Genomic DNA, 107,321 nt, shown 5'->3' on the forward strand with positions numbered 1-107,321 from the left:
ATCGGTGTCATCGGTTTTTGCATGGGCGGCAGCTTCGCCCTGCTGCTGGCCAATGGCCGCTTCGATGCCTCGGCGGTGAACTATGGCAGGCTTCCGAAGGATCCCGATGAGGCCTTGGCCGGCGCCTGCCCGATCCTGGCAAATTTCGGTGGCAGGGACCGCACTCTGCCGGGAGCCGCGGCCAAGCTCACCGCCGTCCTCGACCGCCTGGGCGTGGAGCACGACATCAAGGAGTTCGAGTCCGCCGGGCACGCGTTCCTCAACGACGCGGAAGTGGGGCCCAGGGCGCTGCGCCCGCTCTTCCGCGTCATGGGCATCAAACCGGATCCGGAGTCGGCCCCGGAGGGCTGGCGGCGGATCGAAGACCACTTCGCCAAGCACCTGAAGCGCCCAAGCACCTGAATCCCGAGCAACTCGTCATACCCAACCGACTCGCGGCAGGGGCGTCATGAGCCCTCATAAGGGGACCTGCTGCGACTTACTTGGGTTAGCGGGCACTGGGCGTGAAAGCATACGGAGCATGGCCCAGAAGATTGCGTACCAGGGTGAGCCCGGCGCCAACTCCAATATTGCGTGCATGCGGATGTTTCCCGAGCTGGAGAGCGTCCCCTGCGCCAGCTTCGAGGACGCCTTTGAACTGGTGTCCGGCGGGGCCGCCGACCTCGCCATGATCCCGATCGAGAACTCCATTGCCGGCAGGGTGGCCGACATCCACGTGCTGCTACCGCAGTCCAGGCTGCAGATCGTGGGCGAGTATTTCCTGCCCATCCATTTCGACCTCCTGGGCATCCCGGGCAGCACCATCGAGGCGGCCACCGAGGTCCACAGCCACCTCCACGCGTTGGGCCAGTGCCGGCGGCTGATCCGCTCCGCAGGCCTGCGCCCCGTGATCGCCGGCGACACCGCCGGGTCCGCCCGCGAGGTGCGCGACTGGAACGACCCCACCAAACTGTCCCTCGCTCCCCCGCTCGCGGCCCAGCTCTACGGCCTGGACGTGCTCGCCTCCGCCGTCGAGGACGACCCCTCCAACACCACCCGCTTCGTGGTCCTTGCGCGGGAAAAGCCGCTACCGGCCCGGGACGTCCTGTCCGGACCGGCGGTCACCAGCTTCGTGTTCCGGGTCCGGAATGTCCCCTCCGCTCTCTTCAAGGCGCTGGGAGGTTTCGCCACGAACGGGGTGAACATGACGCGGCTGGAAAGCTACATGGTGGGCAACGAGTTTGCCGCCACCATGTTCATGGCCGACGTCGAGGGCCATCCCGAGGATCTTCCACTCAGCCTGGCGCTGGAGGAACTGGAGTTTTTCACCACCGAGGTGCGGATCCTCGGCGTCTACCCCGCCGCGGAATACAGGTCCGGGCAGACGGCCAGCCGCTGACCGCCCGCCCGGACGCTAAGCGCTGCCTACTTCGCGCTGTTCTGGAACTCGGGGGCGCGCGTGCCTGACTGCAGAAGTGGCGCGAAGAACTCTGCGAGTTCGGCCGTCGCCGTCAGCGGCAGCACGTTGGCCACGTACTGGTCCGGGCGTACCACCACGACGGCGCCGCCACGGTCGATCCCGCGCAGGTCAAAGATGTCCGCCTTGGGATCAGTGCCATAGACCTTCTCCAGGTACGTGAGCTTGAACGGCCCCACCTCGGGCTTGAACGCCGCGGGAACGGCACCGATATCGACGCCGGTGTGGTCCTGCTGGTAGATCACCTTCACGTCGAACCACGCATCGCGGTCGGCGCCCGACGGCGTGGCCGCCAGCGGCGAGTCCGGCGAGTTCGCGATCCACTCGGCGAAGTCGGCAACGGGCGACTGTGCACCGGCCGGCGCCGCGTCCGCGAAGACGTAGATGCGCCAGCGGCCGTCCGCCGTAGCCTGATGGCCGAGCTGGAGCGGATTGGTGTCGCAGACCCGCTGCACCGGCGCGGACTTGAAGCGCTTGCCGACCGGGAAACCGGTGGCCAGGTTCTGGTGGGCCGCCTCGGCGACGATCAGCGACGGCGAGTACTCGGTCATGAAGCCCGCGGGGAACTCAGCCGTGCGCACGTAGAAGTCCTCAAGCTCTGAGGGGTTCTCGAACTCCTCGGGCTTCTTTGCCATCAGCGTCGACCACACCTTGTCGAAGTCGATCAGGTTCTTCGCCACCACCTGGCGCTCGGCCGAGTACGTGGAGAGCAGGCTCTCGGGGCTGCGGCCTTCCAGCACGTGTCCAAGCTTCCAGCCGATGTTGAAGCCGTCCTGCATGGAGACGTTCATGCCCTGGCCGGCCTTGGCACTGTGCGTGTGGCACGCGTCGCCGGTGATGAATACGCGGGGCGTGCGGGTGCCGAGCTCCGCCGGGAGGACGTCGTCGAACCGGTCGGTGAGCCGGTGGCCCACTTCGTACACGCTGTGCCAGGCCACGTTGCGCACGTCGAGCGTGTACGGGTGGACGATCGCGTTGGCCTTGGCGATGATCTGCTCGATGGACGTGCTGCGGACCGCCCCCTTGTCATCGGGACCGACCTCGCCGAGATCGACGTACATGCGGAAGAGATGCCCGCCCTCGCGCGGGATCAGCAGGATGCTGCCGCCATCGTGCGACTGAATGGCGCACTTGAGGCGGATGTCGGGGAAGTCCGTGGAGGCGAGTACGTCCATGACGCCCCACGCGTGGTTGGCCTGGTCGCCGGCCATGGTGCAGCCGATCGAGGCGCGGACCTTGCTGCGCGCGCCGTCCGCGCCGACAACATACTTGGCCCGGACAAGGCGCTCCTGGCCCTCGTCGGGGCCGGCGGTGTGGGCCAGGGTCACAGTGACGGGGTAGTCGCCCTCACCGACCGCGAGGCTGCGGAACTCCAGGCCGTAGTCCGGGGTCATGCGCGTGGGAGAGTTCGCCATGAACTCGCCGAAGTAATCCAGCACGCGGGCCTGGTTGACGATCAGGTGCGGGAACTCGCTGATCCCGCCCGGGTCATCGAGCGTGCGGGCGCTGCGGACGATGGTCGCAGGGTTCGCGGGGTCCGGCTTCCAGAAGGCCATTTCGGTGATGCGGTACGCCTCGGCAATGATCCGCTCGGCGAAGCCGAACGCCTGGAAGGTCTCGACGCTCCGGGCCTGGATGCCGTCGGCCTGGCCGATGGCGAGCCTGCCGCCGCGGCGCTCCACGATCCGCGTGGTGACGCCCGGGAACTGGGACAGCTGCGCGGCTGTGACAATGCCCGCGGGGCCGGTGCCCACAATGAGGACGTCGACCTCGTCGGGAAGGTCTGTGGGGCGATCGATGCCGACGCCGGCGGCCGGCTGGATACGCGGGTCACCGGAAACGTAACCGTGATGGTGGAACTGCACGGGCTTTCCTCACTTCGTTGTGTGGCGGGCTGGTGTGGCGGTCTGCCGCCGCCTTGTGTTCTATATTCGAACTCTGTGTTCAATAATCGAAATCGGTTCTGTGATCCAGAACTGTACGGCAGATATGACGCGGGTTACAAGTGGTTCGAAAAAGCCCGGAAGCGGGGGTTGACGATCCGCATTTCCTGAGCCATAGTCATCGTATACGATTTCGTACTCGATGAGGAGTTAATCTTGGAACAGGTCACCGACCACCTCCTGGCCGCGGCCCGCAAGGTCATCGCGGTGCATATCAACTACCCCAGCCGGGCGGCCCAGCGCGGCCGCACACCTGAACAGCCCTCGTACTTCCTGAAGCCATCGTCCTCCCTGACTGTCGGTTCGGCAGAAGCCCCTTCAACGGTGGAACGCCCGGCCGGCTGCGAGCTCCTCGGCTTCGAGGGGGAGATCGCCTTGATTATCGGCAAACCGGCCCGCCGTGTAGGCATCCAGGACGCCTGGAGCCACGTGGAGTACGTGACGGCCAGCAACGACCTCGGCGTCTATGACCTGCGCTATGCGGACAAAGGCTCCAACCTCCGGTCCAAGGGCGGTGACGGCTTCACTCCCGTAGGCCCGGGGCTGATCGCCGCGGACACCGTTGACCCGGAAAAGCTGCGGATCCGCACCTGGCACAACGGCGCACTCGTCCAGGACGACACCACGGAGGATCTCCTCTTTCCCTTCGCCCGGCTCGTCGCGGACCTCTCGCAACTGCTCACCCTTGAAGAGGGCGACATCATCCTCACCGGCACACCGGCCGGGGCTTCCGTCGCCAAGCCAGGCGACGTCGTCGAGGTTGAAGTCAGCGCTGGCGCAGTCACCACGGGCCGCCTCACCACCACAGTGGCGGAAGGCACGACGCCGTTCGCGGACTTTGGTGCCCGCCCCAAAACCGATGACCTCCAGCGGGAGGAAGCCTACGGCTCCCGGGACGCGGCGGGCCTTCCCGCCGTCGGGCCGGTCCTCTCGCCTGAGCTGAAGGCCAAACTAGAGTCCGTCTGCACCGCCACCCTGTCCTCGCAGCTGCGCAAGCGCGGACTGGACAACGTCAGCATTGACGGGCTTACCTCCACCCGCCCGGAGAAGCGGATCGTGGGCGTGGCCCGGACCCTGCGCTATGTGCCCAACCGCGAGGACCTCTTCAAAACCCACGGCGGCGGCTTCAACGCCCAGAAAAAGGCCATCGACTCCGTCAACGAGGGCGAGATCCTGGTGATGGAGGCACGCGGCGAAAAGGGCACCGGAACCATCGGCGACATCCTGGCCCTGCGCGCCCAGGTCCGCGGGGCGGCGGCGATCATCACGGACGGCGGCGTGCGTGACTTCTCCGCCGTGGCCGCCATGGACATGCCCACCTACTACGCCAACCCGCACCCCGCCGTCCTGGGCCGCCGGCACATCCCGTGGGACACGGACATCACCATCGCCTGCGGCGGCACCACGGTGCAGCCCGGAGACATCATCGTGGCCGACGCAGACGGCATCCTGGTCATCCCGCCGGCACTCGCCGACGAGCTCGCGGACGATTCCGTCGCCCAGGAACGCGAGGAAACCTTCATCGCCGAGATGGTCCAGCAGGGCCACAGCGTGGACGGCCTCTACCCGCTCAACGCCGGCTGGCGGGCCAAGTACTTGGAATGGGAAGCGATGGGAAGCAGGCAAAGCCAATGACTGAGACGGCAACGGGAACCGCAAGCAAATCCCAGCAGGCCTACGAGGCCGTGAAGGCCCGGATCGTGGACGGGACCTACTCCCCCGGTTACCGACTGGTGCTCGCGAAGATCGCCGAGGACCTGGGCGTCAGCGTGGTGCCGGTCCGCGAGGCCATCCGCCGGCTCGAAGCCGAAGGGCTGGTCAAGTTTGAGCGGAACGTCGGCGCCACCGTGTCCGGGATCGACCCCACCGAGTATCTCTACACGATGCAGACCCTGAGCATTGTCGAGGGTGCGGCCACGGCCCTGTCGGCCCCGCTGATCGGGGCGGCTGACGTGGCCCGCGCCAGGGCGGTGAACGAGGAGATGCGCGAATGCCTGCAGCACTTCGATCCGGTCCGCTTCACCCGGCTGAACCAGGACTTCCACAGCGTCCTGTTCGAGCACTGCCCCAACCCGCACATCCTGGACCTCGTGCACCGGGGCTGGAACCGGCTCGCATCCCTGCGGTCCTCCACCTTCCGTTTCGTCCCCGGCCGCGCCCACGACTCCGTCGAGGAACACGAGGCGCTGCTTCAACTGATTGAAAGCGACGCCGACGCCGACACCATCGAGCAAGCCGCCCGCCGCCACCGCAGCGCCACCCTGGACGCCTACCTCGCCCAGACCACTTAGAAGCAACGCGGGGTCACTTCGCCCCCATTAAAGCGCCCCGCATGGGCCGTACGTGACCCCGCGTTGAATCATCAGTAAGGAAGACAACAATGACGTTCACTGCTCCGGAAACCACCACGCACTACATTCCGCAGGACCTTCCCACGCACATCCAGCACTACATCAACGGCGAGTTCGTTGACTCCGTGTCCGGCAAGACCTTCGACGTGCTGGACCCGGTGTCCAACACCAACTACGCCACCGCGGCCGCCGGGCAGAAGGAGGACATCGACCTCGCCGTCGCCGCCGCCCGCGAAGCATTCACCAGCGGCCCGTGGCCGAGGATGAAGCCCCGCGAACGCGCCCGGGTGCTGAACAAGATCGCCGATGCCGTCGAAGCCCAGGAAGCCCGGCTCGCCGAACTCGAAACCTTCGACACCGGCCTGCCGATCACCCAGGCCAAGGGCCAGGCGCTGCGCGCGGCGGAGAACTTCCGCTTCTTCGCGGACCTGATCGTGGCCCAGTTCGACGACGCCATGAAGGTCCCCGGCGCCCAGATCAACTACGTCAACCGCAAGCCGATCGGCGTCGCGGGCCTGATCACGCCCTGGAACACCCCGTTTATGCTCGAGTCCTGGAAGCTCGCCCCGGCCCTGGCCACCGGCAACACCGTGGTCCTCAAACCCGCCGAGTTCACCCCGCTCTCGGCCTCGCTGTGGGCGGCGATCTTCAAGGACGCCGGGCTCCCCGACGGCGTGTTCAACCTGGTCAACGGCCTCGGCGAGGAAGCCGGCGACGCCCTGGTCAAGCACCCGGACGTCCCGCTGATCTCCTTCACCGGCGAGACCACCACGGGCCAGACGATCTTCCGCAACGCCGCCGCCAACCTCAAGGGCCTGTCGATGGAGCTCGGCGGCAAGTCCCCATGCGTCGTGTTCGCCGACGCCGACCTCGACGCCGCGGTCGATTCGGCCCTGTTCGGCGTCTTCTCGCTCAACGGCGAGCGCTGCACCGCCGGCTCCCGCATCCTCGTGGAGCGCGCCATCTACGACGAGTTCTGCGAAAAGTACGCCGCCCGCGCCAAGAACATCGTGGTCGGCGACCCGCACGATCCCAAGACCCAGGTGGGCGCCCTGGTCCACCCCGAGCACTACGCCAAGGTGGCCTCGTACGTGGAGATCGGCAAGTCCGAAGGCCGGCTGCTGGCCGGCGGCGGCCGCCCAGAGCATCTCCCCGCAGGGATCAACAACGGCAACTACATCGCACCCACCGTGTTTGCCGACGTCGCCCCCGACGCCCGGATCTTCCAGGAGGAGATCTTCGGCCCCGTCGTTGCCATCACCCCGTTTGAGAACGACGACGAGGCCCTCGCCCTGGCGAACAACACCAAGTACGGCCTGGCGGCCTACATCTGGACCCAGAACCTGACCCGGGCACACAACTTCTCCCAGAACGTCGAGGCCGGCATGGTGTGGCTCAACAGCCACAACGTCCGCGACCTGCGCACCCCGTTCGGCGGGGTCAAGGCGTCCGGGCTCGGCCACGAGGGCGGCTACCGCTCCATCGACTTCTACACCGACCAGCAGGCCGTGCACATCACGCTCGGCTCCGTCCACACCCCCAAGTTCGGCGCCTAGACCGGCCCCTGACCCCGGTTCCCCAGACATCCAGGCCGGCCAGCCGCCGTCGCACATCACCACAGACCCCTTTCAAAGAAGAGAGAACACCATGACCAACTTCGTCCCCACCCCCACGGTCCCGGCACCGGACATCGTTCGCTGCGCCTACATGGAAATTGTGGTCACCGACCTCGCCAAGTCCCGCGCGTTCTACGTGGACCTGCTGGGCCTGCACGTCACCGAGGAAGACGAAAACGCGATCTACCTGCGTTCCCTCGAGGAGTTCATCCACCACAACCTCGTGCTCCGCAAGGGCCCCATCGCCGCCGTCGCCGCGTTCGCCTACCGGGTGAAGTCCCCCGCCGAGGTCGACGCCGCCGAGGCCTACTACAAGGAACTGGGCTGCCGCACAGAGCGCCGGAAGGACGGCTTCACCAAGGGCATCGGCGACTCCGTCCGCGTCGAGGACCCGCTGGGCTTCCCCTACGAGTTCTTCTACGAGACCGAGCACGTCGAGCGCCTCACCCAGCGCTACGACCTCTACTCCGCCGGCGAACTCGTCCGGCTGGACCACTTCAACCAGGTCACCCCGGACGTCCCCCGCGGCCGCAAATACCTCGAGGACCTCGGATTCCGCGTCTCCGAAGACATCCAGGACTCCGACGGCGTCACCTACGCCGCCTGGATGCACCGCAAGCAGACCGTCCACGACACCGCCCTGACCGGCGGCAACGGCCCGCGCATGCACCACGTCGCGTTCGCCACGCACGAGAAGCACAACATCATCCAGATCTGCGACAAGATGGGCGCCCTGCGCATCAGCGACCGGATCGAACGCGGCCCGGGCCGGCACGGCGTCTCCAACGCCTTCTACCTCTACATCCTGGACCCTGACGGCCACCGCATCGAGATCTACACCCAGGACTACTACACCGGCGACCCGGACAACCCCACCATCACCTGGGATGTGCACGACAACCAACGCCGCGACTGGTGGGGAAACCCCGTGGTCCCGTCCTGGTACACCGAGGCCTCCCTGGTCCTGGACCTCGACGGCAACCCGCAGCCCGTGATTGTCCGCGAGGAAAAGAGCGAAATGGCCGTCACCGTGGGCGCCGACGGGTTCTCCTACACGCGCAAGGACGACACCGCCGACGGCGAGAAGTCGGGCTTCAAGCTCGGGGCGCAGGTCTAACCGATGCTGGACGCGAAGACGATCGAAGCCATTGCCGACGAACTGGTGGAAGCAGGCCGGAACCGCAAGCCGGTGCCGCGGCTGACGGCCCGCTACCCGGAAATGACCGTGGAGGACTCCTATGCCGTGCAGCAGCTGTGGCGGCGGCGGAATGAGGAAGCAGGCCGGACCCTGGTGGGCCGCAAGATCGGGCTCACCTCCAAAGCCATGCAGGCCGCCACGGGCATCACCGAACCGGACTACGGGGCGATCTTCGATGACATGGTGCTGGAAACCGGCTGCTCCGTGCAGTGGGACCGCTACACCCACCCCCGGGTGGAGGTGGAACTGGCGTTCGTCCTGAAAGACGGGCTCAAAGGCCCCGGCTGCACCATCTTCGACGTCCTCAACGCCACCGACTACGTGGTGCCGGCCCTCGAGATCCTGGACTCCAGGATCGAGATGGAGGGCCGGACCATCGTGGACACCATTGCCGACAACGCAGCCATGGGGGCCATGGTGGTGGGCGGCCGGCCGGTGAAGCCCGACGCCGTGGACCTCCGCTGGGTCTCGGCGATCCTGTACAAGAACCAGACCGTGGAGGAAACCGGCGTCGCGGCCGGCGTCCTGGACCACCCGGCCAACGGTGTGCACTGGCTGGCCAACAAGATCGCCGCCCACGGCGACGGCATGCAGGCCGGGGACATCATCCTGGCCGGCTCCTTCACCAGGCCCCTCTGGGTGTACAAGGGCGACACCGTGCACGCCGACTACGGACCGCTGGGGAGCATCACATGCCGCTTCGAGTAGAGGACACTGCAACGTTCCGGGACGCGCTGCGCAACGCATCGGGCGCAGTCGCCCGTCCGCTGGCGGGCATGTGGGTCTGCTCGGGCAGCCCGCTCGTCGCCGAACTCTGCGCCGGATCCGGCCTGGACTGGCTCCTGGTGGACGCGGAGCACAGCCCCAACGGGCTCGAATCCATCCTGGCCCAGCTCCAGGCCATCCACGGCTACCCGGTCCACGTCCTGGTCCGGCCGCCGGCGAACGACACCGTGCTGATCAAGCAGTACCTGGACCTGGGCGTGCAGAACCTGCTGATCCCCATGGTGGACTCCGTGGCCGAGGCGGAGGCCGCCGTGGCCGCGACCCGCTACCCACCCCAGGGTGTCCGCGGGGTGGGTTCCGCGCTGGCCCGCGCGGCCCGGTGGAACCGCGTCCCGGACTACCTGGCCCGTGCCGCCGAGACCGTCAGCGTCACCGTCCAGATCGAGTCCACGGCCGCAGTCGAGGCGGTGGAGGACATCCTGAAGGTCGACGGCGTCGACGCCATCTTCCTGGGCCCCTCCGACCTCGCCGCCTCGATGGGGCTCCTCGGACAGCAGGAGCACCCCGAGGTGCGCGCCGCCGTCGAACACTGCCTTGCCGCCGCAAAAGCGGCTGGCAAACCCGCCGGGGTCAACGCCTTCAACCCGGCAACAGCCCGCAGCTACCTGTCAGCCGGCGCCGGCTTTGTGCTGGTGGGCGCCGACGTCGCCCTCCTGGCCCGCGGCTCCGAGGCCCTCGCCGCCCAATACATCCCGGCCGCGGGGGGCCAGGCTCCCGGCGTCCCGGCAGCCGGTACTCCCGCCAGCTACTGACACCAGCCGCATTTCTAAGGACTTCCCATGACAGTTACTTCTGCGCTCGCCCCTGCCATCTCGCCGGAGCGCGAGGCCGCGCTTCTCGCGTCCGTGCCCACCGGCCTGCTCATCGACGGCCAGTGGCGGGACGCGTCCGACGGCGGCACATTCGACGTGCACGACCCCGCCACCGGGGAGGTGCTCGCCACGCTGGCCTCGGCCACCAGCGGGGACGCCCTGGCCGCCCTCGACGCGGCCGCCGCGGTCCAGGCCGCCTGGGCCCGCACGGCACCGCGCGAACGGGCCGAAATCCTGCGCCGCGCTTTCGACCTGGTCACCGAACGGGCCGAGGACTTCGCGCTGCTGATGACCCTGGAAATGGGCAAGCCCCTGGCCGAAGCGCGCGGCGAAGTCACTTACGGCGCCGAGTTCCTGCGCTGGTTCGCGGAGGAGACGGTCCGCGACTACGGCCGCTACCTCACCACACCCGAGGGCAAGAACAAGATCCTGGTCCAGCACAAACCGGTGGGTCCGTGCCTGCTCATCACCCCGTGGAACTTTCCCCTCGCGATGGCCACCCGCAAGGTCGCGCCCGCCATCGCCGCGGGCTGCACCATGGTCCTCAAGCCGGCCAAGCTCACCCCGCTCACCGCCCAGCTCTTCGCCCAGACCATGCTCGACGCCGGCCTGCCCGCCGGGGTCCTGAACGTCGTCTCCTCCTCGTCCGCGGCCGGGATTTCCGGGCCGCTGCTCGCCGACCCGCGCCTGCGCAAGATCTCCTTCACCGGCTCCACCCCGGTGGGCAAACGCCTGATGGCCGACGCCGCCCAGAACGTCCTGCGCACCTCGATGGAACTCGGCGGCAACGCCCCGTTCGTCGTGTTCGACGACGCGGACCTGGACAAGGCCGTGGAAGGGGCCCTCGCGGCCAAGATGCGGAACATGGGCGAGGCCTGCACCGCCGCGAACCGGTTCCTGGTCCAGGAATCCGTGGCGGCCGAATTCACCGCCAAGTTCGCGGCGGCCATGGGCAACCTGGCCACAGGACGCGGCACCGAACCCGGCACCCTGGTCGGTCCCCTGATCGACGCCGGCGCCCGCGACGACGTCCACGCGCTGGTCAGTGCCGCCGTCGACGCCGGAGCCACCGCCGTCACCGGAGGCTCACCGGTGGAGGGGGCCGGCTTCTTCTACCCGCCGACCGTGCTCGGCAACGTGCCCAACGACGCCCAGATCCTCCGCCAGGAAATCTTCGGCCCCGTCGCCCCGGTCACGACGTTCGCCACCGAGGAGGACGCCATCCGGCTCGCCAACGCCACCGAATACGGCCTGGCCTCCTACCTCTACAGCCGCGACTTCAACCGGCTGCTGCGCGTGGCCGAGCAGATCGAGTTCGGCATGGTCGGCTTCAACGCCGGCGTCATCTCCAACGCCGCCGCACCCTTCGGCGGCGTCAAGCAGTCCGGACTGGGCCGCGAAGGCGGCTCCGAAGGCATCGCCGAGTACACCACCACCCAGTACCTCGGCATCGCGGACCCCTACGCCACCTGACCTCCTGCAGTTCGCCAACCACCACGAGCGGGCACACCGCTGTGCCCGAAGGAACGAGACACCATGAGCGTTTTGCTGCATCCACCACGCACAACCGCAAGCGACACCCGCCGGGTAGCGTTTGCCACCATCGTCGGGACCACCATCGAGTGGTACGACTTCTTCATCTATGCGAACGCCGCGGGCCTGGTCTTTGCCAAGCTCTTCTTCGAACCCGCCGGCAATGACATCGCCTTGTTGGTTTCTTTTGCGTCAGTGGGACTGAGCTTCCTGTTCCGCCCCCTGGGCGCATTCCTGGCCGGACACTTCGGCGACCGGCTGGGACGCAGGGCCATGCTGGTCCTCACGCTGATCCTCATGGGCGCCTCCACCATGCTGATAGGTGTGCTGCCCACCTACGAGGCTGTCGGCCTGGCCGCACCCGTCCTGCTGCTGCTCCTGCGCATCCTGCAAGGCATCTCCGCGGGCGGCGAATGGGGCGGTGCTGTCCTCATGGCCGTGGAACACGCACCCAGTTCCAAGCGCGGCCTGTTCGGTTCATTCCCGCAGCTTGGCGTCCCGCTGGGTATGCTGCTTGCCTCCGGCGTCCTGGCCCTGATGTCTGGCGTGATCTCACCCGGTGCGGCCTTCGTAGAGTGGGGCTGGCGTGTCCCGTTCCTGCTCAGCTTTGTGCTGATCATCGTGGGCTTCATGGTCCGCCGAAGCGTCGACGAGAGCCCCGTCTTCGCGGAAATTGCCACCCGGAAGCAGCAGACCCGCGTTCCGATCGTAGAGCTGTTCAAGAAGCACTGGGTGCTGGTCCTCCTAGCCGCGCTGGTCTTTGCCGGCAACAACGCCGCCGGTTACATGACCACCGGGGGCTACATCCTCAGCTACGCCACCGCCCCCAAGGGACTGGCCATGGACCGGACCGAGGTGCTCCTCGCCGTCACTGCCTCGGCTGCCCTGTGGTTCGTCTTTACGCTCCTCGCCGGCGTCCTCGCCGACAGCATCGGCCGCAAGAAGACCTACCTCATCGGCTACGGCTGCCTGATCGTGACGTTCTTCCCGCTGTTTTGGCTTATCAATACCGGCAACATCTGGGCCATGCTCCTGGGTCTGGCCCTCTTCAGCGTCGGGCTCGGCCTGACCTACGGGCCGCAGGCCGCCCTCTACAGCGAACTCTTTCCGGCGTCCATCCGCTTCTCCGGAGTTGCCATCTCCTATGCCGTGGGCGCGATCATCGGCGGCGCCTTTGCCCCGACGATCGCCACGGCGTTGGTTCAGGCGACCGGGACCACCATGTCTGTGTCTGCATACCTGTTGATTGTTGCGCTGATCTCAACGGGCGCGGTGCTGGTGATCCGCGAACGGAAGGGCATCGACCTGGGCATCGACAACCAGGCCGAGCAGGAAGTCGGCGCCACGGTCTTCGACCGGCGCAGTCCCGTCAGCGGCCCCGTCATGAGCGAGGTCTGATCACCTGTGGGGTGAAATCACCGATGACGCTGCGTTAACCCCGACGGCGGCAGCCACCTCCCCAAGGTGGCTGCCGCCGTCGTCGTCATGCGGGCCGTGCCCGCTGCGGAGATCTAGCTGAAGACCTCGCTCTTGGGTTCGTTGTTCTTGACCTTCTGCCAGCCGAGCCACAGCACCAGGGCGAAGAACGGGATGGTGGCGAGGGTCCACAGCCCCAGCAGGAACACATCGCCGGTGGCCTTGTCCGTCATGGTGTCAAAGCCGATCAGCACGGTGATGGCCAGCAGCGCGAGCAGTCCCGCCCAGCTGGTCCAGGGCGAACCCGGCATGGGGAGGCTGGAGACGCGGCCCTTCTGCTGGCGCAGGGCGATCTGGCTCGCGAAGATGGCGCCCCAGGTGAAGATCACGCCGATCGAGGCGGTGTTGAGCGCGAGGTCGAAGGCGTGCGAACCGCCCAGCCAGATGTTCAGGAGGATGCCCACGAGGTAGAAGGCGGCGATGGCGAGGATGGCCGCGTACGGCACGTGGCGCTTGGACATCCGGGTCAGCCACTGCGGGGCATGTCCGTTGTTGGCCATGGTGCGGAAGACACGGCCGATCGAGTACAGGCCCGAGTTGCAGGAGGACAGCGCAGCGGTGATGACGATCATGTTCATGACATCGCCCACCCAGCCGAGGCCCATCTGGCCGAAGACGGTGACGAACGGGGACACGCCTGCCTTGTACTGGTCCGAGGGCAGCAGCATGGCCAGCAGCAGGACGGAACCGACGTAAAAGACCACGATGCGCAGTACGACGGCGCGGATCGCCTTGGGCACTTCGCGCTGGGCGTTTTCCATTTCACCGGCGGTGATGCCGACCAGCTCGATGCCGTTGTAGGCGAAGATCACGGCGTTGAGCACCAGGACCATCACGAGCGCGCCCTTGGGGAACATCCCGCCGTCGTCGGCAAAGAGGTTCGCCACCGAGGCATGGCCCCCGCCCACCTTGGCATTGGTGACCACCATGAAGGTGCCCACGGCCAGGAAAATCAGGATGGCGCCGACCTTGAGGCAGGACGCCCAGAATTCAAATTCGCCGAACGCCTTGACGCTGAGCAGGTTCACGGCGACCAGGAGCGCCAGGGCCGCGATCGCGGAGGCTTCCACCGGCACGTTGGGGAAGAAGAACTGGAAGTAGAGGCCGATTGCGATCAGTTCCGCGATGCCGGTCATGCCCCAGTTGATGAAGTACATCCAGCCGGAAAGGTACGCGCCCTTTTTGCCGAACATTTCGCCGGCGTAGCTGACGAAGGAGCCCGAGGTCTGGCGGTACATGATGAGCTCACCCAGGGCGCGCATCAGCAGGTAGGCGATGACGCCGGCGATGGCGTAGGAGAAGATCAGCGCCGGTCCGGTGGAGGCCAGGCGGCCGCCGGCTCCCATGAACAGGCCGACGCCGATTGCGCCGCCCATCGAGATCATGGTCACGTGGCGGCCGCTCAGGGTCTTCTTATAGCCCTCGGCGCTGAGGGTCGAGTCGGCGGCGGGTTGCGCCTGCGCGCTCTGAAGTTCGGTGGGGGTAATTGATGGCACAGCTGATTCCTTGCAGGTCGAGGTATGGCCGGGACAGGACCGTGGATTCAAGTACACAAAATTCGGGTCTAAGCCCTTTGCAGGGGCTAAAACATGTACCGAAGCTCACAAGTGTCGAAGCTCGCGCGGCTCATCTATCGTACTAGCATTCAGGACCCCGGCGTGACCCGGGCGACATTCTGATCCGCCCCGAACCGCCGCAAACAACAGTCACTTCACGCAAAAGCACTGGTCAACCCGCTGTTTTCCATTAGTCTGGGCACACCGGCGGGACTTTCCGGCCGGGGTGCCTGCAACATCAATGCAGGCCATGGCAGGAACGCCATGAGCCAGGGGGGACTTATGAAACAGAGAGCGCTTCTGCCTGCAGTGCTGCTTCTCGTACTAGCGGGGTGTTCGAGCGGCGGCTCCGGTCCGGCCGGACCCAGCGAAAGCCGCACCGCAGCAACGCCGATACCAACAACGTCAACTTCAACATCACAGACGCCAGGATCTCCGGCGCCGGGTACCTCCGAGCCTGCCGATGTTTCCACTTCCCTGAACGCACCCGACGCATTGCGGCAGCAGTCCTGCACCGCAACAGCCGACGGGTCGTGGTCCTTCAAGGGCACCCTCGTCAACGACACCGATAAGAACAGAGTGTTCACCGTGGCCATCGCGGTCACGGTCGGCCCCGAGGTGGCAGGGCACACGCTCATCACCCAAGCCGTTCCAGCCGGCAAGTCGGCCGACATTGCCGCGGCCAACTTCGCCAAGACCAAGGACAGCAGCGGGACCTGCACGCCAGTCGTCTCCGTGGAGGACGCGCCATGAAAAAGAAGTCACTTCTCATCACGGCCGTGATCCTTTCACTCACTGCCGGGCCACTGGCAGTCGGGCCGGCCTTCGCCAAGGATGCCCCCGTTGCACCGCCGGCAACCAGCCCGGCGGCCGCGCCCACCGAAACGGCGGCCACGCCGACCGGGTCCGCATCGGCCCCCGCCGCCCCGGTTCCAGAAGGAACCGCAAGGCCTACTGCGACGGCGAAGGCCACCGCGGAGCAGACGCAGCCCCTTGCCGAACCGACGCCGACCCCGACCCCGACCCCGACGAAGGAGCCGACCCCGACCCCGACGAAGGAGCCGACGCGTCCGCCCGTCGTCGTCCAAGGGCCCATCGAGACGAAGTGGACGGCGCTGAAGGGTGCCGCCGGCGCCCTCGGCGCGCCGACCGCCAAACAGGTCTGCTCCCTCGGGGTCTGCAGCCAGACGTTCGAAGGCGGATCCATTTTCTGGACCTCGGCAACGGGGGCGCACCCGGTCCTGCGGAGCAAGGGACACACCGGGCCCCGCTGGCACGCGAAGGGCGGCCTGGCGCTTTTCGGCTATCCCGTCACGGATGAGTCCGCTGTGTCTGGCGGAACTATCCAGAAGTTCTCCAGCGGCCGCATCTTGGCATGGACAGGCACGCGGTTGCTGGAGTTCTCGGCCCAAAACGGCATCGGGAGCCGTTGGGCCGCCGCCGGCGGCGAGGCAGTCCTGGGCCTGCCCGTAACCGACGAGGCCTGCGGATTGAAGCCATCCGGATGCTTTCAACAGTTCGACAAAGGCTACATCTACTGGGCGTCGGGAATCGGTGGCCATGTGGTCTGGGGTGGCATTCTGGGTCGTTGGAAGGCTGGCGGGGCACAGAAAGGCCTGCTGGGCTACCCGGTCACCGAGGAAGCCTGCGGCCTGACTGCCAGGGGCTGCGTGCAGCACTTCCAGGGTGGCAGCATCTTCTACTCGCCCACCACGGGCGCGCATGTAACCCGCGGCGCTATCGGCAGCCGGTATTCCGCCGCCGGAGCGACGCGAAGCATGCTGGGCTACCCGCGCACGAGCGAAACCTGCGGACAACCCGCCGGTGGCTGCGTGCAACGCTTCCAAGGCGGAAGTATCTACTGGTCACCCGCCACGGGTGCATGGATGTCCGGCAGGGGAATCGACAGCCGGTTCGTAATAGCGGGTGGCCCTGGCGGCTCACTGGGGTACCCCATCGCGAGCGAGCGTTGCGTTGCCGGCGCCTGTGCACAGACCTACCAGGGCGGGGATATCACTTGGTCCAGCACCGCCGGGTCCAAGTCATATGGCAGGTCTGAATGCCACAAGCTCAACAACGGCCAGGCCAAATACCCCACGTACGGAGCGAAGCGCGTCCTGCTTACCTGGACCTCGGGCTATGGAATATCCCACGCGACCAACATGTACTGCGTGAACGTCGCCGGAGCTTATGTGCCGGACTGGCGGACTGACGGCTACGTCGGCAAATCGGGTTTCAAACCGCCGGGCGTGCCGTCCGGTCCCACCCGTAACCTGTACTCGCCCACCGGCTCGTTTTCCGTGACGGAAGCCTTCGGCCTGGGCAACCCGGGAACGAAACTTTCCTACCGCACGCTGAACCCCCGTTCGCGGTGGGGCGGGAACCCCTGGACGGCAACGTACAACAAGTACCACGAGTCTTCCTCCTGGGTGGGCTGGGACGAGAACATGTGGTGGTTCGCCAGCCTGGGTGATTACCGCCAGGGCGCGGTCATCAACTACAACCGGCCCAACATCGTCCAGAACGCGGGCTTCGCCATCTTCCTGCACATGCACAAGGTGCCGACTGCCGGGTGCATCTCGCTCGATGACTGGGCGGTCGTTGACTACCTCCGCAAGTCCAGCCCGGGCGACCGGATCATGATGGGGACCTATGGGGCACTGTTCCGCTAGCTCCAGAGCACTGCAGCCCTCAAAGCTAACGCCCGGCGCCCTCGGCCCGGGCGTTAGCCGTTTCCGGGAACCCGCGGTGGGGACGGGCGGCGCTAGGCTGGGGTCATGGGCACAGCTCTCCGCACACCACCCGCGCCGCAGCCGGAGCTTTACCGGTTCTCCCGGCTCGATGCCGTCACTGCAGGCCTCTACGTGACCGTGGCCGGTTTCTTCGCCGTGGCCGGCGAACTGCTGGCGCCGCTGCTGCTCCAGGTCTCGCCCAATCCCGCCGTGGCGTCCTACGCCGTGAACCTGATTTTTTACGCGACCATCGGCTTCCTGGCCCTGGCCGCGGCCCGGCGCGTAGCCCGGCGTGACCTGAGCGTTCTTGCGACGAGGCCCTGGTTCACCGCGCTCATGGTGCCGCTGGCTGTGGTGGCGATGCTCATCCTCACCGCGGTTTTCGTGGCCGTCAGCGGGCCGGTGCAGACCTCCGCCAACCAGGCCGGGCTCCAGGCGCTCATGCAGCAGGTCCCGGTCTGGCTCATGGTGCCGCTGCTGGTGATCGTGGGCCCGTTCGTCGAGGAATACATTTTCCGCCACCTGCTGATCGGAAAACTGAGCCGCCGGCTCAACCTGTGGTTCTGTTGCGTCCTGTCCGTGCTGCTCTTCGCGGCCCTGCACATCGTGGGCCAGGAGCAAATGACCCTGCAGGTGCTGATGCCGTACCTCGCCATGGGGGCCGTCCTGGTGTTCGTGTACGTCTGGACCGGGAAGAACGTCATGTTCTCCTACTTCGTCCACGCCGCCAAGAATCTCCTGGCCGTCGCTTTCATCTACGCGATACCGCCGGAAGTCCTCGAACAGCTCCAGCAGGTCCAAGGCTAACCACAGCAACCACCCCCTACCGCCGCGGGCCCCGGCGTCGTAGGTTCTTCCCATGACACTGAACATCCAGATAACCGTGGACTGCTTCAAACCGCACGAGCTCGCCGAGTGGTGGGCCGAAACCCTGGACTGGGCCGTGGAGCCACAGGACGAGAACTTCATCCGCTCCATGATCGAGCAGGGCTACGCCACAGAGGCGGACACCCAGCTCCACCGGGGCAAGCTCGTCTGGTGCGCCGGAGCAGCCATCCGCCCGCCGGACGAAATCGAGACCAAGAACCCTCCCCGCCGGCTGCTGTTCCAGACCGTCGCCGAAGAAAAGACCACCAAGAACCGTGTCCACTGGGACGTGAGACTGGACGGGCGGGACAAGGATGAGGTCCGCGCGGCTCTGGAAGCGCGCGGCGCAACGTTCCTGTGGACGGCCACCCAAGGGCCCCTGGAATGGCACACCATGGCAGACCCGGAGGGCAACGAGTTCTGCATCAGCTGAGCGGATTACTAGACTCGGACTGTGAGCAACGAAATCCCGGCCCAGGTATCCGACGTCTTTGACCCCCGGCGGTGGCGCACCGTCTCCGGTTTTGACGACTTCCAGGACATGACCTACCACCGGCAGGTGGAGCGGTCCGAGGACGGCTCCGTGGTCCGGGACCTGCCCACCGTGCGCATCGCGTTCAACCGGCCCGAGGTCCGCAACGCGTTCCGGCCCGGCACCGTGGACGAGCTCTACCGCGCCATGGACCACGCCCGGATGACCCCGGACGTGGCCACCGTGCTGCTCACCGGAAACGGCCCCTCGCCGAAGGACGGCGGCCATTCGTTTTGCTCCGGCGGGGACCAGCGGATCAGGGGCCGGGATGGTTACCGGTACGCAAATGGCGAGACGACGGAAACCATCGATCCCGCACGCGCCGGCAGGCTCCACATCCTTGAAGTCCAGCGGCTCATGCGCACCATGCCCAAGGTGGTGATCGCCGTCGTCAACGGCTGGGCGGCCGGCGGCGGGCACTCCCTGCATGTGGTCTCGGACCTCACCATCGCCTCCCGCGAGCACGGCAAGTTCAAGCAGACCGACGCGACCGTGGGAAGTTTCGACGCCGGCTACGGCTCGGCACTCCTGGCCCGCCAGATCGGCCAGAAATCCGCCCGCGAAATTTTCTTCCTGGCCCGCGAATATTCCGCCGAGGACATGGTCCGGATGGGCGCCGTCAACGAGGCCGTGGACCACGAACGCCTCGAGGAAGTCGCCCTGGAGTACGCCGCCGACATCGCCCGGCAATCCCCGCAGGCCATCCGCATGCTCAAGTTCGCCTTCAACCTGGCCGACGACGGTCTGGCCGGCCAGCAGGTCTTCGCCGGTGAAGCTACCCGTTTGGCATATATGACCGACGAGGCCGTGGAGGGCAAGGAAGCCTTCCTCGAAAAGCGGGACCCCGACTGGTCCAAATTCCCGTACTACTTCTAAGGCGCGCTGTGACAGCCATGAACATCGAGCCGGCCCTCAAGGCGCTGGCTGCTGCCCTCCACGGTGAGGGACCCGCCGTCGAGCTCTCCGCGGGCCCGGACGGCTCCCCCGTGCTGGCGTTCCCCGCAACGCCGGGCTTCGAGGACGCCGCCGTCGTGGTCCGCACGTCGGGGTCCACCGGCGCACCGAAAGCCACCGTCCTCACCGTTGACGCCCTGGCGGCCTCGTCCATGGCGACCGCGTTCGCGCTGAAGGGCGAGGGCCAATGGCTGCTGGCTCTTCCCGTGCAGTACGTCGCCGGTGTCCAGGTGCTGGTGCGCTCGCTCTTCGCCGGAACCCGGCCGTGGGTCATGGACCTGGCTGACGGCTTCACTCCTGAGGCGTTCACGGCCGCGGCGCTGGAGCTCACGGACAAGGTCCGCTTCACCTCGCTGGTGCCCACGCAGCTGCAGCGCCTGCTGGACTCGCCCTCGGCCGAGACGCTGGCCGTGCTGCGGCGTTTCAACGCCATCCTGCTCGGCGGCGGCCCCGCGTCCCCGGAGCTGCTCGATGCGGCCCGGGACGCCGGCGTGACAGTGGTGACCACCTACGGTTCCGCCGAGACTTGCGGGGGCTGCGTGTATGACGGCTTCCCGCTCGAAGATGTTCTGGTCCGCGTCGCGGAGGACGGCCGCATTCTGCTGGGCGGGGCCACCGTGGCCGCCGGGTACCTGGCGGCCCCCGGACTCTCGGCAGAGACGTTCGTCGAAGAGGACGGCGTCCGCTGGTACCGGACCAATGATCTCGGCGAACTGGACGCCGACGGCCGGCTCACCGTGCTCGGCCGGGCGGACGACGTCGTCATCACCGGCGGCCTGAAGGTTTCGGCCGGGCACGTGCAGTCGGAGCTGGAAAAGCTCGACGGCGTCCGCGCGGCTTTCGTGGCCGGCGTGCCCTCCGCCGAATGGGGTCAGGCCCTGGCCGCGTACGTCGCGGTGGCCGACAGTTCCCCGGAAGGGCTGGCGGCGTTCGCCGACCGACGGGGCGAGACCTGGGGACCGGCGCTGGGGGCGCTGGCCCCGAAAACGGTCCTGCCCGCCGCGGAACTGCTTATGCTGCCCAACGGCAAACCGGACCGCCTGGGCATGACGGTCCTGCTGGATGCGCTGCATCAGGGAAAATAGACAAGGTGCCTCCGGCCTTTTGGCCGCGCATTTAGCCAACCAACGAGCACACAACGAACCAACGAGGTACTGACCGTGGCCACAGCCGCACAATGGATCCAAGGCGCCCGACTGCGCACCCTGCCCGCCGCGATTGCGCCGGTGCTGATCGGCAGCGCAGCCGCATACGAGATGGATTCGTTCATCCTGCTGAACGCCGTGCTGGCCGCGTTGGTCGCCCTGCTCCTGCAGATCGGTGTCAACTATGCCAACGACTACTCGGACGGCATCCGCGGCACTGACGAGGACCGGGTGGGCCCGCTCCGGCTCGTGGGCTCGGGCGCGGCCAAGCCGGAGCACGTAAAACGGGCCGCGTTCGCGGCTTTCGGCCTGGCGATGCTGTTCGGGCTGATCCTCGTGATCATCACACAGGCGTGGTGGCTGATTCTGGTCGGCCTCGGCTGTGTGCTGGCCGCCTGGGGCTACACGGGCGGCAAGAACCCGTACGGCTACCTCGGCCTGGGCGATGTCTTCGTGTTTGTCTTCTTCGGGCTCGTGGCAACGCTAGGCACCACCTACACGCAGGCCGGCCAACTCAGCCTCGCCGCGATCATCGGAGCGATCGGCACGGGACTGATCGCCTGCGCCCTGCTGATGGCCAACAACGTCCGCGACATCCCGACCGACCGCAAGGCCGGAAAGAAGACCCTGGCCGTGCGGCTCGGCGACAAGCATGCCCGCGAAAGCTACGTGCTGATGCTCGCCGTCGCGATCCTGCTGGTGATCGTCCTGGCGCCGGTGCGGCCATGGATGCTGATCGTGCTGCTGCTGATCCCGGCCAGCCTCATGCCGTCCTGGTTGATGATCGCCGGGCGGCGGCGCAAGAGCCTCATCCCGGTGCTCAAGCAGACCGGACTCATCAACCTCGGCTTCGCCGCCCTGTTTTCCCTGGGCCTCGTCCTGAGCCACGGCTTCTAAAGCCCGCGCTCCACGGGACGGACGACGCGCGGCCCGCCCCGCCCCGCCGTTTTCGACGGTTGGCGTTGTCCGGCGCCTAGGAATCCTTGGGGCGCGTGTCCGTGTGGACTGTGATGTCGGGGTGCTGGTCCACCAGGCGGTCTTCGGCGTCGGCGTCGGCCACCTCACCGGCGCTGCGCAGCGGTTTGGCCTTGCCCGAGAACCGGTGGTGGAGGGTCGCGGTGGCCGCGTCGCGCTGCCTCTGGAAGAACAGGAAACTGATGGCAAAGGCCATCATCCCGGCGCACAGCGCGGCCAGGAGCACACCCAGTTGCAGGTAGAGGAAGAGCGCGAACAAGGGCGCAAACAGCGCCAGTCGAATCAGGGAGTATTTGAGGAAAGCCACACTCCAAGTTTAGCCGCCATGCCGGCCGCCGGGTTCCTGCCGCAGACGCGTTCCCGGCCACGGTGACCGGCGCCGCCGGCCCGCCTGACGGCTAGACTGAAGATATGCTCCGCGTAGTGGTCCCGATCGTCATCCTGGTCGTCTTCGTCTACGGGCTGGTCGACCTCATACGGACGGACGCACGGCTGACCAGGGGCATCTCCAAGACCGCCTGGGTGTTCGTGCAGGTCCTCCTCCCCGTGATCGGTGCCGTCCTGTGGTTCCTGATCGGGCGTCCCCGCGCCACGGACGCCGCCCCTGTGGCCTACAGCCACCCGGTCGCGCCCGACGACGATCCGGAGTTCCTGCGCAACCTTGAAATCCGCCGCCGCAACCAGATCGAGGCGGACAGGCTCAAGAAGCCCAAGAAGGAACTTGAGGCCAAGGAACGCAAGCCCGACGCCGGCACCGCGGAACCCGGCGGTCCGGAGGACGCCGGCGACGCCCGCGAACCCGGGGACGCCGGTACCCAGGGCACCGACGAGGTCAAGTAGCGAAATTTGACCGTTGCGGTGTTCCCACGCCGCGTGCATGTTTGATCCATGGATAGCGTTTCGCGGAGGGCCTTCCTTGCCGCCGGACTGGGAGCCGGCGTCCTCGTCACCCTGCCCGGGGCCGCCGTGACGGGCATCTCGACCGCAGCGGACGGCGCGCTCCGGGGCGACCCGTTTATGCTCGGCATTGCCTCGGGAGAACCGTGGCCGGACGGCTTTGTGCTGTGGACCCGCTTGGCGCTGGAGCCCCTCGCGGCGGACGGCCTCGGCGGAATGCCATCCCGAAGCATCCCGGTAGCCTGGGAGGTGGCCGAAGACGCCGCCATGGGCAAAGTCGTGGCCCGGGGGCTTGAATACGCCCATGTGGAAAGCGCCCATTCGGTACACGTGGAATTGCGGGGGCTGCAGCCGGGCCGTGAGTACTTTTACCGGTTCCGCAGCGGACGTCACGTCAGTCCCGTTGGGCGGACACTGACGAGTCCTGCACGCCATGAGACGCCGGCGGCGCTCTCCATGGCCTTTGCCAGCTGCGCAAAATACGAGCAAGGCTTCTTCACGGCATACTCGAGCCTAGCCCAAGGCCACCCGGATTTGGTGTTGCACCTCGGGGATTACATATACGAACGCCGCAGCGGCACCGATGTCCGCGTCAAGGCCCGCACGCACGACGTTTTGGAGACCGTAACGCTTGAGGGTTACCGCCAGCGCCATGCCCAGTACAAGTCCGACGCCGACCTGCAGGCTGCGCATGCGATAGCACCGTGGCTGGTGGTCTGGGACGACCACGAGGTGGACAACAACTATGCGGATGACGTTCCCGAGGACAGGAGTGCGGCCGAGATGAACGATACCGCTGCGCATTTCCGCATGCGTCGCGCCGCGGCCTTCAAGGCCTACTACGAGAACATGCCGCTCCGCGCGTCCTCTGTCCCTGCCGGAGCCGACATGAAAATATTTCGCACGATTCAGTGGGGCCAGCTCGCCAATTTCCACATGATGGACACCCGCCAGTACCGGGATGATCAACTCGCCGGCGACGGCTGGCGGAAGAACCTCGCCGGACGGCTAAAGGAGAACCGCACCATCACCGGCGCCCAACAGGAGAAGTGGCTCCTGGACGCTTTCAAGAGCTCCACCCAGTGCTGGGACATCTTGGGCCAGCAGGTCTTTTTCGCAGAGCGGGACCGCAACGCGGCCGCCAATATCGATGACGTGTCCATGGACGGCTGGGACGGCTACGTAGCGTCGCGCCGACGCATCACCCAGGGATGGGTGGACGCGAAGGTGCGCAACGCCGTCGTCCTCACAGGGGATGTGCACCGGCACTGGGCCAACGAACTAAGGCTCGATTTCAAGGATCCCGCGTCACCGGTTGTGGGCTCAGAACTGGTCAGCACGTCCATTACCTCCGGGGGCAACGGTTCGGACGCCACGTTCGATCCGGTCATGGCCTGGAACCCGCACCTGAAGTTCTACAACAATCAGCGCGGCTACGTGACGACACGGATCACCAAGGATTCGTTGCGGGCGGACTTCCGCGTGCTGGACTTCGTCAGCAGGCCGGGGTCCCCGGTCAGCACGAAAGCCTCGTTTCAGATCAACGATGCCGTTCCGGGCCTCGAGCGTTACAGCCCGGAGTAGGAGTGCAGGCCGTTGAAGAACTGGTTCACGATCGTGAAGTTGAAGACCACGCACAGGTAGCCCACGATCGACAGCCACGCAGCGCGGGTTCCGGTCCAGCCCCGGGTGGCGCGGGCGTGCAGGTAGCCGGCGTAGACCACCCAGATCACGAACGTCCAGACTTCCTTGGTGTCCCAGCCCCAGAACCGGCCCCAGGCCTTCTCCGCCCAGATGGCGCCGAACATGAGGGTGAACGTCCAGCCGACGAAAGCGATCGCGTTGATGCGGTAGGACAGGTTCTCCAGGCTCAGCGCGTTCGGGACAAGGCGCATGAACCCGAGCTTGTCGGCCCCGCCGGCGGCGATGGTCTTTTGCCGGTGCGACTGCACGAGCTGCAGCGCGGACATGGCGAAGGTCAGCGTGAACAGCGCCGAGGACATCACGGCGATGGACACGTGGATGACCAGCCAGTAGCTCTGCAGGGCCGGCACGAGGTGGCCCACAGGCGTCCAGAAGGCGATGGAGGCCGCCACAAGCATGATGATGGCCAAGCCGATCACGAACGTGCCCAGGAAGCGCAGGTCGCGGCGGATCAGCACCAGCAGGAAGACGGCCACGGCCACGAACGCGCCGGTGGTGAGGAATTCGTACATGTTGCCCCACGGCACCCGGCCTGCGCCGAGCGCCCGGGTGATCACGCCGGCGGCATGGATTGCCGCGCCGAGGACGGTCAGCGCGACGGCCACGCGGGCAGGGGCACGCCGCTCCCCGCCGTAGCGCATGCTGCCGTCCGCGGTCTGGCCCGCCCCCGCCGAGGCACCGCCGGAGAGGGCCGACGTCGGACGCTCGGCGCGGCCTGCGGGGCCGCTGAGATGCGCGTCGGCACGGTCGACGCCGCTTCCGGAGGCCCGGGCGCCGACGCCCGCGGGGGTGCGCACCGCTTCGGCTGCCTGCCCGGAAAGTTCCGCGGCCTTCAGGTCAACCGCGCGCAGCATCTTGCTGCTCTTGGCCAGGTCCCAGGCGAAGGCGATGAACGCCACCGTGTACGTGCCGGCGGCCAGCAGCATGAAGAGCTCGCTGTACTGACCCATGGTTTCGTTGATGGGGAACATTACTGATCCTTCTTTGACTCGGGAGAGCCTGCTGTGGACTGGATGAAGCCAGCTTCGTGATCGTCCGGGGAGGGTTGCTGATCGCGGGCGGCGCCGGTATCCGCCCCGCCATTATTCCCTGTTCCGCTGGGAGCCGACTGGGAGGCGTTGGGCGCGGGCTCAGTGGCGTCCAGGTGCCATTCGCTGGAGAGCAGTTTCCGGATGGCTGCGGCCTCCCCTGCCAGGCGGTGGTCTTCGCCGCGGGCCAGGAGGCCGTATTCCACCATGGTGCGGCCGTCCTCGTGTGTGCCCGTGCGGACCCACAGGCGGCGGCGGTTCACGTAGAGCGACGTGACCAGTCCTGCGACGGCCATGAGCGCGAAGATCAGGGCGTAGAGCTGGCCGGGGTTGTGGTGGATGTCCACGCCGACATAGCGCTTCACACCGTCGAAGCTGATGGAGCCCTTGCCGTTCGGCAGCTTGTATGTGCTGCCGGGCGCCAGGGTGATGCCCTTGGTGGCCAGGTTCCTCGCGTTGAGCGGCGTCAGGTTTTTGACGTCGAGTTCGAAGACGTTCTGCGGCGCACCCGCATCCAGGCCAAGGTCGCCGTAGTAGGAGTTCAGGCTCAGCTGCGGGTTGATGAGTGCCGGGTCACCGCTGAAAGACACGCCCTTATCGGTGACAAAGGCCGTGGGCAGGAAAAACCCGGCGAAGGCAAGCTGTTCCGGCTTGGCGTCCGGGACCTTGATGACCACCGAGGAGTAGTAGTTTTCGCCCTGGAGCTTGGCGACCACGGGACCCTGCATGGCGATGTTCCCGGCGGCGTCGCGGACGGTGACCACCGGGGCATAGCCGTTGCCCGTGAGGTACACGCTGGTGCCGCCGAGGCTGAGCGGGTCATTGACCTTCAGCACTTCCTTCTTGGCCGGAGCGTCCGGATTTTCCTTGGTGGTCACCTGGGCCGTGAAATCGATGGGCTGTCCGAACTTGGCCTTGGATTCCCGGTCGAAGGTGATGTCGAACTTGTCCAGCTGGACCGAGTACGGCTGCAGCTGGCTGCTCTGGAAGTTGGTGCCGGGCGTGAACTGGTCATAGCCGACGAGGGTGTTGACGAAGGTGTCACCCTCCACCAGGATCCGCTGTCCGCTGTAGCCGAAGAGGCCGCCGATCGCCACGGAGATCAAGACCCCGATCAAAGCGGTGTGGAAGACGAGGTTGCCGACTTCCTTCAGCAAGCCGCGCTCGGCCCCCAGGGAGGGCCGGGCGCCGTCGCGGTCCCGAACGTCGACGCGGTAGCCGCGCCTTTTCAGCAGTTCCGCGGCACTGGAGATGGCTGCCGGCGCCGGGATCCCGGCGTCGGCCGGAATCACGAGGGTGCCGTATTCCGGCAGCCGGGACAGCCGGGCGGGGGTGCGCGGGGGCTGGGAGCGCATCGCCTTGTAGTGCGCGATGGCGCGCGGTACCACGCAGCCGATCAGTGAAATGAACAGCAGGAGGTAGATCGCGGAAAACCACGCCGAGGAATAGACGTCGTAGAGCTGCAGGGAATCGAGGAGCTGGCCGTAGTCCGGGTGGTCCTTGATGTACTGGGTGACGATCGCCGGGTTGGCGGGGCGCTGCGGGAACAGCGACCCGGGCACGGCGGCAACGGCCAGCAGCAGGAGCAGGAAGAGGGCGGTACGCATGCTGGTCAGCTGCGTCCAGGCCCACCGAAGCATCCCCCACGGACCGAGCGTGGGCAGGACAGCCTCGGACTTCGGGGACTTTTTCTTCTTTACGTTCACGCGCTCGCTCATCAGATCGGCAATTTCACATCGGTTTGGAACCAGTACTGCAACTCGGACACCCAGGTGCCCCACACGCCGCTGGCCATCAGGACGCCGAGCAGGACCAGGATGCCGCCGCCGGTGCGCTGGATGGCGAGCCGGTGCTTGCGGAAGAAGGACATCACGCCGATGCCGCGGCGCACGGCCAGGGCAATCAGCAGGAACGGAATGCCCAGCCCCAGGCAGTAGACGAACGCCAGGAACGCGCCCTTGGCCGCAGAGGAGCCGCCAGAGAGGCTCAGGAGCTGGACGGCCGAATAGGTGGGACCGATGCACGGTGCCCAACCCAGCCCGAAGGTGACGCCCAGCAAGGGTGCGCCCCACAGCCCGGCCGGCGGCTTGGCATGAATCTTCGCATCGCGCTGGAGCCAGCCGAAGCCGCCCATGAACACAACGCCCATGATTATCACGAGGACGCCGAGCAGCTGGGTGATCCATCTGTTCTGGGAGCCGGTGATCAGGCTGCCCAGCTGCCCGAACGCACCGCCCAGCAGCACGAAAATCACGGAGAAGCCGAGAACGAAAAGCCCGATTCCGGCCAACATCCGGCCGCGCCTCTGCTTCTGCAGGTCGACGCCGGTCAGCCCGGTGACGTAGCCGAGGTAGCCGGGCACGAGCGGCAGCACACAGGGTGAAAGGAAGGAGACGAGGCCGGCCAGGAGCGCGACAGGAATGGCAAGCAGGAGCGATCCGTTCAGGATGGCTTCGGCGAAGGGGCTGTTCACGGCGTGGACCGCGCTACTCAGCCACGGCGGCGGCGATGAGGGACTTGAGCGTGCCCTGCTGGATTTCGCCGAGGACCCGGGACGCGACGCGGCCCTGTTTGTCCAGCACGAGCGTGGTGGGGACGGCGCCGGGCGGCACGAGGCCGGAGACGGCCAGGAGCACGGCTCCGTCCTTGTCGTTGAAGCTCGGGTACGTCAGGTTGAAGGTCTTGTCGAACGCGTCGGCCGTGGGCTTCTCATCGCGCAGGTTGACGCCGAAGAACTGCACGCCCTGGCTCTTGAACTCCTGGTTCAGCGCCTCGAGCGAGGGCGCCTCCACCCGGCAGGGGGCGCAGGCCGCGAACCAGAAGTTCAGCACCGTCACCTTGCCGGGGAAGTCGGCCGACGTGACGGCGGTGCCGTCGAACAGCGTCCCCTTAAGCTGCACCGGGCTCTTGCGGTCGGCGACGGCGAACTCGGTTACCGATCCGTCGCCGGCGACGTAGTTCTTGTTGTCCCCTGCCTTGGCCTGCTTCGCGAGGGCATCGTCCTGGGCACAGCCGGACAAGCCGAACACCGCGGCCAAGGCGGCGCCGCCGGCAGTGAGGGCGCTGCGGCGGGACAGCGGAGCCCCCGCGCGGCGGTTCTGTGCCATCCTCAAGCTCCCGGGGTGCTGGCGGCACCGGGCAGCAGGGCGGCGGCGGGCTCGCTGTACTCGACGCGCACGAGGCCGCCGTCGTCGAACACCAGGGACGTCACGGAGGTCAGCGTGCACTCGCGCTTGCGCGGGTCATGCCACAACGGGCGGCCTTCGGCGCTGAGCCGTGTGGCCCAGATGGGCAGCTGGTGGCTGACGAGGACGGCTTCGGCCCCGTCACCGCCCAGCTCAATCGCCCGGAGGCGGGCATCGTGGACCGCGGCGGTAACCCGCGCTGCCTGCACCTTGTACGGCTCACCCCAGGACGGCCGGAACGGGTTGTACAGCCGGGCCCAGTGCCTGGGCCTGAGCAGTTCGGCCTTGGTGACGTGGAGGCCCTCGAAGTAATTTTCGGCTTCGATGATGCGGGCATCCGTGGCAATCTCGAGACCCAGGGCGTCGGCGATGGGCTTCGCCGTCTCCTGCGCGCGGGTCAGCGGGGAGGCGCCGAGGTGAACGATCCGCGCCCCCTGCGCGGCACGCTCGCTGAAGTGTTCCGCCAGCGTTCGGGCCATCTCCCGGCCCAGCTCGGAGAGGTGGAATTCGGGCAACCTGCCGTACAGGACACCCTCGGGGTTGTGGACCTCGCCGTGGCGGAGCAAATGAACAGTGGCTTGGGGCATGTCTACCAGTTTCTCAAAGATGCTTGTCGATCTGAAATCTTCTACGAAAGGTAGAACTCAAAAGTTTTGAAAGATGTTCCCCGGAGTTGGAATAAAAGATGCAAACGCATGTTTATACTGGGTGAAGCAGTTAGTTGAGAGTTCAACCAATGAGGCTTCAACTGACGATCAGACGAGCAGCCTGACCACCCCGACCCAAGGAGAATCACCATGGCACTTCCCGCAAACGTCACCACCGGCATCTGGACCCTTGACCCCTCGCACAGCGAAATCGGCTTCACGGTCCGCCACGCAGGCATCAGCAAGGTCCGCGGTCAGTTCACCGACGCCGCAGCCACCCTGGATCTGGCCGAGAACGTCACCGACTCCAAGGTCAATGCCTCGATCAAGACCGCAAGCTTCGACTCCGGCGACGCCAACCGCGACGGCCACGTCCGCGGCGAGGACTTCTTCGATGTTGAGACCTTCCCGGAGATCTCCTTTGTCTCCAGCACCATCGTCCCCAAGGGCGACGCCTACGAACTCCAGGGCGACCTGACCATCAAGGGCATCACCCGCCCGGTGGCCCTCGAGACCGAATTCAACGGCGTGGCCGTCGATCCCTTCGGCAACACCCGGGCCGGCCTCAGCGCCGAAACCACCATCAGCCGCAAGGACTTCGGCCTGACCTGGAACGCGGTCCTCGAAGCCGGCGGCGTGCTGGTCAGCGACAAGGTGGCCATCAACCTGGAACTGGCCTTCATCGCTCCCGCAGCATAATCCGCACCATTTAGGGCAGGCCAGCCGACGCCGGCAGCCCGTTCCAGCGCCCCGCATCATCTTCGCGATGAGGCGGGGCGCTGTTGTATGCGCCCATATTTCCCCGCCGGTTTCCGCCAGCGGTTTCCGCCGCTGCGGGACCTGCCAACGGACGCCGGAAGCAGTCCGGAATTCCCTAGATAACGGGGAAACTGCGGTCTACAGTGAGAGCCATGAGCAACGCAGGTGATGTACCGCCGCAGCAGCCGGGTGCCCACCCGCCGCCTTCGGAAGGCGTCCCGGGCGCCGGCCCGCAGCAGCCCCCGGTCAACCCGACGCCCCCTCCCGGATATCAGGCACCACCGCCCGGCTACCAGCCGCCACCCCCGGGCTACCAGGCACCACCGCCCGGCTACCAGCCGCCACCCCCGGGCTACCAGGCTCCGCCGCCCGGCTACCAGCCGCCACCCCCGGGCTACCAAGCTCCGCCGCCCGGCTACCAGCCGCCACCCCCGGGCTACCAAGCTCCGCCGCCCGGCTACCAGGGGCAGCAGGCCGCCAGTGGAAACCGCTTTTCGATGCCCGCCGACCGCCCGAGAAGCTTCGGCGAGGCATTGCCCGCGGGCGGCCTATCCGGCATGTTCAACGTCGCGGTGATGCCTACGGAGCTCAAGATTTCCTACTGGATCTGGCTCATCGGCGGCTTCCTGGGCCTTCTCGGCGGAATAATCGGCCTGTTCGGGTCCTTCGTCCTCATCGCTTTCGCGCCGCCCCTCGGGCTCCTGGTGCTGGTGCTGGTGGTGGTAGCCCTCGCGCTGGCCACCGCCCAGATTATTTTGGCGATGAAGATGAAGGAAGGCCGGGAATGGGCCCGGCTGGCACTGACGATTGTCGCGGGCATCGCCCTGCTGCTGGCAATCATCAGTTCCAGCGTTGCTGAGGGCAGGACCGGCGGAAATCTGCCGGGCTTCATCATCAGCTTGGTGGCAACCGTGCTCATGTGGCTGCCGAACCCGCAGGCCTGGTTCGCCGCACACCGGGGACGGGTATAGGCCTCTCGATTCACCGCCGGTCAGTCTGGCGGTCACGGCGCCCGGGGGGCCCGGGTCCAGGGGCCGCAAGAGGTTTTCGAATACCTCTCCGGAATGATCCGCACGGCGGCCGGCCCGCGGTACGGTGGAGCTAAACCATGCTGGGGGCAGGGAAGGATCACTGGTCCCGGTGGCCGATTCAGTGATTGACACGCAAAGGAACGCTTCATGAGCAACCCTCCAGCCCAGCCTTCACCTCCCAACGGCTCCGAGCCGGGCGGCGAGTCCACTCCGGGCTACGGGCAAAACGCGCCGCAGTACGGGCAAAACGCGCCGCAGTACGGGCAAAACGCGCCGCAGTACGGGCAGCCGACGCCCCCTGCCTACGGGCAGCAGGGTCCGAACGCTCCGCAGTATGGCCAGTCCCCGTACGGCCAGTCCCCCTACGCCCAGTACCCGTCAGGGCAGCCGCAGGGCGCGGGCGGGGTCCCCCAACTGGTCAATACGTCGTTCTGGCTGATCATCGGTGCGGGCGCCTTGTGGGTGATTTCCATGCTGGTGTCCCTGGGAACCTTGGACTCTCCCGAGGTGCGGGACTTGTTCGAAAAGCAGATGGCCGCAAGCGGCACGTCGCTCGATTTCGAGTCCATCAAGGGATTCCTGATCGGCACCATCGTGGTGTTCGCCGTGATCAGCGCCGGGCTGTACGCGCTCGTCGCGTTCAACGTCCGCAAGGGTAAGAACTGGGCCCGCATTCTGGGCACGGTGTTTGCCGCCCTGTCGATCTTCAACATCGTCCCGCTGAGCCTTGCCACCCTCGCGGCGCTTCTCGGCATCGCGGCCATCGTGTTGCTGTATCTCCCCACCACCTCGCCCTATTTCCAGAAGCGGCAGTCCTTTGCCAACCCCTTCGGGCAGCCCGGAGCGCCGTTCGGGAAGTAACGGCCAGGAGAAGTGCCACGGGCGCGGGGCCGGAGGACCTGACTGAGCCTAGTCGGCGTCTTCCGGGTCCTGCGCCCTTTGTGCGTGGTAGGCCAGGATCTGCAGCTCAGTTGCCATGTCGACCTTGCGGAGGTTGACCCCCGGTGGGACCTGCAGCATCACCGGCGCGAAGCTGAGGATGCTCCGGACACCGGCGGCGACCACCCGGTCGCAGACATCCTGGGCAACCGCGGCGGGCAGTGCCAGGACCACCATGTTGGCACCCGTGCGCTGCAATACCGGCTCAAGGTCCGCGGCGTCACTGACCCGGAGCCAGCCGACTTCGCTGCCCACCACCATCTGGTCGGCGTCGAAAATCGCCACGATGTCAAAGCCCCGCGACTCGAATCCGCCATACCGGGCCAGCGCCTTGCCCAGGTTGCCCGCACCAACGATTGCGACCTTCCAGTCGTGCGTCAGCCCGAGTGCCGCTGCGATATGCCGGTTTAGGTACTGGACCTCGTAACCCACCCCCCGGGTTCCGTAGGAGCCGACGTACGAAAGGTCTTTGCGCAGGGTCGAGGAACTGACTCCAGAGGCCTCAGCCAGCGACTCGGACGAGACCCGGTCCACCCCCTCAGCCAGCAGCGTGGTCAGGGCGCGCAGATAAATGGTCAGCCGGGCCACGGCGGCCGGTGGAATCTGTTTGGCGGCAGTCCCGGCTCCCCCGGGAACAGCCTCGGGAGATGAATCCAGCGAAGTCACTATCTGCTCCATTGAGTCGCGTTGTGCTTCCCACTCTAGAGCCCCCGCGCGTCACGCAACAAAGCAGGCGCCCGTCAGGACGGCTGCCCGAGCAACCGCTCCAGGGTCCGCGTCAGGCGGGCCTCGTCGATCTTCCAGAAATCACGCTGGATACCGTTCACCAGCACCACCGGGATCTCCTCGGCGAAGCGTTCGCGCAGCCCGGCGTCGTCATCCACCGACTTCTCCGTCCACGCAATTCCGAGCCCCGCGGCAACCCGGCCGACGGCGGCACGCGCCTCCGCGCACAGGTGACAGTCGGCTTTGGTGATCAGAACGACCTCGGGAAGGGGCGCAGGTGTGGCCATGCCTCCACCGTAGCCCGGCGGCTACCCCGGCGTCGACGCGGCCCATGGCCCGGGAAGCCCGAAGAACGCCCAAGGGCACCGCACGGCAGTCCTGCCGCCGCCTCGCGCACCCTGGGAGTGGCCTGGGGCCGGCCATTGACTAGACTCGTGGCATGCCCGAGGAGAAATACGTCGCTGTGGCCAGCGAGCCTGCTGCACCGACGCAGCACGGCGAGGCCGCTTTCTTCGACGTCGACAACACCCTCATGAAGGGCGCCAGCCTTTTCCACGTGGCGCGCAAGCTGCACCAGCGCGGTGCGTTCACCCTAGCGCAGGCTGCCGGTTTCGCCTGGAAGCAGCTCATGTTCATACTGCGCGGGGAAAACATCGACGACGTCCATGCCGTCCGTGATTCCGCGCTGAAGCTGGCGGCCGGCATCACGGCGAAGGACATCGAAGCCCTCGGCGAAGAGGTCTATGACGAGATGATCGAGTCGCGGATCTGGCCGGGGGCCAAAGCGCTGGCCGAGCAGCACCTCCGGGTGGGGCGCAAAGTCTGGCTCGTCACGGCGACGCCGGTCGAAGTGGCTACCGTCATTGCCAGCCGGCTGGGCCTGACCGGGGCGCTCGGCACTGTGGGCGAGATCCTGGACGGCTCTTACACGGGACAGCTCGTGGGGGAAATCCTCCATGGCCCCGCCAAAGCCGTGGCAGTCCGGCGGATCGCCGAGGACGAGGGCCTGGACCTTGGGCGCTGCTGGGCCTACAGCGATTCACATAACGACATCCCGCTGCTGAGCATGGTCGGCCACCCTGTTGCCATCAATCCCGACTCCAAGCTGCGCCGCTATGCCCGCGAGCACAACTGGCCGGTCTACGATTTCCGCGCCGGCCGGCGCGCCGCCACGTTGGGGTTCAAGGCCGCCACGGTCGGCGGGGCCATCTACGGCCTGTGGCGGGGTTTCTCCCGCTTCCGCGGCCCGGGCCGCTGAGCTCCCCGGGGGCAAAAAAAATGCCCGCCGCCTGAGAGGCAACGGGCATTTCATGCAGTGCGAAGTATGGCTACTTCTTATTGCGGCGCTGGTGGCGCGTCTTGCGAAGCAGCTTGCGGTGCTTCTTCTTGGCCATACGCTTGCGACGCTTCTTAATAACTGAACCCACGAAAGTTCCTTACCGGCTAGATGCAGTACCTGCCTGTTGGGAAGGGTCCGCGGGCTAAGCAGCAGACTAAACAACTGACAGGTTCTTACAATGACGTAAAACGTTCCTTAACAGGGTACCGCCTCTCCGGGGCACCCACGACCGCGGGCCGCCTGCGGGGGCCCGAAGCAACGGTTCGCGCCGGAATTAGCTGCCGCTGCCGGTCAGCCAGTCCCGGCGTGGCCGTCGGTACGGTCGACGACGGCACCCTTGAGGTACTGTTCGACGGCGTTTTCGGGGACGCGGTAGGAGCGGCCGAACCGGACAGCCGGCATCTCCCCCGAATGCACGAGTCGGTACACGGTCATCTTAGATACCCGCATGAGTTCCGCGACTTCGGCCACGGTCAAAAAACGGGCCTTGGAGAAGTTGGCCTCCGTAGACATTTCCCTATTCCTTTGCTCAAGCTCACGGCAGCCCCACTGATGACATGGCGGTGTGCCGATGCTGAGCCATGCAACAACCATGTGATAGCAACTCTAGTTGCTCATGGTGCCAATGTGAAAGGCTTCCGCAGGAATACCCACGCACTTTCCGCAGGAATGCGGAAAGTCTCGCCGGCGGCGGCGCGGTGGGCTCCGCCTCGGGCCGGGCTTCACAATTGGCGCGAGCCAGTCCTCAGGCGCGGGTCCGGCGCGTCCTGGCCGAGGCGGCCAGCTGGCTGAGCACCGACGCCGTCACGTCCCAGTCCATGCACGCATCGGTGACGCTCTGGCCGTAGACCAGCTCGTCCCGGGCAGCTCCGTCCGTGCCCGCGGCGTGGACGTCCAGGTTCTGCGCCCCTCCCACCAGGAAACTCTCAAGCATGACGCCGGCGATCGCCCCCGCCGCAGCTCCGGCGCCTTCGAGCTGGGAACCGATCTCGAGCGCAACCTCGGCCTGGCGGTGGTGGTTCTTGCCGCTGTTGGCGTGGCTGGCATCGACGATCAGCCGGGGGTTCAACTGCCTCGCCGCGAGGTCGGCGGAGGCGGCTTCAACGTCGACTGCGGAGTAGTTCGGCCCCTTGCGTCCGCCGCGGAGGATGACATGGGTGTCCGGGTTGCCGCCCGTCGCCACCAGCGCCGCCCGGCCGGCGTCGTCGATTCCGAGGAACGCCTGGGAAGACGCGGCTGCACTGCACGCGTCGAGTGCTACCTGGAGGCCGCCGTCGGTCCCGTTCTTGAAGCCGATCGGCATCGAGAGCCCGGACGCCAGCTGCCGGTGGATCTGGCTCTCCGTGGTGCGCGCACCGATCGCGCCCCACGCGACGAGGTCCGCGACGTACTGCGGACTGATTGGCTCGAGGAATTCGGTGGCGGCGGGCAGGCCGAGCGCCGTGACCTGGCGCAGGAACGCCCGGGCCGCGCGCAGGCCCGCCGGGATGTCGTGGCTGCCGTCCAGCCGCGGGTCGTTGATCAGGCCCTTCCAGCCCACGGTGGTGCGGGGCTTCTCGAAGTAGGTGCGCATGACAATCAGCAGGTCTTCGCGGTGCTTCTCGGCCTGGCTCACCAGCCGCCGGGCGTATTCGAGGCCGGCCTTGGGGTCGTGGATGGAGCAGGGACCCACGATCACGAGGAGCCGGTCGTCGACGCCGTCCATGATGGCGCGGACCTCGTCCCGGCCGCGCCCCACGACCTCGGCCATGCGGGCTTCCAGCGGCATTTCCGCCATCATCTCCCGTGGGGTCGGCAGCGGCGTGAACTCGCTGACGCGCAGGTTCGAGGTGGGGTGCTGGGTGTCGGCGGCTGCTTCGATGCTCATGTTCGGGTCCTGTTCCGGGTGCGGAGCGGGCCCTGATCAGAACCCGCCGGAGAAATGGCGAAGGGCAGAGAATGATCTCTGCCCTGTTGGCTCTGAAGGAAAGTTGGATGCGTGTCAGTTAGACGCGGGCCCCTCCAGAGCCAACGAAAAATACGCATACCAACGGTTAGTCATAGCCACGACCATAGCCCCGGGCCGCGCCGGGGGCAAACATCCTGCGTAACATTTCACCGGCGCCCGGCCGGGGGTCGTCCCGCACCGCGGGAGAGGGACGGCAGCCCGCCTCCCCCTGTCCCGGTTGGCCGACGGGGCGCCGCGTGCCGGGGCTCCAAAAACTGACCGCTAGAGTGTTCTGGAGCACACGCCGATCTTGCAGAACCGGAGGCACCAATGACGCAGACCGTCCCGCCCGGCAACCCCGAGGCACCGACCACTCCCGCGGCCACAGCCCCGGCGCCCGGGACCCCGGCATCCGGGCAAGGCACCGGATCGGGCGCCAGCGGGCTCCCCGCCGCGTTGAAGCGCCGCGCGCCCCGGTACGCCGACCTCGCGCCGCTCATGCAGTTCAAGAAGCCGGAGTTCAGCCGGGCCGCCAGGCTGCGGCGTGCCAGCACCATCTGGGACCTCCGCGACATGGCCAAGCGCCGCACGCCCCAGGCACCTTTCGACTACACCGACGGAGCCGCCGAGGCCGAGATTACCCTCCGCCGGGCCCGCCAGGCCTTCCTGGACATCGAGTTCCGCCCCGGCATCCTGCGTAATGTCTCCAGCATCGACCTCAGCACCGACATTCTCGGCAAGCCGTCCCGCCTGCCGGTGGGCATTGCGCCCACCGGATTCACCCGCATGATGCAGTCCGAAGGCGAATATGCCGGATCCCAGGCCGCAGAGGCCGCCGGCATTCCATACACCCTCTCCACGATGGGGACGGCGTCCATCGAGGATGTAGCCGCGGCGGCGCCGGCTGGCCGCAACTGGTTCCAGCTCTACCTCTGGACCGACCGGGACCGGTCGCTGGAACTGATCCAACGAGCCGCCCAAGCGGGCAACGACACCCTCATGGTCACGGTGGACACCGCCGTCGCTGGTGCGCGGCTCCGTGATGTCCGCAACGGCATGACCATCCCGCCCGCCCTGACGCTCAAGACCGTCGTGGATGCGTCCTACCGGCCCGCCTGGTGGTTCAACTTCCTGACCCACGAGCCGCTGACCTTCGCGTCCCTGTCCCGGTACACGGGCACGGTTGCGGACCTCATCAACTCCATGTTTGATCCCACCCTGACTTTCGAGGACCTCGACTGGCTGCGTGAGACCTGGAAGGGCAAACTCGTGGTCAAGGGCATCCAGACTGTCGAGGACGCCCGCAAGGTGGTGGACCACGGCGCGGACGGGATCGTGCTGTCCAACCACGGCGGACGCCAGCTCGACCGCGCCCCCATCCCCTTCCACCTGCTCCCCGACGTCTCCGCCGCGCTAAAGGCGGACGGCAGCGACGCGGCGGTCATCCTGGACACCGGCATCATGAGCGGCGCTGATATCGTCGCCGCCCTCGCCCTGGGCGCCGACTTCACGCTGATCGGCCGGGCCTACCTGTACGGTCTCATGGCCGGCGGCCGGGCCGGCGTCGACCGGGCGCTCCAGATCCTGGAGAAGGACATGCAGCGCACCATGGCCCTGCTGGGCGTCGGCCGGGTCGCGGACCTCACCCCGGACCATGTGCGGCTCCTCCGGAGCTAGCCTGTTCCTGCCCGCGTAACTCACGCCCAACTCGCAGCAGGGGCTGTTCTGGTCGCCCAGGACGGCCCTGCTGCTGGTTGGTTGGGTTATTTCCTGCGGCCGAACTTCGGCAGGTTGGCGAGGAGGTCAGCGGCCTTAGTGGCAGCGCGGCCCACGGTCCGCCCGATCTGCTGGGGCATTTTGTCCTCGCCCGCAGTTCCCACCGGGATAACGACGGCGGGACTCAGGGGGCTGCCGGCGGGGCGCGCCGCCAGCGCGGCGGCGGGCTGGGCGGCTGGCTGTGCCGTGGCGGGCTGGGTGGCCGGCTGTGCCGTGGCGGCCTGGGCTGTAGCGGCCTGGGCTGTGGCGGTTGGCGCCGCGGGCTTTGGGCTGGCCGCCGCGGCCAACCCGCCCGGAACAGTTGCGCTGCCGGGCTCCGCCTGGACGGCCGGCGCGGGGCCCGCTGCCGCGCCCGGGACGCCGTCGAACGACTGAAGCCAGCTGGCGATGCCGGCGAGGGGCTTGGGGTTGAGCGCGTAGTAGCGCTTTTGGCCCTGGGCGCGCATGCTCACCAGATCCGCTTCCCGGAGGACTTTCAGGTGTTTGGAAATGGTGGGCTGGCTCGCCTCAAGCTCCTGGACCAGTTCCCCCACAGCCTTGTCCCCCTTGCGGAGGGCCACCAGGATGTCGCGCCTGGTTGCCTCAGCAATGACGGCAAATACGTCGTCTGTCACCATGCCCTCCACACTAGCGACATATACGCCAGATGGCATCCACCAATTGCCGGGCCAGTTCGCCGCCTCATATTTGGACCCGTGCTAGTCGAACCAGGGATCCAGCCCGTGCAGGGGAAACACCTCTTTGCGGGTGGCCATGATGGCCCGGTCCACGGCGTCGTTGGGATCAAAACCCACCTCCCAGGACCGCCACCAGAGGTCGACGTCGTCACCCATCGCTTCGGGGGGCTCCACGCCGTACTTGGCCCCGTACTTGTCCCTGACGTAGCTGCGCCAGTCCTCGGGGACCGGCGTGCGCAGGGGCACGGGACGGCCGGCGGCGATGGCAATGAGATGGCTCCAAGACCGCGGCACCACGCTGACTACGCTGTAGCCACCGCCCCCGGTGGAAACCCACCGGTTGTCGCAGTAACGAGCGGCGAGATTTCCGATGGCGACTGCGGCCTCACGCTGGCCGTCCACGCTGACGTTCAGGTGGGTCAGCGGGTCATGACGGTGCGAGTCGCACCCGTGCTGGCTGACGATAATTTCCGGTTCATACGCGCCAATGAGCTGTGGCACGACGGCGTGGAAGGCCCGGAGCCAGCCCGCGTCGGCGGTGCCTGCCGGCAGCGCGACGTTCACGGCGCTGCCCTGTGCTTCGGGGCCGCCGATCTCATTGGCGAATCCAGTGCCCGGGAAGAGCGTCAGCCCGGACTCGTGTAGCGAAATGGTCAGGACCCGCGGATCGTCCCAGAAGATGCTTTGGGTGCCGTCGCCATGGTGCGCGTCGATGTCCACGTAGGCGACGCGCCGGACACCGCCGTCGAGCAGCCGCTGGATGGCCAGGGCGGCGTCGTTGTAAACACAAAAACCGCTCGCGCGCTCCCGCGAGGCGTGATGCATTCCACCACCGAAGTTCACTGCCCGCACGGCGCTGCCGTCCAGAATGGCAGCGGCCGCCAGCAAGGATCCCCCGGCCAGCCGGGCGCTGGCCTCGTGCATTCCGGCAAAGGCCGGGTCGTCCTCAGTTCCGAGGCCCCGGGCTTCATCAGGCGTGTCCGGATTTTCGCTCACGCGCCGCACGGCGGCGACAAACTCCGCGCTGTGGACCGTGCGCAGCTCCTCGTCGCTGGCGACCTCCGGGGCCGCCACCGTCACGTGGTCCAGATCCAGCAGGCCAAGGCTGCCCGCCAGCCTCGCCGTCAGCTCCATGCGCTCCGGCGCCATCGGGTGGCCGCTGCCAAAGTTGTACGCGGTCATGGCAGGAGCCCACACCACCGTCGTCGGCAGCGCGGTCTGAGCGAGTCCCGGCAGGAATGTCATCAATGACAGGCTACCCGAGGCGCCCCCGGCTTCTTCCACGCGCAGGTGGGACCGCGGCCATGGCACGGCGTTTAGTGGTTTACTACTGAGGGAAGCAGTTTCAACCGAGGAAAAACATGACGCAAAGCCAGTCGCGGTCCACGAGCGCGGCCAACTGGCAGCCAGGCATGCCGGAGCGGGACGGCCTGTGGATCTTCACACGCCTGCGCGACTTCATTGACGGCATCGCCAACAGCTCGCCGGCCCGCCTGGCGCTCACGGCCTTCGCCGTCGTGATCCTGGTCTTCACCGCTTTGTTGTCGTTGCCCGTGGCCTCCGCGACTGGACAGCCCACCCCCCTGCACGAGGCCCTCTTCACGGCGGCGTCCGCCGTGTGCGTCACGGGTCTGACGGTGGTCTCCACGGCCGTGCACTGGTCCTTCTTCGGCCAGCTCGTGATCCTGGTGGGCATCTTCGTCGGCGGCCTGGGTACTCTGACGCTCGCGTCGCTGCTGGCCCTCATGGTCAGCAAAAGGCTCGGCGTCCGCGGCAAGCTGATCGCCCAGGAGGCCATGAACGCCGGCCGGCTCGGCGAAGTCGGTACCCTGCTGCGGATCGTGATCGTCACCTCCGTGGTGATCGAGGCTGCCCTGGCGCTGGTTCTCATCCCCCGGTTCCTGGTCCTCGGCGAGAGTTTCCCGCAGGCCGTATGGCACGGAGTCTTCTACTCAATTTCGTCGTTCAACAACGCCGGTTTCACACCGCATTCGGACGGCATCGTCCCGTACGAGACCGATCTGTGGATCCTCGTCCCGCTTATGCTCGGCGTGTTCCTGGGCAGCCTGGGCTTCCCGGTGGTCATGGTGCTGCAGCAGAACGGGCTGCGGTGGAAGAAATGGAACCTGCACACCAAGCTGACCATCCAGGTGTCCTTCATTCTCCTGGTCGCGGGGACCGTGCTCTGGGGGTTCCTGGAGTGGGACAACGTGCGGACCATAGGGGGCATGGACCTCGGCGATAAGATCACTCACTCGCTGTTTGCCTCCGTCATGCTGCGTTCCGGCGGCTTCAACCTGGTCGATCAAAACCAGATGGAATCCAGCACCATGCTGCTCTCCGATGCCCTCATGTTCGCCGGCGGCGGCTCGGCATCCACGGCCGGCGGCATCAAGGTCACCACCATCGCCGTGATGTTCCTGGCGATCACCGCCGAGGCCCGCGGCGACGCCGACGTGAAGATTTACGGCCGGACCATCCCGGAAGGCACCATGCGCGTGGCCATTTCGGTGATCGTCGCCGGCGCGACGCTCGTCTCGGTCTCGGCCCTCCTGCTCCTGAACATCAGCGGCGCCTCCCTGGACCGGGTCCTGTTTGAAACCATTTCCGCCTTCGCCACGGTTGGCCTGAGCACCAATCTCAGTGGCGAACTGCCGCCGTCGGGGGTTTACGTCCTGGCCGCGCTCATGTTTGCCGGGCGCGTCGGGACAGTCACCCTTGCCGCCGGGCTGGCCCTGCGCCAGCGCAGCCAGCTGTACCACTACCCGGAAGAGAGACCGATCATTGGCTAGTTCCTCAGGCGCCGTCAACCGCCCCGCCCACAACGCACCGGTGCTGGTGATCGGGCTGGGCCGCTTCGGTGCATCCACCGCAGAGCAGCTGGTCAAGCAGGGCCGGGAGGTGCTCGCTATTGAACGCGACCGCACCTTGGTCCAGAAGTGGGCGAGCGTCCTGACGCACGTCGTGGAAGCGGATGCCACCAACATCGATGCGCTCCGCCAGCTCGGCGCCCAGGAATTCAGTTCCGCCGTCGTGGGGGTGGGGACCTCGATCGAATCCTCGGTGCTGATCACCGTGAACCTCGTCGACCTCGGCATCGAACACCTCTGGGTCAAGGCGATCACGCCCTCGCACGGCAAGATCCTGACCCGGATTGGCGCCAACCACGTCATCTACCCGGAGGCTGATGCCGGCGTCCGGGCCGCGCACCTGGTCTCCGGCCGCATGCTGGACTTCATTGAATTCGACGACGACTTCGCGATCGTCAAAATGTACCCGCCGCGCGAAACCGTGGGCTTCACCCTCGACGAGTCCAAGGTCCGGTCCAAGTACGGCGTCACAATCGTTGGCGTGAAGTCCCCGGGCGAGGACTTCACGTATGCGCGGCCGGAAACCAAGGTCTCCTCGCGGGACATGCTCATTGTTTCGGGCCACGTCGACCTGCTGGAACGGTTCGCCGCACGCCCCTAGCTGCAACGCGGCCACGCTGACGCCGGGCCAGGGGCCCGGCGCCTGTGATGCCGCTGGCGCCGGTCCGCCCGGCCAGGCCCTGTCAGGGCGGCCGGGTCAGGCGAGCTGTCCGGTGATTTCCGCCGCGCGGGCGGCGGCCGCGCGGGCGGCGTCGGCGATGATGGCCGGCATGCCCCGCTCATCGAACGTGGCGATGGCCCTTTCGGTGGTGCCGTTCGGACTGGTGACCGCCTTGCGCAACGCTCCGGGCTCCGCGCCGGGCTCGGCCAGCATGAAGCCCGCACCCGCGACGGTTTCCCGGGCCAGCAGCAGCGACAGGTCAGGGTCCAGTCCCAGCTCCACCCCGGCCGCCGCCATGGCCTCAGCCAGATAGAAGGCATAGGCCGGGCCCGAGCCGCTGATCGCGGAGAGTGCGTCCACCTGCTCTTCGGGAATCTCCACCACCGTTCCGGCGGACGCGAGAATGTCCTTCGCGCGCTGGAGCTGCTCCGGGGAGCAGTTCGTCCCGGGCGAGACGGAGACGACGCCGCGGCCCAGCTTGGCGGGCGTGTTGGGCATGGTCCGGATGACAGGCTGGCCGGACGGCAGCGCTGCCTCCAGCTGCTGCAGCGATACGGCAGCAGCAACGCTGATGACGATCGTCTGCGGCGAGAGTGCATCGCCAATTTCCCTTGCCAGGTCCGCGATGCCCACCGGCTTGACGCCGAGGATCACGACGCCGGAGCCGGTGGCGGCCTCCTTGTTGTTCTCGGGCTCTTCTTCGCCGGCGATGGCGGTGATCCCGTGGTAGCGTTCGGCGAGTTCGGCGGCGCGCTCGGCCCGGCGGACCGTGGCGACGATGTCGGCCGGGTCGACGCCGCCGTCGATCAGCCCGCCCATGATTGCCTCGTTCATTGACCCACAGCCCAGGAATGCGATTCGGTTGCTCATGTCCCCATCATTGCAGTCCGGTGCGATTCCCAGCCAGCTCACACCTTGGCCGCAGTCATTGCACAACTTCGGGCCCTAGCGTTGTACCTACCTCATTGAGGGTGCGAGTGATGCAGCAGGCATGCGGATGCCTGCGCGGCGTCGGTGGTTTGTAGCGGGTTTGTCCATTTTCCTGCAGCAGGCCGCCGGCGCCTTCGCCGTTTAACCCCTTTGTCCTGCCCCCTTGCCGGTTCGGGGTTGCTGCCCAGGTATCTCGCCTCGGTCCCGAGCCCCGCCCCGGGCTTGCCAGCGAACTCACAGCCGATTCCCGCTGCCCGCCCATCTAAGGACATTAACTTAGAAGGTGCCCCTACAGGTGCGAGTGATGATAGCCGGCTCCGCCGGAGCCGGCGGTGCGCCGGGCGTTTGCAGCAGAGTTCCCCCAAGATCTGCTCCAACCGTCCGGCGTTACTCGCTTAAAGACCGACGCCGATACTCCTCAGCTTCCCCTCCAGGAACCGGCGTTCGGCCTCCGACCCGGCCAGCGCGAGCGCCCGCCTGTAGGCGTCCTCAGCTTCCGGAAGGCGGCCGAGGCGAACCAGGAAGTCCGCGCGGACCGCGTGGAAGAGGTAGTAGTTGTCCAGCGGAAGGCCCTCAATGGCGGCCAGGGCGGCAGCAGGCCCGCGCACTTCGGCCAGCGCGACGGCGCGGTTGAGCGCCACCACCGGCCCGGGTGTTACGGCCAGCAGCTGGTCATATAACTGCAGGATCTGCGCCCAGTCGGTGTCCCCGGCTGACGCGGCGTCGCTGTGGACAGCATTGATCGCCGCCTGGAGCTGGTACGGACCCGGACGGTTCCGCCGCAGGCATTGCCGCACCAGCTCCTGGCCTTCTGCGGCCAGGTCACTGTCCCAGTGTCCGCGGTCCTGTGCCGGCAGCAGCACGAGGTCGCCGTCGGGGGTGAAGCGCGCGGCGCGCCGGGACTCGATGAGCAGCATCAGCGCGAGCAGTCCCATGGCCTCCGGCTCGTCGGGCATCAGGGACGTTAGCAGCCTGCCTAGCCGGATGGCTTCCACGCAGAGTTCCGCACGCGCCGGGCTGCCCGGTTCCTCAGGGGTGGCGCCAGGGTTATAGCCTTCGTTGAAGATGAGGTAGACGACCGCCAGCACCGGCTGCAGCCTTGCGGGCAGTTCGGCGCCCCGCGGGACACGGTACGGGATCTTGGCGTCGCGGATCTTGGCCTTGGCCCGGACCAGCCGCTGCGCCATGGTTGGCTCGGGCACCAGAAAGGCACGGGCGACCTCCGCCGTCTGCAATCCGCCCAGAAGCCGCAGCGTCAGCGCCACCTGGGCGGATCTGGCGAGGGCAGGATGGCAGCACGTGAAGATCAGCCGCAGCGTGTCGTCGTCCACCTCGTCCCTGCCTGCCTGTTCCACCAGGACCTGCTCTTCCGCCGCCGGACCGCCGCCGGACCGCGCCGCCGCGAGCAAGGCCGCCTGTGCCTGTTTGTCCTCGCGCGCCGCCTCCCGCCGCAGCCGGTCAATCGCCCGGTGCCGTGCCGTGGTGATAATCCAGCCGACCGGGCTGGGCGGGATTCCTGCCGCGGGCCAATGCTGGACAGCCGCCGCAAACGCGTCCTGCACGGCGTCCTCCGCAATGTCGACGTTCCCGAAGGTGCGGGTCAGGACGGCCACGGCGCGGCCGTATTCGTGCCGGAACACCCGGGCAATTTCCGCATCTGCACCTGCATCTGCATCTGCATCAGCACCGGAATTGCTCACTTCGGACCCACCCGCCCGCCGAGGCTAGTTCTGGAAGGGGGCGTACTTCAACGGGAAGGGTGGTGGCCCCGGCAAGCTTCCGCGCCCAGCCGATGGCCTCGTCCAGATCCCCGGCCTCAATCACCGTGAAGCCGCCAAGGTGCTCTTTACCTTCGGTGAACGGACCGTCGGTGATGAGGATTTCGCCCTCGCTCGGGCGCAGGACTGTGGCGGACTCCGCGGGGTGGAGCCCCGCGGCGAACACCCAAGCCCCGGCCTCCTGCATTTCGAGGTTCAGGGCAGCCAGGTCACGCATGATGGGCTCAAGGAACTCAGGGGCCGGAGCGGGTCCGTCGGGCTGGTAAACGCTGAGCAGGTACTGCGACATTTCGGGTGCCTCCTTGTCGGCTCGGCCGGCGGGGTGCCTGCCTCTCAGCTAATACACGAACAGCATGTGCGTGGATCGACACCGGATCGACGCTCCTGACTCCTGACGGATCGCGCCGCGGGTTCGGGAGCCGCCGGCTCAGGATTCCAGCTGCCGCACAGGTTCCCGCGCCACATGCGGTGCCGGCTGGAGCGGTCCCTCAAAGACCAGCTGGTCCAGGCGGCGCAGGATGAGCCCCTCCCGCAGCGCCCACGGACAGATTTCCATGTTGGTGAACTCGAACATTTCCAGCGCCGCTTCCGCGACCAGGGCGCCGGCGAGGACCTGGCGTGCGCGGGCCTCCGAGACGCCGGGTAGGTGCAGCCTGTCCTGCACCTCCATGGCAGAGATGCGCTGCGTCCAGAGCCCCAGGTCGAGGGACAGCAGTTCCCGCTTGACGTAGGGCCCGGCGGCGCTGGGCGCGGCCCCGGCGATCCTGGCGAGGGACCGGAAGGTCTTGGAGGTGCCGGCCACGAGGTTGGGCCGTCCCAGCTTTTCGAATTTGCGGACGGCGGGTTTGAGCGTGGCGCGGATATAGCGGCGCAGCTCCTTGATGCTCTTGGCCGAGGGCGGGTCCTCGGGCAGCCAGTCGCGTGTGAGCCGGCTGGCACCAAGCGGCACGGACGTCGCCAGTTCGGGCAGTTCATCCTGTCCGAGGGCCATCTCGAAGGAACCGCCGCCGATGTCCAGGTTCAGGATGGGCCCGGCGCCCCAGCCGTACCAGCGCCGGACGGCAAAGAACGTCATGGATGCCTCTTCGCTGCCGGTGAGCTCGCGGAGGGTGATGGTGGTTTCGTGCTTGACGCGGGCCAGGACTTCGGGCCCGTTGGTGGCCTCGCGGATGGCCGAGGTGCAGAACGCGAGGAGGTCGTCGGCTTTGTGTTTGGCCGCGAATTCCCACGCTTCGAGGACGAATTCGACGAGTTCGTGCTGTCCGGCGTCGTTGATGTTGCCGTCGTCGTCGAGGAACTGCACGAGGGACAGCGGCCGTTTATGGGAGGCGAACGGCACCGGCCGGGCGCCGGGGTGGGCGTCCACCAGCAGCAGGTGGACGGTATTGGACCCGATGTCGAGGACGCCTAGACGCATGTTGCCATTATTGCCCTCCGGAAGCGGCTGGTCGAACTGCGACGGCGGCACCCGAGAGTGCCGCCGTCGCAGTTGGGGCTTTACTGTTCCGGGTCCCCGGGCTCATCCGAAGGCTTGAAGTCGCGGCGGATATTGGCCACGCCCTCCGGATCGATTTCAAAGCCGAAGGCCGCCCCGGGGTTGATCACCATGCCGAGCTCGTCGCCGAGGTTGCCCAGGATGGCGGCGCCCTGCGTGCCCAGAACGTTGGGGGCGGCGTCAAGATACTGCCCCGTGACTCGGCTCGGGTGCGAGAAAACGGCCAGGACGGGCTTGCCCGACGAGTTCGCAAGGACCAGCGGCTCCACCTGGGAGTCGGGGCCTTCGAGGACGTCGGAGCTGAGCACGTAGACCTCGTTGTTCAGGAATGCCAGAATCACGTCCACCGGGTTGGCGTCCGGCTGCTCCCCCCGGGCAAGCTGCTCTTCGAGCTCGTTCAGCGGCTGGGTGTCCAGGTGTGCGGGCTGTTCAGTCATGTTCCTACTCGATCACGTTGGGACCGGCTCCGCAATTCCTCACTCCTACCCCAATACCCGAACCGGAGTGATCCGGCAGCGGATTGCTCCGGTTCGGGTAGCCCCCTACTTCTTGGCGGCGGCCTTCCGGGCCGGTGCCTTGCGTGTCGCCGTGCGCTTGACCGGGCCCTTGGCCCGCTTTTCGGCCAGAAGTTCGACGGCGCGGTCGCGGGTCAGCTCCTCGATCGCGGTGCTGCGCGGCACGGTGATGTTGGTGACGCCGTCGGTGATGTACGGGCCGAAGCGGCCTTCCTTCACCACGATGTTCTTCTCCGAGACCGGGTCCGGGCCGAACTCCGCCAACGGCGGCACAGCGGCACGGGCGCCGCGCTGCTTGGGCTGCGAGTAGATCTCCAGCGCCGCCTCGAGCGTGATGGTGAAGATTTCCTCCTCCGAGCCGATCGAGCGGGAGTCCGTGCCCTTTTTCAGGTACGGCCCGAACCGGCCGTTCTGCACCGTGATGGGGTTGCCCTCGGCGTCCTGGCCGAGCACGCGGGGCAGGCTCATGAGCTGCAGCGCCTCGTCCAGGGTGACCGTCTCGACGCTCATGGAGGCGAAGAGCGACCCGGTGCGCGGCTTGGCCTTCACGGGCTTCTTCGGCGGCTTCGGTTTGCCGTTCTTGTAGTACTCCACGGGCTGGCTGGCGAGCTGTTCCTCGGTCATCTCCGGGATGATCTCGGTGACGTAGGCGCCGTAGCGGCCGTTCTTGGCCACGATCGTGTGGCCCGTGTGCGGGTCCGTCCCGAGGACACGTTCTTCCGGGGCCGCGGTTTCCATGAGTTCAACGGCTTTGGCCGCGGTGAGCTCATCCGGCGCAAGGTCCTCGGGGACGTTGGCGCGGGCGGCCTCGACCACTTCCCCGGTCTTGGGGTCGACCGTGGGAACGGAGCTTTCCAGGTAGGGGCCGAACTTGCCGACCCGCAGCGTGATCCCGTCCGTGATCGGCACGGAGTTGATTTCCCGGGCATCGATCTCACCTAGGTTGTTCACGATGCTCAGCAGGCCGGGGTCGGCGTCTTCGCCGAAATAGAAGTGTTTGAGCCAGGCCGGTCCGGCGGCCTCGCCGTTGGCGATCTTGTCCAGGTCCGCTTCCATGTCGGCGGTGAACTCGTAGTCGACGTAGTCCCGGAAATGCTGTTCGAGGAGCCGGACCACGGAAAACGCGATCCAGCTGGGGACCAGTGCGGAGCCCTGCTTCCGGACATAGCCGCGGTCCTGGATCGTGGAGATGGTGGAGGCGTAGGTCGACGGGCGGCCGATGCCCTTCTTTTCCAGCTCCGCGGTCAGCGAGGCTTCCGTGTAGCGCGGCGGCGGCGAGGTCTCATGGCCGACGGCGACGATGTCCGACGCGGTCAGCGAATCGTCCTTGGCCACATTCGGCAGGCGGCGGGCTTCGTCGGTGTCCTCATCGCTGCGGCTTTCGTCCTTGCCCTCTTCATAGGCGGCCAGGAAGCCCGGGAAGGTGATGACGGTTCCGGACGCGGAGAACTCGGCGTCGCGGCCGGCGGCAGCGCCCCCCACGGTCACGGCGCCCAGGCGGATGGTCGCGGTGGAGCCCTTGGCGTCAGCCATCTGCGAGGCGACGGTGCGCTTCCAGATCAGCTCGTAGAGCCGGAATTCGTCACCGGAGAGCTGCTTCGCGACCTGCGCCGGGGTGCGGAAGGAGTCGCCGGCGGGACGGATGGCCTCGTGGGCTTCCTGGGCGTTGGCGGCCTTGCTGCTGTAGACCCGGGGGGCCTGGGGAACGTATTCGGTGCCGTACAGTTCGGAGGCCTGGCGCCGGGCCGCGGTGACGGCCTCGTCACTCAGTGCGGACGAGTCCGTACGCATATAAGTGATGTAGCCGTTTTCGTAGAGCCGCTGGGCCACCTGCATGGTGCTCTTGGAGGAGAAGCGCAGTTTGCGGCCGGCCTCCTGCTGGAGCGTGGAGGTGGTGAACGGCGCCGCCGGACGGCGGGTGTACGGCTTGGTGTCGACCGAGCGGACGCGGAAGTCGGCGGTCTGCAGGCCGGCTGCCAGGGCGGCGGCGAGTTCCTCTTTGAGGTGGACGACATTGCGGGCGGTGAGTTCGCCGTCGTCGTTGAAGTCGCGGCCGCTGGCCACCTTGGCGCCGTCCACAGCGGCGAGTTTCGCTTTGAAGGATCCGGACTCGGCACCGAACTGGCCGGTCAGGTCCCAGTAGGAGGCTGCCTTGAACGCCATGCGCTCACGCTCCCGGTCCACCACCATGCGGGTCACCACGGACTGCACACGGCCGGCCGAAAGCCCGCGGGCCACCTTGCGCCAGAGGACCGGGGAGATTTCGTAGCCGTACAGCCGGTCCAGCACGCGCCGGGTCTCCTGGGCGTCCACGAGGTCCTGGTCTACATCGCGCAGGTTGTCCATGGCGCGGTGGATGGCTTCCTTGGTGATTTCACCGAAGGTCATCCGGTAGACCGGCACCTTGGGCTTGAGGACTTCCAGCAGGTGCCACGCGATGGCCTCGCCCTCGCGGTCCCCATCGGTTGCGAGATAGAGCGCGTCGGCGTCTTTGAGCTGTGCCTTGAGCTCGCCGACCTTTTTCTTCTTGTCCGCGGACACGACGTAGTACGGCTTGAAGTCGTTTTCAATGTCGACGGCGAACTTGCCCAGCGGGGTTTTCTTCAGTTCCGCGGGCAGCTCGGAGGGCTGGGGAAGGTCGCGGATGTGACCGATGGAGGCCTCAACGATGAAGCCCTCGCCCAGGTATTTGGCGATGGTCTTGCTCTTGGCAGGAGACTCCACAATCACGAGTTTCTTGCCGGTCTTGGCCTTGCTTGGCACGGTGCTCCTACAGAAAAAGGTGGCTCGGGCAGATGCGCCCATACCCGCCTAGTTCACCATATTTTGCCGAATCCCGCGCATCCGGCCGGAAATAATCGCCCACTCGAAGGGAATTCCCGCGGCTAAAGTGCAGTTCGCCCGGAGACCTGGCAGCGGACGCCGGACGGCCGCTCGGGTCCGCGCCGCGAGGGTGCTCAGGCCTTTGCGGGGGCCTTGGTGGCAGACCCGGCAGGGGCCGCCATGGACGCCTTTCCGGACGCCTTTTCGGAGGAGGGGCCCCGGTCGTCCGGAATCATCGACCACATGGTGGCGATACGCTCGGCGCCCTCGGGCACGTGGTCCGGGTCCTCGAGTTCGTAGTCCCGCAGGAGGTCGAAAACGCGCCGCGTCAGGTCGGCCCGCTGGTCCGGGGTCAGGTACAGCAGGTTGCTGGCCAGCACCACGGAGGAGGGCCCTTCGGCGGTGTCGCCGGCCTCGCGCCGTTCATTGCGGGCCTTGGCGTATGCCAGGGCGCGGCGGCGGTAGGCGTCGATCTCGAGGTCCAGGACGGCAATCTCCGGGCCGGCCACTCCCCCGAGCGAGTGGATGGTGAAGTCCGTGCCGGCGGCCTTCCAGCGGCGTTCCCGGGCGTCGCCGGCGGTGGGGGCCGGAACGACGATGCCCCACTTCTGCAGGGCCCGGAGGTGGTAGCTCATGGCGCTGGGCGTGAGGCCGGTTTGGGCGGCCAGCTCCGTGGCTGTCCGGCTTGCCTGGGTGGAATACAGTTCGGAAATGACCTCCAGCCGGGCGGCGTGGGCCAGTGCCCGGATCGCCTTCGGGTCGGTGATTTCCACCTGCTTTTCCGGGCGGTGCCGGCGCTTGGCGGCCGGCGGGGCCGCGGGCTCCGCCGGCGGGGTTTCTGCGTTCACTCTTCCAGTGTATCCACCAAACCCAAACTATGAAAGAAATGCTTGACATCCATTCTCCGGCGGGACTAGCTTGCTATTTATGAAACAGACACTTCACAAATTGCCAGCTCCCGCAGCGCCGCGGCCCCTCTGGCGCAACCGCGACTTCCTGATTGCCGGCACCGCCCGGTTCGTCGCGACGGCCGGGACCGGCGCCGTCGTCGTCAGCGTGATGCTGCACCTGCAGAACGCGGCTGCGGCCGGCGGTACCCCCGTCGCCGGTCCCTGGCTTGTGGCCGGCTACCTGCTGTGCTCAGCACTGCCGCTGGTGGTGCTGGCCCCGTGGGCCGGCCGGCTCGCCGACACGCGGGATTCCCGCGCGCTGGCGACGGCGGCCTCGGCGGTCAGCGCCGCCGCGATCGGCGTCATGGGCTTGGCCATGACGTATCTGGACAATTACCTGCCCGTGCTGTTCGCCATGACCTTCCTGCTCGACGCGGCCCAGGCTGTGGCCGGTCCGACCTGGCAGGCCCTGCTGCCCCGGATCGTTGGCGAGGAGCGCACGCCGCGGGCGATGGGGACCATGCAGGCGACCATCATGATTGCGGGCATGGCCGGACCCGCCGCGGGCGGCCTGCTCAGTGGTTGGGGCGGGGCCGGGCTGGTGTTTGCCGTGGCCAGCGGCTGCTACGTCGCCCTGGGGCTGGGTGCCCTGCTGATCCGGACCCGCCGCGGCACGGTAGCCGAGCGGGCCGGCCGGGCGAAACCCGCGCTGCTCGACGGACTGCGGCTGATCCGCCGGGACAGCCTCGTCTGGGCCCTGGTGCTCGGCGCGATGTTCTTCATCATTGTTGGCGAGGCAACGAATGTTCTTGAGGTGTTCCTGGCCCGCGACGCCCTCGGCGCTACCGAAATGCAGTACGGCCTGCTGACCGCAGCGTTCGGCCTCGGCATGGCGGCGGGGGCAGGGATGGCCGGCAGCATCAAGGCGCCGGCGGCGCGGCTGCGCGCGCTGCTGTGCTCCATGATCGTGGCTTCGGTGATGCTGATCGTCATGGGGATGGTCCCCAGCGTGGAGCTGCTCTTTGTGGCGTACACGGCGATGGGAACGGCCTGCGGCGTCCTGAACGCCTGCTTCGGGGCGATCGCGATCCTGCGGATCCCGGAAAGCGGGCGGGGCCAGGCCATGGCCATCGTCGGCGGGCTGACGCGCGCCGTGTCCATTGCCGCGCTGGCCCTGGGCGGCCTCCTGGGCGCACTCCTGCCGGTGCGTGCCAGCTTCTGGCTCACGGGGGCAGCCAGCGTGCTGGTGGCCCTCGCCCTTACGGCGTACGTTCTGCCCCGCTTCGGCCGGGAGGAATCCGGCGCCGGCGCCGCGGCCGCCCTCGGCTCAGGCGGGCAGCAGGAAGCCGTCGCGCACCAGGTTCCCGGCTTCGGCCAGCAGCCCGGCCTGGAACTTCGCGCCGTCAAACCCCTCGTAGCCGCCCAGCAGGGCCTCGAGGGCACCGATGATCTGCCCGACGGACAGGTCGCCGTCGCACGCTGAGACGAAGCCGGCCAGCTCGGTGCTGAGCAGGTTGGTACGGCGCAGCCCGGCGCCCTGCCGCAGCAGGATCACGCCCGGGTGCTCGGCACCCGGGCGCTGGTGGCGCTCTTCCGTGACATCCTCCGCGACCAGAAGGTGGGCGGCCTCCAGATCATGGGCGGCCAGCCAGTCGGCACGTTCGACGGCGGCGCCCAGGTGCGGCCCGACCGGCTGCTCGATGGGGTAGGTGATCTCCTCGAAACGGGAAAGCACCTGCCCCGAGTCCTCGGCCGGCCGGCGCAGCCAGATCATGCCGAAACCGATCCCGGCCACATTGCGCGCCGCGAAGTCATCGAGGTAGGCCGCGTACGAGTCCTGATAGAGCTTGCGGTCGCGGTTCTCGGAGGCGTCCTGCAGCCAGGTCTCGGCATACTGCTCCGGCCCCACCTGCTCGCGCTGGATAAACCACACATCGGCGGCCGGGCTGGCCCAGCTTCGGGGCCGTTCGTCCCAGCCGGCGCCCGCGGTGATCTCCCAGTTGCCGAGAAGCTGGGCCGTTCCCGCCGGGGCAAGGACGGAGGGCAGGTCGCGGACCAGCGACGAGACGATGTCGTCCCCCGCCAGGCCGCCGTCGCGGTAGGTGAACTGGTCCGTGGCGGTCTCGCCGAGGCTGCGGGGAGTGATGACGAACGGCGGGTTGGACACGACCAGTTCGAACTCCTCCCCCGCGACGGGCTCCAGCAAGGATCCGAGCCTCAGGCTGACCCGCGCGTCAAGGTCGGCCGGGTCCACGTGCAGCTCGGCGGCGTTGAGCAGCAGGTTGAAGCGGGTGAAGGCCAGGGCGCGTTCGGAGATGTCCGTGGCGGTCACGTGCTCCGCATGGTGCAGCAGGTGAAAGGTCTGGATGCCGCAGCCCGTCCCCAGGTCGAGGGCCCTGGCCACATGCCGGCGGGCGGTCACCTGGACCAGGGTGGTGGAGGCCTGGCCGATCCCCAGGACGTGGTCGTGACGGAGGACACCGGCACGCTGGTGGGCCGCGAGGTCGCTGGCTACCCAGAGGTCCGCCCCGCCGCGCGCCACCCCATCGTCGCCCTGGATGGGATCCCAGCCATACGGCCGCAGATCCACCTTCGCCTGGACCAGGTCCGCGTCCGACGGTTCCACGAGCCCGAGTTCCAGAAGCCCGGCCGTGCGGATGCCGGGCAGGGCGGCGTCGAGAGTCTCCGCGCGCTGCGGCTCGGCCAGGAGCCAGAGACGCACGACGGCGGCGAGCGCCGCCGTCGCCGGCTCGCCGGAGGCACGGCGGGTGACGATCAGCGCCGGGATGAGCTGGTCCCGGCTGAGGGCCTCATGCGCCGCTTCGCCGAGCAGCTCCGCGACGCCGTCCACGGTGTAGCCAAGGGCCCGCAGGTCACCGGCCAGCGCCTTGAGGAGCCCGGGCAGGTCGGTCCGCGGAGCCTCCGGCGTGTTGCCGGCGGTGAACGGCGCCCGGGTCGCGGCGGCCTGGGTTGAGGGGGCCAGGGTCGAGGGGGCCTGCCCTGTGGGGGCCGGCGTGGCGGGGCTTTGCGCTGAGGAAGTCACCGGACAAGTTTAGTCCCGGACCAGCGTGGGTCCCCCCGTCAACGCCAGTCCGGCTAGAGCTGAGCCTCCGCATAGATCCGCAGGGCATCCCGGACAAAGGCGGCGCCCGCGGCGCCCCCGTAATTCGCGGCGAACCGGGGATCAGCCACATACATCTCGCCGAGGCCTGTCACGTACCCCTTCATCTCCGAGGCGGCGTCTGCACTGGTGGTTGTGCTTCTGTCTGTACTGGGGGTTGCGCTGCGCGCCGCCGGGGTCCCGGGGATGGCCCTCAGCCATTCGACGTGACGCCGTGCCAGCTCTTGGGCCGGCGCACTGCCAGCCGGGATGCCTGACTGTGCCGCGGCCGTCCAGTCCGCGCCGAGCTGCCGGGACTTTTCCGCCCACGCCGTCTTCTCCTCGGTCCCCATGCCGCGCCACCAGGCGTCCCCGGCCGCATACGCGTCCTTGCCCCACCGCTGCTGGACTTCCTCCCGGTACCGGGTGTGGTCAAAGCCGTCAAACATTTTCTCCGCCATGATTTTTTCTCCCTCTTGCAATGCCCCAATGGTGTGCCGGACCGCAGCGATCTGCCTGCCCAGCCTGTCCTGTTCCTGCTGCAGCCATTCCAGATGAAGGCCAAGTGCGTGCTCCGCGTCCGCCCCGTTGCCGAGTACGTCCGCGATCGCGGGCAGCCCCAGCCCCAAGTCGCGCAGGAGCAGAATGCGCTGCAGGCGCACCAGCGCATCCTGGCCGTAGTACCGGTAGCCGTTGTTGCCGGTCCTGCTGGGCTTGAGCAGGCCGATGTCGTCATAGTGGCGCAGGGTCCGGCTCGTGGTGCCCGCCAAAGTGGCAATCTGTTGAACAGACCAATCCATCGCTCCGCCTTCCGTCCCTTCCGGCCAACCGGCTGCCGGCCACCGGCCGCCGGCGCCGCTGCCCTGCGCCGCCGACCGGCCGCTGTCGGCCCGTCGCTTTGACTTTAAACTTTGACGCAGCGTCAAAGTCAAGAGATCGCTGAAGTAAGCACCGGAAGGGACCGCGCGGCAGGACGTGACCTACGCAAGACGGTAGGTTGGAGGCATGGTTTTCCCCTCCTCCGCAACGCCGGGACCGCGTCAGGGCCGAGCTCCGCGGCTCCGGCGGATCCTTACGGGCGCGACCGCCGCCGCCGTCGGTCTGGCCGCCGCGGCATGTTCCCCGGCCCCGTCTGTCGAGAACGCCGATGTCCCGGCGTGGAAGTCCACGGCCCTGCCCACTGCCACCGGTGTTGTGCTGGAGGACGCGGGCAAGATCCTCAACCGGGACGCGATCGTCCGGGCGGCTCCCGCGGTGCCCGCCGGCACCTACACCCTGACCATGACCTGCGACGGGGGCGGTAAGGCGTTCTTTACTGTCAGCCTGGAAGGCAAAGACCTGGCCGAAGCGGGCGCCGCCTGCAACGGCAGCCGCGAAACCGCCCGCATCAAGATACCCGCCGCGGGCGAGGTCAAGGTCAGCACGTCCAGCGTGGATGCGCCGCTGCTCTACGCCTACCATCTCGCTGCTGCCGGATAGGCCCCATCACCGCCGGGACCTGCTTCTGGATCGACGGGCAGGACCGCCGGACCGCGGAACCTTTAGCCTCTGGTTTAGCCTCTGGCGCAGGACAACTGACGGCCTTAATCTCAGGGTATGAGAACAGCGTCGGCGAGCACGATGCCGCGACGACACACCCCGGCTGCCGCCGCGGTGCTTGCAGCTGCGCTGTGCCTCGGAACTGTCCTCTCCGGCTGCGAGTACGAATACGGCGCCGACCACTGGGACGACGAGTCGCCCACCGTTGCCGCCTCGCCCACGGGGGGCGCCCTCCCACAGGACCCCCATGCAAACGAGCCGGTGTCGGGCGAAGAGCTGGACGACTGGGCCGACGAGGTGCTGCCCAACGAGGAAGGGCACGTGCTGCACAAAAGCTTCGGCTCCGTAAATGCCGGTGAGACCCACGCCGACTCGACCACGCAGCTGCCTGTCGGCACCTATTCCCTGACGCTGGCGTGCAGGAGCCGGGGCCGGGTGTCCTACACCGTCCGTGACGCAAAAGAGTCGTTGATAGACCTGAGCCTGCGCTGCGGGACATCGCGGGTCAGCGTCGTCCAGCTGTCCGCGCCCACTGCGCTGTCCATCCACGTCGGCGGACGGGCGGCGGCCAACTTCGCCTACCAGGTGACCCGGATCTGACTGCCCGCCCCGCTCAGGCGGCGCAGCCGTCCGGGCACCGCAGGGTTTCCGGACTGGCGGCGCATCCGGCGCAATAGAGCGTGAGTGTCCGGCAGCTCGGGTTGGAACAGTTTTCGAACTTGCTCGTGGGGGCGGAGCAGCGGACGCATTCGCCGATCGTCTTGGCGTCCTCGCTGAACTCCAGGTGCATCCGCTTGTCGAACACGTAGAGCGAACCTTCCCACAAGCCCTGGTCCTTGAACGTCTCGCCATAGCGGACGATGCCGCCGTCGAGCTGGTAGACCTCTTTGAACCCGCGGTTCACCATCAGGCTCGACAGCACCTCGCAACGGATGCCCCCGGTGCAGTAAGTGACAACGGGCTTGTCCTTGAGGGCATCGTATTTGCCCGAGTCGAGCTCTTTGATGAAGTCGTGGGTTGTGGCGACATCAGGGACCACGGCGTCCTTGAACTTTCCGATCTGAGCCTCGAAGCCGTTGCGTCCGTCGAAGAACACGACATCGTCGCCTTCCTCTTTCTTGGCCGCAATGAGCTCGTGCAGTTCCTCGGGTTTGAGGTGCGTGCCGCCGCCGACTACCCCGCCGGCGTCGACCTTGAGTTCGCCCGGCGCGCCGAAGGACACGATCTCGTCCCGCACCTTAACGCTGAGCCGCGGGAAGTCTGCCGCACCGCCGTCGGACCATTTCACGTCGATGCCGTGGAAGCCCCTGTACTCGCGGGTGGTCTTGACGTACTGCTTGACGGCGCTGAGTTCACCGCCCACCGTGGCGTTGATACCGTCCTTGGAGATGATGATGCGGCCGGTCAGGCCGAGCTTTTCGCACAGCGCGCGCTGCCAGAGCCGGACGGCGTCCGGGTCGGCGAGGGGGGTGAATCCGTAAAAGAGCACAATCCTGTTCAAAGCCACACTTTTAAGGGTACCGGCTGGGGCGGAGGGCGCAGCGACAATCACAATTGGATAAGCAAGCGCTCTTCCCGGGCCCGCCCTCTGTTGCTTGCGGCACGGCTGGAATACGCTCATCACATGAGTCTTGACGCCATGGTTGAAGACACCACGCACCTGCTGGGCATCTGGGTTGCCGGATGGGCTGCCTGTCGCGGATATGAGACGCGTAAAGAGGGACGGTTTCCCGCGGCCCTTCGCGCGGACACCACCGGCGAATGGGAATATTTCGCCTTCGACCCGTCCGAGTCGGAGTTCGCCGATTTGGCGGCAAAGACGGCCGAAGTGCCCGCCAGGGTCCTCACCATCCTCACCAACGATGTGGGCCGCTACACGTTTTTGGGCCAGCAGAATGGCCTGCACACCACGTCGGCTTCCCAGACCATGATGATCGTGGACATGGAGACCCAGGATTCGGAAGATCCCTGGCTGTCCGACGACGACCTCAGGCTGGAGACGTCCCGGAACGGCGGCGTCCACCACGCTGTGGTCCGCGCGGGTGAAGAGACCGCCGCGAGCGGGCGCGTGTTTGTCGTGGGGCATACCGCGATCTTCGACAAGATCGTGACGTCGCCGACCTACCAGCGGCGGGGGCTGGGCAGCTTCATCATGAAGGCCCTGGCGGCCCAGGCCTTCGAACACGACGTCGACTCCGGGCTGCTGCTCGCCTCGTTGGACGGTCAAAAGCTCTATTCGCACCTCGGCTGGCGCACGGTCTGCCACGTGCTGATGCTCTCGACGTCGGACGAAGGAGCAGATCTGTCCGTCGGCTGAAATTTGACGGCCGAGACTCAACAGCTGGCCGGGCTCCCGCGTCCAGGTGGCGCCGCATGCGGGTCCGTGCTGCCGCCCTGCCAAGGGGGACGGGCAAGTGCGGGCTTCCTGGCTCACTTGCTGCCGGCGGCGGTCGATTTGAGGCCGGATGAAAGAATGTAGGGGTGAACCCGCATGAGTCCCTGATTCCGATGCTGGGCCGAGGCCCGGACCCGGAACAGCTGCGCCATGTGCGAACAATCCCCGCCCGCCGGGCCGTGAATTCGCCGTGGCCGGAGTGGGTCCACCCCGATCTTGTGAACGCGTACGGTTCCCTGGGCATCCACGAGCCCTACCGTCACCAGGTCCAGGCCGCCGAACTGGCCCACACCGGAAAGCACGTGGTCGTTGCTACCGGCACGGCGTCCGGCAAGTCCCTGGCGTATCAGCTGCCCTCCCTGGACGCGATCCACCGTTCCGAACTCAGGGTCCTGGCCGATCCCGGCAAGATCCACGACGACGGCGCCGTGACCCTCTACCTGTCCCCCACCAAGGCCTTGGCCGCCGACCAGCTGGCAGCGATCCGGGCCTTGAAGCTGCCCACCGTCCGCGCCGAAACCTACGACGGCGACACCGATCCGGCTTCCCGGCGCTGGATCCGGGACCATGCGAACTTCATCCTCGCCAATCCCGACATGCTGCACTTCGGAATCCTCCCCAACCACGCCTGGTGGGCCCGCTTTTTCAGGCGCCTTCGCTATGTGATCGTCGACGAGGCCCACAGCTACCGCGGCGTGTTCGGATCCCACGTGGCCAACCTGATGCGCCGGCTGCGACGCATCTGCGCCTACTACAGCCCCAGCGGTTCGCATCATGGCCCCGTGTTCATCGCGGCGTCCGCCACGTCCTCCGAGCCCGGGACGTCCTTCGGCAGGCTCATCGGCGCGCCAGTCCGTGCTGTCACCGAGGACAGCTCGCCCCACGGATCCACCACCGTGGCTTTCTGGGAGCCGGCCTTGACCGAAGTCCGCGGCGAAAACGGTGCCAAGGAGCGCCGCACCGCCGTTGCGGAGACCGCGGATCTGCTGGCCAATCTGGTGTCCTCCCGGACCCGGACCATTGCCTTCATCAAATCCCGACGCGGGGCCGAGACCATTTCCTCGATCGCCAAGCGGCTCCTCGACGAGGTGGACCCCAGCCTGCCCCAGCGCGTAGCCGCCTACCGCTCGGGCTATTTGCCCGAAGAGCGGCGGGCGCTGGAAAAGTCGCTGCGCTCGGGTGAGCTGCTGGGTGTTTCGAGCACATCCGCGCTGGAGCTGGGCATCGACATTTCCGGTCTCGACGCCGTGCTGGTCGCCGGCTGGCCCGGCACCCGCGCCTCGATGTTCCAGCAAATCGGCCGTGCTGGCCGGGCCGGCCAGGACGCGATCGCGGCCTTCGTGGCCAGCGACGACCCGCTGGACACGTATCTGGTGAACCACCCCGAGGCGATCTTCGACGTCTCGGTGGAAGCCACCGTCTTCGATCCCTCCAATCCGTATGTCCTGGGCCCGCATCTCTGCGCCGCCGCCGCGGAACTCCCCCTGGGGTTCTCCGAACTGGGGCTTTTCGGAGCAACCTCCGAAAAGCTGCTGGACCGCTTGGTCGCGCAGGGCTACCTTCGCAAGCGGCCGGCCGGCTGGTTTTGGACCCACCCGCAGAGCGCCGCCGGCATGGTGAACCTGCGGGCGGACGGCGGGGGCCCGGTGAGCATCGTCGATGCCGACACGGGCTCCCTGCTCGGCACGATGGATTCACCCCAGACCCATTACCAGGCTCACACCGGCGCCGTGTACGTCCATCAGGGTGACAGCTACGTCGTGGAGGATCTCAATGAGGGTGACCACTGTGTGATGGTCCGCCGGGCGAATCCCGACTACTACACCACCGCCCGCGACGTGACCCAGATCGAGGTCCTTGAAACGGAGCGCACCACCGAGTGGGGCGGCGTGGCCGTGCATTTCGGTGATGTGAAAGTAACAACCCAAGTGGTCTCCTTCCAGCGCAAGGCACTGATTTCGAACGAGATCCTCGGCGAGGAACCCTTGGAGCTGGGCGCCCGGGACCTTTTCACCAAGGCAGTCTGGTTTGTCGTGGACAACCCCGCACTGACGGGCGCGGGACTGATCGAGGCGCAGTTCCCCGGCGCCCTGCACGCTGCCGAACACGCGGCCATCGGTCTCCTGCCGCTGGTGGCTTCCAGCGACCGATGGGATATCGGTGGGGTGTCCACGGCCATTCACGCCGACACCGGAGTGCCCACTATCTTCGTCTACGACGGCCATCCCGGCGGGGCCGGCTTCGCCGAACGCGGGTACGACAAGGCCCGGGTGTGGCTGACCGCCACGCGGAACGCCATCAAGGCCTGCGAGTGCGAATCCGGCTGCCCGTCCTGTGTCCAGTCACCCAAGTGCGGCAACAAAAACAACCCGCTCGAAAAGGACGCGGCTGTCACCCTGATCGACGTACTGCTCCAGGACGCCACCGACTTCATGGCCACCGACAACCCCGCCACAGCGGCCGAGGCCGGGACACCGGGAGGAAACCCGGCCGAGCCGCTCCGCACCTGAAGGCACCTTAGCGCTGCAGGTGGTAGGGCCGTGGCTCGCCCGGACCGCCGAGGGTGTTGCGGCCGGCCAGCCAGGCGGCGGGACAGCGTCCGGGACCGGGGGCAGGTCAGCGTTCCAGTCCAGGGGACGGGACAGCGTCCGGGTCCGGAGGCGGGACAGCGTCCGGGTCCGGGGGCGGCCCGGCTCTGGCCAGCCCTCTGGCTACCCCAAGGAGCGGCCCGGCGTTGAGCTCGGTACGGACCTGGACTGACGCGTCAGGAGCCTGGGAACAGCCGAGAACCGCCGCGTGGTTCTTCAACGCAACGTCACGGGCCACGGCGCAGGGGTCGCCGGGCGTGATTCCCCGGGCGGCATCCGCGGCAGCAAGTGCCGCGAGGTCTGCTGCCGTCGCAGCCCGGGATGCCGCGACGGCTGACTGGGCCAGCAGCGCCAACAACGCCGCGCCCATAATGACGACCAGTGCCACTCCCAAAGCCAGGACCGTTCCGGCTCCCCGCTCCTGAGACCGGCACCGCCCCCGGGAACGGGGTCCATGCCCGTGCCACGGCAGAGTTTCCCACCCACCGGTCGGCGGGGTCATGCGAGCTGCCTCTGGGAGCGGGAGACATCATCCGGTGCGGACGGCTGAGCCGGCCCGGACGCTTCCGCACGGGCCCAGGCACTGGCGTTCAGTGTCCACGGAATGAGCGACCCGACAGGGCCGGGGACGCGGCTGGACACAGTGACGCCGCGCCATTCGCCGTCGAGGGCGACGGTAGACCCCGCCGCTTCGCCGCCGAGGCGGTGAACAATCGCGTCTACCTCGGCAGTCGGGGCTCCCCTAGCCAATGCGCGTGCACCGCCCCTGGCGGCTTCCTCGATGCGGATCTGGGTGACGCCGGCGGCCGACCCTGCGAGCACCAGCGCGAGCAGAAGGACGACGGAGGGCAGAGCCACAGCAAATTCCGCGGTGACCGCACCCCGGCAGTCGGGGGCGGTGGACGCGCCCAGCCCCGGGCCCTTCACCCTGGCAACCCTGACGTGTTTGAGCCCGTTCATGGCAATGCGAGCGCCGTTCGAATCAGATTCAGGAGGAAGCCGCGGACTTCATCGCTGCGCATGATGAACACGAGTATGCCCGCGAACCCCACGGCGGCGAGAGTTGCGATGGCGTATTCCGCGGTGGCCATTCCCGCCTGTGCCGAGGGCGGCCTCGTGCGGCCACGCCGCTGCACGGGATCAACCGAGCTGGCGCCGGGGTAGATCTCGCACACTTCTGCAACATTGCCTTCCCCGGAGACTTGGCGATTCACCCCGGGGGTTTCCTGATTCATGGACATCTGCTTTTCCTTTCGCGGAACGCCGGCAGGACCGCCGGCTACACCGACTCTCCCGGCCCGGGACCTGGGCGGTAAGTCCCGACGTGCGCCAAGTGGAAAACCCTGCTCGCGACCGGCTCCATGGGCGGGCTGTGGAGGAGAAGTCACGGCCCCCCGGGACTGTCCGTCGACGGCCAGCAGACAGCCCGGCTCCGCGGGCATCAGCCCGGGAGCAGCCCCAGGAGCACGGGCACGACGCCGAGGCAGATGAACGCCGGCAGGGAGCACAGGCCGAGCGGCACCACGAGCTTCACTCCCAGGGCCGCCGCGCGCTGCTCGGCGGCCCTGTTCCGTTCACGGCGGAGCCGGGCCGCTTGGGCATGCAGGAGCGCCGCGGACGGGGCGCCGGTGAGGGCGGCGAAGGTGAGGGCGTCGCGCAGGGCGAGGAGTTGGGACGCCTGGGCACCGGAACTTCGCCACGCCGTGTCCCAACCCGCGCCAATCGCGAGTGCTGAGGCAACCGGCCGAAGCTGCCGTCCAAGTTCCGGCGGCGTCAGGTCCGTGATGAGTTCCAAGGACCGGCCCAGCCCGGCTCCGGCGTCGAGCATGGCCCCGATCAGCTCCAGCATCATGGCCGTGTCGCGCAGACCAGCGAACCCTGGGTGTCCGTGCGGGCCGCCGGCTGGGGCCGGCCGCCGCCCGGTCTGCTCTGCGGCGGTCAGGAATTGCTGGCGGAGCCTCCGCCGGACGTGACTGCGGCGTGCGAGGACCAGGAGTGCTGCACCGGCGAGGCTCGTCGCCACCACGGCTCCGGCCAGTTCCGGTCTCACGGTGGCCGGGGAATCACGGTTGGATCCCCGCCGCGGCCCGGACGAGTCTGGCGGACCACACCCGGCCGGCGGCCGTCAGAACCACCCCTGCGGCCATTGCCAAGACACCCCACGGCTTTTCCAGGAGCGTCGCGACCGGGTTCACGCCCAGCACGAGGCCGAGGCCCACACTCGACAGCGGCAGCCAGGTCAACAAACGGACGGTTGCGCGGGGCCCCGCCAGGGCTGTCTGACGGGCGGCCTCGGCGTCGTCCTCCGCCTCAAGGTGCGCGGCGAAGCGCGCCAGGACGTCGGCGAGCGGGCAACCGCTGGCCTCCGCGGTGTCGAAGCATGCGGCAAGCTCGCCCCACACGCGGCTGTCGCGGCCGGACCGGATGCTTGCGGGCGCCAGCATGACGGCGGCCCCGGGCCCACGCCCGGCTGTCTGCCCGGTCATGGCGTGGCGGATCGCCGCGCCCACCGAAGACCCGCGCTGCGCGGCCGCACGCGCGGCCGCCAGAATCCGCAGGGATTCCGCGCCCAGAACCGGCCCGGCCGACGCGCCAGTCCCGTCACGGCCCGCGCTGCGGGCATTCCCTGGGACCGCGTCCTGTGCGGTCTCCCCGCCGTAGAGCACCCACAGTTCGTCCCAGAGACGGGCAGGTGTGCGTCCTCCCTTCAAGAGCGCGGCCAACTGCTGGACCACGGCAGTCATGGGGACCGTCCCCGGCCCGTCGGATCGCACATCGCGCCAACGGCCCAGGCCCGCGGTGACCTTCAGGTCACGATTTCCCGGGACGGCGCCCCGGCCGGCACTGCGAGAGCTGATCCTCGGGTGCCCGTGGGGTGCCGGACCCGGCCTGCCCGCGCCGGGCAGCGCCCTCCGGGTGCGACGGTCCGTCGCGGCCTTGGAGGGATCGGCCAGCCAGATGGCCAGGGCCAGAGCCATGATCAGGACGGCGGTCACCGCGGTGCCCAGGACTCCGGAGGCCCGCTTCCGGGACCCGTCGGGCGCGGCCCGGCCCCGGCCGCGCCCGATCCGGTGGTGGTTCCGTCCGCCGTGCCGGGATCGAGCCCGAGCCGGGCAGCCAGCTGCGGCCACGCCGGCCCGAATCCGACCCGGTCGTTGAGTACTTCCAGCGCGACGGTGACACCCAGTCCCGATTCCCCCGCCTCCATGATCCCGATGCTCGCGACGCGGCGGCCCGTGGCTGTCCGCTCGACATGAACCACAGCCTCAACCGCACTGGCCACCTGCAGGCGGACGGCGTCCTGGCTCAGGCCGGCGAGCGCGCCGAGCGCCGCAAGCCGGGCCGGCACAGCCGACGCCGCATTCGCGTGGATGGTCCCGCCGCCTCCCGTGTGCCCGGTGTTCATGGCTTGGAGCAACTCCCGGACCTCGGGGCCGCGGCATTCGCCCACCACGAGCCGGTCCGGCCGCATTCTGAGGGCCTGCCGAACCAGTTCACCCAGGTCCACGGCGCCGCCTCCTTCCAGGTTCCCGTGCCGGGATTCCAGTGATACGACGTGCGGGTGGACCGGATTCAGTTCAGCCGCGTCCTCAATCAGGACGAGCCTTTCTCCGGGGTGGCATAGGCCCAGCAAGGTCGCCAGTAGCGTGGTCTTCCCCGATCCCGTGGCACCGCTGATGAGGAAGCTCAACCGGCGTGCCACCATGCGTTCGAGCACGGGCTGGACCAGGCCGGCGGATGTCCCGCGGCCAAACATTCCGTCGCGCCGCAGCTCGGACATGGAGAACACCGTGGCACGGCGGATCCGCACGCTCAAGAGGGTCCCGGCCGTGGAAATCGGCGGGAGGACCGCGTGCACCCGGTAGCCGCCGTCGAGCCTGACGTCCACGCACGGCGAGCCGTCGTCCAGGCGCCGCCCGCCGGCCGCAACCAGCCTCGCCGCGAGGGCGCGGACTTGCGGCTCCCCGGCGAAGATTACCGGCGCCCGTTCCAGGCCGTTGCCGCGGTCCAGCCACACGGTGTCCGGCCCGTTGACGAAGATGTCAGTCACTGCCGGATCCCTGGTGAGCGGTTGCAGGGGGCCCAGACCGTTCAGTTCGGCGCTGATACTCTCAACCGCGGCCAGGGCACCGCCGGTGCCAAGCAGCCGACCGCTTGCCTGGACGGCCGCGGCCACGCGCGCCGGGGTGACGGGAGCGGAATCGGCCAGGACAGATTCGCGTACGGATTCCAGCAGCGTCTCGTCGACCAATCCCTGCACCCGGCGGCGGCCCGGAGCGCCCCGGGCGGACCGCTGCGGTTCCGCCGCTCCGCCGGCCGCGTGGGCGCTCACCAAACCTGGCCTCCGTCCGGACCAAGGAACACCTCGGCGAAACGCCGGGCAGCGCGCTGCCTGCCGACGTCCAGAAGACGGCCGAGTTCCGTTGCCGCGGCCAGGCCCTTGATTTCCGGCAAGACTGTGTGCAGTGGAAGCCCCACGGACTCCGCGATCAGCGGCCCATCCAAGGCGGCACCGGGACTGGCCCGGACCACCAAGACGGTTTCCACTGGTGGAAGCTCCTGCAGAAGCTGGGCTGCGGCGACGGCCGCGCGCAACCTGGCCGGCACAACGACCACGATCCGGTCGCATTCCCAGGCGAAGGACCGCAGCGCCTCCCGTTGTCGGCCGATGTCCACCACAGTCAACTCGCGGCCTCGGCGGGCGGCATCGAGGATCCCCGCCACGGTGGTCACGTCCACGCCCCCGGCCGGTTCCCTGGTGCCCGGCCAGGACAAGAAGGAGAATCCGCCGGCCGTCGGCAGGGCATCGTCAAGTTGTGCGGGGTCGATGCTTCCGCTCGCGCCGGCCAGGTCCGGCCAGCGGAGCCCGGGGACATCCTCGGCAGCCAACGCCAGTTCCAGGCCGCCACCCCCAGGGTCGCCGTCGATCAGCAGCACCCGGGCGCCGAGGCCGGCAGCCGCCTGGGCGATCCAGACGGCGGCCGTTGTGGCTCCGGCACCCCCGCACCCGCCGGTGACCCCCAGAACGAGCCCGCCCGGTTCCGGCGCGCGCGATCGGCTCAGGTATTCCGCCAGCCACGCGGCGGCGTCCGGCAGCACCGCGACTCGCTCTGCCCCGATGGACGCGGCCAGGTGCCACGGTCCGTCCCCGTCGCCCTGCAGGCCCACCAACACGGCCGGCGCCCTCCTGCGCAGCGGCAACTCGCGGATGTCGCTGCCAACCAGGACGGCGGACGCGGCGTCCCAGAACGGTGCCGCGTCAGTAACGTCCCGCACGGTCCGCAGGTGGCCTCCGGCCGCTGCGACGATGCGTTCGACCTCGCTCCGCAGCACCTCGGACCCGGTGACGAGCAGGGTTTCCGCGGAGTCCCCGGGGATCCATGGCCCCGGGTCCCGCGGGGACGAACCACCTGGCCCGGTTTGCTGGTGCCTGTTCATGCTGCCACTGTGCCTGTCCCGCACGAGCCAACGGAACCGCCGCCATCGGCTATGTGGACAACACGGACGGGGTCGCTAGCCCGCCGCAGCAATGCGGGGCACGGAGCACGCCGCCGGGCAAGGCAGAATTGACCCTATGTACCTGCTGCTCGCCGCCCACGCCGACGGCGCGGCGCTCCAGGAACTCACGGCGGACGGCGCTCCGGCGCCGTCCCATCCGGAACCCCGGGTGGTCAGCAGCGGCGACCTCGCCGGCGTCGTCCGCGGCCTTGAGCAGCGCCGCCCGCGCTGGATCTGGCACCGGACGCAGGACTGGTATCCCCCGCTGCTGCGCGCCGGGGTGGAGCTCGAGCGCTGCTACGACCTCAGCCTGTGCGGCTCGATCCTGGCGCACTCGGAATTCACCGCCCACACCGGGTATGCCCAGGCGGCCGAGAAGCTGACCCAGGACGACGACCTGAACCATCCGCCGCGTGCCCTGCAGCCCCCGGCCCCGCCGCCCGAGCAGGGCGCGCTCTTCGATGCCCCCGAGCCCGGCCCGCGTTCCGGCCAGTCGCTGGAGGAGCTTCGCGCCGAATATGCCGCCCAGCAGGAGGCGCTTCGCCAGGCGGGCGCGGCCCCGGGCCCGGTTCCCGGCACGGCGGCGGCGGCCCCGGCCGCCGACGACCGCCGGCGCCAACGGCTCCAACTGCTGCTTGCGGCCGAATCGGCTGCAGCCATGATCGCCGCCGAAATGCAGCACGCCGGCGTCCCGTGGCGTAAGGAGCTGCACGAACAGATTCTCGCCGAGCAGCTGGGCCCCCGGCCGGCTCCGGGCCAGCGGCCTGCCAAACTCGAAGCGCTCACCGCGGAGCTGAGGCTGGTGCTGCAGTCGCCGTCGCTGAACCCGGACTCCCCGCAGGAACTGATGCGTGCCCTGCACCGGAACGGCATCGAGGTGAAATCCACCCGCCAGTGGGAGCTGAAGGAATCAAACCACCCCGCGATCGTGCCGTTGCTGGCCTACAAGAAACTGGCCCGCCTGTACTCGGCCAACGGCTGGGCATGGCTTGATACGTGGGTCAAGAACGGCAGGTTCCGCCCCGAGTACGTGGTGGGCGGCGTGGTGTCAGGGCGGTGGGCTTCGCGTGGCGGCGGGGCGCTGCAGATCCCCCGCCAGGTCCGCGGCGCGGTCCACGCCGATCCCGGCCACAAACTTGTCGTCGCCGACGCCTCGCAATTGGAACCACGGGTGCTCGTGGCCCTCGCGCAGGACTCCCGGATGGCCGAGGCCGCCCGGGACAAGGACCTCTACGCCGGTATCGCTGCGCAGGGCTTCGGCGGCGACCGGGCGAAAGCCAAGGTGGCCCTCCTTGGCGCAATCTACGGGGCCACCACGGGTGAGTCCGGCCGGCTGATGCCCCAGCTCGCCCGCACTTATCCGCGCGCCGTCGGCTTCGTCGAGCAGGCCGCCCGCGACGGCGAGGCCGGGCGGACCGTCACCTCACGCCTTGGCCGCAGCAGCCCGCCGCCGTCGGACAGGTGGTTCCGCAGCCAGCATTCCACCACCGCGGATGAACAGCGCCGGGCCGACTCGATCGCCCGTTCGCGGGGCCGCTTCACGCGGAACTTTGTGGTGCAGGGCTCGGCAGCCGACTGGGCGGCCTGCTGGCTGGCGGAACTGCGACGGCGGTTGCGCGCCAAGCGGGCGCATGGCACTGACGCCGGCGAACTGGTGTTCTTCCTGCACGACGAAGTGATGGTCCACTGCCCTGAACGTGCCGTCGCGGACTGCATCCGCGCGATCGAGGAGTCCGCAAATGCCGCCAAGGAGCTCCTGTTTGGCCGCATTCCGGTGGAATTCCCGGTGAGCGTGGCGGTCGTGGACTCGTACGACGCCGCCAAGTGAGCGGCCGCGGTCACCGGCTGTAACGTACCCGCCGGTAGCGTTGTGTGGGCCCCATCACCCGGCTAGGCTCGAAAAAGTCCGGCAAATTCCCACTGTTTCCGCCGGGCATTGCAACGACGCAAGGAATTGGGGAGGCACCCGTTTGGCAGGCACGTTTGAGATCGCCCAGGCTGGAGACAAGGCTTACTTCTTCAGGCTGACGGCGCCGGACGGAACGGTAGTCGCCGTTTCTCCGCTGTTCAGCACCATCAAAAGCGCAGCAGCGGGCATCACCGCCGTGCGCGAGAACGCCGCGACCGGCCTGGTAGTGGATAGTTCCGCCGCCTCCGGGCGCATGGCACGCAGGCAGGCGGCAGCCTCGCCGGCCGTCCTGGCGGCCAGCGGCGCCGGGACCAGCTAGCGGATCGGCCGGAAGGCGGGTCGCGCCTGCCGGCCGCCGGCATCAGGCCTCACACATCAATGCCGTACAGCCGGGCGCGGTCCCAGGAAACCGCCCAGCCGAGCTGTTCGAACAGCTGGTTCAAGATCATCCCGGTGAACCCCCACACCACCACACCGTTGACGGTGAACGCGGGGCTCTGGAACGTGTGGCCGGCCCGGCTGACCGTAGCCATCACCCGGTTGTCCGGGTCCAGCAGGTCCCGGACCGGCACCCGGAAAACCTGCGCTGACTCGCCGTAATCCACCACCCGGACCGGCGACTGCGCGGCCCACCAGGCCAGGACCGGGGTGACCAGGAAGTTGCCCCGGGGCAGGGCGAGCTCAGGCATGGTCCCGAGAACGTCCACGCCCGCCGGGTTCAGCCCGGTCTCCTCCTCGGCCTCGCGAAGGGCCGCGGCGACGGCCGACTCCCCCGGGTCGATGCCGCCGCCCGGAAAGGCCACCTGGCCGGGATGGTCGTCTAGGGTCTGCGCCCGCTGCAGCAGCAGAACGTCCAGGTCGGCGGGAGCCAGCAGCTTCTCGGACGCCGCAGGCACGTTGTCCAGTGCGCCAAAGAGCATCAGCACGGCGGCCTTGCGGACCCGCTCGCCGGGCTCGACGGCGAGTTCCCGCCAGCGCGGGTCCGGAGCCGGCGCGGTGCCCGCCCGCACCGCGGCAACGAGGTCGACGAGGTCCTGGCGTGCGGTCACTGCGGCTTCCTCTGCGATTCCATCCGGATTTCGGCGGCGCGGTGCGTCTCGGCCAGCAACCGGGCCAGCAGCGCCTCCTGCCCCGGGGCGAGTTCGTACTTCAGCAGTTTCGCGGCCTTCTCCGGGTCCGTCTCGCCGGCGCCGTAACTGGGGCACCAGTTCGCCACGGCACAGGCACCGCAGGCCGGCTTCCGGGCATGGCAGACGCGGCGGCCGTGGAAGACGACGCGGTGCGAGAGCATGGTCCAGTCCTTCGGCTCGAACAGCTCGGCGACGTCGGCCTCGATCCGGACCGGATCATCCGACACCGTCCAGCCCAGCCGCCGGGCCAGCCGGCCGAAGTGGGTGTCAACGGTGATGCCGGGGATGCCGAAGGCATTGCCCAGCACCACGTTCGCGGTTTTCCGCCCGACGCCGGGCAGCGTCACCAGATCCTCCAGCCGGCCCGGCACCTCGCCGTCGTACTCGTCGACGAGCCGGTTGCACAGCGCGAGGAGGTTTCTGGACTTGGCGCGAAAGAAGCCCGTGGGCTTGATGATGGCTTCCAGATCGGCCGGCTCGGCCTCCGCCATCCGGCGCGCGTCGGGATAGCGCGAGAACAGCAGGGGCGTGATCTGGTTGACCAGCACGTCGGTGGTCTGCGCGGACAGCACGGTGGCCACCACGAGCTCGAACGGGCTGCGGAAATCCAGTTCCGCGTGGGCATAGGGGTACTGCTCCGCAAGGGCCCGGTTGATCCGGCGGGCGCGGCGCTTGAGCCCCAGGAGAGACTCCCCTGAGGCCCGCGGTGCACCGCGCCTGGTGCTGCCGGCGTCGGAGGTCACGGGTGGACTAACCGCGTTCGATGTTGCGCAGGTCCCGCAGAACGCCGAGCCGGCCGTCCGTGTGCTGGACCAGGAACTCACTGCCGCGGTCCTCGAGGGCAAGGACCCAGCCGCCCGGTTCGATGATGAACGCCGGTGCGCCGGTGCGCTCGTCGACCGCGGTGCGGGGCTGCGCGACGGCGAACCAGAAGGCCTCGTGCACGGGGTGGACGTCGTTCCCCGCGGCCCGGCTGGCGGGATCGACGGTGGCGCCGATGGGCTCCTCCGGACGAACCTGCTCCTGCCGGACCTGGGGGTTGACCGTGGTGGGGGCACTGCCGGCCTGGGTCTGTTCCGCCGCCGGAACGCGGTCCGCCTGCGTCTGTTCCGCGGCCGGGGTCTGCTGGGCGGCCTGCGTCTGTTCCGCGGCCGGGGCCTGCTGGGCGGCTGGGGTCTGCTGGGCGGCCGGGGCGGCGGCCGTAGCGGCGGCGCTAGCAGCGACGCCGGCGGGCTGGGTCTGTTGGGCGGAGGAAGGGCTGGCGGCGGACGCGGCCGGCTCCGGGGAAGCAGCCGCCGTCGACGCAGCAGGGCCGGACGCGGCAGGGCTGGCCGTGCCGGCACCCGGGACCACGCCGGAGACCTGGGTTTCCGGCCCAGCCACGACGGCGGCAGGCGCGACCGCCGTCGCACCCGCCGATGATCCGGGCGACGGAGCGGCCGGTGAAGCCGGGGCTGGTGCCGCGGTCTGCCCGCTGGCCGCCTGATTTATGGCCTGGCCGGTGGTCTGGCCGGCGACCGCCCCCGAGGTGGGTGCCGGGGATTTGCCGGCCGCGGCGGCCGGCTTGGCGGCCTTGGGTTCCTTCGCCGGCTTGGCGGCACGGGGTTTTTGCACCGGGGCAGCGGCTTCACGCGCCACGACGTGGGCGGGGGTTTCCTCGCGGCCCAGGAAGTCACCTGCGAAGAACGGGATCCAGCGGCCCAGCACTGTGGCCGCGAAAAGGCCCAAGGCACCCAAAAGGGCAATGAGCATGATCGGCACGAAGGCCCCGGCCACGGCGAGGAAGAAGAAGGCAAGGGTGAAGGACGCCACGACGGAGGCGAACTGGTCGATCGACAGGGACCCGATCCGGATCCTCGTCCCCGGGCTGAGGCGCCTGGCCACGAACAAGGCGGTGACAGTGAGCGGCAGCACGATGCCCAGGCCCAGGAAGAACAGGCTGCCAAGGTTCCACAGGTTGTAGCCGAAGCCGAACATCGGAATCAGAGAGGCGACGAACAAAAGCAGCGTGGAGCCAAAGACGGTGAGATCCCGGCTGGTGAAGGGACCCAGGACAGCTTCGTTCTTCGCGGTTTTCTTGTCCACGGTGAAGCGGGGTGCATCCCCGAAGCCGGCGGGCCCGGGCTGTGCCGTTGCGCCCTGGCTCTGGGCGGGCGCCCGGAGCTGCCCGTTGTCTTTCTCGTTCATTCCGTATCTCCTTAGCACGGCGGCACTCTGGACAGCGCCGCCTAACGGCCGGCGAGGCAAGACCGCCATGGGTCTGCTCGCCTCCATCGGATGTCACAACTTCATCTCAGCCTAGCCAAGTGAATGGCCGATCACTAGCTGACAAGCCGGGGCCGGGCAGAGCAGAATTTTCAGGTATTTCATGGTCCCGGGAGCCCGGCAGGAGTCGCGCCGGGGGTGAAGCGGCGGTAGAGCGGAAGGTGGTGCGGCGGGCGGTCCCGGCGGGCGAAGAAACCACCCGGCGCTTAGGAAACACCCACTCACGGCGTTCTTTGTGACGGGGCGCACGTTTAGTCGGAGCTAGGCATTAGTGTTTATTGAGGAACAGCTCTTGCGGTGCCGCCGTGATCTGCCGCCGCCCGATGCCGCGATTGCGGTCCGGCGCGGAGACGACACGAACGTCCGCGCAGCACGGATCGATGAATGATGAGGTTCACCATGTCCCAGCAGACACCCGGCTCCACCGCCACGCAGTCATCCCACGGCGACGCCTTCGAAAACCTGTCCCAGGAGAACCGCCGCTTCGCGCCGTCGGAGGAGTTCGCGGCCAATGCCGTGGTCACTGGCGCTGATTATGAAGAGGCCGACGTCGACCGTCCCGCCTTCTGGGCAAAGCAGGCCCGCGAACTGCTGAGCTGGAGCAAGGACTTCACCGAGGCGTTGGACTGGTCCAACCCGCCGTTTGCCAAATGGTTTGTCGGCGGCGAGGTCAACGCCGCGTACAACGCCCTGGACCGCCACGTCGAGGCAGGCAACGGGGACCGGGTGGCTATCTACTTCGAGGGCGAGCCCGGCGACACCCGCACGTACACTTACGCCGAGCTGACCGAGGAAGTGAAGAAGGCCGCCAACGCCTTCGAATCCCTCGGCGTGGCCAAGGGCGACCGCGTCGCGGTCTACTTGCCCATGATTCCCGAGGCCGTCATCACCCTGCTGGCCTGCGCCCGGATCGGTGCCATCCACTCCGTGGTCTTCGGCGGCTTCTCCGCGGACGCCCTCCGGTCCCGGATCGATGACGCTGAGGCCAAGCTGGTGGTCACCGCAGACGGCACTTACCGCAGGGGCAAGCCAAGCGCCCTGAAATCCGCCGTCGACGAGGCACTGTCCGCGCGGGGAGACGGCGACGGGCACACGGTCCAGAACGTCGTCGTGGTCAAGCGCAACGGCCAGGACGTGGACTGGCACGAGGGCCGGGACCACTGGTGGGCGGACACCGTCGGTGCCGCGTCGGCCGAGCACACCGCCGTCGGGCACGATTCCGAACACCCGCTGTTCATCCTTTACACCTCCGGCACCACGGGAAAGCCCAAGGGGATCCTGCACACCACCGGCGGCTACCTCACCCAGACGGCCTACACGCACAAGGCCGTCTTCGACCTGCACCCGGAAACGGACGTCTACTGGTGCACGGCCGACATCGGCTGGGTTACGGGGCACTCGTACGTCGCCTACGCCCCGCTCATCAACGGCGCCACCCAGGTCATGTACGAAGGCACCCCCGACTCCCCGCACCAGGGGCGCTGGTGGGAGATCGTGGAGAAGTACAAGGTCTCCATCCTTTACACCGCCCCGACCGCCATCCGCACGTTCATGAAGTGGGGCAAGGACATCCCGGCCAAGTCCGACCTCTCCTCGATCCGGGTCCTGGGCTCAGTAGGCGAGCCCATTAACCCGGAAGCCTGGATGTGGTACCGCGAAGTCATCGGCGCTGACAGCGGGCGCAAGAAGATCCCCGCACCGATCGTGGACACGTGGTGGCAGACCGAGACCGGGGCGCAGATGATCGCACCGCTGCCCGGCGTCACCGCCACCAAACCCGGCTCCGCCCAGGTGCCGCTGCCCGGCATCGCCGTGGACGTCGTGGACGAGCTCGGCGAGTCCGTGCCCAACGGACACGGCGGCTTCCTGGTGATCCGCGAACCGTGGCCGGCCATGCTCCGCGGGATCTGGGGCGACCCGGAACGGTTCAAGGAAACGTACTGGTCCCGCTTCGAGACCATGTACTTCGCCGGCGACGGCGCCAAGAAGGATGAGGACGGCGACGTCTGGCTGCTGGGCCGCGTCGACGACGTCATGAACGTCTCCGGCCACCGCCTCTCCACCACGGAAATCGAATCCGCCCTCGTTTCCCACCCGGCAGTCGCCGAAGCCGCCGTCGTGGGCGCCGCGGACGAGACCACCGGGCAGGCCGTCGTGGCCTTCGTGATCCTGCGCGGCGACGCCGTGGACTCGGGGGACGCGATCGTCCAGGAGCTCCGCAACCACGTCGGCAAGGAGATCGGGCCCATCGCCAAGCCCAAGACCATCCTGGTGGTCCCCGAGCTGCCCAAGACCCGGTCGGGCAAGATTATGCGGCGCCTTCTCAAAGACGTGGCGGAAGGCCGCGAGGTCGGCGACGCCACCACCCTGGCGGATAACACCGTCATGGCGCAGATCGCGCAGTCACTGAAAAAATAGCCGGCGAAAGGGCCGCTCAGTCCGGCCGGTTTGGCCGCCTTCACCCGCCCGACGGCGGCGCCGCTTAACCGGTGGCGCGGCGCCGCCGTCGTCGGGCCTGCCGGCCAGCGCTGTCCGGCGGGCAAAAACGGCGGTAACGAACGGCGCGTGCGGGCCTCGGCGCGGTAGATTTGCAGACATGACTGAAGCCACCCCCGCCAGCGATGCCGGCCGCGGCACCCTCCTGGTTCTCAACGGGCCCAATCTGAACCTGCTCGGCACCCGCGAGCCCGAGAAGTACGGGACGGCCACCCTGGCCGACGTCGAACAACTCGCCAAGGAAGCCGGCGCGGCGCACGGGCTGGACGTTGAATGCTTCCAGTCCAACCATGAGGGCGCCCTCGTGGACGCCATCCACGCCGCACGCGGGAAGGCCGTGGGGATCGTGCTCAACGCCGGCGCCTACACCCACACGTCGGTGGCCATCCGCGATGCCATTTCCGCCGTCGCCTTGCCGACGGTCGAGGTGCACATCACGAATGTCCACGCCCGCGAGCCCTTCCGGCATCATTCCTACCTGTCGGACATCAGCAAGGCCGTGATCGCCGGCGCCGGGATCCTGGGCTACCGCTTCGCGGTGGACTACCTCGCCGGGCTCCACGCGGAGAAGGACTGAGCATGTGCCCCGCCGGTCCCGCGGCGGCCGGGGAATCCGCCACCGCGCAGTGGTACCGGCACTTTGGCACAGTCGATGCGCCGGCTTCCTCCCCGTGCTACGCCGAGTGGGCCGTGGGCATGGCCGATGACGCCGAACTGATCCGGCGGATCGACCTGTGGCCGCACAACAAACGCCAGCCGCTGCTGATCCTCGCCGCGGCCCGGTTCCTCGGCGCGCAGATCAGCCCGTACCGCGACTTCCGGCGCTTCCTGGATGATCATTGGGCCAAAATCTCGGAAATCGTGCTCTCCCGGTCCACCCAGACCAACGAGGCCGGGCGCTGCGCAACACTGCTGCCGTCCCTCGCCCAGATCGCTGCCGCGGAGGGCAGGCCGCTGGCCCTCATCGAGGTGGGCGCCTCCGCCGGGCTGGCCCTGTACCCGGACTGCTACGGGTACGAGTTCGTCGCCGCCCTGCCCGCCGAGGGGAACGCAGACGGGGCCCCGACGACGCGGCTGGATCCTCGCGGCGCCCGGCCCGGCACCTTCCCGGTACTGCGCTGCGTCACGTCCGGACCGGTGCCGCTGCCGGCGGCGCTTCCCCAGGTGGCGTGGCGGGCCGGGATCGACCTCAACCCCTTGGACGTGCGCAACCCGGACGACGTTGCCTGGCTGGAAGCCCTCGTGTGGCCCGAGCAGGAGTTCCGCCGCGAGCGGCTGCGCGAGGCGATCGCGGTTGCCCGGGAACGGCCGCCGTTGCTGGTGGCCGGCGACCTCAACGAACAGCTCGTCGAGCTCGCAGACCAGGCACCGGCCGACGCCGCCTTGGTGGTCTTCCACAGCGCCGTCATGCCCTACCTCGATGCCGGCGGCCGCGCCCGGTTCCGCCGCACGATGGCCGATCTCGCGTCGGAGCGGGGCTGCCACTGGCTCTCGAACGAAGGCCACACGGTGCTCGCCCAGGCCGACGGGTCGAATGTGGTGCCGGAAATGGACAACGCACGGCTGCGCGGCCGGTTCCTGCTGCTGCACGACGGTGAGCCGGTGGCCATCGCGGGCCCGCACGGCCAGAGCCTGGAGTGGCTCTAGGCCGGCTGCAGGTGCCGGCTATTTCTTGACGCACTGTCCGGACGAGACCGCGCTCCCCAGACCCGGGGCCTGGGCGGCGACCGGCCCCAGATCGGCCATGGTAATGGCGAAGCCGAGCGAGGACTCGGTGGTGGCTTTGGCGAAGACGACGCCGGCCACTTGTCCGTCCATGGTCAGGAGCGGACCTCCCGAGTTGCCAGGCTGCACGTCGCCGGCCAACCGGTACACGTCTTCGGGTGCCGCGTTGTTGCCGTAGATATCGGGCACCAGCACGGTGGTGATGTCCTGCACCGTGGCCGGTTTGGACTGGAACGGGCCGCCATGCGGATAACCGGCGAAGGCGGCAGGGCTTCCGGAACGGAGGTTGGCGGCGAGCGGCAAGGGGTCCGAGCGGAGGCCATCCACCGCCACGACGGCGAGGTCGTGCCGGGGGTCAAAGTACACGACGCTCCCGGGCAGGGCCCGCCCGCCGGGCGACTCCACCACCGGCTGGTCGACTCCGGCGACCACGTGGGCGTTGGTCACGACACGCCCGGGGGCAACCACAAAACCCGTTCCGGTCTGGTTCTGCCCGCACTGGTAGGCGGTTCCGGCGATCTTGAGAACCGACGCGGACGCCTTGTTCAGCGCCGGGGTGTCCGTACTGGTGTCCGGCACGGCGACGGGCTGGCCCTGGCCGAAGCCGTCGAACAGGGTGGGTATGCCGTCGCCGATCACGGCGGACCGCAACTGGGCCATCGACGCCTTGACGGGCGTGGGGGTCACGCCGTCGATGAACCGGATGACTTTGGACTCCGCGATCTGTTCAGACACAAACGGCACACCCAGGGCACCGATGCTGAAAGCCAGCATCGACATCACGAGGGCCGACACCACCACGTTCACGCCTCCGCCCACGAGGCGGTCGGCCGCCCGCAGGGGGCTGAACGGCATCACGCTGCGGATCCGCCGCCCGATCATGGTGCCCAGCCCGTTCCCCACGATCATCAGCACGACGGCGACGGCAATGATGGCCGTCAGACGCCAGCCGCTGTCGTCCACGAGACCGCTGACGATGGGAACGGACACGAAGGCGGCGACGGCGCCTGCCGCGAATCCCGCGATGCCTCCGAGCGTCACCAGGAAGCCGTTGCGAAGTCCGTGGATCAGGTAGGCCAAGAGCGCCACAACCAACACCAGGTCCAAAATGGTCAGGCCAAACACCGGGGCTCCTAACAGAAAGTTCAGCCACGATTCTAGCGGTGTAAGCTGAACGTTTGCCGACCGGCCGCAACTCTGCACGGCCTGCCGCAAGTCTGCACGGCCTGCCGGGACCTCCCGGGTCGTGCGCTTTCAAGCCCTTCGGGCGTTTCAGTGCCAACTACGTCACAGAAGCGCCAAAATTCTGAAAGAATGGCTGAAGCGCCCCAGCCGACACAGTTAGTCAGGAGATTTCATGGATATCGAGGTATTGCGCCGCGCACCCCTTTTCGCCACGCTCGACGACGAGGCGTTCCGTCTGCTGACGGACGAGCTCACCGAGGTGGACCTTTCACGCGGTGCCTCGGTATTCCGGGAAGGCGACCAGGGCGACCAGCTCTACTTCATCGTCTCCGGCAAAGTGAAGCTCGGCCGCACCTCGCCGGACGGACGCGAATCGCTGCTGGCCATCCTCGGCCCGGGCGAACTGTTCGGTGAAATGGCCCTCTTCGACCCGAGCCCGCGGACGGCCACAGCGACGGCCGTTTCCGAGACGCGCCTGGCAGGCCTGAAGAACGAGAGCCTCAACGCGCTCCTGCGCACCCGCCCCGAGGTTTCAGCGCAGCTGCTGCAGGCCCTTGCACGCCGCCTGCGCCGCACCAACGATTCCCTCTCCGACCTCGTCTTCTCCGACGTGCCGGGCCGTGTGGCCAAGGCGCTGCTGGATCTGGCCGACCGCTTCGGCCGCCCCGCGACCGACGGCGTCCTCGTCGCCCACGAGCTGACCCAGGAGGAGCTCGCCCAGCTGGTGGGTGCTTCCCGCGAAACGGTGAACAAGGCCCTCGCTGAGTTCGTGCAGCGCGGCTGGCTGCGCCTGGAAGCCCGCGCCGTCGTCATCCTCGACATGCAGCGTCTGCGCCAGCGCTCCCGCTAGAAACCCCTGCAGTATCAGAAGGCCGGCCCCGGACTCGGGACCGGCCTTCTGCCGTTGGCACACCGCCGGACATGCCCCTCGGCCCGGCACGGCACCGGACATGTCCACTCCCGGCTCCAACACGGACCGGACATGCCCCGTCTTGGCGGCCTGCCATGGACATAAAGCCAATATGTCCACCGGCCAGGGCCAACGGAGGGCATGTCCCGGGGAGAGACGGCCTAGCGCTCCCGCTGGGGGTCGCCGGCGACCGTCTTCGCGGCCTCGACTTCGAGCATGAGCCGGCCGTTTTCCTCCACGAGCTTGGGCTGGTACACGTGGGCCTTGCGCTTGTAGCTGAGGTAGGCGATGCAGCCGTTGGCCTTGGCCATCTTCTCGAGCATGATCTCCGAACCGGGCACCAGGAGTTCGCCCAGGGTTCGGCCCGCGGTGTTCTCCTGGCCCACCTCGTCGCCGAGCACTGTGGTGTCCCGCTCGCTCACCACGTTGCGGACGCACACCCAGCGGCCCCACACGCCCTTGCTGGCCAGCAGTGAAGGCTGCTGGTTCATGGGCAGGGTGGCGGCAAAGTAGCGGGTGTTGAACCGGCGGTGGGCAAAATCAGGGCTGAGCCAGTTGACCAGCGGTTTGAGCAGGTCGGTGCGTACGGAAAGCCCGCGCTTGGCCAGCACGTCGGTGAAGGACTTTTCCTGGTCCGCCACGGCCTCGCGGGCGCGCATCCACTCGGAGCTGGAGGTCGACTCCACCGTCGTCGACAGGTCCGGGCCGGCCAGCAGGATGCCGGTCTCCTCAAACAGCTCGCGGATGGCGCCGACGACGTGCCGGCGCGCCAGCCCGACGTCGTCCGTCCCCATTTGTTCGGCCCAGTACTGCGGCGATGGGCCGAGCCAGCCGACGGCGTCGTCATCGGAGGCTTCCAGCGATCCGCCGGGAAAAGCGAGGACACCCAGCGGGGAGGCCCCCGTCCGGTACCCGAGCCAGGTCTCGAGGCCCGTGGGTGAGTCCCGCAGGAGAATCACCGAGGAGGCGAGGCGCGGCGCGCGGGGCGTGCGTTCACCGTGTTCAAGCCAGCTGCGTGCCGCTCCTTCGAGGTCGGGGGGCAGTACGAACAGGCGGCGTGCTAGCTGAGGCAACGAAGTGACCGGCCTTCTAGGCGAATTCGGCGATCAGTTCGACTTCAACGGGGGAGTCGAGCGGCAGGACAGATACTCCGACGGCGGAGCGTGCGTGCTGGCCGGCGTCGCCGAGGACCTGGCCCAGCAGCTCCGAGGCGCCGTTGATGACGCCGGGCTGGCCGGTGAAGGAGGGATCGGAGGAAACGAACCCGACCACCTTGACGATCCGCGTGATGCGGTCGAGGTCCCCGATCACGCTCTTGACGGCCGCCAGGGCGTTGACGGCGCACACGGCAGCGTAGGCCTTCGCGGCTTCCGGGGACACCGTGGACTCCTCCGAGGCGCCTTCCGACCCCGTGGACACCTTGCCGGTGGCCTCGAGCTTGCCGTTGATGAAGGGCAGCTGCCCCGACGTGTAGACGTGGTTCCCGGAGATTACTGCCGGCACGTAGGCCGCCACGGGGGCGGCGACCTCGGGGAGGGTCAGGCCCAGCTCCGCGAGGCGCTGTTCGACGGCGGACGACGCGCCGGTGATGTTCGCCGCACCGGCCGTCGTGCCGGCTGGGTCCACGGAGACGTCCGGGCTCGCCGGCGCGGACGGTACTGCTTCTGAGGGCGTGCTCATGGCTACTGCTTCTCCCGCTTCAGGTAGGCAACCAGGCCGTTTCCGTCGGGGCCCGGAACAACCTGGACAAGCTCCCAGCCGTCCTCGCCCCACTGGTCCAGGATCTGCTTCGTGGCATGGATAATGAGCGGAATCGTGGCGTACTCCCATTTGGTCATGACCTAAAGCCTAATCGTTGCCGGTAAAGTGGAAAACATGGCGACTGGTAAGAACCCTTTATTCGACACGGCCACCACCCTCGGAAAGATCCTTCTTTTCCTGGGCGTGAGCGCCATTTGTGGCGTCCTGGTGGCGGGACTGCTCGTCCCTGCGGCGGCCGTTTCGGGCAGCACCGCAAGTGGTTCCATCCAGTTTTTTGACACCCTTCCGGCGGAGCTGAAGGTCGATCCGCCGAGCCAGTCGACCACGATCCTGGCGTCGGACGGCAGCGTGATCGCCAACCTTTACGCGGAAAACCGCACCCGCGTCTCGCTGGACCAGATGTCCCCGTACATCAAGAACGCGGTCATCGCCATCGAGGACAGCCGCTTCTACGAGCACGGCGGCGTGGACACCACCGGGATCCTGCGCGCCCTCGTCAGCACCGCCCGCGGCAACAAGCAGGGCGCGTCAACGATCACGCAGCAGTACGTCAACAACGTCATCAACTCCTCGCTGGAGGCTGAAGGCAAGGGTGACGAGGTTCTCCTCAACGGCGTCAACAAGGGCGTCGGGGACAAGCTCCGTGAAATGAAGCTGGCCATCGCGCTGGAGAAGAAGTTCACCAAGGAGCAGATCCTCGAGGGCTACCTGAACATCGTGTTCTTCAACCGGGACGCCTACGGCATCGAAGCCGCCTCCAAGTTCTTCTTCAGCACCACGGCCAAGAACCTGACCCTGCCGCAGGCGGCGCTGCTGGCCGGCGTCGTGAACAGCCCGTCCTACTACGACCCCATCACCCACCCCGACAACGCCAAGGTCCGCCGCGACCTCGTCCTCAAGGCGATGCTGACCCAGGGCAAGATCAAGCAGGCCGACTACGACGCCGCCGTCGCGACGCCCGTCACAACCAAGGTCACCCAGCCCCGGCAGGGCTGCCCGTACTCGCCGACCGCACCGTACTTCTGCGACTACGTGCTGCACCTGCTGCTGAACAACCCGGCCTACGGCGCGGACGCCGCCGAGCGCGAGCGCAAGATCTTCCGCGGCGGCCTGACCATCAAGACCACCCTGGACCCGAAGGCCCAGTCCGTCGCCCAGGCCCAGGTTGACGCCTCAGCCGGCGCGAACCCGGACAAGTGGGGCGCCGCGCTGGTGTCCGTGCAGCCGGGCACCGGCAAGATCATCTCCATGGCCCAGAACACCGTCTGGTTCCCCGCCCAGGGCAAGTTCGACCAGAACGCGAACTTCAACGTGGACGTGCAGGACGCCAAGGGCAACGACCTCAACGGCCTGGGCGGCTTCCAGCCCGGCTCCACGATGAAGCCCTTCACGTTCGCGGAGTGGCTCAACGAGGGCAACTCCATGAGCACGATGCTCAACGGCACCGTGCGGCGGTATCCGCAGGACTTCCCCTGGAAGAACACGTGTCCGACCCCTACCGACGGCTGGTATGACTCGACGAACGGCACCAAGGACCTGCAGAACGCTGACGAGGATCACTACAAGTACATGTCGGTCCTTGACGGCCTGGCGAACTCCATCAACACCATCACCTTCGCCACCGCGGCCCGGGTGGACCTCTGCGGGATCCAGAAGATCGTGGACGCCGTCGGCATCCACGAAGGCCTGCCTGCGGCTGGCGATCCCAACCCCAAGGTTCCGATGACCCGGTTGAGCAGCCTCATTGGAGCCCGCCAGACTGCTCCGCTGACCATGGCCAGCGCATTCGCGACCTTCGCCAACAACGGCAAGTACTGCGAACCGATCGCCATCGCTTCGGTGACGGACACGACCGGCGCCAAGTTGCCGGCCCAGACAACCAACTGCCGGGACGCGGTCACTCCCGAGGTCGCGCACGGCGTCGCGTACGCGATGCAGGAGGTGCTCAACCGCGGCTCGGGCTCGCTGATCAGGCCCCGGATTTCGACCCGGACGTCCTTCCCCATCGCGGCGAAGACCGGAACCAACGACAACAACAGCTCCACCTGGGTGGCCGGCTACACCAGCGGCCTGGCCACGGCCACGTGGTTTGGCGATCCCCTGGGTAACCAGCAGCGGGCCGGGCAGAACGTCACCATCAACGGCAACTTCTACAAGGGCATTGACGGCTATATGATCGCCGGTCCGCAGTTCTCGAACTACATGGCCCAGGTGGCGCCGGCCTACGGCACCGAGCCGTTCCCGGACCCGCCGTCGAGCATGCTGAGCGCACCCGCGCCGCCGCGGTCCTACACCCCGACGACCCGGAGCACCGCGCCCGCCAACGACGGGAACAACAACAACAACGGGAAAAAGGGGCAGTCCTCCGACCCGACGCCGGATCCGTCACCGTCCAAGTCCAGCAAGAAGTAGCCGATGACCTGGAGGCATGACCTGGCAAGCCGCGTCCGAAGCATCGGGCGCGGCTTTGCCGTGACCGCCGCGGTGGGATCGGCGGCCGGAGCGGCGGCCACCGCCTACGGGCTGTGGGAGAAGAACCAGTTCGTGCTCCGGGAAGAGACCCTTCCCGTCCTGCCGGCCGGGTACGGCCCGTTCCGGGTCCTCCACCTCTCCGACATCCACTTCGTGCCGGGCCAGCGACGGAAGGCAGAATGGCTCTCGTCCCTGGCTGAGCTGAGGCCGGACCTCGTGGTGAACACGGGCGACAACCTCAGCCACGCCAAAGGCGTGGCACCCCTGCTGGCGGCTTTGGGCCCCCTGTTCGAATTCCCGGGCGTGTTCGTTCCCGGATCCAACGACTACTTCGGCCCCCGCTTGAAGAACCCCGCCTCGTATTTGCGCGGGCCCTCCGGCCAGCGCCAGGACCCGCAAGTACTCGACTGGCCGCGGCTGCGGTCCGAGTTCGGCATGTCCGGCTGGCTGGACCTGACCAACCGCTGCCAGTCACTCGCGCTCAAGGGCATCCGCTTCGACTTCTCCGGCGTCGACGATCCGCACCTGCGCCTCGAACGCTACGCCGGCTGGCCGCGGGGCACCAAGGGCCGCGACGCCGATCCGCACCTGCGGATCGGGGTGGCGCATGCCCCCTACCAGCGCGTCCTTGACCACTTCACCGAGGCGGGGGCGCACCTCGTCCTGGCCGGCCACACCCACGGCGGGCAGATCTGCATTCCGGGATACGGGGCGCTGGTCACCAACTGCGACCTTCCCAGCTGGCGGGCCCGGGGCCTGAACATGTGGGAAAGCAACGGGCGCACGACGGCGGTGAACGTCTCCGGCGGCATCGGCACCTCGCGCTTCGCCCCGGTCCGGATCGCCTGCCGGCCCGAAGCGGTGCTGCTCACCCTGACCGCCCGCGCCTAGCGCCGCCGGCCCGCTCGCCGGCCCAAGGGGTGGACATGTCCCTCCAGGTTTGAGCAAGGACGAGCAGGGATCGGACCTGCCCTCCCGTCGCGCTCCGGCCCGCGGGACATGCCCTCCCCCGGCCGCCACCGACGGACATATCTGCGCAGTGTCCATCCCCTGCAGCTAGCACTGGACATGTCCCCCCTGGGCCTGGGGCCAGGGATGGACATGTCCGTCGGCGGATCATGGCACGTCGGCGGGCGGGTGAATCCTGTCACCTCATGGCCTAGGGTAGTTGCTACAGGAAACTACCCTCAACGGTGCTATCGATGCACGGGCGTCTTAAGAAGCAGGCATGGCCAAGCAGAGCTCATTCTTCACCTCCATCAGCCGTCTCTATCCGCACGTCAGGCCGATCCTGCCCCGGCTGGTCATGGGCCTGCTCTGCGCGCTGCTGGCGAGCGTGATGGCCCTGGCCATCCCCCAGGTGCTGCGCGTGCTGGTCAACGAATCCCTGGCCCCGGGCGGCAGCCCGGACACCGTTTGGGGCGCCTCGCTGGTGGTGTTGGGCCTCGGCGTCGCTGAGGCCGGACTCGTGGCCCTCCGCCGCCAGTTCGTCATCAACCCCGCCACCACCGTGGAGACCCGGATGCGCGTCTCCCTCTATGGGCACCTGCAGGACCTCACGGTGTCCTTCCATGACCGCTGGGGCTCCGGGCAGCTGCTCTCCCGGGCCATGACGGACCTGAACTTCCTGCGCCGCTGGATGGCTTTCGGCGCCATCATGCTGGTCGTGACCACCCTTACGGTGGTGATCGGCGTGGCGGTGATGTTCTCGATGAGCTGGCAGCTGGCGCTGATTTTCCTGGCCGCGGCCGTGCCGATCATGATCTACGGATTCCGCTTCCGCACGCGGTTCAGCAAGGTGGCCCGCCGCAGCCAGGACCAGGCCGGCGACCTTGCCACGACGGTCGAGGAGTCCGTCCACGGCATCCGCGTCCTGAAGGCCTTCGGCCGCAGCCGCGAGGCGCTGGAGAACTTCAATGAACAGGCCGAGGAACTGCGGCAGACAGAGATCGCCAAGGCCAAACACCTGGCCACCTTCAGCCTGGTGGTCACGCTGCTGCCCGAGCTCGCCCTCGGCGCGGGACTCATCGTCGGAATCCTGCTGGTCTCCTCCGGCCAGCTCTCCATCGGGTCCCTCGTGGCGTTCTTCGCCACCGCCGCGGTGGTGGCCGCGCCGGTCGAGTTCTGCGGCATGCTGCTGGCCATGGCCCTCACCGCGAAGTCCGCGGTGGACCGGCACTTCGAAGTGATGGACGCGGAAAACACCATCACCAGCCCGGAGCGGCCGCACCGGCCGGCCGAACTGAAGGGTGCCCTCAGCTTCCGCAATGCCACGTTCGCGTTCGCGGACGCCCCGGATAAGCCGATCCTCAAGGACATCACGCTGGACATTCGGCCGGGCGAAACCATGGCCCTGGTCGGCATCACCGGCAGCGGCAAGAGCGCCCTGCTCCAGCTCGTCCCGCGCCTCTACGACGTCACCGGCGGCTCCATTCTGGTCGACGGCGTGGACGTGCGCGAGTTCGACGTCGAGGATCTGCGCACCGTGGTCGCGGTGGCGTTCGAAGACACCACCTTGTTCTCCAGTTCTGTCCGGGACAACGTCCTGCTCGGCGTGTCCGGGACCGCTGAAGACCGCGAGGCGGCCCTGGCGGAAGCGCTCGACGTCGCCCAGGCCCACTTCGCGTATTCCCTGCCCGCCGGGGTGGACACGCTGATCGGCGAGGAGGGCCTCAGCCTCTCCGGCGGCCAGCGCCAGCGCATCGCCCTGGCCCGCGCCATCGCGGCGAAACCGGCCGTGCTGGTCCTGGACGACCCGCTCTCGGCCCTGGACGTGAACACCGAGGAGCTCGTCGAAGGCAGGCTCCGCCATGTCCTCGCCGACACCACCACGCTGATCGTGGCCCACCGGCCCTCCACCGTCGCCCTTGCCGACCGCGTGGCCCTGCTCGAGGAGGGCCGGATCACCGCCGTCGGAACCCATACGGAGCTGCTCGCCAAGAACAGCCACTACCGCTACGTGATCGCCACCCTGGACCGGGAACCGCGGGACCTGGATTCAGAATTGTCCGCCCTCGAGGACCACACCGAGGAGATCTCCCGATGAGCAGCGCAACATTCGGCACCGCTAATGAGGACAACGCACACCTCAGCAGGAACGAGAGCAAGGCCGTCCGGCGCCGCTCCCTGGCCCTCCTGCGGTCCCTGATCCGTCCCGTCCGGGCGCGTTTCTGGCTGACCATCGGCGCCGTCGTCCTGTCCCAGGCAGCCCGCGCGGCCGGGCCCGCCCTGATCGCCTTCGGCATCGACCACGCCCTGCCGGCCCTGCGCGGCGGCGACAGCCTGCCGCTGGTCTTCGCCGGGACCGCCTACCTTGCCGCGGCCGCAGCAGCAGCCGGACTGACCGCCCTGTACGTTGCGTGGACGGCCAGGCTCAGCCAGGCGATGCTGCTGGACCTGCGCGTCCGGGTCTTCCGGCACACGCAGCGGCTGAGTCTGGAATTCCACGAGAAATACACATCCGGCCGCATCATCGCCCGGCAGACCTCCGACCTGGATGCCCTGCGCGAACTCCTGGATTCGGGCGTCAGCTCGCTGGCCTCGGGCGTGCTGTTCATGGCGTTTACGGCCATCACCATCTTCGCCCTGGATTGGCGCAGCGGCCTGCTGGTCCTCGCTGCCGGCGTGCCGATGTACTTTCTGGCCCGCTGGTACCAGAAACACTCACAGATCGCCTTCCGCGAATCCCGGGTGGTCTCGGCGCAGCTGATCGTGCACTTCGTGGAGACGATGACCGGGATCCGCGCCGTGAAGACCTTCCGCAGGGAACGCGAGAATGCCGAGCGCTTCGCCGCCGTCTCCGAGGACTACCGGCGCGCCACCGTCCGCTCCATCAACCTCAACGGCATCTTCCAGCCCGGGCTCGTCCTGATCGGCAACGTGTGCGTCGCCGTCGTACTGCTCACGGGCGGCTTCCGCGTCCTCGGCGGCGAGCTCGCCGTCGGCGTGCTCCTGGCCCTGATCCTGTCCACCAAGCGGTTCTTCCAGCCGGTGGACCAGATGGCGATGTTCTACAACTCCTTCCAAAGCGCCCAGGCTGCCCTGGAGAAGGTCTCCGGCCTGCTCGAGGAGATCCCCACCGTCCGCCCGCCCAAGGCGCCCGTGCCCCTGCACGATGCGCAGGGCAGCATCGACTTCGACGGCGTGGAGTTCCGGTACGGGGACGGCCCGGTCATCATCCCGCGGCTGGACCTGCACATCCCGGCCGGGCAGACCGTCGCGCTCGTCGGGCAGACCGGGGCCGGCAAATCCACGCTCGCGAAGCTGATCGCCCGCTTCTACGACGTCTCGGCCGGGTCCCTGACGCTCGACGGCGTGGACCTGCGCCAGCTCGCCACCGACGACCTGCGCCGGAACGTGGTCATGGTCACGCAGGAGGCGTTCCTGTTCAGCGGGTCCGTGGCGGACAACATCGGCCTGGGCCGCCCCGGCGCCTCCCGTGAGGAGATCGAGGACGCCGCCCGGGCGGTCGGGGCGCACGCCTTCATTCGTGAACTTCCGGACGGCTACGACACCGACGTCAACAAGCGCGGCGGCCGCGTGTCCGCAGGGCAGCGACAGCTGATCAGCTTCGCCCGGGCGTTCCTGGCCCGCCCGGCAGTCCTGATCCTGGACGAGGCAACGTCCTCACTGGACATCCCGTCCGAGCGCATGGTCCAGCAGGGCCTCGCGGGGCTCCTGCGGGGCACCCGGGAGGCCGGCGCCGGTGGGACGTCCGGCGCGGGGCGGACCGCGCTCATCATTGCCCACCGGCTCTCCACCGTGGAGACGGCCGACCGGGTCCTGGTGGTCCATGACGGACGCGTCGTCGAAGACGGCACCCCGCAGCAGCTGATCGGCGACGGCGGCGCCTTCGCCCGGCTGCACGGCGCCTGGAAAGATTCACTGGTCTGATCTGCTGGCCCCGGCCGATCCCGGGCCCGATTTCACATCCGGGGCCATCATCGGATACTCTTGTGAAGTTGCTTTTGAAGCAGCGGATCGGGATGTGGCGCAGCTTGGTAGCGCGCGTCGTTCGGGACGACGAGGTCGCAGGTTCAAATCCTGTCATCCCGACCACATAAAAAGAGGGCCTTCCACGCGGAAGGTCCTCTTTTTTTGCTTGGACGCCCTGAACACCTGCTCATCGGGTTTCGTGCCCTGACGCTTCGCCGGCGCAAAACTGCCCCGGAAGGGACTCCCGGGGCAGTATGGGCAGGCACGGGGCCGGCTGTTAGAGCGGGGTGTTACATGGGGTCGGGCCAGTTGCCGACGTTCGTGGACTGCATCATGGGGTCGGGCCAGTTGCCCACCGCCTGGGGAGCCCGCATCGGGTCGGGCCAGTTGCCGACGGCGGCAACGTGCGAGACATCGGTCAGCGACGCGGCGGACAGTACGGCCGGGGCCGCGGCGGTGAATGCCAGTGCACCCGCCAAGGCGGCGCCGGCTGCAATCTTCTTCAACATAGAGTTCCTCAATTTGCGTTGGGGTCCTTAACCAAGTCAGCACTACCCTTGTTGACACACATTGTAAAATGGTTTCTACAGAGACTGTCAAGCATTTAGTATAAAGAATGTCCGGAATTAGGAGGTATCCGTGGGGAACGGATTTGGGGAGAAGCTCCGCGCGGAACGGCTCGAACGGGGCCTGACGCAAGCGGAGCTGGGCCGCGACCTCTACTCCCCCAGCTACATTTCTCTGCTGGAAACTGGGCGCCGCGAGCCGACCGCCGATGTCATCGAAGAGCTCGCCCACCGGCTCGAACTGGCCCCCAAAGCGCTGGAGGCCTGGAGCCAGCCGGTGTCCGTCAGCGACGCCGAATATGTGCTTGCCGGACTGTACGCCCGGCAGGCCTGGGACCTGCGGGACTACCCCGTGGCTGCCACGCACGCCGCCGCCGCCGCCAAGATCGCCCTGGAGGCCAAGAACACCAGCGCCTGGTGGAACATGACCTACATGCAGGCCGAATGCCTGATCAAGCAGGGCCTCTGGCAGGAGTGCAAGGACGTCGTGCAGAATCTCCTGGAGCACCCCATGGCCGCGGAATCGGCCGGGCTGGGCGTCCGCGCCGAGCAGATGCTCGCCGCCGCCTCGCAGGGGCAGGGCCAGCTGACCGCCGCCGTCGAGCATGCCCAGGAAGCCGTGCGACTGTGCGCCTCGCTGCCGAAGGGCTCCACGATGATGATCGGCGCCTACCGGGCGCTCATCGGCGCCCTGGCCGAGAGCGGCCGGCTGGATGAGGCCTGGGAGTACTGCCAGGCCATGAACGAACAGATGGACGACCATTCGATGTCCCAGCTCGCCGGCGAGGTGGCCTGGGTGATCGGCAACGTGGCCTTCATGCGCCACGACTACGCCGAGGGCATCAAGTACCACGAGCGGGCGGGCCGCCTGCTGTCCCCGGCCAACGACATCGATCTGTGGGCCCGGTTCAACAAGGCCTCCGCCGCGGTCCGCCTGTCCTCGGGAATTGTCGAGCCCGAAACCCTCTCCTCGATCGAACGCGCCGAGCTGGCCCTGTCCATCGTGGGCGGCAACAAGTCGGACCAGCTGGAAGTGGCCTTCATCCGGGCCCGCTGGCTCTACCTCACCGGCGACATCGTGGCCGCCGTACAGAAGCTGCGCGAGATCCATGCAGAGCGGGAGTCGCTGGCCCGGCACACGGCCGGAGAGGTCTCACTGCTGCTCGGCAAGGCCCTCAAAGCCGCCGGAGAGTCCGCCGAGGCGCTGGTCTACCTCGAGGAGGCCCAGAAGGAGTTCAGCGCGGCGGGAGCCTCCGACCGGGTCCAGCAGGCCCTGGACGCCGTGCTGGAAATCCGGCTGGCCCAGCGGCGGGCCGAGGCCTCGTCCGCCGAAGCCTAGGCCCGCGCCCGGTCAGTTACGCGAAGGTCCGGCCGGTGAGCTTTTCGTAGGCCTCCACGTAGCGGCGGCGCGTGCGCGCCACGACGTCGGCCGGGAGCGCCGGCGGCGGCGTGTCGGAGGCCTTGTCCCAGCCGGATTCGGCCGAGGTCAGCCAGTCGCGCACATACTGCTTGTCGTAGGACGGCTGCGCCTGCCCGGGACGGTAGGTGGCCGCATCCCAGAAGCGTGAGGAATCCGGGGTCAGCACCTCGTCGCCCAGGGTGATCACGCCGGTGGCGGCGTCGATGCCGAACTCGACCTTGGTGTCGGCCAGGATGATGCCGCGGCCGCGCGCGATTGCCTCGGCCCTGGTGTAGATCTCCAGGGTCAGCTCGCGCAGCCTGGCCGCCGTGTCCCCGCCCACCAGGCCAACGACGGCGTCGTAGGTGATGTTCTCGTCGTGCTCGCCGACTTCAGCCTTGGCCGACGGCGTGAAGATCGCCTCCTCCAGCCGGGACCCGTCGACGAGGCCGCCGGGCAGCGGGATGCTGCACACGGTGCCGGACTCGCGGTATTCCAGGAGCCCGGAGCCGGTCAGGTAGCCGCGGGCAATGCATTCCACCGGGAACATGTCCAGTTTCTTGCAGATCATCGCCCGGCCTTCGACGGCGGCGGGGACACCGCCGTCGACCGTGGACGCGAGGACGTGGTGCGCCACGCCGAGCTGTTCGAACCACCACAGGCTCAGCTGCGTCAGGATGCGGCCCTTGTCCGGGATCTCGCTGGCCAGCACGTGGTCGTAGGCGCTGATGCGGTCACTGGCCACCACCAGGACGCAGCCCTGGCCGAAGCGTTCGGGGATGTCAGCGTCCGCGGGGACATAGAGGTCGCGGACCTTGCCGGAGTAGACGTGCTGCCAGCCCGGCAGGTCCAGCGTGGCGGTGTCGAGTCCGCCCTTGGGGTTGCTGCCGGGCGTCGAGATGCCGGGCGTCGAGGGTGCGGAATCCGTCACGGTCAGGCCTTCGCTTTCGAATGGGCCGGGGCTCCGGGCACCGCCACCCGGATCTGCCCGCGGGCAGCCTTGCGGCCGATGTCCGTGCGGAACTGGCTGCCGTCGAGCTGGACCAGTTCCACGCCGTCGTACGCCCGTTCCCGCGCCTCCACGAGGTCGGTGCCGAGCGCCACGACAGCCAGGACGCGGCCCCCGGCGGAGACCACGTGGCCGTCGTCGTCGAGCCTCGTGCCGGCGTGGATGACGTGGACACCGTCCAGCGCGTCCGCCTTCTTCAGGCCGCGAATGCGGTCGCCGGTCCGCGGGGCGCCGGGGTAGTTTTCCGCCGCCACGACGACGGCCACGGCGGTGTCCTTGGACCAGCGCAGCGGCTGCAGCTTGTCCAGTTCGCCCTTCGCGGCGGCCATGAGCAGACCGCCGAGCGGCGTCTGGAGCCGGGCGAGGACGGCCTGGGTTTCTGGGTCGCCGAACCGGACGTTGAATTCAATGACCCGCGTGCCGCGGGACGTCAAGGCAAGGCCGACGAAGAGGACGCCGACGAACGGGGTGCCGCGGTGCGCCATCTGGTTCACGGTGGGCTGGGCGACGCGGTCGAGCACTTCCTGCACGAGGCCCTCGGGGGCCCAGTCCAGGGGGGTGTAGGCACCCATGCCGCCGGTGTTGGGGCCTTCGTCGTTGTCGAAGATGCGCTTGAAATCCTGCGCCGGGGACAGCGCCACGGTGTTGCGGCCGTCGCAGACGACGAACACAGAGACCTCGGGTCCGTCCAGGAACTCTTCAATCACCACCGTGCCGCCGGCGTCGAAGCAGCTCTGCGCATGGGCCAGGGCCTCGTTCCGGTTGCTGGTGACCACGACGCCCTTGCCGGCGGCGAGGCCGTCGTCCTTGACGACGTAGGGGGCCCCGAAAACGTCCAGGGCGTCGGCGGCTTCCTCGGCGTTGGCGGCTACCCGGGCCATCGCCGTGGGCACGCCGGCCTCGGCCATGACTTCCTTGGCGAAGGCCTTGGATGCTTCCAGCTGGGCTGCGTCCTTGCTCGGCCCGAAGACCGGGACGCCGGCGGCGCGGACGGCGTCGGACACGCCTGCGGCCAGGGGCGCCTCGGGCCCGACCACCACCAGGTCCACGCTGAGCTTGACGGCGAGCGCGGCGACGGCGTCGGGATCGTTCGCGTCGATCGGGTGTGTGGGGACGAGCTTGCTGATGCCGGCGTTGCCAGGGGCCGCGTGGACCTCGGAAACGTTGGGGTCTGCAAGCAAGGACCGGACAATGGCGTGTTCGCGGCCGCCGGGGCCGATGACAAGTACCTTCACAGTCTCCAAGGGTACGTTGTGCACCCCGCGGGCTCCTAAGCTGTGTCGGCCGCCGGACGTACCTGGCCCTCTGCCGGGACATGCCCGTCGCCCGCGTCGGCCAGTGGACATGATGCCCATATGTCCAGTGGTCAAGTCCAGAGCGGGACATGTTCCTTGCATCCCGGGAACTTGCCCGCTCCCGGAGGCGAAGGTTGGACATGTCCGCCGGGCTGAGGAATATGTCCACTCGCGAAGGCCAAAGCCGGACATGTCCTCCGGGCCCAGGAACATGCTGGCTCGCCGGCCCAAAGCATGGACATGTCCGCTCGGCACGGGAACATGTCCTCTCGCAGGCACAAGGGCTGGGCATGTCCCGGTGCCGGACAATCCGCGGTGCGTTCCGCTACGAATGGCCTGCATGAACAAGCCCAGCATGAAGCACAGCAAGCGGTCCCGCGGCGGCACTGCCCTGGCCGCGGTGGCCGGAGTGGCCGCGGCCGGCGTCGTCCTGTCCGTCGCGGAACTGGTCGGCGCGTTCTTCTCCAACCGGGCAACGCCCCTGATTGCGCTGGGCTCGACCTTCATCGACTTCACGCCGCCGTGGATGAAGGACTTTGCCATTGCCACGTTCGGCACCAACGACAAGGCGGCGCTCTTCGTCGGGATGGCCGTCACGATCCTGCTCCTCGCGTGCGTGCTCGGCATCGTGGCGTACCGGAAGTGGGCGCTCGGTGTGGCCGGTGTGGTGCTGATGGGGGCCGTCATCGTGGCCAGCGTGGTGACGCGGGCCAGCGTCAAGCCCGTCGATGCCCTTCCCTCCCTCATCGGCACCGTGGCGGGCCTGGTGGCGCTAAGGCTTCTGGTCACCCGGCTGTGGCGCATGCGGGAATGGCCGGACCAGGCAGCCGACATTGCCGCGAAGGAGCCCGACCGCCCGGCGACCACCCGCCGCGCGTTTTTCGCCGCCGCCGGCATCACCGCTGCCGCCTCTGCCGTTGCCGCCACCGGCGGGCGTCTTCTGGGCGCTGCCCGCAGCAACGTGGCCGCGGCCCGCCAATCGCTGCAGCTGCCCGCACCCGCGAGGGCCGCCCCCACGGTCCCGGCCGGTGTCCAGTCCAAGGCCTCCGGCGTCACGCCGTGGCTGACCCCGAACAAAGACTTCTACCGGATCGATACCGCCCTCAGCGTGCCGGAGATCAACGCCCAGGACTGGGAACTGCGCGTCCACGGCCTCGTGGAACAGGAAGTCCGGCTCTCCTTCCAAGACCTCCTCGACGCCCAGCTCATCGAAGCCCATGTCTCCCTGACCTGTGTGTCCAACCCGGTCGGCGGCAACCTCGCCGGCAATGCCAAATGGCTGGGCATGCCCATCCGCGATGTCCTGAAAATGGCCCGGCCGAAACCGGGTGCTGACATGGTGCTGTCCACGTCGGTAGACGGTTTCAGCGCCTCCACCCCGCTGGAGGTCCTCCAGGACGACCGCGCCGCGATGCTGGCGATCGGCATGAACGGCGAGGCCCTGCCCCTGGAGCACGGCTACCCGGTGCGGATGGTGGTGCCCGGGCTGTACGGGTTCGTCTCCGCCACCAAATGGGTGGTGGACCTGGAGGTGACCCGGTTCGCCGACAGCAAGGCCTACTGGACCCAGCGCGGCTGGTCCGAACGCGGTCCGATCAAGACCATGGCACGGGTCGAAGTGCCTAAATCGTTCGCCAAAGTGGCCGCGGGAAAGGTCGCCATCGGCGGCACGGCGTGGGCTCAGACCCGCGGCATCACCAAGGTCGAGGTCCAGATCGACGGCGGCCCCTGGACCGAGGCGGTGCTCTCCGACGAGGCCTCGCTCATCACGTGGCGGCAGTGGTCCCTCGACTGGGATGCCACGCCCGGGCCGCATTACATCAAGGTCCGCGCCACGGACGGCACGGGCGAGCTTCAGACGGACAAACGGGCGGATCCCGTTCCGGACGGCGCCTCGGGCTGGCAGTCAGTCATGGTGACCGTGGAGTAACCGGGGTATCAGTCCGGGGCACCATAGACTTGGACCATGGTCTCAAACCCGCACGCAACCTTCACCGCCGACTCCGCCGTCGAACTGGCAGTCGTCGAACGCAGCGGCTTCGTGGAGTCCCGCCACATCGGTTCGGCTGTTGTGTTGGCCGCGGACGGAACCGTGGTGGTTGAACTCGGCGATGTCACCGCCCCCATCTTTGCCCGGTCCACGCTCAAGCCTTTCCAGGCGCTTGCCTCGATGCAGTCCGGTGTTCCCCTGCGGGGCGCCCAGGTGGCCATCGCCTGCGGCAGCCACGTCGGGTCCCTCGACCACATGGACGTGGTGGAGGGCATGCTCAAGGCGGCCGGGGCCAAGGAAGACCAGTTGCTGTGTCCGGCCGACTGGCCCCAGGATGAGACCGCCCGGAACTGGCTCGTCCAGACCGAACGCGGCAGGTCCAGGCTGGCCTTCAACTGCTCCGGCAAGCATGCCGCGTTCCTCTGGGCGTGCACGGAGAACGGCTGGGACAAGCACAGCTACCTCGAACCCAACCACCCGCTGCAGCAGCGCATCCGCTCCGTGATCGAGGAATACTGCGGCGAACACATCGCCCATCTCGGCATTGACGGCTGCGGGGCCCCCGTTGCCGCCGTGTCCCTGGTCGGCCTGGCCCGCGCCTATTCCAAGCTGGCCAAGGCCCCGGGCGACAAAAACTCCAGCGCGCGCGCCGCCACGATTGCAACGTCCATGCTGGACTACCCGTGGGCCGTCCAGGGCCGCGGGGAGGCCAACACGATCGTCATGGATGAGCTCGGCATCCTGGCCAAGATCGGCGCCGAGGGCGTGCTGGTGATGGCCACCCGCCAGGGCGTCTCGGTCGCCATCAAGATGCTCGACGGCAACGTCCGGGCCACCACCCTGGTGGGGCTGACCCTGCTCGCTGCCTCCGGCGCCGTCGAAATCCCCGAAGTCTCCAGTGTGCTGGACAAAGTGGTGGATCCCGTCCTGGGCGGCGGCCGTCCCGTGGGCAAGATCCGGCTCGGCCGCGCCGTCGCGGCCCTGCTGGACTAGGACACGCTACATGGCCGTCTCACGCCGCCGCATCGCTGTGGACGAGGGCCGCGCGGCCCTCGCCGCATGGCAGGAAGCCACCCGGGCCGCGCCGGGCCCATCGGCGCCGGACCCGTCGGCGCTGGGCACGTCGATCGGGGGCACCGGCGCCGTCCCGCGCACTACGATCGCGACGGCGGTGCGCTACTCGCTGGAGGAAGTCACCGCCCGGGCGCCGGGCAACTCGGTGGAGGTCCGCGTCCCGCCGTTCGGCGTCACCCAGTGCGTGGAGGGCCCGCGGCACACGCGCGGGACTCCCCCGAACGTCATCGAGTGCGACGCCGCCACCTGGCTGGCGATGGTCAGCGGACGCCTGAGCTGGGCCGACGCCGTCGCGGCCGGCAGAGTTGCCGCCTCAGGGCTCCGGGCGGACCTGTCGGCTCTCCTGCCCCTCTAGCGGCCCTGCCCCTCCAGCCGGCCCTGCCCCTCCAGCCGGCCGGGCGCCTCAGCCGCGCCCGATGAAGGGCATGCCGGCGGCCGTGACCACGAGGGATCCTACACTGGCCGACGCCGGCATCCCGGCCATGAGCACCACGGCCCGGGCGGCGTCCTGAACGGGAAATGTCGGCTCGGCCTTGCGGCTGCCGTCGGCCTGGACTGCCCCGGCGCCGACGCCGATCTCGTCCATGAGGTCCGTGGCCGCGTTGCCGATGTCGATTTGGCCGCAGGTGATGCCGAACCCGCGCCCGTCGAGTTCAATGCTCTTGGTCAGGCCGGTGATCGCGTGTTTCGTCACCGTGTAGGCGACGGTCCGCGGCCGGGGTGAATGGGCCGCGATGGAGCCGTTGTTGATGATCCGCCCGCCCTGGGGCGACTGTGCCTTCATGGCCCGGACGGCCGCCGCGGCGCAGAGGAAGGCACCTGTGAGGTTCACGGCCACGGTCGCGTCCCAGTCCGCCACCGAGATCTCGTCCACCGACGCCGCGGGGCCGAACACGCCGGCGTTGTTGAAGAGCACGTCGACCCGTTCCCACTGTTTTTGGGCCGCGGCGAAGAGCCGCTCGACGTCGGCCGGGACGGTGACGTCGCACGGCACGGCGAGCGCCTGCCGGTGGCCGGCCGCCGTCTCGCGCAGTGGCTCCTCCCGCCGGCCCGCCAGCACAACCCGGTAGCCCTCGGCCAGCATGAGCCGGGCCACCGCCCGGCCGATGCCGGACCCGGCCCCGGTGATGACCGCGACCCTTCCCGGGGTGTGGTGCTGGCTCATGGGTCCTCCTCGACGGTTGCGCGCTTGACGGTTGCGCGGTTGCCCGGCCAGCGTACCCCCGGGAGGGTCAGGCACGGCATTGTTTCGCGTCGGGACTGCCGCGAACCGCGGCTGTAACCGGTCCTATCGACCCTAGGCGCGCGTCCGGGGAGTCAGTACATTAAGGCATGGCAACCTCCACCGGAGATGTCCTCCTTGCCTATCTTGGCCAACAGCTCGGCGAGATGCTCCGGCACGGCCCAGGCGCCCTGGCCGGGCAGCCAGAACCCATCCACCAGCTGCGCGTCGCGGCCCGGCGGCTCCGGTCCCTTCTGTCCACGGGACGAACCCTGTTCGCCGACGGCGCCTGTGCGGACATCCGCAGCGAGCTCCAGTGGATTTCCGGGGTGCTGGGTGCTGCCAGGGATCCGACAGTGGTCCGGGACCGGCTGAGGGCGTTGCTCGCCGAAGAACTGCCCGAACTGGTTGCCGGTCCGGCGGCGGACCGGATCGACCGGGCCTTGGATGCCTCAGCCGCAGCCGGGATGAAGAGCCTGACCGAGGCACTCGACGGCGAACGGTACGCCCTCCTGCTCGGCCGCCTTTCGGAATTTGTCACCGCCGCCCCGCAGACCGCCGAGGCAGCCCGCGGACCCCGCGAGACTGTCCGGAAGCTCGTGGCCAGGGACGAAGCCCGGCTGAGGCGCGCGGTGAACGGGCTGGCCCCCCGCCCGGAACGAACACCGGACCTTGCACCCAGCACCGGCACGGGCGGCGGACCTGGCTGCAGGGACGCGGGCCTGCACGAGGTCCGGAAGGCGGCCAAGCGGCTGCGCTATGCCGCTGAGTTCGCCACTGCCGTGGCCGTAAACGGGGACGCGAAGCGGCTCTCCCGATTGGCCGCGGCGGCGCGCAGCATTCAAACCGCACTGGGCCTCCACCAGGACACGGTGATGGCCAGGGCACTGTTGGTCGAGCTCGGCACCCCCTCGCTGCCCGCCGGCGAGAGCGGGTTCAGCTACGGCCGGCTGCATGCCCGGGAGGAGAGCCTGGCGGCGGCCGCGGAAGCGGATTTCCTCCGCAGCTGGCGGAAGTTTCCCCGGTAACCGGGTACGCCGGAGCTGGCCGCCCCTGCAGCCCCGCTGCACGCAGCCCAGCTATCCGCTTCCCCGCTTCAGCCGGCGCAGCAGAAGCGCGCAGCTACCGGCGGGCGCTGAGTTTCCCGATGGCGCTGTTCGCCAGGTTCTCAAGCAGCGCCCGCGGACTTGCATAGATTTCCACAGCGCCAGCATCCCGCAGTTCCGCTTCACTGGTACCGCCGCAGGTCAACCCGATGGCCGGAATATTGAGCTTCCCGGCAGCGTAGATGTCCCAGACGGCGTCGCCCACATAGACCGAGTCCGAGGCGCGCACGCCGAGGGCTTCCAGAGCCGCGACGAGGATATCCGGGGCGGGCTTGCTCTCCTTCGCGTCGCTGGAGCTCGTGGCCGCGTCGATGAAGGCGTCCGCCTCGATCGTGGACCGCAGGGCCTCAAGGTCGCGTTCCCGGGCCGACGAAGCCAGCGCGACCGCGAGACCGCTTTCGTGGCACTGCGCGAGGAGCTCCTTGGCGCCGTCCAAAGGACGCAGGGCGGGCCAGAACGTGGAGAATACCGCCGCGTGGGAGGTCATGATCGTGCTGTCCTGGGAGGCGTCCCGGTCGGAGGGAAGCAGGCTGTCAAGGATCTTGTCCCCGCCCATCCCCACCGACCGGTGGATGCTGGCCATCGGAACGTCGTAACCCGCCTGCCGGAAGGCCTGCCACCAGGCCAGGGTGTGGATATAGGAGGAGTCGACCAAAGTGCCGTCGACGTCGAACAGCACGGCGGCTCTGCGGCCGCCGCCGTGCTGCGGCTCCCCGGCCGGCTGTGGGCCGCCGCCGTGCTGCGGCTCCCCGGCCGGCTGTGGGCCGCCGTCGGCCCTCGGGTCAGTGGTGTGCATGCGCCCGCCTTCCCGCCGCCGGCAGCCCGCCGCCGGGTGCGCTTACCAAACCGCCGCCCGGTCCCCCACTGATCAGCGAGGTGCTGCGCTTGGCCCCCTCTGGAGTCCGCCGGGCAGTTCGGGCCTGCGTGCTGATCACCGCCGGCGGGCTGTCCGTGCTGAGGTCCCGGATCAGGCCCGTCCCGGCAATCTCACGCGCCTTGGCCACGCCGGCGGCTGCGGCCCGCTTGGTGGGGAACGTGACCGAGACAGCCATCAGGCTTCCGGCTCCGTCCATCATGCGGATGCGGTACCCGCCTTCGGGCGCATTCACGAGCTCGAAATATCCGGCCATCGCACACTCCTTAATATCCACCCACACTGGGACAACATTAGTAAGTATACTTACTGGCGCGTCCGGGCTTTACCGTCGCCACCGTCAGAGCGCGGGCCAACGGCACCCCTAGCCCTGGATCACGGAGAGGACATTTCCGGCCGGGTCCTTGAACCAGGCGATCCGGGGCCCCTCGCCCACCATGATCCCCTTGGCGTCCGTGGGCAGCTCCGGATCGTCGTAGATCTTGGTCTTCACGCCGAGCCCGTTGAGTTCATCCACGGCCTGCTCGATGTCCTCCACCACGAAGTTGAGCACGGTGAAGGACGCCGGTTCATGGTTGTCCTTTGGATAGATCATCACCCTGGGCCCCGCCGGCAGCCGGACGTTGAGGACACCCATCGCATTTTCCTCCGCCGCCAACCCGAGAGTGTCCCCGTAGAACTGTTTGGCCTTGGCCAGATCATCAACACTGAAGCTGGAAAACGTGTCCTTCGCCACGAACATGGCGCTCTCCTTTGAGGTCGTAGCCGGGTTGATACGGCAAAGAGTGCCACAAGCAGGCGGCGCTGGCTACTGGGCGGCGCCAGCTACGAATCCGGCGGCCGGGCTCAGCGGCCGGAGGGCGGCGGCGTGTCGCTGCGGCGGACACCGTCGTCGTGGAGTTCCAGCGCGCTCATCACGAGGGCGAAGTGGCTGAAGGCCTGCGGAGTGTTGCCCAGTTGCCGGCCGGCGCCGACTGCCCACTCCTCGCTGAGGAGCCCGACGTCGTTGCGCAGCGACAGCAGTCGCTCGAACAGCTCCCGGGCCTCGTGGCGGCGGCCAGCTCCGATCAGAGCCTGAACCAGCCAGAAGGAGCAGGCGAGAAAGACCCCCTCCTCGCCGGGAAGCCCGTCGTCGCTTTCGGCCGGAAGATAGCGGAGCAGGAAACCGTCGCGCGTCAGTTCCCGCTGGACGGCGTCGATGGTTCCGATGATGCGCGGATCATCGGGCGGCAGGAACCCCACCCGCGGCAGCAGCAGCAGGCTCGCGTCCAACTCCGGCCGGCCGTAAGACTGCACGAAGGTGTTGCGTTCGGCGTCGAACCCGTTGGCCATGACCTCGTCGTGGATGGTGTCGCGCATCTCCTCCCACCGGTCCGCCGGGCCGGTCAGACCGTAGTCGCGGACCCCCTTGACCATGCGGTCGGCCGCCACCCAGGCCATCACTTTGGAGTGGGTGAAGTGACGCTGCGGGCCGCGGATTTCCCACAATCCGTTGTCGGGAAGCCGCCACGCCGTCTCGAGGTGTTCCATCACCGCCACCTGCACATCCCAGGCGTCGTCGGTGTGCATCAGGATGGAGTTCCGCGTCAGGGACAGACAATCGAGCACCTCGCCCCAGACATCGAGCTGAAGCTGCCCCGCCGCCCCGTTCCCGATCCGCACCGGGACAGAATTTTCGTAGCCCTTAAGCCAGGGCAGCTCGAGTTCCGGCAGCCGGCGTTCGCCGTGGAGCCCGTACATGATCTGCAGATCCGCGGGGTCCCCGGCGACGGCGCGGAGCAGCCAGTCGCGCCATGCGCCGGCCTCCTCCGTGTAGCCCGCGGCCAACAAGGCCTGCAGGGTCAGGGTGGCGTCGCGAAGCCAGCAGAAACGGTAATCCCAGTTCCGCGTGCCGCCGATCTCTTCGGGGAGGGACGTCGTCACAGCAGCCACGATTCCCCCGGTGGGGGCGAAGGTCAGGGCCTTGAGGGTGATCAGCGAGCGCTGCACCGCGGCGCGGTGGGGGCCGGTGATCGTGCACTTCCCGGACCAGTCCTCCCAGAACTCCTGCGTGGACAGCAGAACGGCTTCCGGGTCCACGCAGCGTGGCCGGCCCAGGTGGCTGGGGCTCCAGGTCAGCACGAAGGGCACACGCTCCCCGGCGGTGACCGTGAAGTCGCTGACGGTGTGCATCCGCTCGCCGCGCAGGGGCGCCGGGGTGACCAGGTAGGCGGAGTCGGGACCGGCGACCGCGTGGATCCCGTGCTCGTCGTGGCGGACCCATGGGACGATGTGGCCGTAGTCGAACCGCAGCGCCAGTTCGCCGCGCATCCGTACCTTGCCGCGCACGCCGACGACGATCCGCACGATGTCCGCCACTTCGTCGCGCGGTGGCATGAAGTCTATGATCCTGACCTTGCCCCCGGGAGTTTCCCATTCGGTTTCCAGGATCAGGGTGCCCTTGCGGTAGCGCCGCCGCGTGCATTCGCCACCGCCTTCCGGCGCCAGCAGCCATCGGCCGGCCGCCGGGGTGTCGAGGAGGGCGCTGAAGCAGGCCGGCGAGTCGAAGCGTGGCAGGCACAGCCAGTCGATCGACCCTTCCGTGCTGATCAGGGCCGCGGTGTGCAGGTCTCCCACCATTGCGTAATCCTCGATGCGTGCCATGACACCTACAGTGCCACACGGCTGTGGCCGGGACTAGGATCCAAGGAGGCCGGACGCTGACCCGGCAGCAGGGACGGAGGCTGGAACACGGTGACAGTGCAGATCGGCACGTCCGGCTGGAGCTACGACCACTGGGAACACGTGCTCTATCCGCCGCGACTGCCGGCGCGGGACCGGCTGGCACACTATGCGGCGCGCTTTACGACGGTGGAACTGAACGCCAGCTTCTACCGCTGGCCGCGGGACGTTTCCTTCGCCAGCTGGCGCCGCCGCTTGCCGGAGGGTTTCCTCCTGTCGGTGAAGGCTCCGCGCGGCCTCACACACGGCAAGAAGCTCTACGCCCCCGAGGTATGGCTGGAGCGGATCGTCCGCTGCTGGCACGAGCTCGGCGACAAGCGGGCGGTCCTGCTGGTCCAGCTGCCGCCGAATTTCGCGCGCGACGACGCCCGGCTGGATTATTTCCTCGCCGCGCTGCCGGAATGGATCCGGGTCAGCGTCGAGTTCCGCCACCCCAGCTGGGACCATCCCGACGTGTATGCCCTCTTGGAACGCCACGGGGCCGCGTATTGCGTCATGAGCGGCGCCGGACTCCCCTGCATCCTCCGCGCCACCGCACCGTTCGTTTACGTCCGGATGCACGGACCGGACCACCAGCACCTCTATGGCGGTTCGTATTCGGATGACGATCTGCGGTGGTGGGCGGCCCGGATCTGTGAATGGCAGGCGGCCGGACGGGACGTCTTCGTATATTTCAACAACGACGGCGAAGGCAACGCCGTCCGCAATGCCCTCACGCTGCGGGGGCTGCTGGGCATCTGAACCGGCCGTACCTCCCGACGCGGTCCGTTCGAACGGCTGGCGGCTGTGGGAGAGTGGATGCATGGAATTGGCGCCGCAGCACTCACACCAGCAGCGACTGGTCACCGGGACGAAGGTCTTCCGGCTTGCCCACTGGGTTTCGGACAGCTTCAACGGGCTGCGGCTGAAGACGGCCAGACGCTGGCGTTTCGCCCCGCAGACCATCGCCTACCAGGGCTACGGCTCCACCAGCTGGGCGCGCGTGCTGGGGAGGGTGGTTCTCACCAGCAAGCCGACGCCCGGCAGCGCGGCGGAACGCGCCGCCCGGAACGGGACCCAGAATGTCAGGGGCTGGCGGGCGTTCACGAGCGTGCCGATCCAGTACACCGAAGTCGAGGTCGAAATCGGCGGCGTCACCGCCCGGGTGCATGCGGATCGCGGCGGGCTCGTGGACACGGTGGTCCAGGTGTCCCTCGCCCCCGGCTGGCACACGGCCGTGCTCCGGGCCGAAGGAACGGAGCCGGTCGAGGCCAGGATTTTCGTCATCTCCCCGGACACCCGGCTCGGCATCGTCTCGGACATCGACGACACCATCATGGTCACGGCCCTCCCCCGGCCTTTCCTGGCACTGTGGAACACCTTCGTCCTGAACGAACGCGCCCGGATGGCGACGCCCGGCATGGCCGTGCTGATGGATCGGCTCAAGGTCGAGTACCCGGATGCGCCGGTGATCTACTTGTCCACCGGGCCGTGGAACGCGGCGCCCACCCTGGCCCGCTTCATCGCCCGGAACCTCTACCCCTCGGGCGCGCTGCTGCTCACGGACTGGGGCCTGACCCACGACCGCTGGTTCCGCAGCGGCCAGGAACACAAGCGGCGGAACCTGGACCTGCTCGCCGAGGAATTCCCGAACATGCGCTGGCTGCTGTTCGGCGACAACGGTCAGCATGATGAAGAAATCTACTCCGGCTTCGCGCAGGAGCACCCCGACCAGGTGGCCGCGATCGGCATCCGGCAGCTCTCAGTCAGCGAGGCCGTCCTCGCCGGCGGCCATTCCGACACCGGAGACCACTCGGAATCGTCCGTCCCGTGGATCCATTCCCCCGACGGCGCAGGGCTCGCCAAAGGACTGCAGGACCTGAACCTGCTCTAGGGGCGTCAGTCAGCCCGCCGGGATCGGCGGCACGACGGCGGCGGCTACCTTAGGCTGACCGACGTCGGCGGCCATCGCCTCCTGTCCGCCGTCGGCGGTCACCGTCTGCTGCCCGACGGTGGGGCGCGCCGTGTTCCGGGCGGCGGTCACTTCCTGAAGCCAGTAGTAGGAGGCCTTCGGCGTACGCACCTGGGTGTCGAAATCGACGTGCACCAGCCCGAACGGCTGCTTGTAGCCTGCCGACCACTCGAAGTTGTCCATAAACGACCACACGTAGTAGCCGCGCAGGTCCACGGCCTCGGCGGCGCCGCCGGTACCGGTGGCTTCGAGGGCCGTGCGGATGTGGTCTGCCAGATACCGTAGCCGGCGTTCATCCGGAACGATCCGCCGGCCGGTCGCGGCATCCCGCACCACGATGTCCTCGAAACTGGCCCCGCCCTCGGTGATGTAGACCGGCGGCAACTCCGGGTAGCGCTCGGCCATCTCGGCCAGGGCTACCGAGATGTATTCGGGCTTGACCGGCCAGCCGTAGGCGGTCGTCTCGGTATCGGGAAACGACGCGACGTGGAAGGCCCCGGGGGCCCCGCTGAGGTCCTCCCCCATAGCCTCTGCCATGCCCGGCGGCATGGCGCCGTCGCCGGGCCCCGCTCCGACCCGGGTGGGCATGTAGTAGTTCAGGCCGTAAAAATCCAGGGGCTGGGAGATCAGGTCCATGTCTTCGCTGGACGGGTTGAAGGACGAGGAAAAGAACGTGGCCGCCCGGACGACGTCGGGGTACTGGCCAAGCAGCACGGGATCCGCGTACAGCCTGTTCTGCGCCACATCCATGATTCCGGCGCTGATCTTGTCCAGCGGGTTCACGGTGGCCGGGACCATTGGCGAGTAAACATTGGTCATGCCGATTTCGCCGCGAACGTTGGCCGCACGCAGTGCTTGGAGCGCCAGGCCGTGCCCCAGCAGCTGGTGGTGCACGCTGGGCAGCGCCTTGAGCATGAGCGCTTCGCCGGGAGCATGCATGCCCAGGGCGTAGCCGTTGGTGGTGACGGTGGCGGGCTCATTGATCGTCACCCAGCGGGCAACGCGGTCACCGAACGCGGCCGCAGCGATGGCGGCGAACTCCCCCAGCCGGTAGGCCGTATCCCGGTTCATCCAGCCGCCGGCCTCCTCCAGCGGCAAGGGGGTGTCCCAGTGGTACAGGGTGGCCATGGGCGAAATGCCGTTGGCGAGCAACAGGTCGATCAGCCGGTCATAGAAATCCAGTCCGGCCGGGTTCACGGGGCCCGTGCCGCCGGGCTGGATTCGGGACCACGACAGCGAGAACCGGTACGAATCGATCCCCAGGTCCTTCATCAGTGCCACGTCCTCGGGCATCCGGTGGTAGTGGTCGCAGGAAATGGCTGGGCTATGGTCCTCCACGATCGTCCCCGGCTTCGCGGCGAAGACGTCCCACCCCGAGGGCCCGCGGCCATCTTCATCGAGAGCACCCTCGATCTGGAAGGCCGACGTCGCCACCCCCAGGGTAAAGCCGGGCGGCAGAAGGGCAGCCAATTCCTGGGCGGAAGCGTTCATCGAGGACCTCTGTCTAGTTTCGCTGGTGGTTGACTGATCTTAGGCCTCCCCCGGAACGGGCGCCACGACCCGGGGCGTGGCCGCGACGCCGCGCCCCGGCATCAGGGTTCTTTGGCGTGTATTTACTGAGCGGCACGGCAGCGGGCTCAGAACCCGGAGGTTTCGGGTCCGAAGAGGAAGTCCTTGGCATGGGCCACAGCCTTTTTGAAAGCGTCGTTCCGTAGTGCCACGAGCTGCTCAGCCTCGCTGGCTGACGGTTCCAGGTACTCCGTGAAGCCCGGACGCAGTATCCAGATGTCTCCGGCCGGCGGCAGGTAGAAGATGCCGAAGGACCGGTGCTGGCTGTCGTCGTCGGTCCAGATGGGCACTACGGCCAGCGCCGCGCCGGTGTCGATGTTGATCCACTGCGCACGGGGATGCGGCGCTTCCTGCGCCTCCGGGTCCAGGAACGGTGCCGTACCTTCGCCCCAGCGTTCTTCAAACCGTTCATGGAAGGCCGGCATCAGGTGAGCATCATAGCGGCGCCACGCACTCATGGCCCTTCTCCTTCGTTTTGATCTTGATCTGTCGGCGACTGATTTTCAGGACACTGCCCCGCGGGCCAGTGCGCTCACGGGCCCCTCTCCCACCGCACGGGAGAGACCCGAAGCAGGGGGCCGCGGCGCCTGATGATGCGCACGGGGATCCGCTGGGGCCCGTCCGGCGGCGTCGCCTGTCCCACAGCCGCGTGTTCCGCACGGTCATAGGCCGCCCTGGTCCGCGGATCCCGGAGCACGGCGAAGGCCGCCAGAACCCCGCTGGCATCATGGCCACCGGAGCCGCCGGACGGGCCGACGTCGGGATGGCGCTGCCGTATTTGAGCGCGGAAAGCGCGGCTGATTTCCTGCTGGCTCGCGTCGGGCAAGATGTGCAGCGCGGCGTAGTAGCCGCGGGAATCGGGATGCGGCAGCGGAAGGGGCTGTGCTGCTGGGCCTCTCGAAGTTGGGCCTGTCGAGGGTGCAGCCCCCGGGTTGGGCTCGTCGGGGTTGAATTCCATCGTCCACCTCCGTGGGGGCCGGGGAAAATCCCTCGGCATGCCGTACGGAATGGCCGGCCGGCCGGGGCCCGCACCGTGCAGGTCTCTCCCTGCACCGGTGCGGGCCCCGGCCCCGTTTCCCTGCGGCTACTTGGCGATCTCGTGCATCTTCTCTTGCGGACGGCTGATTTCGATCTTTCGCGGCTTGGCCTGCTCAGCCACGGGGATGCGGACGGTCAGGACGCCGTCTGCATAGTGCGCCGTGACGCGCTCGGTATCGAGGGTGTCGCCGAGGATCAGCTGGCGGCTGAAGACGCCCCGCGGGCGCTCCGAGACTGTCAGCTCGACATTGGGTTGCGTCGGGTCCCGGCGTTCCGCCCGGACGGTGAGAACGTTCCGCTCGATGTCCAGTCCGATCGAGTCGACTTCGACGCCGGGCAGGTCGAACGCGACGACGAATTCGCCGTCTTCCTGCCACGCGTCCATCGGCATCGCCGCGGGCCGTGCCGTAGTCCCGAACACCTGCTGGGCGAGCCGGTCAAAGTCACGGAACGGGTCCGTACGAATCAACATCATTTCCCACTCCTTCACTGTGAGTCTGCCTATTGTTCTTCTCCAATCCAGCACCATTTCTATGGTGGTGGATATAGATTTTTTATAGCACCGGTGACACACTGATGCAAGGGGATTATCCAATCGGGATGGAGAGAAGACATGGCACATCGCGGGGCGGCCGCGGCCGTGTATGCCATCTCTGTGGTGGCTGAGCTGGTGGGCACCGGGCAGCAGAACATCCGGCTGTATGAGCGACGCGGGCTGCTCACCCCGGAGCGCACCGCGGGCGGCACGCGGCAATACAGCGACGGCGACCTCGAGGTGCTGCGCCGGATCGGCGAGCTCCTGGATGAGGGCCTGAACCTGGCCGGGGTGGCTAAAGTGCTCGAGCTCGAGGCGGCGAACGCGAGGCTAGCGGCAGAACTTCGGAGGCTCCGCTCGCGCTGACCCGCCCGTCGCTGTGGCTGAACAGCGAATTCGGCAGCGGGGGCGCGGAGGCGGTGGGGGTCAGGAGGCGGCCGCTACTCCTGCGACTTGTCCGCCGTCGAGAGCGTGCCGGTGACTTGCTCGCCCGGAATCCTGGCGGTGCGCCAGGTGTCCAATGCGATCGTGGCCCCGAGGATTACCAGGGAGATCGTCAAGGCGCTCAGCGCATCCGTCATCCAGTGGTAGCCAAGGTAGAGGCGGCTGACGGCGGCGAAGAAGATGCCGATTCCCGCCACGATGAAGGCGACGACGGCGGCCATCGGGTTCTTCCGGCGCGAAAAGACCAGATACGTGGTGACCAGCAGGAAGTCGCATGCCCCCAGGACGTGGCCCGACGGGAACGAGAAGGTGGAGTCTGCCCCGAACAGCATCAGGTTTATCGGAGGCCGGTGGCGCTCCACAATGTGGCCGATCACCTGCGCCAGGATCACGCCGGTCAGCATGGCGCCGGCAAGGAGCATCGGGCGCCAGGCGTGCTTGGCAAGGAAACCCCAGGCCACCGTCACGATCAGGACGATGATCGGCAGGCCGATGGGTCCGAAGACGATCGCGAGGATGATCATGATGATGGTGGTGGGTTCTGCGCGCAGGGTCAGGAGCCACGTGCGCACGGGCTCGTCGGCCGAGGAGAGGCCGTCGTGCTGCACCACACTCGCCAGAATCACGAAGAACATCACGACGCCGACGACCACCAGCGCGACGGCGATGCGGTAGAGATTCCTGCGGGCGTCCGCGCTCATGAACCGTTCTTCCACCACGAACTTCTCGTGGAAGGCCCGCCACCGGCCCTGCGACTTCCCCGTTTGCTCCTGTGCCATGATCCCGCTCCGCCTCTACACTTCTGGACATCCTCTGCTGAAGATTATCCCGCTTTGGCCCTTCCGGGGCCTCCGGGTTGCCCGGTGGCCGCCTTGAACCATAGAACCGCAGGTCAGTGCCGCGGCCGGCGCCGCGGCACAGTTTCCGGACTGGAAGCGCTCCCAGCGGTGATTTGACGCCCCTATAAATATGACGTTATTGTCGCTTCGACTATTGGGGCCGACTCCAAGTACTCCAAGAAAGATAGTGCAATGACAACAAGCATCGAGACCATCGAGATCCAGGTCGACAGCCGCCGCGTGCTGGACGAGCGGCTAGAAGAGGCCGTGCGCGGGCTCCAGGAGGTCGCCATGGCCACCGGAACCCACGGCATCCTGCTCACCCGGCACAAGCCCGGGCACTACACGGCGGCGTTGTCCGACCAGGTTCCCTTCGGCATGACCCGGGAACTCGTCCACTAAGCAGGATGAGGCGCCCCAGGCGATCCTGAGGATCCGGGCACACAAAACCAGGTCCCGGGTGGCTGAGCATAGACTCGCCGCCCGGGACCTTTTTGCACCCTAAACGCGGGGGTACCTGGCGCCCGATCAGGGCCCTCGACGGGACGCCCCGTGGCCCGGCGTTGCCGGGGTTAGCGGGAGGTTCCCCAGCCCATCCGTTGGGCCGGGCCGCCAGTCACGGCTCGTGCCTTACCAGTCATGGACGGTGCCGTCGACGAGGCGGTTGTAGGGCAGGTAGGCCTGCTGGTAGGGGTAGGCGGCTGCGGCTTCTTCGTTGAATTCGACGCCGATGCCGGGCTTGTCGCCCGGGTGCAGGTACCCGTCGGTGAAGGTCATGGACTGTTCGAAGACCTCGTTCGTCGCATCCGAGTGCTGCATGTATTCCTGGATCCCGTAATTGTGGATGGCCAGGCCCACGTGCAGCTGCGCGGCGAACCCGACCGGGGAGATGTCGGTGGGGCCGTGGAAGCCGGACTTGATCTGGTACTGCGCGGCGAAGTCCATGACCTTCTTCAGCGGGCTGATGCCGCCGAAGTGGGTGGACGCGGCCCGGACGTAGTCGATCAGCTGTTCCTTGATGATGCTCTGGTAGTCGTAGACGGTGTTGAAGATCTCCCCGATGGCCAGCGGCGTGGTGGTGTGGGCGCGGACCAGGCGCAGCGCCTCCTGGTTTTCGGCCGGGGTGCAGTCCTCGAGCCAGAACAGGTCGTAGGGTTCCAGCGCCTTGCCGAGCTTGGCGGCCTGGATCGGGGTCATCCGGTGGTGCCCGTCGTGCAGCAAAGGCAGTTCCGGGCCGAACTCGTTGCGGAC

The 107,321-nt window shown here is 67.9% G+C and carries 102 protein-coding genes, 1 tRNA gene and 1 pseudogene (1 of these 104 running past the window's edge); 51 read left to right on the forward strand and 53 right to left on the reverse strand.

The window, feature by feature from the left end:
- Nucleotides 1-402, forward strand: the 3' portion of a protein-coding gene (locus tag ACFVVK_RS07205) for a dienelactone hydrolase family protein (protein ID WP_390265425.1). Its footprint begins 390 nt before the window's first position; 402 of the gene's 792 nt are visible here — the last part of the coding sequence; the start codon falls outside the window, past its left edge; its stop codon occupies nucleotides 400-402.
- 118 nt (nucleotides 403-520) lie between these two features.
- Entirely contained in the window at nucleotides 521-1,378 is an 858-nt protein-coding gene (locus ACFVVK_RS07210) for a prephenate dehydratase (protein WP_390265428.1), read from the forward strand.
- Between the two features lie 26 nt (nucleotides 1,379-1,404).
- Here the strand turns inward: ACFVVK_RS07210 and ACFVVK_RS07215 are convergent, their stop codons facing one another.
- A complete protein-coding gene (locus ACFVVK_RS07215; RefSeq protein WP_390265430.1) occupies nucleotides 1,405-3,321 on the reverse strand; it encodes an FAD-binding monooxygenase in 1,917 nt (638 codons plus the stop codon).
- A gap of 234 nt (nucleotides 3,322-3,555) precedes the next feature.
- Between ACFVVK_RS07215 and ACFVVK_RS07220 the strand changes: the two genes are divergently transcribed.
- The 8 genes from ACFVVK_RS07220 (at nucleotide 3,556) to ACFVVK_RS07255 (ending at nucleotide 13,093) form a co-directional block, all read left to right on the forward strand.
- Nucleotides 3,556-5,034, forward strand: a complete 1,479-nt coding sequence (locus tag ACFVVK_RS07220; RefSeq protein ID WP_390265432.1) for a fumarylacetoacetate hydrolase family protein — start codon at nucleotides 3,556-3,558, stop codon at nucleotides 5,032-5,034.
- Nucleotides 5,031-5,690 (forward strand): GntR family transcriptional regulator, encoded by a 660-nt coding sequence (locus ACFVVK_RS07225; RefSeq protein ID WP_390265434.1) that lies wholly within the window; start codon nucleotides 5,031-5,033, stop codon nucleotides 5,688-5,690. The genes ACFVVK_RS07220 and ACFVVK_RS07225 overlap by 4 nt, the downstream gene beginning before the upstream one ends.
- Before the next feature lie 89 nt (nucleotides 5,691-5,779).
- Nucleotides 5,780-7,306 carry a 5-carboxymethyl-2-hydroxymuconate semialdehyde dehydrogenase gene (gene hpaE / locus ACFVVK_RS07230; RefSeq protein WP_390265436.1) on the forward strand — a complete coding sequence of 509 codons (1,527 nt, stop codon included), beginning with the start codon at nucleotides 5,780-5,782 and terminating at the stop codon, nucleotides 7,304-7,306.
- Between the two features lie 91 nt (nucleotides 7,307-7,397).
- Nucleotides 7,398-8,483: a 3,4-dihydroxyphenylacetate 2,3-dioxygenase gene (gene hpaD / locus ACFVVK_RS07235; RefSeq protein WP_390265438.1), complete on the forward strand. Its 1,086-nt coding sequence runs from the start codon at nucleotides 7,398-7,400 to the stop codon at nucleotides 8,481-8,483.
- A 3-nt stretch (nucleotides 8,484-8,486) separates the two neighbouring features.
- Complete coding sequence (gene hpaH / locus ACFVVK_RS07240; RefSeq protein WP_390265440.1) at nucleotides 8,487-9,272, forward strand: 2-oxo-hept-4-ene-1,7-dioate hydratase; 786 nt, start codon at nucleotides 8,487-8,489, stop codon at nucleotides 9,270-9,272.
- Nucleotides 9,257-10,102, forward strand: coding sequence for an HpcH/HpaI aldolase/citrate lyase family protein (locus ACFVVK_RS07245; protein WP_390265442.1), 846 nt, complete (start codon nucleotides 9,257-9,259; stop codon nucleotides 10,100-10,102). The genes hpaH and ACFVVK_RS07245 overlap by 16 nt, the downstream gene beginning before the upstream one ends.
- Before the next feature lie 27 nt (nucleotides 10,103-10,129).
- A complete protein-coding gene (locus ACFVVK_RS07250) occupies nucleotides 10,130-11,635 on the forward strand; it encodes an NAD-dependent succinate-semialdehyde dehydrogenase (protein ID WP_390265444.1) in 1,506 nt (501 codons plus the stop codon).
- A 63-nt stretch (nucleotides 11,636-11,698) separates the two neighbouring features.
- On the forward strand, nucleotides 11,699-13,093 hold the full coding sequence (locus tag ACFVVK_RS07255) for an MFS transporter (protein WP_390265446.1): 1,395 nt from the start codon (nucleotides 11,699-11,701) through the stop codon (nucleotides 13,091-13,093).
- A 113-nt stretch (nucleotides 13,094-13,206) separates the two neighbouring features.
- Here the strand turns inward: ACFVVK_RS07255 and ACFVVK_RS07260 are convergent, their stop codons facing one another.
- Entirely contained in the window at nucleotides 13,207-14,667 is a 1,461-nt protein-coding gene (locus ACFVVK_RS07260) for an amino acid permease (protein ID WP_390265448.1), read from the reverse strand.
- Nucleotides 14,668-15,009: 342 nt separating this feature from the next.
- On the opposite strand from ACFVVK_RS07260, the gene ACFVVK_RS07265 reads away from it, so the two are divergent.
- From ACFVVK_RS07265 to ACFVVK_RS07295, 7 genes are all read left to right on the forward strand, one after another.
- Nucleotides 15,010-15,480, forward strand: coding sequence for a hypothetical protein (locus ACFVVK_RS07265; RefSeq protein ID WP_390265450.1), 471 nt, complete (start codon nucleotides 15,010-15,012; stop codon nucleotides 15,478-15,480).
- Nucleotides 15,477-17,399 (forward strand): hypothetical protein, encoded by a 1,923-nt coding sequence (locus tag ACFVVK_RS07270; protein WP_390265452.1) that lies wholly within the window; start codon nucleotides 15,477-15,479, stop codon nucleotides 17,397-17,399. The genes ACFVVK_RS07265 and ACFVVK_RS07270 overlap by 4 nt, the downstream gene beginning before the upstream one ends.
- 105 nt (nucleotides 17,400-17,504) lie before the next feature.
- A complete protein-coding gene (locus ACFVVK_RS07275; protein WP_390265454.1) occupies nucleotides 17,505-18,266 on the forward strand; it encodes a CPBP family intramembrane glutamic endopeptidase in 762 nt (253 codons plus the stop codon).
- A gap of 52 nt (nucleotides 18,267-18,318) precedes the next feature.
- Nucleotides 18,319-18,759: a VOC family protein gene (locus ACFVVK_RS07280; protein ID WP_390265456.1), complete on the forward strand. Its 441-nt coding sequence runs from the start codon at nucleotides 18,319-18,321 to the stop codon at nucleotides 18,757-18,759.
- A 21-nt stretch (nucleotides 18,760-18,780) separates the two neighbouring features.
- On the forward strand, nucleotides 18,781-19,734 hold the full coding sequence (locus ACFVVK_RS07285; RefSeq protein WP_390265458.1) for a 1,4-dihydroxy-2-naphthoyl-CoA synthase: 954 nt from the start codon (nucleotides 18,781-18,783) through the stop codon (nucleotides 19,732-19,734).
- Between the two features lie 17 nt (nucleotides 19,735-19,751).
- A complete protein-coding gene (locus ACFVVK_RS07290; RefSeq protein ID WP_390265625.1) occupies nucleotides 19,752-20,897 on the forward strand; it encodes an AMP-binding protein in 1,146 nt (381 codons plus the stop codon).
- Between the two features lie 75 nt (nucleotides 20,898-20,972).
- Nucleotides 20,973-21,854, forward strand: coding sequence for a 1,4-dihydroxy-2-naphthoate polyprenyltransferase (locus tag ACFVVK_RS07295; protein ID WP_390265460.1), 882 nt, complete (start codon nucleotides 20,973-20,975; stop codon nucleotides 21,852-21,854).
- A 76-nt stretch (nucleotides 21,855-21,930) separates the two neighbouring features.
- Here ACFVVK_RS07295 and ACFVVK_RS07300 read toward each other — a convergent pair whose 3' ends face one another.
- Nucleotides 21,931-22,239: a DUF4229 domain-containing protein gene (locus tag ACFVVK_RS07300; protein WP_390265462.1), complete on the reverse strand. Its 309-nt coding sequence runs from the start codon at nucleotides 22,237-22,239 to the stop codon at nucleotides 21,931-21,933.
- A gap of 104 nt (nucleotides 22,240-22,343) precedes the next feature.
- Between ACFVVK_RS07300 and ACFVVK_RS07305 the strand changes: the two genes are divergently transcribed.
- Nucleotides 22,344-22,772, forward strand: coding sequence for a PLD nuclease N-terminal domain-containing protein (locus ACFVVK_RS07305; RefSeq protein ID WP_390265464.1), 429 nt, complete (start codon nucleotides 22,344-22,346; stop codon nucleotides 22,770-22,772).
- Nucleotides 22,773-22,820: 48 nt separating this feature from the next.
- Entirely contained in the window at nucleotides 22,821-24,413 is a 1,593-nt protein-coding gene (locus ACFVVK_RS07310; protein ID WP_390265466.1) for an alkaline phosphatase D family protein, read from the forward strand.
- On the opposite strand, the gene ccsB is transcribed toward ACFVVK_RS07310, so the two are convergent.
- The 5 genes from ccsB to ACFVVK_RS07335 are packed head-to-tail and all read right to left on the reverse strand — an operon-like array spanning nucleotide 24,398 to nucleotide 29,333.
- The gene (ccsB, locus tag ACFVVK_RS07315) at nucleotides 24,398-25,504 is read right to left on the reverse strand and encodes a c-type cytochrome biogenesis protein CcsB (RefSeq protein ID WP_390265468.1); all 1,107 of its coding nucleotides are present in this window, start codon (nucleotides 25,502-25,504) and stop codon (nucleotides 24,398-24,400) included. The two genes, ACFVVK_RS07310 and ccsB, sit on opposite strands and share 16 nt — an antisense overlap.
- Nucleotides 25,504-27,279, reverse strand: coding sequence for a cytochrome c biogenesis protein ResB (locus tag ACFVVK_RS07320; protein WP_390265470.1), 1,776 nt, complete (start codon nucleotides 27,277-27,279; stop codon nucleotides 25,504-25,506). Before ACFVVK_RS07320 ends, ccsB begins: the two co-directional genes overlap by 1 nt.
- Complete coding sequence (locus ACFVVK_RS07325) at nucleotides 27,279-28,034, reverse strand: cytochrome c biogenesis CcdA family protein (protein WP_390265472.1); 756 nt, start codon at nucleotides 28,032-28,034, stop codon at nucleotides 27,279-27,281. The genes ACFVVK_RS07320 and ACFVVK_RS07325 overlap by 1 nt, the downstream gene beginning before the upstream one ends.
- Nucleotides 28,035-28,047: 13 nt before the next feature.
- Complete coding sequence (locus tag ACFVVK_RS07330; protein WP_390265474.1) at nucleotides 28,048-28,668, reverse strand: TlpA family protein disulfide reductase; 621 nt, start codon at nucleotides 28,666-28,668, stop codon at nucleotides 28,048-28,050.
- Nucleotides 28,669-28,670: 2 nt separating this feature from the next.
- Entirely contained in the window at nucleotides 28,671-29,333 is a 663-nt protein-coding gene (locus ACFVVK_RS07335) for a histidine phosphatase family protein (protein ID WP_390265476.1), read from the reverse strand.
- A 210-nt stretch (nucleotides 29,334-29,543) separates the two neighbouring features.
- Between ACFVVK_RS07335 and ACFVVK_RS07340 the strand changes: the two genes are divergently transcribed.
- The 3 genes from ACFVVK_RS07340 to ACFVVK_RS07350 all read left to right on the forward strand — a co-directional run bounded on the left by ACFVVK_RS07340 (nucleotide 29,544) and on the right by ACFVVK_RS07350 (nucleotide 32,044).
- Complete coding sequence (locus tag ACFVVK_RS07340; protein WP_390265478.1) at nucleotides 29,544-30,092, forward strand: YceI family protein; 549 nt, start codon at nucleotides 29,544-29,546, stop codon at nucleotides 30,090-30,092.
- A gap of 212 nt (nucleotides 30,093-30,304) precedes the next feature.
- Entirely contained in the window at nucleotides 30,305-31,123 is an 819-nt protein-coding gene (locus ACFVVK_RS07345; RefSeq protein ID WP_390265480.1) for a hypothetical protein, read from the forward strand.
- 207 nt (nucleotides 31,124-31,330) lie between these two features.
- Nucleotides 31,331-32,044, forward strand: coding sequence for a hypothetical protein (locus ACFVVK_RS07350; protein WP_390265482.1), 714 nt, complete (start codon nucleotides 31,331-31,333; stop codon nucleotides 32,042-32,044).
- 48 nt (nucleotides 32,045-32,092) lie between these two features.
- Here ACFVVK_RS07350 and ACFVVK_RS07355 read toward each other — a convergent pair whose 3' ends face one another.
- Together ACFVVK_RS07355 and ACFVVK_RS07360 are read right to left on the reverse strand one after the other, a co-directional pair.
- On the reverse strand, nucleotides 32,093-32,788 hold the full coding sequence (locus tag ACFVVK_RS07355; protein ID WP_390265484.1) for a redox-sensing transcriptional repressor Rex: 696 nt from the start codon (nucleotides 32,786-32,788) through the stop codon (nucleotides 32,093-32,095).
- 74 nt (nucleotides 32,789-32,862) lie between these two features.
- Nucleotides 32,863-33,135, reverse strand: a complete 273-nt coding sequence (locus tag ACFVVK_RS07360) for a glutaredoxin family protein (protein WP_390265486.1) — start codon at nucleotides 33,133-33,135, stop codon at nucleotides 32,863-32,865.
- 152 nt (nucleotides 33,136-33,287) lie between these two features.
- Here ACFVVK_RS07360 and ACFVVK_RS07365 point away from each other — a divergent pair, with 152 nt between their 5' ends.
- Complete coding sequence (locus ACFVVK_RS07365) at nucleotides 33,288-34,106, forward strand: HAD family phosphatase (protein ID WP_090951574.1); 819 nt, start codon at nucleotides 33,288-33,290, stop codon at nucleotides 34,104-34,106.
- 70 nt (nucleotides 34,107-34,176) lie between these two features.
- Here the strand turns inward: ACFVVK_RS07365 and ACFVVK_RS07370 are convergent, their stop codons facing one another.
- From ACFVVK_RS07370 to ACFVVK_RS07380, 3 genes are all read right to left on the reverse strand, one after another.
- Complete coding sequence (locus ACFVVK_RS07370) at nucleotides 34,177-34,275, reverse strand: 30S ribosomal protein bS22 (protein ID WP_003792170.1); 99 nt, start codon at nucleotides 34,273-34,275, stop codon at nucleotides 34,177-34,179.
- 203 nt (nucleotides 34,276-34,478) lie between these two features.
- On the reverse strand, nucleotides 34,479-34,700 hold the full coding sequence (locus ACFVVK_RS07375) for a helix-turn-helix domain-containing protein (protein ID WP_090951577.1): 222 nt from the start codon (nucleotides 34,698-34,700) through the stop codon (nucleotides 34,479-34,481).
- 232 nt (nucleotides 34,701-34,932) lie between these two features.
- A complete protein-coding gene (locus ACFVVK_RS07380) occupies nucleotides 34,933-36,054 on the reverse strand; it encodes a 3-deoxy-7-phosphoheptulonate synthase (RefSeq protein WP_390265489.1) in 1,122 nt (373 codons plus the stop codon).
- Between the two features lie 390 nt (nucleotides 36,055-36,444).
- On the opposite strand from ACFVVK_RS07380, the gene ACFVVK_RS07385 reads away from it, so the two are divergent.
- Complete coding sequence (locus ACFVVK_RS07385; protein WP_390265491.1) at nucleotides 36,445-37,791, forward strand: alpha-hydroxy-acid oxidizing protein; 1,347 nt, start codon at nucleotides 36,445-36,447, stop codon at nucleotides 37,789-37,791.
- 86 nt (nucleotides 37,792-37,877) lie between these two features.
- Here the strand turns inward: ACFVVK_RS07385 and ACFVVK_RS07390 are convergent, their stop codons facing one another.
- Both ACFVVK_RS07390 and ACFVVK_RS07395 read right to left on the reverse strand, forming a co-directional pair.
- A complete protein-coding gene (locus tag ACFVVK_RS07390) occupies nucleotides 37,878-38,507 on the reverse strand; it encodes an ArsR/SmtB family transcription factor (RefSeq protein WP_390265493.1) in 630 nt (209 codons plus the stop codon).
- A gap of 81 nt (nucleotides 38,508-38,588) precedes the next feature.
- Nucleotides 38,589-39,812 (reverse strand): acetoin utilization protein AcuC, encoded by a 1,224-nt coding sequence (locus tag ACFVVK_RS07395; RefSeq protein WP_390265495.1) that lies wholly within the window; start codon nucleotides 39,810-39,812, stop codon nucleotides 38,589-38,591.
- 116 nt (nucleotides 39,813-39,928) lie between these two features.
- Between ACFVVK_RS07395 and ACFVVK_RS07400 the strand changes: the two genes are divergently transcribed.
- Together ACFVVK_RS07400 and ACFVVK_RS07405 are read left to right on the forward strand one after the other, a co-directional pair.
- The gene (locus ACFVVK_RS07400) at nucleotides 39,929-41,359 is read left to right on the forward strand and encodes a TrkH family potassium uptake protein (RefSeq protein ID WP_390265497.1); all 1,431 of its coding nucleotides are present in this window, start codon (nucleotides 39,929-39,931) and stop codon (nucleotides 41,357-41,359) included.
- Between the two features lie 40 nt (nucleotides 41,360-41,399).
- The gene (locus ACFVVK_RS07405; protein ID WP_026266712.1) at nucleotides 41,400-42,038 is read left to right on the forward strand and encodes a TrkA family potassium uptake protein; all 639 of its coding nucleotides are present in this window, start codon (nucleotides 41,400-41,402) and stop codon (nucleotides 42,036-42,038) included.
- Nucleotides 42,039-42,134: 96 nt separating this feature from the next.
- On the opposite strand, the gene proC is transcribed toward ACFVVK_RS07405, so the two are convergent.
- The 7 genes from proC to ACFVVK_RS07440 form a co-directional block, all read right to left on the reverse strand.
- Complete coding sequence (proC, locus tag ACFVVK_RS07410) at nucleotides 42,135-42,968, reverse strand: pyrroline-5-carboxylate reductase (RefSeq protein WP_390265499.1); 834 nt, start codon at nucleotides 42,966-42,968, stop codon at nucleotides 42,135-42,137.
- Between the two features lie 455 nt (nucleotides 42,969-43,423).
- Nucleotides 43,424-44,728, reverse strand: coding sequence for an RNA polymerase sigma factor (locus ACFVVK_RS07415; RefSeq protein WP_390265501.1), 1,305 nt, complete (start codon nucleotides 44,726-44,728; stop codon nucleotides 43,424-43,426).
- Nucleotides 44,709-45,095: a YciI family protein gene (locus ACFVVK_RS07420; protein ID WP_390265503.1), complete on the reverse strand. Its 387-nt coding sequence runs from the start codon at nucleotides 45,093-45,095 to the stop codon at nucleotides 44,709-44,711. Before ACFVVK_RS07420 ends, ACFVVK_RS07415 begins: the two co-directional genes overlap by 20 nt.
- Before the next feature lie 138 nt (nucleotides 45,096-45,233).
- Nucleotides 45,234-46,223, reverse strand: coding sequence for a Ppx/GppA phosphatase family protein (locus tag ACFVVK_RS07425; RefSeq protein ID WP_390265505.1), 990 nt, complete (start codon nucleotides 46,221-46,223; stop codon nucleotides 45,234-45,236).
- Nucleotides 46,224-46,303: 80 nt separating this feature from the next.
- Complete coding sequence (locus ACFVVK_RS07430) at nucleotides 46,304-46,738, reverse strand: SseB family protein (RefSeq protein WP_390265507.1); 435 nt, start codon at nucleotides 46,736-46,738, stop codon at nucleotides 46,304-46,306.
- Between the two features lie 105 nt (nucleotides 46,739-46,843).
- The gene (gene topA, locus ACFVVK_RS07435) at nucleotides 46,844-49,579 is read right to left on the reverse strand and encodes a type I DNA topoisomerase (RefSeq protein ID WP_390265509.1); all 2,736 of its coding nucleotides are present in this window, start codon (nucleotides 49,577-49,579) and stop codon (nucleotides 46,844-46,846) included.
- A 194-nt stretch (nucleotides 49,580-49,773) separates the two neighbouring features.
- A complete protein-coding gene (locus tag ACFVVK_RS07440; protein ID WP_390265511.1) occupies nucleotides 49,774-50,487 on the reverse strand; it encodes an ArsR/SmtB family transcription factor in 714 nt (237 codons plus the stop codon).
- Between the two features lie 79 nt (nucleotides 50,488-50,566).
- On the opposite strand from ACFVVK_RS07440, the pseudogene ACFVVK_RS07445 reads away from it, so the two are divergent.
- Nucleotides 50,567-51,817, forward strand: a pseudogene (locus ACFVVK_RS07445) (MFS transporter); the annotation flags it as partial.
- Nucleotides 51,818-51,856: 39 nt separating this feature from the next.
- On the opposite strand, the gene ACFVVK_RS07450 reads toward ACFVVK_RS07445, so the two are convergent.
- The gene (locus tag ACFVVK_RS07450; RefSeq protein WP_390265627.1) at nucleotides 51,857-53,512 is read right to left on the reverse strand and encodes a methyltransferase; all 1,656 of its coding nucleotides are present in this window, start codon (nucleotides 53,510-53,512) and stop codon (nucleotides 51,857-51,859) included.
- A gap of 113 nt (nucleotides 53,513-53,625) precedes the next feature.
- A complete protein-coding gene (locus ACFVVK_RS07455) occupies nucleotides 53,626-54,429 on the reverse strand; it encodes a MerR family transcriptional regulator (protein ID WP_390265513.1) in 804 nt (267 codons plus the stop codon).
- 205 nt (nucleotides 54,430-54,634) lie between these two features.
- On the opposite strand from ACFVVK_RS07455, the gene ACFVVK_RS07460 reads away from it, so the two are divergent.
- Both ACFVVK_RS07460 and ACFVVK_RS07465 read left to right on the forward strand, forming a co-directional pair.
- On the forward strand, nucleotides 54,635-55,108 hold the full coding sequence (locus ACFVVK_RS07460) for a hypothetical protein (protein WP_390265515.1): 474 nt from the start codon (nucleotides 54,635-54,637) through the stop codon (nucleotides 55,106-55,108).
- Nucleotides 55,109-55,225: 117 nt separating this feature from the next.
- Nucleotides 55,226-55,768: a hypothetical protein gene (locus ACFVVK_RS07465; RefSeq protein ID WP_390265517.1), complete on the forward strand. Its 543-nt coding sequence runs from the start codon at nucleotides 55,226-55,228 to the stop codon at nucleotides 55,766-55,768.
- Nucleotides 55,769-55,781: 13 nt separating this feature from the next.
- Here ACFVVK_RS07465 and ACFVVK_RS07470 read toward each other — a convergent pair whose 3' ends face one another.
- Nucleotides 55,782-56,675, reverse strand: coding sequence for a rhodanese-related sulfurtransferase (locus ACFVVK_RS07470; RefSeq protein WP_390265519.1), 894 nt, complete (start codon nucleotides 56,673-56,675; stop codon nucleotides 55,782-55,784).
- Between the two features lie 117 nt (nucleotides 56,676-56,792).
- Here ACFVVK_RS07470 and ACFVVK_RS07475 point away from each other — a divergent pair, with 117 nt between their 5' ends.
- The gene (locus tag ACFVVK_RS07475) at nucleotides 56,793-57,485 is read left to right on the forward strand and encodes a GNAT family N-acetyltransferase (RefSeq protein WP_390265521.1); all 693 of its coding nucleotides are present in this window, start codon (nucleotides 56,793-56,795) and stop codon (nucleotides 57,483-57,485) included.
- Between the two features lie 164 nt (nucleotides 57,486-57,649).
- Nucleotides 57,650-60,073, forward strand: a complete 2,424-nt coding sequence (locus tag ACFVVK_RS07480; RefSeq protein ID WP_390265523.1) for a DEAD/DEAH box helicase — start codon at nucleotides 57,650-57,652, stop codon at nucleotides 60,071-60,073.
- Between the two features lie 106 nt (nucleotides 60,074-60,179).
- Here the strand turns inward: ACFVVK_RS07480 and ACFVVK_RS07485 are convergent, their stop codons facing one another.
- The 7 genes from ACFVVK_RS07485 to ssd all read right to left on the reverse strand — a co-directional run bounded on the left by ACFVVK_RS07485 (nucleotide 60,180) and on the right by ssd (nucleotide 65,590).
- Nucleotides 60,180-60,653: an Rv3654c family TadE-like protein gene (locus tag ACFVVK_RS07485; RefSeq protein WP_390265525.1), complete on the reverse strand. Its 474-nt coding sequence runs from the start codon at nucleotides 60,651-60,653 to the stop codon at nucleotides 60,180-60,182.
- Entirely contained in the window at nucleotides 60,650-61,111 is a 462-nt protein-coding gene (locus ACFVVK_RS07490) for a TadE family type IV pilus minor pilin (RefSeq protein WP_390265527.1), read from the reverse strand. The genes ACFVVK_RS07485 and ACFVVK_RS07490 overlap by 4 nt, the downstream gene beginning before the upstream one ends.
- Nucleotides 61,108-61,392, reverse strand: a complete 285-nt coding sequence (locus tag ACFVVK_RS07495; protein ID WP_390265529.1) for a DUF4244 domain-containing protein — start codon at nucleotides 61,390-61,392, stop codon at nucleotides 61,108-61,110. Before ACFVVK_RS07495 ends, ACFVVK_RS07490 begins: the two co-directional genes overlap by 4 nt.
- A 200-nt stretch (nucleotides 61,393-61,592) precedes the next feature.
- Nucleotides 61,593-62,201 (reverse strand): type II secretion system F family protein, encoded by a 609-nt coding sequence (locus ACFVVK_RS07500; protein WP_390265531.1) that lies wholly within the window; start codon nucleotides 62,199-62,201, stop codon nucleotides 61,593-61,595.
- A gap of 13 nt (nucleotides 62,202-62,214) precedes the next feature.
- Complete coding sequence (locus ACFVVK_RS07505) at nucleotides 62,215-63,147, reverse strand: type II secretion system F family protein (protein ID WP_390265533.1); 933 nt, start codon at nucleotides 63,145-63,147, stop codon at nucleotides 62,215-62,217.
- Nucleotides 63,144-64,484: a TadA family conjugal transfer-associated ATPase gene (locus tag ACFVVK_RS07510; protein ID WP_390265535.1), complete on the reverse strand. Its 1,341-nt coding sequence runs from the start codon at nucleotides 64,482-64,484 to the stop codon at nucleotides 63,144-63,146. The genes ACFVVK_RS07505 and ACFVVK_RS07510 overlap by 4 nt, the downstream gene beginning before the upstream one ends.
- Nucleotides 64,481-65,590, reverse strand: coding sequence for a septum site-determining protein Ssd (ssd, locus tag ACFVVK_RS07515; protein WP_390265537.1), 1,110 nt, complete (start codon nucleotides 65,588-65,590; stop codon nucleotides 64,481-64,483). The genes ACFVVK_RS07510 and ssd overlap by 4 nt, the downstream gene beginning before the upstream one ends.
- Nucleotides 65,591-65,726: 136 nt before the next feature.
- Here ssd and ACFVVK_RS07520 point away from each other — a divergent pair, with 136 nt between their 5' ends.
- Together ACFVVK_RS07520 and ACFVVK_RS07525 are read left to right on the forward strand one after the other, a co-directional pair.
- Entirely contained in the window at nucleotides 65,727-67,478 is a 1,752-nt protein-coding gene (locus tag ACFVVK_RS07520) for a bifunctional 3'-5' exonuclease/DNA polymerase (protein ID WP_390265539.1), read from the forward strand.
- Between the two features lie 142 nt (nucleotides 67,479-67,620).
- Nucleotides 67,621-67,878 carry a YegP family protein gene (locus ACFVVK_RS07525; protein ID WP_390265541.1) on the forward strand — a complete coding sequence of 86 codons (258 nt, stop codon included), beginning with the start codon at nucleotides 67,621-67,623 and terminating at the stop codon, nucleotides 67,876-67,878.
- A gap of 49 nt (nucleotides 67,879-67,927) precedes the next feature.
- Here the strand turns inward: ACFVVK_RS07525 and ACFVVK_RS07530 are convergent, their stop codons facing one another.
- From ACFVVK_RS07530 to ACFVVK_RS07540, 3 genes are read right to left on the reverse strand one after another with little or no spacing between them, the layout of a single operon-like run.
- Nucleotides 67,928-68,608, reverse strand: a complete 681-nt coding sequence (locus tag ACFVVK_RS07530; protein ID WP_390265543.1) for an NUDIX hydrolase — start codon at nucleotides 68,606-68,608, stop codon at nucleotides 67,928-67,930.
- The gene (gene nth / locus ACFVVK_RS07535) at nucleotides 68,605-69,432 is read right to left on the reverse strand and encodes an endonuclease III (protein WP_390265545.1); all 828 of its coding nucleotides are present in this window, start codon (nucleotides 69,430-69,432) and stop codon (nucleotides 68,605-68,607) included. Before nth ends, ACFVVK_RS07530 begins: the two co-directional genes overlap by 4 nt.
- A 7-nt stretch (nucleotides 69,433-69,439) precedes the next feature.
- On the reverse strand, nucleotides 69,440-70,876 hold the full coding sequence (locus ACFVVK_RS07540) for a hypothetical protein (RefSeq protein ID WP_390265547.1): 1,437 nt from the start codon (nucleotides 70,874-70,876) through the stop codon (nucleotides 69,440-69,442).
- A gap of 477 nt (nucleotides 70,877-71,353) precedes the next feature.
- Between ACFVVK_RS07540 and acs the strand changes: the two genes are divergently transcribed.
- The 3 genes from acs to ACFVVK_RS07555 all read left to right on the forward strand — a co-directional run bounded on the left by acs (nucleotide 71,354) and on the right by ACFVVK_RS07555 (nucleotide 75,097).
- The gene (gene acs, locus ACFVVK_RS07545) at nucleotides 71,354-73,372 is read left to right on the forward strand and encodes an acetate--CoA ligase (RefSeq protein ID WP_390265549.1); all 2,019 of its coding nucleotides are present in this window, start codon (nucleotides 71,354-71,356) and stop codon (nucleotides 73,370-73,372) included.
- A 178-nt stretch (nucleotides 73,373-73,550) separates the two neighbouring features.
- Nucleotides 73,551-74,027, forward strand: a complete 477-nt coding sequence (gene aroQ, locus ACFVVK_RS07550; RefSeq protein WP_390265551.1) for a type II 3-dehydroquinate dehydratase — start codon at nucleotides 73,551-73,553, stop codon at nucleotides 74,025-74,027.
- Between the two features lie 2 nt (nucleotides 74,028-74,029).
- A complete protein-coding gene (locus tag ACFVVK_RS07555; protein ID WP_390265553.1) occupies nucleotides 74,030-75,097 on the forward strand; it encodes a DUF2332 domain-containing protein in 1,068 nt (355 codons plus the stop codon).
- 18 nt (nucleotides 75,098-75,115) lie between these two features.
- Here ACFVVK_RS07555 and ACFVVK_RS07560 read toward each other — a convergent pair whose 3' ends face one another.
- Entirely contained in the window at nucleotides 75,116-76,300 is a 1,185-nt protein-coding gene (locus ACFVVK_RS07560; protein ID WP_390265555.1) for a MarP family serine protease, read from the reverse strand.
- 232 nt (nucleotides 76,301-76,532) lie between these two features.
- On the opposite strand from ACFVVK_RS07560, the gene ACFVVK_RS07565 reads away from it, so the two are divergent.
- Nucleotides 76,533-77,210, forward strand: coding sequence for a Crp/Fnr family transcriptional regulator (locus ACFVVK_RS07565; protein ID WP_011693220.1), 678 nt, complete (start codon nucleotides 76,533-76,535; stop codon nucleotides 77,208-77,210).
- A 221-nt stretch (nucleotides 77,211-77,431) separates the two neighbouring features.
- Here the strand turns inward: ACFVVK_RS07565 and ACFVVK_RS07570 are convergent, their stop codons facing one another.
- Genes ACFVVK_RS07570 through ACFVVK_RS07580 form a run of 3 tightly spaced genes read right to left on the reverse strand, consistent with a single transcriptional unit; the run spans nucleotide 77,432 to nucleotide 79,108 of the window.
- The gene (locus ACFVVK_RS07570; RefSeq protein WP_390265557.1) at nucleotides 77,432-78,343 is read right to left on the reverse strand and encodes an NUDIX hydrolase; all 912 of its coding nucleotides are present in this window, start codon (nucleotides 78,341-78,343) and stop codon (nucleotides 77,432-77,434) included.
- Nucleotides 78,344-78,359: 16 nt separating this feature from the next.
- Nucleotides 78,360-78,950, reverse strand: coding sequence for a RidA family protein (locus ACFVVK_RS07575; RefSeq protein ID WP_390265559.1), 591 nt, complete (start codon nucleotides 78,948-78,950; stop codon nucleotides 78,360-78,362).
- A gap of 2 nt (nucleotides 78,951-78,952) precedes the next feature.
- Nucleotides 78,953-79,108, reverse strand: coding sequence for a DUF4177 domain-containing protein (locus ACFVVK_RS07580; protein ID WP_009359196.1), 156 nt, complete (start codon nucleotides 79,106-79,108; stop codon nucleotides 78,953-78,955).
- A gap of 37 nt (nucleotides 79,109-79,145) precedes the next feature.
- Here ACFVVK_RS07580 and ACFVVK_RS07585 point away from each other — a divergent pair, with 37 nt between their 5' ends.
- The 5 genes from ACFVVK_RS07585 to ACFVVK_RS07605 all read left to right on the forward strand — a co-directional run bounded on the left by ACFVVK_RS07585 (nucleotide 79,146) and on the right by ACFVVK_RS07605 (nucleotide 86,561).
- A complete protein-coding gene (locus ACFVVK_RS07585; RefSeq protein ID WP_390265561.1) occupies nucleotides 79,146-81,443 on the forward strand; it encodes a transglycosylase domain-containing protein in 2,298 nt (765 codons plus the stop codon).
- Nucleotides 81,444-81,446: 3 nt separating this feature from the next.
- Nucleotides 81,447-82,394, forward strand: coding sequence for a metallophosphoesterase (locus tag ACFVVK_RS07590; RefSeq protein ID WP_390265563.1), 948 nt, complete (start codon nucleotides 81,447-81,449; stop codon nucleotides 82,392-82,394).
- Nucleotides 82,395-82,731: 337 nt separating this feature from the next.
- Nucleotides 82,732-84,549: an ABC transporter ATP-binding protein gene (locus ACFVVK_RS07595; RefSeq protein ID WP_390265565.1), complete on the forward strand. Its 1,818-nt coding sequence runs from the start codon at nucleotides 82,732-82,734 to the stop codon at nucleotides 84,547-84,549.
- Nucleotides 84,546-86,396, forward strand: a complete 1,851-nt coding sequence (locus ACFVVK_RS07600; protein WP_390265567.1) for an ABC transporter ATP-binding protein — start codon at nucleotides 84,546-84,548, stop codon at nucleotides 86,394-86,396. The genes ACFVVK_RS07595 and ACFVVK_RS07600 overlap by 4 nt, the downstream gene beginning before the upstream one ends.
- Before the next feature lie 88 nt (nucleotides 86,397-86,484).
- Nucleotides 86,485-86,561: transfer RNA gene (locus tag ACFVVK_RS07605), tRNA-Pro, on the forward strand.
- A gap of 167 nt (nucleotides 86,562-86,728) precedes the next feature.
- On the opposite strand, the gene ACFVVK_RS07610 is transcribed toward ACFVVK_RS07605, so the two are convergent.
- A complete protein-coding gene (locus ACFVVK_RS07610) occupies nucleotides 86,729-86,947 on the reverse strand; it encodes a hypothetical protein (protein ID WP_390265569.1) in 219 nt (72 codons plus the stop codon).
- 130 nt (nucleotides 86,948-87,077) lie between these two features.
- Here ACFVVK_RS07610 and ACFVVK_RS07615 point away from each other — a divergent pair, with 130 nt between their 5' ends.
- Complete coding sequence (locus tag ACFVVK_RS07615) at nucleotides 87,078-88,343, forward strand: helix-turn-helix domain-containing protein (RefSeq protein ID WP_390265571.1); 1,266 nt, start codon at nucleotides 87,078-87,080, stop codon at nucleotides 88,341-88,343.
- A 16-nt stretch (nucleotides 88,344-88,359) separates the two neighbouring features.
- Here the strand turns inward: ACFVVK_RS07615 and ACFVVK_RS07620 are convergent, their stop codons facing one another.
- Complete coding sequence (locus tag ACFVVK_RS07620; protein WP_390265629.1) at nucleotides 88,360-89,304, reverse strand: phosphoribosylaminoimidazolesuccinocarboxamide synthase; 945 nt, start codon at nucleotides 89,302-89,304, stop codon at nucleotides 88,360-88,362.
- Nucleotides 89,305-89,336: 32 nt separating this feature from the next.
- Nucleotides 89,337-90,647, reverse strand: a complete 1,311-nt coding sequence (gene purD, locus ACFVVK_RS07625) for a phosphoribosylamine--glycine ligase (RefSeq protein WP_390265631.1) — start codon at nucleotides 90,645-90,647, stop codon at nucleotides 89,337-89,339.
- A 400-nt stretch (nucleotides 90,648-91,047) separates the two neighbouring features.
- Here purD and ACFVVK_RS07630 point away from each other — a divergent pair, with 400 nt between their 5' ends.
- From ACFVVK_RS07630 to ACFVVK_RS07640, 3 genes are read left to right on the forward strand one after another with little or no spacing between them, the layout of a single operon-like run.
- Complete coding sequence (locus ACFVVK_RS07630) at nucleotides 91,048-92,637, forward strand: molybdopterin-dependent oxidoreductase (protein ID WP_390265573.1); 1,590 nt, start codon at nucleotides 91,048-91,050, stop codon at nucleotides 92,635-92,637.
- Between the two features lie 36 nt (nucleotides 92,638-92,673).
- Nucleotides 92,674-93,690 (forward strand): asparaginase, encoded by a 1,017-nt coding sequence (locus ACFVVK_RS07635; RefSeq protein WP_390265575.1) that lies wholly within the window; start codon nucleotides 92,674-92,676, stop codon nucleotides 93,688-93,690.
- A gap of 10 nt (nucleotides 93,691-93,700) precedes the next feature.
- Entirely contained in the window at nucleotides 93,701-94,126 is a 426-nt protein-coding gene (locus ACFVVK_RS07640; RefSeq protein WP_390265577.1) for a sterol carrier family protein, read from the forward strand.
- A 48-nt stretch (nucleotides 94,127-94,174) separates the two neighbouring features.
- On the opposite strand, the gene ACFVVK_RS07645 is transcribed toward ACFVVK_RS07640, so the two are convergent.
- Nucleotides 94,175-94,936, reverse strand: a complete 762-nt coding sequence (locus ACFVVK_RS07645; protein ID WP_390265579.1) for an SDR family oxidoreductase — start codon at nucleotides 94,934-94,936, stop codon at nucleotides 94,175-94,177.
- A 167-nt stretch (nucleotides 94,937-95,103) separates the two neighbouring features.
- Between ACFVVK_RS07645 and ACFVVK_RS07650 the strand changes: the two genes are divergently transcribed.
- The gene (locus tag ACFVVK_RS07650; protein ID WP_390265581.1) at nucleotides 95,104-96,021 is read left to right on the forward strand and encodes a CHAD domain-containing protein; all 918 of its coding nucleotides are present in this window, start codon (nucleotides 95,104-95,106) and stop codon (nucleotides 96,019-96,021) included.
- Nucleotides 96,022-96,115: 94 nt separating this feature from the next.
- Here ACFVVK_RS07650 and ACFVVK_RS07655 read toward each other — a convergent pair whose 3' ends face one another.
- The 4 genes from ACFVVK_RS07655 to ACFVVK_RS07670 form a co-directional block, all read right to left on the reverse strand.
- Nucleotides 96,116-96,895 (reverse strand): HAD family hydrolase, encoded by a 780-nt coding sequence (locus tag ACFVVK_RS07655; protein WP_390265583.1) that lies wholly within the window; start codon nucleotides 96,893-96,895, stop codon nucleotides 96,116-96,118.
- On the reverse strand, nucleotides 96,882-97,229 hold the full coding sequence (locus ACFVVK_RS07660) for a hypothetical protein (RefSeq protein WP_390265585.1): 348 nt from the start codon (nucleotides 97,227-97,229) through the stop codon (nucleotides 96,882-96,884). Before ACFVVK_RS07660 ends, ACFVVK_RS07655 begins: the two co-directional genes overlap by 14 nt.
- Before the next feature lie 108 nt (nucleotides 97,230-97,337).
- The gene (locus ACFVVK_RS07665; protein WP_390265587.1) at nucleotides 97,338-97,715 is read right to left on the reverse strand and encodes a VOC family protein; all 378 of its coding nucleotides are present in this window, start codon (nucleotides 97,713-97,715) and stop codon (nucleotides 97,338-97,340) included.
- A gap of 104 nt (nucleotides 97,716-97,819) precedes the next feature.
- Nucleotides 97,820-99,616, reverse strand: coding sequence for a glycoside hydrolase family 15 protein (locus ACFVVK_RS07670; protein WP_390265589.1), 1,797 nt, complete (start codon nucleotides 99,614-99,616; stop codon nucleotides 97,820-97,822).
- A gap of 90 nt (nucleotides 99,617-99,706) precedes the next feature.
- Between ACFVVK_RS07670 and ACFVVK_RS07675 the strand changes: the two genes are divergently transcribed.
- Nucleotides 99,707-100,435: a DUF72 domain-containing protein gene (locus ACFVVK_RS07675; RefSeq protein ID WP_390265591.1), complete on the forward strand. Its 729-nt coding sequence runs from the start codon at nucleotides 99,707-99,709 to the stop codon at nucleotides 100,433-100,435.
- Nucleotides 100,436-100,496: 61 nt separating this feature from the next.
- Nucleotides 100,497-101,567, forward strand: coding sequence for an App1 family protein (locus ACFVVK_RS07680; RefSeq protein WP_390265593.1), 1,071 nt, complete (start codon nucleotides 100,497-100,499; stop codon nucleotides 101,565-101,567).
- A gap of 9 nt (nucleotides 101,568-101,576) precedes the next feature.
- Here the strand turns inward: ACFVVK_RS07680 and ACFVVK_RS07685 are convergent, their stop codons facing one another.
- From ACFVVK_RS07685 to ACFVVK_RS07700, 4 genes are all read right to left on the reverse strand, one after another.
- Nucleotides 101,577-103,136, reverse strand: a complete 1,560-nt coding sequence (locus ACFVVK_RS07685) for a GH1 family beta-glucosidase (protein WP_390265595.1) — start codon at nucleotides 103,134-103,136, stop codon at nucleotides 101,577-101,579.
- 146 nt (nucleotides 103,137-103,282) lie between these two features.
- Nucleotides 103,283-103,672, reverse strand: a complete 390-nt coding sequence (locus ACFVVK_RS07690; protein WP_390265597.1) for a hypothetical protein — start codon at nucleotides 103,670-103,672, stop codon at nucleotides 103,283-103,285.
- 74 nt (nucleotides 103,673-103,746) lie between these two features.
- The gene (locus tag ACFVVK_RS07695) at nucleotides 103,747-104,172 is read right to left on the reverse strand and encodes a J domain-containing protein (protein ID WP_390265599.1); all 426 of its coding nucleotides are present in this window, start codon (nucleotides 104,170-104,172) and stop codon (nucleotides 103,747-103,749) included.
- Nucleotides 104,173-104,298: 126 nt separating this feature from the next.
- Nucleotides 104,299-104,727, reverse strand: coding sequence for an Hsp20/alpha crystallin family protein (locus ACFVVK_RS07700; protein ID WP_390265601.1), 429 nt, complete (start codon nucleotides 104,725-104,727; stop codon nucleotides 104,299-104,301).
- A gap of 138 nt (nucleotides 104,728-104,865) precedes the next feature.
- On the opposite strand from ACFVVK_RS07700, the gene ACFVVK_RS07705 reads away from it, so the two are divergent.
- Nucleotides 104,866-105,153: a MerR family transcriptional regulator gene (locus tag ACFVVK_RS07705; RefSeq protein WP_390265603.1), complete on the forward strand. Its 288-nt coding sequence runs from the start codon at nucleotides 104,866-104,868 to the stop codon at nucleotides 105,151-105,153.
- A gap of 74 nt (nucleotides 105,154-105,227) precedes the next feature.
- Here the strand turns inward: ACFVVK_RS07705 and ACFVVK_RS07710 are convergent, their stop codons facing one another.
- Entirely contained in the window at nucleotides 105,228-106,010 is a 783-nt protein-coding gene (locus tag ACFVVK_RS07710) for a phosphatase PAP2 family protein (protein ID WP_390265605.1), read from the reverse strand.
- 252 nt (nucleotides 106,011-106,262) lie between these two features.
- Here ACFVVK_RS07710 and ACFVVK_RS07715 point away from each other — a divergent pair, with 252 nt between their 5' ends.
- Nucleotides 106,263-106,472 (forward strand): hypothetical protein, encoded by a 210-nt coding sequence (locus tag ACFVVK_RS07715; RefSeq protein ID WP_390265607.1) that lies wholly within the window; start codon nucleotides 106,263-106,265, stop codon nucleotides 106,470-106,472.
- 228 nt (nucleotides 106,473-106,700) lie between these two features.
- On the opposite strand, the gene ACFVVK_RS07720 is transcribed toward ACFVVK_RS07715, so the two are convergent.
- Nucleotides 106,701-107,321: enolase C-terminal domain-like protein (locus ACFVVK_RS07720; RefSeq protein ID WP_390265609.1), on the reverse strand; the 621-nt coding region annotated here is incomplete at its 5' end.

Origin of the sequence: Arthrobacter sp. NPDC058192 (assembly GCF_042883665.1) — a bacterium.
In the GTDB taxonomy this organism is placed as follows: domain Bacteria; phylum Actinomycetota; class Actinomycetes; order Actinomycetales; family Micrococcaceae; genus Arthrobacter.

What these genes read in the sequence shown, in the direction of transcription:
- ACFVVK_RS07585 (WP_390265561.1), top strand. Translation starts at nt 79,146, where the DNA reads ATGGCGACTGGTAAGAACCCTTTATTCGACACGGCCACCACCCTCGGA.
- ACFVVK_RS07385 (WP_390265491.1), top strand. Translation starts at nt 36,445, where the DNA reads ATGACGCAGACCGTCCCGCCCGGCAACCCCGAGGCACCGACCACTCCC.
- ACFVVK_RS07695 (WP_390265599.1), bottom strand. Translation starts at nt 104,172, where the DNA reads ATGGAATTCAACCCCGACGAGCCCAACCCGGGGGCTGCACCCTCGACA.
- ACFVVK_RS07660 (WP_390265585.1), bottom strand. Translation starts at nt 97,229, where the DNA reads ATGGCCGGATATTTCGAGCTCGTGAATGCGCCCGAAGGCGGGTACCGC.
- ACFVVK_RS07320 (WP_390265470.1), bottom strand. Translation starts at nt 27,279, where the DNA reads ATGAGCGAGCGCGTGAACGTAAAGAAGAAAAAGTCCCCGAAGTCCGAG.
- hpaD (WP_390265438.1), top strand. Translation starts at nt 7,398, where the DNA reads ATGACCAACTTCGTCCCCACCCCCACGGTCCCGGCACCGGACATCGTT.
- acs (WP_390265549.1), top strand. Translation starts at nt 71,354, where the DNA reads ATGTCCCAGCAGACACCCGGCTCCACCGCCACGCAGTCATCCCACGGC.
- ACFVVK_RS07340 (WP_390265478.1), top strand. Translation starts at nt 29,544, where the DNA reads ATGGCACTTCCCGCAAACGTCACCACCGGCATCTGGACCCTTGACCCC.
- ACFVVK_RS07580 (WP_009359196.1), bottom strand. Translation starts at nt 79,108, where the DNA reads ATGACCAAATGGGAGTACGCCACGATTCCGCTCATTATCCATGCCACG.
- ACFVVK_RS07430 (WP_390265507.1), bottom strand. Translation starts at nt 46,738, where the DNA reads ATGACTGAACAGCCCGCACACCTGGACACCCAGCCGCTGAACGAGCTC.
- ACFVVK_RS07400 (WP_390265497.1), top strand. Translation starts at nt 39,929, where the DNA reads ATGACGCAAAGCCAGTCGCGGTCCACGAGCGCGGCCAACTGGCAGCCA.
- hpaE (WP_390265436.1), top strand. Translation starts at nt 5,780, where the DNA reads ATGACGTTCACTGCTCCGGAAACCACCACGCACTACATTCCGCAGGAC.
- ACFVVK_RS07685 (WP_390265595.1), bottom strand. Translation starts at nt 103,136, where the DNA reads ATGAACGCTTCCGCCCAGGAATTGGCTGCCCTTCTGCCGCCCGGCTTT.
- ACFVVK_RS07460 (WP_390265515.1), top strand. Translation starts at nt 54,635, where the DNA reads ATGGTTTTCCCCTCCTCCGCAACGCCGGGACCGCGTCAGGGCCGAGCT.
- ACFVVK_RS07645 (WP_390265579.1), bottom strand. Translation starts at nt 94,936, where the DNA reads ATGAGCCAGCACCACACCCCGGGAAGGGTCGCGGTCATCACCGGGGCC.
- ACFVVK_RS07670 (WP_390265589.1), bottom strand. Translation starts at nt 99,616, where the DNA reads ATGGCACGCATCGAGGATTACGCAATGGTGGGAGACCTGCACACCGCG.
- ACFVVK_RS07330 (WP_390265474.1), bottom strand. Translation starts at nt 28,668, where the DNA reads ATGGCACAGAACCGCCGCGCGGGGGCTCCGCTGTCCCGCCGCAGCGCC.
- ACFVVK_RS07290 (WP_390265625.1), top strand. Translation starts at nt 19,752, where the DNA reads ATGAACATCGAGCCGGCCCTCAAGGCGCTGGCTGCTGCCCTCCACGGT.
- ACFVVK_RS07475 (WP_390265521.1), top strand. Translation starts at nt 56,793, where the DNA reads ATGAGTCTTGACGCCATGGTTGAAGACACCACGCACCTGCTGGGCATC.
- ACFVVK_RS07255 (WP_390265446.1), top strand. Translation starts at nt 11,699, where the DNA reads ATGAGCGTTTTGCTGCATCCACCACGCACAACCGCAAGCGACACCCGC.
- ACFVVK_RS07485 (WP_390265525.1), bottom strand. Translation starts at nt 60,653, where the DNA reads ATGACCCCGCCGACCGGTGGGTGGGAAACTCTGCCGTGGCACGGGCAT.
- ACFVVK_RS07640 (WP_390265577.1), top strand. Translation starts at nt 93,701, where the DNA reads ATGGCCGTCTCACGCCGCCGCATCGCTGTGGACGAGGGCCGCGCGGCC.
- ACFVVK_RS07680 (WP_390265593.1), top strand. Translation starts at nt 100,497, where the DNA reads ATGGAATTGGCGCCGCAGCACTCACACCAGCAGCGACTGGTCACCGGG.
- ACFVVK_RS07280 (WP_390265456.1), top strand. Translation starts at nt 18,319, where the DNA reads ATGACACTGAACATCCAGATAACCGTGGACTGCTTCAAACCGCACGAG.
- ACFVVK_RS07275 (WP_390265454.1), top strand. Translation starts at nt 17,505, where the DNA reads ATGGGCACAGCTCTCCGCACACCACCCGCGCCGCAGCCGGAGCTTTAC.
- ACFVVK_RS07690 (WP_390265597.1), bottom strand. Translation starts at nt 103,672, where the DNA reads ATGAGTGCGTGGCGCCGCTATGATGCTCACCTGATGCCGGCCTTCCAT.
- ACFVVK_RS07495 (WP_390265529.1), bottom strand. Translation starts at nt 61,392, where the DNA reads ATGTCCATGAATCAGGAAACCCCCGGGGTGAATCGCCAAGTCTCCGGG.
- ACFVVK_RS07365 (WP_090951574.1), top strand. Translation starts at nt 33,288, where the DNA reads ATGCCCGAGGAGAAATACGTCGCTGTGGCCAGCGAGCCTGCTGCACCG.
- ssd (WP_390265537.1), bottom strand. Translation starts at nt 65,590, where the DNA reads ATGAACAGGCACCAGCAAACCGGGCCAGGTGGTTCGTCCCCGCGGGAC.
- ACFVVK_RS07425 (WP_390265505.1), bottom strand. Translation starts at nt 46,223, where the DNA reads ATGCGTCTAGGCGTCCTCGACATCGGGTCCAATACCGTCCACCTGCTG.
- ACFVVK_RS07575 (WP_390265559.1), bottom strand. Translation starts at nt 78,950, where the DNA reads ATGAGCACGCCCTCAGAAGCAGTACCGTCCGCGCCGGCGAGCCCGGAC.
- ACFVVK_RS07270 (WP_390265452.1), top strand. Translation starts at nt 15,477, where the DNA reads ATGAAAAAGAAGTCACTTCTCATCACGGCCGTGATCCTTTCACTCACT.
- ACFVVK_RS07655 (WP_390265583.1), bottom strand. Translation starts at nt 96,895, where the DNA reads ATGCACACCACTGACCCGAGGGCCGACGGCGGCCCACAGCCGGCCGGG.
- ACFVVK_RS07715 (WP_390265607.1), top strand. Translation starts at nt 106,263, where the DNA reads ATGACAACAAGCATCGAGACCATCGAGATCCAGGTCGACAGCCGCCGC.
- ACFVVK_RS07540 (WP_390265547.1), bottom strand. Translation starts at nt 70,876, where the DNA reads ATGAACGAGAAAGACAACGGGCAGCTCCGGGCGCCCGCCCAGAGCCAG.
- ACFVVK_RS07420 (WP_390265503.1), bottom strand. Translation starts at nt 45,095, where the DNA reads ATGTCGCAGTACCTGCTCAGCGTTTACCAGCCCGACGGACCCGCTCCG.
- ACFVVK_RS07565 (WP_011693220.1), top strand. Translation starts at nt 76,533, where the DNA reads ATGGATATCGAGGTATTGCGCCGCGCACCCCTTTTCGCCACGCTCGAC.
- ACFVVK_RS07710 (WP_390265605.1), bottom strand. Translation starts at nt 106,010, where the DNA reads ATGGCACAGGAGCAAACGGGGAAGTCGCAGGGCCGGTGGCGGGCCTTC.
- ccsB (WP_390265468.1), bottom strand. Translation starts at nt 25,504, where the DNA reads ATGTTCCCCATCAACGAAACCATGGGTCAGTACAGCGAGCTCTTCATG.
- ACFVVK_RS07225 (WP_390265434.1), top strand. Translation starts at nt 5,031, where the DNA reads ATGACTGAGACGGCAACGGGAACCGCAAGCAAATCCCAGCAGGCCTAC.
- ACFVVK_RS07375 (WP_090951577.1), bottom strand. Translation starts at nt 34,700, where the DNA reads ATGTCTACGGAGGCCAACTTCTCCAAGGCCCGTTTTTTGACCGTGGCC.
- ACFVVK_RS07310 (WP_390265466.1), top strand. Translation starts at nt 22,821, where the DNA reads ATGGATAGCGTTTCGCGGAGGGCCTTCCTTGCCGCCGGACTGGGAGCC.
- ACFVVK_RS07395 (WP_390265495.1), bottom strand. Translation starts at nt 39,812, where the DNA reads ATGACATTCCTGCCGGGACTCGCTCAGACCGCGCTGCCGACGACGGTG.
- ACFVVK_RS07455 (WP_390265513.1), bottom strand. Translation starts at nt 54,429, where the DNA reads ATGGATTGGTCTGTTCAACAGATTGCCACTTTGGCGGGCACCACGAGC.
- ACFVVK_RS07665 (WP_390265587.1), bottom strand. Translation starts at nt 97,715, where the DNA reads ATGTTCGTGGCGAAGGACACGTTTTCCAGCTTCAGTGTTGATGATCTG.
- ACFVVK_RS07610 (WP_390265569.1), bottom strand. Translation starts at nt 86,947, where the DNA reads ATGTTGAAGAAGATTGCAGCCGGCGCCGCCTTGGCGGGTGCACTGGCA.
- ACFVVK_RS07650 (WP_390265581.1), top strand. Translation starts at nt 95,104, where the DNA reads ATGGCAACCTCCACCGGAGATGTCCTCCTTGCCTATCTTGGCCAACAG.
- ACFVVK_RS07350 (WP_390265482.1), top strand. Translation starts at nt 31,331, where the DNA reads ATGAGCAACCCTCCAGCCCAGCCTTCACCTCCCAACGGCTCCGAGCCG.
- ACFVVK_RS07700 (WP_390265601.1), bottom strand. Translation starts at nt 104,727, where the DNA reads ATGATGTTGATTCGTACGGACCCGTTCCGTGACTTTGACCGGCTCGCC.
- ACFVVK_RS07630 (WP_390265573.1), top strand. Translation starts at nt 91,048, where the DNA reads ATGAACAAGCCCAGCATGAAGCACAGCAAGCGGTCCCGCGGCGGCACT.
- ACFVVK_RS07590 (WP_390265563.1), top strand. Translation starts at nt 81,447, where the DNA reads ATGACCTGGAGGCATGACCTGGCAAGCCGCGTCCGAAGCATCGGGCGC.
- ACFVVK_RS07390 (WP_390265493.1), bottom strand. Translation starts at nt 38,507, where the DNA reads ATGGTGACAGACGACGTATTTGCCGTCATTGCTGAGGCAACCAGGCGC.
- proC (WP_390265499.1), bottom strand. Translation starts at nt 42,968, where the DNA reads ATGAGCAACCGAATCGCATTCCTGGGCTGTGGGTCAATGAACGAGGCA.
- ACFVVK_RS07465 (WP_390265517.1), top strand. Translation starts at nt 55,226, where the DNA reads ATGAGAACAGCGTCGGCGAGCACGATGCCGCGACGACACACCCCGGCT.
- ACFVVK_RS07305 (WP_390265464.1), top strand. Translation starts at nt 22,344, where the DNA reads ATGCTCCGCGTAGTGGTCCCGATCGTCATCCTGGTCGTCTTCGTCTAC.
- ACFVVK_RS07360 (WP_390265486.1), bottom strand. Translation starts at nt 33,135, where the DNA reads ATGGCCACACCTGCGCCCCTTCCCGAGGTCGTTCTGATCACCAAAGCC.
- ACFVVK_RS07250 (WP_390265444.1), top strand. Translation starts at nt 10,130, where the DNA reads ATGACAGTTACTTCTGCGCTCGCCCCTGCCATCTCGCCGGAGCGCGAG.
- ACFVVK_RS07635 (WP_390265575.1), top strand. Translation starts at nt 92,674, where the DNA reads ATGGTCTCAAACCCGCACGCAACCTTCACCGCCGACTCCGCCGTCGAA.
- ACFVVK_RS07490 (WP_390265527.1), bottom strand. Translation starts at nt 61,111, where the DNA reads ATGAACGGGCTCAAACACGTCAGGGTTGCCAGGGTGAAGGGCCCGGGG.
- ACFVVK_RS07265 (WP_390265450.1), top strand. Translation starts at nt 15,010, where the DNA reads ATGAAACAGAGAGCGCTTCTGCCTGCAGTGCTGCTTCTCGTACTAGCG.
- ACFVVK_RS07335 (WP_390265476.1), bottom strand. Translation starts at nt 29,333, where the DNA reads ATGCCCCAAGCCACTGTTCATTTGCTCCGCCACGGCGAGGTCCACAAC.
- aroQ (WP_390265551.1), top strand. Translation starts at nt 73,551, where the DNA reads ATGACTGAAGCCACCCCCGCCAGCGATGCCGGCCGCGGCACCCTCCTG.
- ACFVVK_RS07380 (WP_390265489.1), bottom strand. Translation starts at nt 36,054, where the DNA reads ATGAGCATCGAAGCAGCCGCCGACACCCAGCACCCCACCTCGAACCTG.
- ACFVVK_RS07245 (WP_390265442.1), top strand. Translation starts at nt 9,257, where the DNA reads ATGCCGCTTCGAGTAGAGGACACTGCAACGTTCCGGGACGCGCTGCGC.
- ACFVVK_RS07520 (WP_390265539.1), top strand. Translation starts at nt 65,727, where the DNA reads ATGTACCTGCTGCTCGCCGCCCACGCCGACGGCGCGGCGCTCCAGGAA.
- ACFVVK_RS07705 (WP_390265603.1), top strand. Translation starts at nt 104,866, where the DNA reads ATGGCACATCGCGGGGCGGCCGCGGCCGTGTATGCCATCTCTGTGGTG.
- ACFVVK_RS07345 (WP_390265480.1), top strand. Translation starts at nt 30,305, where the DNA reads ATGAGCAACGCAGGTGATGTACCGCCGCAGCAGCCGGGTGCCCACCCG.
- ACFVVK_RS07555 (WP_390265553.1), top strand. Translation starts at nt 74,030, where the DNA reads ATGTGCCCCGCCGGTCCCGCGGCGGCCGGGGAATCCGCCACCGCGCAG.
- ACFVVK_RS07210 (WP_390265428.1), top strand. Translation starts at nt 521, where the DNA reads ATGGCCCAGAAGATTGCGTACCAGGGTGAGCCCGGCGCCAACTCCAAT.
- ACFVVK_RS07600 (WP_390265567.1), top strand. Translation starts at nt 84,546, where the DNA reads ATGAGCAGCGCAACATTCGGCACCGCTAATGAGGACAACGCACACCTC.
- ACFVVK_RS07595 (WP_390265565.1), top strand. Translation starts at nt 82,732, where the DNA reads ATGGCCAAGCAGAGCTCATTCTTCACCTCCATCAGCCGTCTCTATCCG.
- hpaH (WP_390265440.1), top strand. Translation starts at nt 8,487, where the DNA reads ATGCTGGACGCGAAGACGATCGAAGCCATTGCCGACGAACTGGTGGAA.